Genomic DNA, 94,347 nt, shown 5'->3' on the forward strand with positions numbered 1-94,347 from the left:
TTAAGGGCACTGGCCGGCCCTCGCCTCGGTCCGGCCCTAGCCCAGCCCATGATCCAGCGGACGAGCAGTCCTCGCTTCCGCCGTGCGGGGCGCGCGACCGCTGCGCCACGGCCTGGGGGCCGTCATCACCCGGCCACTCAGCGAGCGTAACCAGCACGCGCCGGTCATCGCATCCCGAAGCTTGGGCGGGACCTCGCGGCCCAAGCTGATCGGAGTCGAGCCGACCGGGGTTTGACCGAGTTGACGTGAATGGCCAGCGGGCCGCCAGGCCCTCCCGGGAGTCGAGTCGACCGCGCAGTCGACAGCGGTCTCGTCGGAGCGCCTGTGACCTGGGCTTTCTTGGCTGACTCACGGCCTTGTCAACCATGATCAGTCTCATATCCGGGACATTTCGTCGCCAGGGCGAGGTCGGGATCAGGCGGCTTGTCCGAGCAGGCCGAGTACACCACGCTGAGCCCCGAGCACGAAGGCTACGGCGAGCCCGGATCGCGCACCGATGAGTTTCCCGCGCTGCGCTGGTCTATACGCCGGGACACCCACGGACGAAAGGCTCGGCCATGCGGAAACTGGTCTACGGCATGAACCTGACCCTGGACGGCTACATCGCCGCGGCCGCCGACGACATCGGCTGGAGCGGACCGCCGAGCGACGAGCTGTTCCAGTGGTGGTTCGACCACGAACAGGCGAGTGGCCTGTCGCTGTATGGGCGCAAGCTGTGGGAGACGATGAGCTCCTACTGGCCGACCGGCGACCAGCAGCCCAACGCCACCCCGGCGGAGATCGAGTTCGCGCGGAACTGGCGGGACACGCCGAAGGTGGTGTTCTCCTCGACGATCGACAAGGTCGACTGGAACACCCGCCTGTTCACCGGCGACGCGATCGCCGAGATCACCCGGCTCAAGGCCGAGGACGGCGGCCCGATGAACATCGGCGGCGCAACGCTCGCCGGGGCGGCCATGCGCGCCGGACTGATCGACGAGTACGCGATCGTCACCCATCCGGTCCTGGTGGGCGGCGGCACGCCGTTCTTCACCGCGTTGGACAGCTGGGTGAACCTGACCCTGGTGGAAACGCGGACATTTCCCGGCGGCGTGGTCCTGACCAGGTACGAGACGAGGCGCTGAGCAGCAGTACCTAATACGCTCTGCTGACGGGCTTCTGAGTCGTGCCGACCGCGAGAAAGCATCTGCGCTACGAGCGTCGGCCCAGCGTGTTCTCCGTGCCGCCCGGTCGGAGGACCCGCTGCGGGGACGCGGTGCTGCGGGGTGGGCGCCGAGGACCCCGCGGGCTCGCAACGCGCTGAGGTTTGGCAGACGGACGCCGGGCAGTGCGTCGAGAAGGGCGGCCTGTGCGGCGCGGATGCCCTGGGCGGGAGCCTCTGAGCCCGTGCCAAGGTTGCGGCGGGCGGTCACGGTGATCATCGTACGGGCGGCTCTTGATGAACTGGGGAGAGCCGAGGAAGAGGATGACCATCTCGCGGTGACGCTTGCGGAAGCTGTGTCGATTCGGCCTCGGCCTGCCCCACCCACCCGCCCACCAGGTCCCCGTCGAACCCGGATAACTGCTCGTCCTCGTCACCGACGGACTGGTCGAACGCCGCCACGAAGACCTCGAACACTCCGCGCGAACGCACCCCACCCACGCTGACCCGGCCACCCATCGGAACCCCGAGCCGCGCGGGCGGCTGAGGACAGGCGCCGGCATGACCCGTCGCAGCCCGACACACCCTCACACCAGCCGGATGAGAGACGACGGACGCTGGTCAACCGCTCCGCGTGTCACACGACGCCGACACGGCAGCCCCTCCACACAATGAGGCGATGGCACTCGAAAGGACACGACAGCGGCCGGTCCTCCACCGCACCCGCCTCACCAGCCTGACCCCGGACGGCAGCCGACCATGACCGGACAGCACCCCCGCGACCAGAGCAGTCGGCACGAGCCCCAGCAGGCGCCGTACGGCGAGGCCCGCTGGCCGATGGCCGCAGCCGTCATCGCCGCCGCGGTGCTGACCCTGCTGCTGCCCGACGACCTGCGCCTGGGGCCCCGCTGGGCGCTCCCCCTCGTCGAAGGGCTGCTCCTGGTGGCGCTGATCGCCGGCGACCCGGGCCGCATCAGCCGCCGCTCGGCCGCCCTGCGCGCGATGTCGATCGCCCTGGTCGGCGTGCTCGCGTGCAGCGCCATCTGGTCGACCATCCGCTTGACCGACGACCTCGTGCACGGCGGCAACGAGACCAACTCCGCCGACGCCCTCCTGCAAGCCGGCGGCAGCGTGTGGGCCTCCACCGTCCTCGCGTTCTCCCTGCTGTACTTCGAACTCGACAGCGGCGGACCCGCCGCCCGGGCCCACCACGTGCCGCCCACCCCCGCTCTCGCCTTCCCCCAGCACCTCAGCCCCGAACTGAACGCCACCCACTGGCGCCCCCGCTACATCGACTACCTCTACCTCGGCTTCACCAACGCCACCGCCTTCAGCCCCACCGACGTCATGCCACTGGCCCCATGGGCCAAGATCGCCATGGCCCTCCAGTCCGTCGTCTCCCTCCTCATCCTCGGACTCGTCGTCGCCCGAGCCGTCAACGTCCTCACCTGACCGCGGCTCCCCGCCCGGCCGGGCACCACCGCGCCGGCCCCGACAGCTCGGCCCACGCCCGGCGGGCTTGGACGGCGAGGAATGGGGCCACCTCACCGACGCCATCGACCTGTACACCCACGCCCGCGTCCAGACCGCCTGGAACAGATGCGGGCCCCAACCACCCGCCGAACGCGCCGCCTTGCTACCGCCGATCTCACCGCTGCGCCAGCCGCCCCCGCCCGACACGAACCAGCCCGGCCACCGGCCCCCGACCCGCTGAACAAGGTGAGCATGCACCTCACATCCGGACCCGGACGCATCCAACTGACGGACCGAACGGTGCAACAGGCCTGGCTGCGTCAGACCAGCAAGACCGCCCCGCTGTCCGCCCGCGCCGAGGTCGGACACGCCTGCTCCCTGCGGCGCCGCGCGGCCCTGCGGCTGGTGATCCGCTGCATCCGCGCGGGCCACTATCACCTCGCGGGCGGGCCCGGAGAAGGCAGAGCAGCCCTGAGCCCAGTCCAGTGATCCCGTCCGGCCATCGGAGGCTGTCCGGTCGTGAGCGCAGCCGGGCGTCGTGCCGTGGTTGTCAGCGTGGTCAGCTGAACGTGTTGCAGCTGGCGACGCGGCCGGAGCGGTAGCCGGTGGAGAACCATTGCTGGCGCTGGCTCGCGGAGCCGTGGGTCCAGGTGTCGGGTGTGACCTTGCCCTGGTAGCGCTGCTGGATACGGTCGTCTCCGACAGCGGCGGCCGCGTCCAGCCCGCGGTTGATGTCGTCCTTCGTCAAGTCGGTGATCAGTGGCTTACCGCTCTTGGGGTCGGGGGTGGTGGTGGCGTGGTGGGCCCACACACCGGCGTAGCAGTCCGCTTGCAACTCTAGTTTCACCGAGCCGCTGTTCTGGCCCTTTCCGCTGCCGCGGGAGATCGTTCCGCTGAGGTCCTGGAAGTGGTGGCCGTATTCGTGCGCGATGACGTAGGCCTCGGCGAACGGTCCGCCCTTGGCGCCGAACTTGCTGCTCAGGTCGTTGAAGAAGTTGAGGTCGAGATAGACCTTGTCATCGGCTGAGCAGTAGAAGGGGCCGACGTCGGAAGTCGCGTTCCCGCAGCCGGTGTTCACGCTCCCGGTGAACAGGAACGTCGGGGCCTGCTCGTAGGGCTTGCCGGCGGCCGTCTCCGTCTGCTTCCAGAATGCCTGCACGCTGTCGACCACGGCGACGATCCGGCACTCCTCCTTGCGGTTGGCGTCGGCACCGGTACGGCAGTCCGCCGCGAGGTCCGAGGCTGACTTGCCGGACGAGGACGTGTCGCTGCTGCCCGAGCCGAACATGCCGGGGTCGACACCCAAGAGCACGGAAGCGACCAGCACCACGAGCCCGACCACTCCCCCTCCGATGGTCTTCCCGCCGCCCGGGATTCCGCCCAGCGCACCTCCCCGCCCGTCCGTGACCTCGGACGTGTCCAGAGCAGCATCGTCGTCGAATTGCATACGTTGACCCTCCCTCAAGCAGCGCGCCGGGCCGCCCCGCGTCGTCCCGCTCGCCTACCCCGTAAGAGGACATCCCCATCCCGTCCTCTTCCTGCTCCACCTCTTGGAGGATCCGGCGGGTGACGCCGCGACGCCGCTCTGTGGGTGAACGGCGGACCGCCGTGCGCGGTACCGGCCGCTCCATGCCGTCGACCGCGCAGCGGGGCCCCGCCTGTCGCCGGTGCCGGGAACGTGCCCGCGAGGGTCAGACGACGGATGGCCGCCTCGGGTGGGTCGGGACGATCGCGTACTGGTCGAAGAGCCGTTCAAGGGCTTTGTGACCGTGCGTGCGGCGGTACTCCATCTCGGCCGCCGTCACCGGCAGCACCCAGACAATACGGGCGTGCCCGTCGGCCAGCGGGCATTTCTCCAGACCGGGGCCGTGGAGTTTGTGCTGCACAGTGGGGCTGTGGCAGCTCCCACCCACCGACCGGCTGTACTACCCGCTGTACGCGGCCTGCGTGGACCTCGGCATCCCGTTCTGCACGCAGGTCGGGCCCACCGAGCCGCTGCGCCCGTCGGAGACCGGCCGCCCCATCCCGTACATCGACCAGGTCGCGCTCGACTTCCCCGAGCTGACCATCGTGTGCGGGCACATCGGTTACCCGTGGACCACGGAGATGATCGCGGTGGCCGACAAGCACGCCAACGTGTACATCGACACCAGTGCCTACACCGCTCGCCGCTACCCGCGCGAGCTGGTCGACTACCTGCGCGGCCGGGGCCGTAGGAAGGTGCTGTTCGGTACCAACTACCCCATGATCACCGCTAGCCAGGCGCTGGAACACCTTGGGGAACTGGGCCTGGACGAGGAAGCCACCGAGCTGTTCCTGTCCGGCAACGCACGACGGATCTTCAGGGTCTGACAGTGCCGGAGCAGCGCCGGGCCCGCATGAGGATCGCCGCGAGATGGAGTGCGGGTCGCCGGACGACCCGGCGTGGTGCCACGTGCTGGCGACGGTTGCCCCGAAGATCCGCTGTCCTGCGGACCTTCGCTTGCGGGTCCTTGGTATCTCACGGAGCCGGTGGCGGAACATCCTGTCGCGGGCAGCACCCGCGGCCGCTGTCCACCTGCACCTGATCCAGCAGCGTGTCGGCGGTTTCTCGCCGAGCGATGGCAGGAAAGGTGGCAAACGCGTCATTGCTGCCGTGTCGGCCCACTGCCAGGCTGAGCTGCATGAGTTCCATCAGCGTGGTCATCGTCCTCTACGAGGGCGTGCAGAGCCTTGACGTGACCGGCCCTCTGGAGGTCTTCACCGGGGCGGGGGCCGCCGTGGGACAGCCGGACCTGTACCGGATCACGACCGCCGGGCCCGGCGGCAGGCCGGTACGCACGTCCAGCGGGCTCCGGCTGCTGTCCGACGACGACCTTCATCACGTCGGACCGGCCCACACGCTCCTGGTGCCTGGCGGCGCGGGCACGATCGATCCCGATCCGGCGGTGGTGCGGCGGATCGGCCGGCTGGCGGCCGGAGCCGAACGGGTGGTGTCGGTGTGCACTGGCGCTTTCCTGCTCGCGGAGGCCGGGCTGCTGGCCGGACGGCGTGCCACCACGCACTGGGCGTACTGCGACTCCCTCGCCCGACGCCACCCTGACATCGACGTCGATCCCGAACCGATTTACGTCGAGGACGGGAACATCGCCACATCGGCCGGCGTCACCGCGGGCATCGACCTCGCCCTGGCGCTCATCGAGGAGGATCTCGGCCGGGACGCCGCGCTGCAGGTGGCCAGGCACCTGGTGGTGTTCCTGCGCAGGCCGGGCGGTCAGGCACAGTTCAGTACCCAGCTCACCGCCCAGCTCGCCGAACGGCACCCGCTGCGCGACGTCCAGTGCTGGATCGCCGAACACCCGGACGGCGACCTCTCGGTGGCCGCGCTCGCCGAGCGGTGTGCCCTGTCCCCCCCCGCCACTTCGCGCGTGCCTTCGCCGCCGAGGTCGGGGTGACACCGGGCCGGTACGTGGACGGCATCCGGCTGGAGACGGCCCGCCGTCGACTGGAAGACACCGAGGCCGGAATCGAGGAAATCGCACGCACCTGCGGCTTCGGAACCCCGGAGTCGATGCGACGCGCCTTCGTCCGCGCTCTGGCCGTATCGCCCACCGAATACCGTCGCCGCTTCCGTACGCACCCGACCGGAGCAAACTGATGCAGATCGCCATCCTGTTGTACGAGCGCTTCACGGCACTGGACGCCGTCGGACCGTACGAGATCCTCTCCCGCATCCCCGCGCGGAAGTCGTCTTCACCGCAGCCCGGCCGGGCCAGGCCCGTACGGAGATGACAAGCCTCGCCCTCACTGCCGATGCCGCACTCTCCGAGGTGACCGCACCCGATGTCCTGCTCGTCCCGGGCGGCCCCGGGACCGCGGACCTCCTTGCGGACGAGCCCACCCTCGACTGGATCCGCCGAGTCGATGAGACCAGCACGTGGACCGCCTCGGTCTGTTCCGGCTCCCTGCTGCTGGGGGCCGCCGGGCTGCTCGCCGGCCGCCGGGCCACGTCGCACTGGGTCTGCCTGGACCACCTCTCGGCGTTCGGTGCCTCTCCCGACACGGAACGGGTCGTCATCGACGGCAAGTACGCCACCGCTGCCGGCGTCTCGGCCGGCATCGACCTCGCCCTGTGCCTGACCGGCCGCATGGCCGGTGACGAGATCGCTCAGGCCGTGCAGCTCGTGGTCGAGTACGACCCTCAACCGCCCTACAGCACGGGTTCCACCGCCACCGCCCCTGCCGCCCTCGTCACAGCCCTACGCGCCAGCGACCTGGTCGTCGGCATTGTCTGACACACGCGAGACGCTGTTTCGCATAAATCGGGTGGCCGACTCCCGGTGGGCGATCCTGGCCAGTCCTGCGGCACATGCTGCAGGCGATGAGTGGCGACATCACGCAGGGGGCGGAATGCGCCACCTGGTCATCGCCTGCGCCACCGGGTGCCGAAGTGCATCGGCGCCATATACGTGCCCGGTAAAGGCATCTGCTTCATGCAACGACGACAATCCACGACAAAGCCGTGCTTGGAGTAGTGAGCGCGGCTTTCTGGCCCCACGCCCGGATTCTGCTTGCCGTGGTGGTGCACGCTGTCGTTGTTCGATTTTCGGCCACTGAGCGCGGCGATGCGCGGAGGCTGGTCCGACCGGCGAGGTGGCGACTTACTGGCCGCCCGCCGAAACCGCACAGGGACCCGAGTCCGCACCGGCTCACCATGACACCGCGCGCCGGCATGCACACGATCAGGCGCGGGTTGCCGCGCTGCAGCAGTCCCCTCCCCAGGGCCCCGGCCTTTCGTGTTGGCGTCGGCGCACTAGGTGTTGAAGCGGCCGCGGGTAGGACAGCTGGACGGCCGTGATCCGGCGGACAGCGTCTTCCGTATCCACTGTTTCGGTCGGGGGCTCCTGCGGGTGAGACGTCGGGCCATCGTGGGACGAGTGCCCAGTCCAGGTGTGCTTCGGAGCGCTGGGGAAGACGCGCGTAGTCGCGCGCGTTGCGGCGGGCGTTCATGCACCAGCCGGTCGTGCGCTCCGATGCGCTTGGCCGCCTGGCGTTCGCCGTCCCACTCCGCGCGACTGCCCGAGGAACTCGTCCCGGTTCGCGGCCGCGCCGGCCATGTCCAGATCCTGGCCGCCGGCTCCACCGCTCTTGGGGCTCAGCGAGGATCTGGATCCTGAGCGTCGTCGTCCCCTGCTGCTGCTGCTGCGCGCGGCCGGCCCGCTCATCGGGCACGGCCTGCCGCGAGCCCAGAACGGCATCGTCCTGCCGGCTGCCACCTCGGCAATCGTCGGGCTGTTCACCCAGAGAGCTGAGTGCTTGCTTCCGCAAGTCGGCCGGCTTGGCCGCCTGTCGGTGGGACGATGCCGGCAAAGCCGCCTCGACACGTTTCCGGTCGGTGCGTACGGACTCGGCGAGATGGCTCTGTCGCTGGCAGGCAGCGTCCCGCTCGGCAAGCGGGAGTTTACGGCGGCCGACGCGTCGGTCTGGGCGCCTGGCTGTCAGGCCCGCCCGCGCCGCTCGATGCGGTTACGCCCTTCTCGGCCGCGCAGGCTGCCCGGGAGACCCCACACTCACGTGTAAGACGTCGGAGGGGTGACTGGTCTTGAGTACCCGGACCGCATGCCTTGTCCCGGCCACCACGTGGCGGTGCGTGAACTCACCGTTCGACGCGTTCCCTCATACGGACTCGACTTCGCGGTCTGCAGAAGCGGCCATGTCGTATCCTCGTGGTATGGCAGCCAGCCGGCGCAACGCCGCCGTCGGCTGCCGCTTCAGATCCCCAGGATCTACCCCGCCGCTGGCATCGGCGACGTCCGGCCGGCCGCGACGATGCAGGTGTGCGGGCTGGTCGTCCCCGGTGGAGGGTGGAGAGCCAGGTGGACGCGCGCCGCCGGTGAACCGCCGCTGCCGCCCCTGGGGCGTGTCCCGCGCGCCCGGCGGGCCGCTCACGAAGTGGCGGGTGGGATGTTCTGGTTCGCGTGGAAGAAGTTGTCGGGGTCGTACGTGTGCTTGATTGCTGCGAGGCGGTCGTAGTGATCGCGGTACGTGCCCCGGACCCGGTCGGTGCTCTCCTCCTCGCCGAGGAAGTTGATGTAGGCGCCGCCCATGGAGTAGGGGTGCAGGTCGCTCCAGTAGTCGACGCACCAGTGGCGGATCAGGCCGGCGTTGGCGGGCTCGGGGTCGATGCCGGCGATGACACCGGACCACGTGGCGTGCCGGTAGGCCCAGGCTGTGTCACCGGCGTCGACACGGCGGGTGGCTCCGTCGACCGGGTACAGGTGCATCGTGGACAGGCCGGTGGGGAGGTTCTGGCCGTACTGCTCATGTACGGCGATGGCCTCGTCGGGGATGGCGTCGAAGAAGTCACCGCGCCAGTACCACTGCAGTCCCTTCGGCAGCAGCCCGTCGAACATGCGCTGCAGGTCGGGGTAGGGCATGGGGGTGCTGAAGTGGAATGCCGGTGGCCCGGGCGTGTCGACGACTGTCAGTGTCTCTTCCAGACGGTCGCCTTCCAGGTCGCCGGTGTAGCACCACACGACGCAGCACGCCCTCTGCCCGTGGATCGGCTCGGGGAAGGGCGGCCCGGGCGGTACCGTCAGCAGGGCGAAGAATCCACTGAGCTCGTGAGGCGCACCGGGCAGGAACTCCCGGTACCACTGGAGCACGTCTCGCGTACGGGCGATGGGCCAGACGGTGATCGCGACGCCCACGGTGTCCACGGGGTGCAACCGGAACGTGAACGACGTGACCACGCCAAAGTTGCCGCCGCCACCCCGCAGAGCCCACAACAGGTCCGGGTGGTCGTCTTCCGACGCCGTGACGAACGTGCCGTCGGCGAGGACCACATCGGCGGACAGCAGGTTGTCGATGGTCAGACCGTACCTGCGGGTCAGGTGCCCGTGCCCGCCGCCGAGGGTGAGACCGCCGACTCCCGTGGTCGATACGATCCCGGCCGGTGTGGCCAGGCCGAACGTGTGGGTCGCGTGGTCGAGGTCGCCCCACAGGCTGCCGCCGCCCACCTTCGCGGTCCTCGTCTCCGGGTCGACGTCCACCCAGCGCATCGGGGTCAGGTCGAGCGTCAGCGCGTCGTCGACCAGGCACAACCCCGGGCCGCTGTGTCCGCCGCCCCGCACCGCCAGCTCCAATCCGGCGCCCTGGGAGAAGGAGAGCACAGTCCTTACGTCCGCGACGTCGACGCACCCGGCAATCGCCGCCGGACGCCGGTCGATCATGGCGTTGTAAACACCGCGGGCTTCGTCGTAGCCGGGATCTCCCGGAGTGATGACGGGTCCTCTCAGCGCTCCACGCAGACTCTCAAGAGCCGGTCCGTTGATTCCGCCCATAGTCGACGCCCCTGTACACGCGCGCGGCGCGCAGACGGAAGCGAACGCGACGTCCGGACGGGCTGCAGGGCGTGGAGCGAGGATCCGTACGCGCCTGTGATGAAGACCAGCAGGGTGAAGACCCCGCGACAACAGTGTCCGCCTGCCCGCCACGCCCCGCACGCCGGCGGAAATGTCTTCGCCGCTCGCGGAGGGGCCACGTTCGGTGGCTGGTCCGCGCGGTGCTGCCTAGCAAGAGGAAGTGAAGGCGTCCCTGCCCCTATGGCGGAGGGAGCGGTCGTGATCGGCGTCACCGTTACGTTCTCCTATGCCGGCGACTTTGATAGCGCACGGATCACCGACGTCGCCAAGAACGCGCGTGGCATGTTCGAAGGCATGCCGGGTCTGCGGTTCAAGTTCTTCACTTTCGACGAAAATCGGCAGCAGGCTGTGAATTTCTACGTCTGGGAGTCGAGACAAGAGGCAGAGCAATTCTTCTCCGAGGAATTGCGCGCGCGAGTAACGGACTTGTACGGCGTGGCACCATCTGTGGAGTTCTCGCAGATCGCCGAGATCGTCGACAACGCGGATTGACCGCCGCCCTCCGGTTCGGGAGACGCAGACGGCACCGACCGATGCCCGATTATCGGGACATGGTCCTGTTCATGACGCCTTTCGTCATTCGCCAGCACTCGAAAAAGCGGACGAATTGAAATTCCGACCCAGGGCCGAAGCGCGGATGGACGACGAGGTCGGGGCCGCCGTAGGGCTGTGAACTGTGTCCGGCGGCTAGGTTCTGTCTCTTTGGTCAGCGTCGGGTCCAGATGAGGATGCCGGCGAGGTGGAGTGCGGCCTGGTAGGCGATGGCGAGCTTGTCGGATGGTGTGGCCAGGCCGCGCCACTGCTTGAGCCGGTTGATACACCGCTCGACGGTGTTCCGTTGCTTGTAGACCTCGCGGTCGAAGCCGGGTGGGCGGTCGCCTTGGCGGCCCCGCCGTAGACGGTGGCCGATCTGGTCGGAAGGCTGCGGGATCACCGCCCGGATTCCCCGGCGCCGGAGGTGGCTGCGGATCGCGCGGGAGGGGTAGGCCCGGTCGGCCAGCACGGCGAGGGGCCGGGTTCGTGGTCTTCCGGGGCCGGTGCGGGGCACGCGGATGCGGGACATCACGGTCTCGAAGGCGGGTGCGTCACCAGCCTGACCTGCGGTGATGGTGAAGGCTAGGGGCCGTGCCCCGCCGTGTCCGGCCAGGTGGACCTTTGTGCTCAGCCCGCCGCGGGAGCGTCCGAGGGCGTGATCTGCGGGCTCACCGGATCGAGCCGCCCCCTTTTACGTGCCCCGGCAGCGTGCTGGTGGGCCCGGATGACCGTGGAGTCCACCGACACCGTCCAGTCGATGTCGTCGTCGGCGTCCGCCGCTGCCAGGACAGCGGCGAGGATGCCGCTCTTGCGAGGTGCCGACGCGAGTACGGCGCGGACCAGTTGAAGGCGTGGGTGCCCCGGAGTGTGTCCTGATTGCTCATGACGTCGCGCAGGCCGCCGTCGGCGCAGTATTCGCGGCGATCCTGCTCCTCATGCCTGCGCGGACCTGGCGTGTCACACCGCCAGGGGAAAACAGGGGGGAGCGGGCACCGCTTCCAGCGCCGGCCCGGCCAAGGCGGCCGCGACCCACGCCCGTAGCGACCGCGAAGCCCCTCATCAGGGCGAAACGATGCCGTATGTGCAGGCGCCGGGACAGTGCCGGAAGGCTCTCCGCCAGGACGAAGCCGCACAGGCTGACGCCGAAGGCCACATTCAAACCCGCCAGGCCTCGACTGTCGCGGTGGGTCAGCGGCACGGCGTCCTGCACCGTGACGTCCTTGGCCGCGCCGTGGGCGTAGGCCGAGACAAAACCTTCCAGCGCGTTGGTCGCAGACAGCCCGTTGGCGCTCGCGACGTCGAGGGACAAGGTGCTCGTCCCGCTCCGGGTCAGCCCCGCGGCCACATCCCGGTGCTGCAGCGCCCGGTCCGCCGAGGAAATGGTCGGTTCCAGGTGCACCGCGACGCTGTCGCCCAGAACGTGCTGGGTCTTCATGGACAGCCGGCTGCCGACGACGGCCGACGGAAGCTGATGAGGTTGCGGAATACGCGCCAGGCCCACGTAGCAGGTGATGAAGGCGGCGACGTCGGTGAGGGCGATCACGGTCGGCACCTCGGGGCCGCCCCTGCGCGCGCCGGGGCGCAACGGCTACCTCTGATGTACGGCGGCGCCGCGGAGAACGCCGCCAACCGCCACCGACCGAGTAGACGGATGCCGTACTGGGCGCCCAGGTAGGCTGTAGCGTGGTCGGGTGGTGAGGAGCGATGCGTACCTGGAGTTGGGTGAGGCCGCCTGGGCATGGGTCCTGAGCCAGGTGCGTGAGGACGAGGGCCCGTGGCTGCCGGAGACAGTGTCGCAGGACGGTCAGGTGCCGGTACCTGCGAAGGACCGTGACTCGCTGTACGCGGGAATCGCGGGGTTGGTTCCGGTGCTGGCTGAGATCGCACAGTACCGGCAGCTGAGCGAAAGGGAAGAGAGCCTGGCGGCAGGGATCGTGGCAAGACTGTCGGCGCAGGCCAGAAGCAGAACGGAGCCGTCGTTGTACGACGGTCTCGCCGGCGACGCAATGGCGTTGAGGCTTCTCGCCCCGGGTGAGGAACTGACCGCGCTGCGGCGGCTGGCCGATCTGGCGACTCCTGCAGGCTGGAAGACCACACTCGATGTCGAACAGGGTTCGGATGCCCCTGTGAGCGACCTGGTCATGGGAACCGCAGGCGTGGTGCTGACGGCGGTCTGGGCGAAGAGCGAGTTCTCCCAGCGGATCGCGACGACGGGCGGCGAGGCGCTGCTACGGGTGGCGGACCGTACCCAGGCAGGCCTGGACTGGGGGATGGTGCCGGGCATGCCATCGAGGATGCCGAACTACTCGCACGGCACTGCCGGAATCGCGGCGGCGCTGGCGGTGGCGGGTGCGGCGCTGGAGAGGGAGGACTTTCTTCAGGCCGCTGTGCAGGGGGCCCAGCACGTCCTGTCGGTAGGTTCCTTGGAGGACGGAGGTTTCGTCGTCCCGCACACGATTCCTCCGTCGAGTCGGGAAGTGGAACCGGTGACGTACTCCTGGTGTCACGGACCGGCGGGCACGTCGCTGTTGTTCGCGGCGCTGTCATACGCGGGGGTCGCAGAGGTGGAAGGCTTCGAGATCGAGGAACTACGGCGGCGTTGTCTGACCTCGATCCTCGATTCGGGGCTGCCGGAACGCCTCCGCCCCGGCTTCTGGGACAACGATGGCCGCTGCTGCGGAACAGCGGGTGTCGGAGACGTGCTTCTGGACGCGGTCCAGGCCTGCCGGACGATCGCAGAGGCGGAGACCCTGTTCCACGGGGCGCGCAGGATGGGTGATGCGCTGGTGGAGCGGGCGATCAAGGACGAAGCAGGCGCCCGATGGCGCTTCCTGGAACACCGCAAGGATCCTCCGCTGCTACCGCCGAGCACAGCGTGGATGCAGGGTGCGGCAGGCATCGCAGCCTATCTCCTGCGCCTCGGCCGGTTGGTCGAGACCGGTCCCGAGGCCGTGGTGGTGGACCGCCCGGACCAGTGGTGGGCAGTACCGGCGCACCTCCGTATGACGGCTTCCTGAGTTTCTTCGGCCCCCCTTGAGTGATGCGCGCCGACGGCATCCGCGTTGCCGTGTGGGTCATTGCCGCGGCGGCTTAGGCACCGGCCAAGAGCAGGGCCCGCGTGCGGTGAGCAGTGCCAACGCGGACGTGCCGGGTGCGCGCGGCCTCTCAAGCCGGGATCTCGCCCTCAAGGATGGCTGTCATCTCGCCGCCGCCCTGGAAGCCGAAGGCAAGGCATAAATAGCCGAGTTGGCTGATCAGCGGGACGAGAACAGTCGCCGTCTGATGGCCCGCGACCGCTACCAACAGCCCAGGTCGGTGACCACGGCCACTGGGGCGGTGGAGGCGATGGCTCCTCGAGCGAACGACAAGCGCGTCGACGAGACTACTGGGGAGCGCGAGCGGTTCTCCTCGGCGATCCTGCCGCCCTGGGCACGGAAGTCCCCGAAGATCAGCGAGGTGCTACCGCTGCCCTATTTGAACGGATTGCCCTCCGGCGACTTCGTCCCCGCGCTGGAGCAGTTGTTCGGCAGCTCGACATCGGGGTGCCGCGGGGGCGGTCCTGGCGCGGCCGGGCGGCGCGACCGAGCGCTGGTGGCGGTCGCCGTGATCCAGTGGATCACGGCGCGGCAGGCCGCCGCGTGGGGATCGACGGGCCCGGTCCCGGGCGCCGCGAGCCTGCCGGGTCTGTCGTAGTGGATCAGCCAGGGGGACTCAGCCGAGGGGATAGCTGTCGCTGTACACCTTCCAGTTCAGCGGCGTGTTCGGGTCGAGGCTGCCGTTACGTAGAACGATCCGCTGCGCGGTGTCGACCTGCTGGTGTCGCGTGGGCCTCCTCCTGCTTCATGGCCCACACCCGCGCGTCGAGGATGGAAGGTGTTCCAGTCGGCGGCATAGCCGGTGCGGGTGCGCTCCGGGCGGTTCTCTTTGACGTGGGCGGTGGCCTCGTGGTCGAGCCGGGCCTCGGTAGCCGGGTCGAAGCCGAGTCCATCGGCGACCTCGTCACCCGCGCCGGCGAACGGGTCGGGATCGAGATCCGCTGACACCGGAACCGCGGCAAGCGCGTATGAACGTCACCGGGCGGGGTAACCGGGCTGCTGCCGTGTAGAGCCCATTCGAGGAGAACTTGTGAGCGAACCAGCAGGTCTGGGTGTCGAGGTGGCCGTGATCAGCTCCGACGCCGCGATCATCACCGTCTGCGGAGAGCTCGACGCTGACACCGGCCTCGCCCTTCAGCACCAGTTGGCCGGCCAGGTGGTGCACGGACGACGTCACCTGGTGCTGGACCTGGCGGGGGTGCCGTTCATGGACTCCTCCGGGCTGCGGGTCATCGTACGGACCGTCAACGACATGCGGAACGTCGACGGAACCGTGTCGCTCGCCGCGCCCACCCAAGTGGTGCGACGTGTGCTTGACCTGACCGGCGTCGGCATGAGCTGCCGGATATTCGACACCGCGGACGCGGCGTGTGAAGCCCTCCTCGGCCGGAAGAGCGAGGTGCCAATTCGCACGGTGTGCGACACGGCGAATCGATAGCCAATCGGCCACGACCAAATTGGCCGTTTTTCTACACCACCAACTCCCCGTCGAACCCGGTGTCTGTCGGCAACTGCGCAAGGGCGGCCGCCCGGATGTCGGGGAACGCGTCTCGCGCAGCACGCTTGAACCCGTCGCCCGGGTCGATCTGGCCCAGCACGGTCAGGACGCCGATCGCCGCGTCCCCACCCACCGCGTTGCACGTTGCGTCAGGCCAGGTCTGCAGCAGCCTGTCGGGCAGATTCCCGCGCGTCGTCCATGGCCGTGGCGAACTCCTCGTCCCGGCCGCGCCGCTGGTAGATCGCCCCGCTGCTCACGCCGATGGCGGCGGCGGCCGCGATAACGGTGGTGCCCGGCTTGCTCAGTTCCTCAAAGGAAACGGGCCACGCGCGGGGGAGTCAGCCGGATGGCCCTGCTGGCCCCGCATGGAGGTGAGGCGGCGCTGACCGCGTCGCATGCGGCCGCGAACGCCGGATCGTCTCCCCGCCATTCCCTCGCACCGCTGATACCGAGGATCAGCTCCGCCCGGCCCGGGAGATCCCGAGCGCCAGGAGACGAGGGTTGTCGGCCCGCAGGGTGTGGCCGCGCTCCTCGAGGACGTCGGGGTCCCGGCCGGCGAGAGATCGCCAGTCGGGTGTCGGTACGGGCCCTGGCCCACACAGCACGCAGATCGATGCCGAGTTCCGAGGCCGCACGGTCCGGGTCCCGGCCGTGCCGGAGAACGGTGATGAGCCGGTTGGCCTGGCGGCCGGTGAGCGGGACGGGGTCCGTCATGCCCGCACCCTACGGGCGCAACGTGCTGGCTCAGAGTTCTCGGAACAAGGTGTCAGCGTCCTCGGCGGGTGCCGGGGCCGGCGTGCGGGGGCGGCGGGGCCGCGAGGGCTTCGGGTCCTTCCCGAACAGTGCTTGGGTCCCGCACTCGTCGGGCACGGCGGGCACCGGCCGACACACGGCCGCGTCGACCAGGTCGAGCGGGGCGCAGTCGTCGAAGTCGGCGCGCTGCATACGGGTCCAGTCGCGGCCCTGGGGTCGGGCGGTCACGGGCGGTCTCCTGTCTGCGCTCGGGGCCGGGGCGCGGGCGGCGCGCCCGCCGGCAGTGGGTGTCCGGGGGCAGTACGCCGGACACGGTCATCGTCTTCGCTCACCGCCAGATCGAGACAGACTGAGAGCACCCACAGCCTGTCGCACCTGGCAGCCACGCTGCCCAGGAACCTGCCCTGCCTCCTGGAGCGCGGAACCTGGTTGGTGATCGCTTTCCCTCCCGGCGACATCTCACCACCCCGAGCGGTTGCTGTCGCTGGCGTAGAGCCCGCCGTCCCGTGGGAGGGCCTCCTGACACGGGGCGTTTCCCATGCAGCGCGACCCAGTGCGCCCTTCAAGGTTCGCCCCCGCCTGGCCGCTTACGATCGGTGCAGCCCGGCTCGCTGTCGGGAAGGCGGCCAAGGCCGGTGGCAGGAGGACCAGTTGTGCTGAATGCAGCCGAGCTCGAGCACAGCGCCGTCCAGGCGTGTGTCGACGCACTCGTCGGCACACGAGTGCGCCTGCTCCTCTACGACCACGGCCTCGCGGGCCGCGAGGCACTCCTTGCGGCAGCCGCACGGCTCGCCGTCACCGCAGGCCTGCCGCTGACCGTCGTGGACGCAGAAGCCCTGCGGGACGACACCACCGCCTTCCTCGGCCGGCTCGGCGTTGCGCACCACGTCTTTCCTGCCCCCGCGGAGGCCGCCTGCTGGCCGACCGGCTTCACCCCGCACGGCGTCCTGGCCGTCCACGCCGATGTCCTCCTCGACCCCGCCGGGCAAGAGCCGCTGGCTGCCGCAGCCCGCGAGGGCGCCACCGAGTCGCCGACTTAATGAGCCCAGAGCAGGCGCAGACCTCCCCGGCAACCCGGTCCGGTACGAACCCGGACCCCCGCGCCACAGGCCGTCCCGGGATGACCAGAGCGTGTGGTCCAGGGCCGGAACGACGCCTGCGCGGGATCCCAGCGCCACGACCGAACCGGATAAGCAGGGAAACCGCCCAGCGCTTCGAGCGGTTCCTCGCGACCTTCCCAGCGCCCCAGAGCGAGCGAGAGCGCGGTCACGCACAGCCGGATGTCACCAGCACCCCCGACGAGCCCTTCGCCGCGGACACCTCCCGCCCGTCGGTAGACAGCTCCCGGACAGGGGCCCCTCGGGGCACCGTCCATAGGTTGAGGACGGCGCCCCCGGTCGGGCACAGGATTTGACCCGGTGGCCCCGTCCTTATCAGGTCGATCACGTAGGGCCGCCGACGCAGGTCACCCCGGCCTGTAGCTGGCCTTGCTGTGTGCCGAAGTTCGGTCTCGACCACTGGTGTTCGTGCCTGTTGGTGGCAGCCCTTGGTGGCAGCCCACCATTTGCCCCCTTGACAGCCTGATGGAGGTCAGGGGCGGTCCAGACCCCACGCCTGCGGGGCGAAGGGCCGCCGCTTCTCCTCACCCGTGGCCAGCGGTGCGTCGAGCAGTTGGAAGCCCGCCTTGGCAGCCACGGCGACGCCAGCAGCGTTCTTGGCCTCCAGCTCCAGGATCACCTGCCTCGCGCTCAGGTGCTGGAAGGCGTACGAGGCCATCACCCGCACCGCCCGCGCAGCCAGCCCCTGGCCGCGGTGCGCTGGGCCGATCGCGTGGCCGAGCTCCGTGCCCTCGGAGGTGCGCCGCGGCATCACCTCGCCGAGCGGCGCGCCGCCGTCGACGGTGATGGCGAGGGGGCGTTCGAGGTCGGCAAGGATGCGACGCAGGTCTGGACTGGCAGCTGGCACGCGCGCCGCGATCCGATGGATGGCTGACACGGAGCGGCCCGAACGCCGACCTTCGGATCCACCCCTTACCTGTATTTCCACTACTTCCCATTTTGAGTGAGAGGGCGGTGAGACTTGTACGCGGTTAAGTCTCCGTTCAGATTCCGTGCATGTCGACCGACGGATACTCCCCAGGATCTGGATTGTCCACTGCGTCCGGATGGAGTTTTCGGGAGCCCTGAAAGGCCGTCGTTCATGTTCACGCCCCACAGCCAGCCGGCCCAAGAGCGAGGCGCCGAGCCAGCGACCGTGCGCGCCATCTCCGCCGTGCTGAACCGGCCCCGCGGCGGCGGATCGGCACTACCCGCGCCCCGCACGGGTACACCGCGGCCGGCGTACGAGCTCCCGGTGTTGCTGGGCATCGTGACGGTCGCCGCCCTGCTCACCCTGTGGGGCCTGGACGACAGCTCGTTCCATGCGTTCTACGCGGCCGGCGTGCGCAGCATGACCGACAATCCGGTCGCCTTCTTCTACGGATCCTTCGACCCGGGCAACACGATCACGATCGACAAGCTGCCCGGCTACCTGTGGCCGCAGGCCCTGTCGGCGCTGGTCTTCGGCTTTCGTCCATGGGCGCTGGTGCTGCCGCAGGCGGTCGAAGGCATGGCCTGCGTGGTCCTGCTCCATGGTCTGGTACGCCGCTGGGCGGGCGTGCCGGCCGGTCTGCTGGCGGCGGGCTTTTTGACCCTCACTCCCGTGTTCGTCGGCCTGGGGCGGTCCGTCACGGAGGACTCGCCGTTCGCCCTTCTGCTGCTTCTGGCCGCCGCGGCCACCCAGCGGGCGACCGAGCGGGGCCAGGGCCGCCGGCTGCTGCTCGCGGGGGTATGGGTGGGCGCCGCCTTCCAGTGCAAAATGCTGGAGGCCTGGGCGGTGCTGCCCGCCCTCGCTGTGACCTACCTCGTCGCCGCGCCTACGGCTCTGCGCCGTCGGCTCTTGGACGTCGCGCTGGCCGGCGCGGTGGCGTGCGGCGTGTCGCTGTCGTGGATGGTGGTGGCCACGCTGACCCCGGCGTCCGAGCGCCCCTACCTCGACGGCACCACGGACAACTCGGCGTATGGTCTGGTCGTCGGCTACAACTTCCTGACCCGCTTCCACGGCCTCGACGCGGCCGCCGCCGGTAGCGTCGCCCCCAACGAGAGCTTGCGGACGGCCGGCACCGGGCCCGGCATGGGCGACAGCGTCTGGAAGATGTTCAGCCCCGGGATCGCCACTCAAACCGGATGGCTGTACCCGCTGGCCGCGCTCGGGGTCGCGGGCGGCGCTTGGGCGCTGTGGCGGCGGCGTGCGGCCCGCACGGACCGGGTGCTGGCAGGCTATGTGCTGTGGGGGTCGTGGCTGGTCACGTTCTTCCTGTTGTTCAGCTTCGGCAGTGTGACCGGACACACCTATTACATGGGTGTCGTCGCCGTGGCGCTGGCCGCGATGGGCGGCGCCGGGGCCGTGCGGGCCTGGCAGGCGTGCCGCAGGGGCGGTCGACGGGCCTGGGTGCTGCCCGGCGTGATCGCCGTGAACCTCGCCTGGTGCGTGACCCTGACGCTGTGGTACCCGCACTTCTTCCCCTGGTCCGTCCCCACCGCCGCAGCCCTCGGCCTGGTCGCCCTGGTTCTGTCGTGCATCCGCCGACGGCCGCGCCTCGTCGCGGCCGGCCTGGCCGCCGGGCTCGCCGCGGTCCTGCTCATCCCGGCCGTTTGGTCGGCGTCGGCGCTGTCCCTGCGCTACAACCAGCCCGGCTCGCTGGGCCGGGTGGGCCCCACCAACCATCGGGTGGGCAACCCGCTCGCGAAGCTCGCCCCGACCCGGGAACGCCTGCTGGCCTACCTGACCGCGCACCGAGGCGGCGCCGAGTACCTGGCCGCAGTGCCCGGCTGGGGGGAGGCCGCGCCCTACATCATCTCCGCCAACGCGCACGTTCTGCCCGTGGGCGGGTTCACCGGCCGGGTCCCGTATCCGACGTCCGGTGGCTTCCGTGAGCTCATAGACACCGGCCGGCTGCGCTACGTCGTCCTGAAGCGTGCCGAGGCGAACATGGGCCTGCGCCAAGCGCTCACGTCTACTGCCGTGATCGTGCGCTGGACCGTCGGCCACTGCACGGTCGTGCCCTCGGCGGCCTACGGCTCCGGCGACCAGGCGGAGGCGCTGTACGACTGCGGCCCGGGTCACGAGAGGGGCCCGGGCCGCAGCACTGAGGGCCTGTCATCGCCGGTGACTACGGCTCCCTGTTCCACTCCGCGATCACGGGTCGCCCGTGCTCCGTGGGCCGGCGGCTGACCGTGCCGGTCGCCGACAGGAAGAGGCGTCTGCCGGCGGACGGCCTCGTAGCCCGTATGACCATGACACAGCGGTGGCCCTCAGCCCTCGACAGTCGCCCGGACGCCTGAGCAGACCGATGATTCAAGTCCTGCCGGAGTGTCAGAGCTGGTAGAAGTCGGAGTAGTGGTCGGGCGAATACCAGACCGCGCCAGTGCTCGAGTCGACGACGATCCGGTAGGCGTCCCGATGGGCGCCGCAGGTGCGCGGGTAGACGTCGTACTCGTAGAAGGTGTCACCGGACGGCAACTGCCCGTCATTGTTGTAGAACTCGCCGCCCGCGTAGCTGCACTCGCCGTCCGGCCAGTCGTACCAACCCCGGGCGGTCGGGTAGCCGAGGTCGGACCAGGCAGAGTTCGCCGAGGCCGCGTCGGAGCATCCGCCGACGCTGCAGGAGCCGTAGACCGCCGCACTCGCGGCAGGGCTGTTGACGGCGGACGCACTGAGCACGGACGCGATGGCGGCGAACAGCACCGCGGACCGCTTGGCCCAGGAGAGCTGGGGACGTCGCAGAGTCAGCAAGGAACCCTCCAAGTAGAGTGACGCATGGACATGACATGCTGATCCTCTTGCGTGGCATCCGGGTGTATCGCCGGTTGCGGGGAGGGGGGAATTGCGTTTGGACCTGTCGATGCGTAAGAAATGGTCGTTGGCCAGGTGTGATTCCGGTTTGCGGCGGCCGGACGGCGCACCTCGGACGAATGGGCTCGGTCGGCTCGGACCCGGCCCTCAGGTCGACCCGCGCGACCCGTGGAGCAGGGCGGTCGGTTGCGCTCGAGGGCGGCGGCGTCGGCCAAACAGGTGGGTCAGGTCTGCCAACAGGTCGACGCTGTGCTCCGAAGTGGCGGAGTCGCGCCACCGGGTGGCGACGAGCCACGCGGTGTAGGGGTATCTCGGCTGGTTGCGCGGGTTCTGAGCGGGAGTGGGCGGATATCTTCCGTCGGTTACGATCGCCGCGATCGGCGCGGGGCCGCGGCCGGCTCGGTGGCTGTCGGACCAAAGGTCTGGACCTCGCATCTGCTCGGTTGGACGCCGCTACGGCAGAAGACGCGGCACCTGCACAGCTCACATCTCGAGCAGATTTGGCAGGGTGGTCCGGACGGCGATGAGCCGTTGGTAGGGCATCGTGGAGACCAGAGCAGGAGGTTCGGGCCTATGGCGACTACTTCTCCTTCGACCGGGCGCGGACCTTGCTGCGTGGATCACGCCATCCGGCTTGGTGTCGTCCATGCGGGGCGGGCCTGGGGATGGGATGCACACATCGTCGAAAGGCTTCAGAAGCAAGGCTTCCCTTGCGCCACCGCAACCGTGTCGTCAGCCGTCGACTCGCCCCAGGATCGCTCTCGGCCGCTCAGCCCTCCCCGGCACGCTTCGCGGCATCAGCCCTTCGACGTGAGCGAGATGCGGATGAGCTGGGCTCAGTCCTCGTCCTGGGCGCGCCGGTAGAGCTTGGCGATGTCGTCGTCGAAATATGCGGCGTAGGAGACATCGTCCTGGTTGCCGCCGCCCTCGTGGCCGCCCAGGACGCCGATGACGGTGCCGGTGTGGCTCTTGGGGTCGTAGTCGGTGAGCCAGGGGCTGCCGCTGGTCCCGTCCGCGAGGTGGGTGCACTGGATGCGCAGCTGGGTGTCGCTGAACTTCGTGGTGCGGTTCTGGCACGAGACGGGGGTGTCGCGGCGGGTGGGGTAGCCGGTGATCTTGACCTTGTTGTCGAAGCCGCGATCTGTACCGAGAGTGTTGCCGCCAAGGACGTCCTGAATGTTCTTGCCGTCCTTCTGGTCCAGAACGAGGAAGGCGACGTCGAGGTCCTCGTCCTGCGACTTGGCCCAGCGGTCGTCGACGACCACCTTGCTGACCTTCCACAGGCCGGCGGGTTCGTCGCCGTTGCGGTAGCCGGGGGCGAAGACCAAGTCGTTCAGCGGCTGTCCGGAGTCGGCGTCGAAGACGCAGTGGGCCGCGGTGATCAGCATGTTCCGGCCCGGACTCTGCACCACGCTCGCCGTGCAGAAGTGGGCGCCCTGGTCGTCCTTCTCGAAGACCGCGCCGATCCGGGCGTTCTCCTCGGTCCTGCGGGGGGTGTACGCGTTGCCGTCCTTGGCCGGCGCCGTCGCGGGGAGGTCCTGGTCCTGGCCCCGCTGGGACTGGCCCGGCTCGCCGGACTTGCCGAAACCGCTGCGCCCGCTGCTTCTGGCCGCATGGGTTTGCCCCGCGGCGTCGCCCATCACTGCGGCTGCCCCGACGATGACCAGCGTCAGCGGCAGCACGGCATTCCTGACTAGCGAGCGCACAAGGTCATTATCGACGCGGGCCGCAAGTTCGGGAGGTGCTTGACCGGGAGGCTCCCGTCACAATCCCCCGCCCGGATCGGTCGTCGGCACCCTGGTCGCTACTGCTGCCGTGTCACCGGCGGAAGTGGTCGATCCGTTCAGAAGCAGATGCCGGTCGCTCAAGGAGAGACGGAGAGGGGGGCGCCGTGATGATGACGTCTGGCGCCGCAAACTTGTCGCCCTTCTCGATCACTACGTGCCTTGGTGTGTCCTGGCCGATGCCGGCTGCCGGTGCGGTGATCTGCGCGTCGAACTCGTACCCGAGAAAGTCGACGACGGCTTCTCGGTCGGCCGCACTGTTCAAGGGGCTGCCCAGAGGAGTGATCCGGTTCCGCAGAACGGGTCCAGGAGAACACCCGCAAGATGTTCCTCGACCAGAGCGGCGACGGCAGAGGCGAGCATCGGGGGTGAGCTGAAAGCCCCCGATCTGCCGCGCGATGCGAACTGGGTCAGGGCGGCCCGCGTGGCGCGCCGGAGTGCATCCCCCTCAACGGGCACGAATGCGCCGTCCGGCCCGGACGCCTGGCGTTCGAGCGCCTGTAGGGCCGTTTGCGGCCGGCCACACCACCAGTTCGGGGCGCCAGGCACCGGTGGCTCAGTGTGCGACCAGCCGCTCGCTCATCCACTGCAGCATCGGCGGGATCTCCCGCTTCCAGGTGTTGAAGTTGTGCCCGCCGTTCGAAAGGATGATCGACGAAATTCTGGTCACGTTTGTGCCCTGCACACCCTTTATGAACTTGAGCGTGTCCTTGTAGTTGTGCTCACCGACTCTGCTGCTGGTGACGAGCAGCGACGTCTCGGGGGCGGCCAGATGCTTGAGCGCCCAGAAGAGGTCGGCACGGTGCTGCAGGTTCTTGTCGCCGTGGAAGAGATCCCCGGTGGTGGGGTCGATCTGCGCCTTGTAGTACGGCGACAGGCCCGCTGCGGCCGCGTACGAACGCGGGTGGTGCATGGCGATCTTGAGTGCGCAGTATCCGCCGGTCGAGTCGCCGGCGATGCCCCAGCTGGCGGGCGTCTTGTCGACCCGGTAGCGGGCCATCACTGAATCGCGCAGATCCTTGGCGAAGAACGTTTCGGTCTGCGGGCCGCCGGGAACGTCGACGCACTCGGTGTCCCGCGGCGGCGCCACGGTCGGACGTAGCATCACCAGGATCATCGGCTGCATCTTCCCTCTTTTGGCCAGCTGCTGAACTGTGCTCGGGTAGTTCAGCTTGTCCACCAGCGCCTGGGCCGTGCCCGGGTAACCCGTGAGAACGACGGACACCGGGAACTTGCGCGCGTGGTTCTGCGGCTGGAAGTACTCCGGGGGTAGGTACACGAACGCCGGCGTGGCCAGATGCGTCGTACGGCCGATGATGTCGACCTTCTGGACCTGCCCGGCCACCTGCGGCAGCGCGCTGCTCGCACCGATGACAGGGGAGGCGGAGAGCACTTGGACGGGGCTGCTGCCGCCCTCCGCCACGTGGTCGACGACTACTCCCTGGCCGGTCTCCTGGCCGAACAGGTCGGACCAGCTGGCGTAGAAGCCGAACGCCTGGTTGGTTGCGAGTCCCACCGTGGCGAGGGCCGCCACCTGGGTGGCGAGCAGCAGCCCGAACCGTCCGCTGACGGCCCGCCAGTTCCGCCGGGCCAGGCGCGGCCACAGCCATACCGTGCCGAGGAACAGTACGACGGCGAGGACGATCGCCAGCATCAGCACTTTGTTGCTTGTGAGACCCATGGGCTGTTACCTGCCTGCGCTTTCTGCCCGGCACCCGCCCGCACTTTGTTGCGAGGGCTTGCTCGGGGCCTTCCTTGGCCTTTGACCCGACTTTCCGGTGGGGAGTGAACCTCTCCTCCCTGGACAACCCTCTCAAGGGGCGCAATGTCGCCGGATATCCGATCGGGCCCAAATCGGGGGTATCTCGCAGAACTGCGAGATGCGATGTCTATCAGATAGATGGGCAAATCTCGGGCGAGATTCCGACCCGATCCAGTCGCGGCGCATACCGCGCGGCCCGGCTATGAAGCACACTGACTTCTGGTCGGTTCAGTGTCCGGCTGGCGGCTGGATGTAGTCCTCCAGGCGGGCCACCGCGAAGCCCTGTTCCCGGATGCGCTTGAGCAGATTCGCGAACATCTCCGTCATGGTGGTGCCCTTGAGCTCCGCAGGGCCGCGGAAGTGGGCGAGGATGATGTCGCCGGGACGCAGCTTCTTGCCTGGCTCTTGGTACTGCATATTGCGTACCTGCATGGATTCGCGCCACCAGACGATCGCTCGCGGGCCGCAATCTCCCACCGCGATCTTGGTGTTGTTGTTGTACGCCCCGTAGGGCGGCCGGAAGAGGAACGGGGCGGTGCCGAACCGCTGGGTGAGGATCTTCTGGTCGCCGCACACCTCTTGCTTCTGGCGGTTCAGCGGAATGGTGTTCATCGCGGGATGGTGCAGGGTGTGGTTCTGGATGTGGTTGCCCATCGCCTGCAGTGGCCTGAAGTACCCGTAGTCCGACTTGATGGCGTCGTTCATCAGGAACATCGTGATCGGGATTTTCAGGTCCCGCATCATCTCGATGAACTTGGGGTCCTTTTCCAGTCCGTCGTCGACGGTGATGAAGACGACCTTCTGGGATGTCGGTACATGCGTGAAGACCGGGATCGGGCCCGTCGCGGACAGCTTGATGGGTTTGTCCGCGGGGGGCTCGGGAGTCGCGGGCAGCGGCGTCAGGCCCCACTTGCGCCAGGCGGCAGGCTCAGCCGTGATGTGCGACGCGGTCCCGGGCGTGCCGCCGACGCCGGCGGACGCCGACGAGGTGGCCGCCGGGCCGGTTGCGTTGCCACCGCTCATGCCGCAGCCGCCTACGGACACAGCCAGGAGCACGCTGACCAGCGGGGCGTAGAACCTGCCGCCTGTGTTGCGTCGCTTCACCGCACCGGTCTCCTGACTGCAAAGCTGACCTTGACTCTGCTGGAAGGTAACCGCGGTAGGAAAAGCGAAGTTCAGCGGTATGAAAGGCGAAGTTCAGCGGAGGGTGAGAATACGGCCAGAGCCCACATCGCCCCCGGCACGATGCGGGCCATCACAGCCGACGTCCGGCAGGAGGCGGCGGTGCGGCGGGTGAAGGAGTCGCGCAACCGCTTGGCCCCGAGGTCTCCTGCCGCGCTCGCTGTTGGAGACGTGTAGACCGGCTGGTGCTGCAACGGTGCTCGCTGTGACTGCTGGCCAGGTCAAGGACTGTGTCCGCGTCGTTTGTAGTGGTCGTTACGGACCTGGTGTCGTCGTCGGCGCCAGGTCGACCAGTGCAGGATGTGCTCGGCGGGTGTGGGTCGGCGGTCGGCGAGGCTGAGGTGGAGAGTTGGGAGGATCCGTTTCCGCCTTGTCCGTGTCCAGCTCTCGGGCTCGCAGGCGGTCACGCATGAGTGGGCGGCCATGGCGAGCGTCATGTGGCGGTGCCCGCCGGGGTAGCGGCGGATTCGGTAGTCGTCCAGACCGCATTCCTGCTTGGCGCTCTGGAAGCACTCCTCGATGGCCCACCGGCCGCCCGCGATGCGGATCAGCTCATCAAGCGTGGTCTCGGCGGGGCAGTAGGCGATGTCGTAGAAGATCTCCTCGGGGCGGCTGACGCTTCGGCGGGCGAGAACCCAGTGCCGGCGGTCCTCGCGGTGCCAGGTCCTTACCTCAACGCGTGCCCAACTGTAGATGCGCCGATCGTGGGCGCCGTCTCCGCAGGAACGGCGCTTCCATTTCTGCCTCGGCAGGCCGGGAAAGATGTCGTGGACGGGGTGATCGATGGCCCAGCGGGTGACGACGGTGTCGTGGCGGGTGGTGGCCATGACGTGAAAGATGTCTGCCTGCTCCAGCTCGGACCGCCGGCCCTTGCTGAAGCCGTGAGCGGCGTCCGCGGTCACCCACCGGAAACGGGATGCGACCGGCGATGACACGTCTGACCATCGCCTTGGCCATGGCCACCTTCGTCTGGAGAGCGCGTGCGGGCGGCGGCCGGTGCGGCTGCCGTTTCGGCAGCGCGACAGGCGTGCAGGGCCGGGGTGTTCACGTCCACCCGGTGCTGAACAGGGCGTATTCGAGTAGGTCGGGTGAGGCGTCGGACGGCCAGCCGTCGGTGGATGCTGTCTGGTGGGCGGCGGCGTGCATGAAGGAGAGGTAGACCGCGTAGCGGTGCGGTGACCAGTTCCTGTCGCGGCAGACCCAGCGGGCGATCGAGCCGTCGGGGTCGTGGCCGGTCTCCCGACCGACCGCTTGGGCCAGGAATCGCAGGCGCCGGGCCAGAACTCGGTGGGACCGGCTGCCGGCGGCACTGTCTTGCTGGCGAAGTACAGGAACTCGGTGTAGATGACGGGCCGAACCCGGGAATGCGGCCCCGCAGCCCGGCGTAGGCCGCTTCGGCGCCGTGCTCGTGCAGCGTGGTGGCCACATCCAGCGCGGTGGTCAGCTCCGGACGCTCCACCACCCCGTCATCGAGCACCACGAAAGCGTCCAGCGCAGTGCTGTCCGTCATCACCAGCTCACCCGGCGCCATCACCGTCGTGGTGACGAACGGGGGAGCCGGCCTCGCTACGCGCCAGCGGCGCTGGCGCGCACTGTCCAGCAGCCCGCGCCCGTCGGCGAGGGCGTGCAGGAGCCGGTTGAACGTCGCACTCGAGGGCAGCGGCACCACCCCGTCCCCGTACTGCTGGCCAGCAGCCGCTCGGTGTACAGCCGAAGCCGTCCCAGCGTTCCGCTGGAGCGCTCCCGCCCCGTCTCCAGAACCTCCCGCAGGGCGGCCACCACCCGCTCATCAGCATGCCCCAGCGTGGTCCGCGGCCGGGTGGCCCGGTGGTCCACCAGCCCCCACACCCCCTCCCGGCGATGGCGGGCCCGCATCCGCCGCACCGTCACCACGCTGGCGGGCAGGCCGGCCGCCGACAGCTCCGCCGCCTTCGCCTCCTCGCGCTGCGCCGGCGTCCGCGTCTGCGGGTCGTACTCCGCCCGTGGCGGGCCTGCCGCGCCCGGCCCGGCCGGCCGCCCCGTGTCCACCTCCCGCCACATGCCGCTCCCAGACCAGCGCTCGTTCCCGCACCGCCTCCGGCAACGACTCCAGCAAGCCCAGCGGCGGCACCCTGGGCACTCCCGGCGCATCCAGGACCTCGAACCCGGCATCGGCGAACAGCAGCGCAGTAAAGCCGCCGCTACTTCACCGTCCTCGCCGGCCAGCCGCACGTGGCCCTCAGTAAGGGCCACCACCGTCCAGGTGCGCCCCCTGCGGGCGACGGACGAGACCAGGAGCTGCCCCGTCTGCGAGCCGGGCGGTCGTGCCTGCGCTATGGCGTCCATGTCGCCCGGATCCGAGCCGAACGCCTCTGGTGGCAAGCCCTCGGACAGGTCAGCCATGTGTGTGGGCCAGAAGCCCGGCGCATCCAGGAGCGGGTGCCCGTCCACGACGGGGGAGGAGGGGTACCAGTGCCGTGTCATCGCCATGCCGGGATCTGTGGACACCCGGCGGGACCGGGGCCCCGTCCGGGGGCTCCCCAGGGAAGTGGTCGGCGCGTCGAAGCGTCCGGAACCACGGCGATGACCTGGGATTTTGGTGGGCCCCGGGACGATGTTCGGCGCGACCCAGGCTGCGACCTGGGACGCGACCTAGGGCGGGACCCGGGATGCGACTCAGGGCGCGACCGGCGGAGTACAGCGGCCCGGACATCGGGCGGGGGGCGTACAGCCACGGGCGGAGCCCACAGGGCCGCTGGTCCGTCGACGCAGGAAGGGCGCGGAGCCCACAGCACGACGGCGAGTGCCGGAGCGTCGTGCTGCCGGACCCCGTCGGACCGCCCGCCGGGCGTCCCAGCCCGCGCGGTCATACAGGGAGCCGACGGCGGCGTCCTGGACGATGACCAGCACCGGCCGCTGGCCGAGTACTGCCGCATCATGCTGAGCCGACTGCTGGAACACTACAACTCCGCAGGGCTGAGCAGCACATCGTGGTTGCTGGTGGCAGGCCCCGCACTCGTCGCCCCGGCGGCGTCCGGCACGAGGTGGCCGTCGACGGACAGGAGCTGTTCTTCTCCCAGGTCGGCCTGCGCGGCGGCCCGGCACCCGTGCGCCGCTTCCTACCCGACCTGATCGACCGCGTCCTGCCTGGCGATGGACGAGCGCCGCGCGGTCAAAGCCCTCCTGGGGCCCCGACCGCGCGGCCGCGGGGGATTACTGTCCGACCGGGTTGAGGTAGGTGCCCGGGTGGGTGGCGCCGTCCTGCTTCAGGATCTGGCCTCCGAACGGCCACTTCAGGGTGAAGTGCTTTGTCTCGTTCGGCGGGGTGACCAGGAACGTCGCGGGGACGAACTTCTCCTTCTGCGGCGTGGACCTGGCAACGGGGAGCAGGTTGATGCTGAAGTCCGTCGTGTCCCCCCGGCCCAGGGTGATCTTCGTGGGCCTCTTGGCCGAGCGCACCAGGGACCAGGTGCCGTCGGTCCTCTGGGCGCCGACCATGTCGACACCGGCGAAGCCGGACAGGGTGCAGGTGCGGTTGCTCTTGTTGGTGAACCAGATGAACGCCTGCGTCTGCTTCCCGGTCCGCCCCATCTCCGGCTTCGCGTCGTCCCCGGTGGCGAAACCGGCCTTCAGGTCGGCGGTGTGGCAACGCGTCGGCGCGGCCTTGGCGGTGGCGGCCGACGCCGGGACGGCGGCGACGGCGGTGCCGGCGGCGACGATCGCCGCAAGGGCCATGGTGGTCATTGTGGTCTTCATGACGTGTTCGGTTCCCCTCGAATACGACTCGGTGCGCGAGGTCAGTGCGCACCCACGCACCTGTAGACGCTCGATGCCCGGCGGCGGTTCGTTGCGCCGGGCATCCTCTTCCGCCGCGTACGGTGGGGGCATGGTGCCGTCTCTGCCCGAGCCGCTGAGTCGTGCGGGTTGCTGCTGAGCTGGGCCGAAGCCTCACTTGGGGACGCCTACGCCGGCGAGCCCCGTTCGCCCCGCGCGGCCGTTGCGCGATCTCCGTGATCACCCCTGGTCGAGGACAGGGTCACTGCCCGCTTGGGGCACCGGGACGATGCTGCCCGCCTTACAGCGGAAGGGTTCCGTTTGCCGAGTCTCGGCGCTCACCAGCTGGTGGCTTCAGGCGTGTTCCTACTCGTTCGTCTTCTCGCCGGCCGCGGGTTGGCCACGGCGTCGGCTCATCAGGGTGCATCCCACGGTCACCAGGCCGATGGCGATGAGCTTGGCGGCCCCGTGGTAGCCGGACGCGGGCTCCTGCGGGGTGCCGGGCAGCCCGAGAAAGACCCATGCTGCCGCTATGCACCCGAGAACGATCAGTGCGACAGCCCCCCACGTTCCCAGGTCCGCCCACCAGGGTCCCGCGACGTAGTTGGGCTCGTCGGTCCGCTCAACGGCCTTGTCGTCCACGGTCTGATGCTCCTGCGCGTGAGGGGGCGGTCGCACAGGAAGACGTGGGCCCGGCGCGGAAGGTTCACCGCCGCCTGGCTGGATTCCTGGCTCGTACCTGACCCAGCACGGCAAGAAGGGTCTCGCAGCCGTACCGGTCGAAGGGCAAGACCGCGTACGCGTACCTGCGGTGCTACAACACCCACGCCAAAGTGCGGGTGCGGATCTACAACGTCGAAGCCGGGCGCTACATCGCGGACAGCGGCAAGGTCACGTGCAACCCCCACAAGGCCTTCCACACCAAGACCAGCGCGCTCCAGCGCCTCGACCACCTGCGCATCGTCGTCAGCGGCGACCAGGGATCCATGGTCTGGGCCTCCTGCCGGCGATGATCAACAGATGACGCCAGGTGGGGCAGCCGAAAGGCCACCCCACCCCCGGGGGCGGAAGGTGGTGAGGCCCGGTCGGCCTGCCCGGCCCTCACTGACCGGTTCGGTTCTCTATGAGCGGTGCTCGGCCGGCACTCATGCCGAGGTCACCCTTGGCGAGCCCCGCTTCATCTTCTTGCAGACCTACATTTCCCTCGGGGAAACCCTGACCTTGGGCGCTCCTGAGGTCGGCGAGGCCTGACGCTTCGCCGAAGGCACGCCGGGCCGGGGCCACCCGCCTGCCGACTGGGCCGTGCGATTACTGCGCTGCACTCCTCAGCCGATTGGCAGCACTTGCACCCTTCACCACCGGGAGCAGGGCCGCGGCCATGACCGCCGGCATGCTCTGCAGTGGGCTGTCCTCGCCGGCGGCCTCTGCCTCTTCGACCGGGCGTGCAGCACGCGATCGGCCGGGTCCAGGCCCCGGACCGTGCGCCGCCGTACGCTGCCGGTCAGCGGTGTCAGCCACAGGTCGGCGTGCGACTGGAGCATTCCTTCGGGGACCGGTAGTCAAGCACGGTGCCGCGCGGCACCGTGCCGGTGCCAGGGTGGTCCGCGGTGCCGGGTCGCCCGTCCAGGCCGACGGTGTGCACGTGGCATAGGAACGCGAGCCGGGCCGCGCCCGGCCCGGCGTCCTGCGCCGGGCCTTCGTGGAGCACGGTGGCCTTGAAGGGGCAAGAAGACGTTCGGCCACCACCCGCTGATGGGGTTCGTCGGCCACGGCCGCGGCGGGTCCGGTGAGCCGGTCGTGGGCCTGCTGCGGCCCGGCAACGCGGGCTCCAACACCGCCGCCGGCCACATCGAGGCCACCAGGCTGGCCCTGGTCCAGCTCCCAAAAACGACTCCGGCGCGGCCGGCAGACGCTGATCCGCACCGACTCCGGCGGCGGCACCACGAGTTCGTCGCCTGGCTCGCCCAGCGCGGAAGGTGGCTGTCGTACTCGGTCGGCATGACCATCACCGATGCCATCCACCAGGCCGTCCTGAAGATCCCGGCCTTGGCCTGGACGCCCGCAGTGGAACCTGACGGCGAGATCCGCGACGGCGCCTGGGCCGCCGAACTCGCCGGCGACTGCCTGACCAGCTGGCCGAAGGGGCTACGGCTGATCCTGCGCAAGGAACGGCCGCACCCCGGTGCCCAACTGTGCTTCACCGACGCCGACGGCATGCGGTTGACCTGCTTCGCCACCAACACGGCCAGCGAGGCGATCGCCGCCCTCGAACTGCGCCACCGGCAGCGGGCCCGGGCCGAGGACCGCATCCGCGCCGCCCGCGTCACCGGCCTGCGCAACCTCCCCCTCCACGAGGCCGCACAGAACCAGATCTGGCTGGAGATCGTCCAGATCGCCCTTGACCTGCTCGCCTGGATGCCCCTGCTCGCCCTCATCGGCCAGGCCCGGCTCTGGGAGCCCCGCCGCCTGCGGCTTCGGCTGTTCTCCACCGCTGCTCAGCTCGTCACCACCGGCCGCCGCTGCTACCTCCGCTTCACCGGGCACTGGCCCTGGAACGACGTGATCACCGATGCCCTGGACCGGCTCCACGCCCTCCCGAACCCCGGCTCAACAGCAGCGTTCCGTCCCTACGAGTAGCACCACCCCGACCGGAGCCGTGGAACCCGGCGCACACCCGACGCGACAGCCGGGCGCTCAGCCTGCCCAGACTCCGAAAACCAGCTGCCGTGTCAAAGCCCAGCTTGGTCATTCTCCGAGCCGGGCTTTTTCTCTCGCTGGCCGCCACAGTGACCGTGCCCACGCCCACGCAACGGGGCATTCGACGGTGCCCCGCAGGACCTCAACCCTGCCCACAAGGCTCTGGTGGTGTCCCCATCGGCCGTGCGACGGTGAGCCTTCGAACCGCTGGAGGAAAAGGTATGAGGCTGGCCCGCGACGAGGGCGTCATGACGGTGAAGGGGCAGGCACCCCAGCGGCCGCGAGTGGCTCCTTCCTCCGCCGGAGCGACCGTGCAACGGATGCTCGCCCTCCAGAGCGCCGCCGGGAACAGGGCCGTGGCCGAGATGGTGCGGCGTGGCGGGCCGCCGGAGGCGCAGGCGCCCCATCAGCACGGTCCGGCGTGCGGGCACCGGGCGCAGGCGGCGGCTGTGCAGCGGTCCGCGACCGATGTCACCGTGGCGCGGGCCGAGGACGAGCACGGGCATGCGCACGGTCACGACACCGGGCCGGAGGGGCAGAGCGCGCTGTTGGCCGCCGCCATGAAGTCGTCGAGCGAGGCGCTGCCCTCGTCGGTTGTGGCGAAGGCGGGGGCGTTTTACCAGAACGACGCCCTCGCTTCCACGCGCGTCCACCGCGACGTGGTGGCCCAGCGTGCCACGGAGGCCATGGGGGCCGCGGCCATGACCGTCGGCAACCACATCTTCCTCTCCGCCGGGGCCGCCGCCAGCGAGAAGCTGATCGGCCACGAACTCAGCCACGTCGACAAGAACCTCAAGGGCGTGCCCGAGACGGGCCACAGCAACGGCGCCGGAGTCACCGTCACCAACCCGCGCCAGGACTCCGAACGGGCCGCCGAGCGGGACGGTAACGCCTACGCCGCCGGTCAGCGGACCGCCCCGTCCCTCGTCGCGTCGCAGCCGGGGGCGAACGCCTCCGCCGGGCCCGTGCAGCGGATGCTGGAGGAAGGACAGTCGTCGGAGGAAGGGCGGCGGATCGCCCTCCAGGACGGTCCGCTGGAACTCAGCGGTGAGGACCACATCGCGTCGCTGCCCGAGGACAGCGAACAGGAAGTGATCCTCCAGCGCGGCATCACGCCCACGCAGCGGAAGGCCATGGAGAAGGAGGTCATCCGCGGCTCCTTCATAAGCCTTTCGAAGATGACGGCGAAGCCCGACGAGGATGCCACGAAGCCCGATCCCGAGCATGTCCGGGGATACGTGAACCAGGAGCGCAACGACGATGTCGCCAAGCTCATCGAGTTCTCGACGAAGTCCGATATCGCCACCGGGTTCGCCGCGGAAGCCTCCTTCGGCATCGTGCTCACCATCAAGATCAAGAGGAAGTACCTGGCGAAGGGCGCGACCGGTAGCGAGAGCGGCTGGATCGCGCGGCAGGGAGCGCCCTACGACATCGTCGGGATCGAGCGGAAGGACCGGGGGGTGGAGAAACTGGCTCCGCTGACCGAGGGGGAGTTCCGCGAGGTGGTCAAGAAGGAGGAGATGGCCGAGTTCCTTCTCAAGGTGCAGGATCCGATGGCCATGGCGCAGCATATGAGCTCGATCGAACCTGCGAGGAAATTGGCCGAGGCGCAGAAGATCGTCGCCTACAAAAAGGCGATGTACGGGTCCTGAGCGCTGTCCCGTAAATGATCTACGGCATGCTGGATGACCAGCATTGTTTCCCCGTCACCCGGCGAGGGCGAGGTCGTGGAGGCGGGCGATGCCGAGCATGGTGTGGTGGACGCCGTCGCCTTTCAGGCGGCAGTCGCGCAGGATCTTCCAGCTCTTCATGCGGGCGAAGGTGTGCTCGATGCGAGCGCGGACGCGGCGGTGCGAGGCGTCGTGGTCCTCCTTCCAGGCCGGCAGTTCCTCGTTCTTGTGCCGGCGGTAGTGCGGGATGGTCAGGCCGGGTGCCCCGGTAGCCGCCGTCGGCGATCACCGTGGGGGTTGCGCCGACGGCGGCCTTGGCGCCGGACTCCTCCCAGGCCCGGCAGTCGTTGCGGTTGCCGGGCAGTGGCTTGCCGACAGCGACGACGAGGCGGGTGTCGGCGTCGACGACGACCTGGTGGTTGGTGGAGTAGCGGTAGTTCTTGCTGGAGGCGGCCACGGCTCGGTCGCGGGTGGGGACCAGTGTGCCGTCCACGATGAGCACAGTGTCCTTGCGGAACCCCGCCGCCGGGGCTAGAGGCCGAGAGCCGCCTTAAGGTGGTCGACGATCCAATCGGCCGCCGACTTGGAGATGCCGAACAGCGGGGCGAGTCGGCGCAGGGTGAGGTTGGTGCGCCGGTACGCGGCCACCAGCAGCACCCGGTCCTCCAACTGCAGCGACCACGGCCGGCCCTCGCGAACCGGATCGGCCCCCTCACGCCGCAGCGCGGTGATCAGCTTGGCGAACTGCCGCGGGCTCAACCCGGTGAATGGACCAGTCCGCGAGGGCTCCGACGCCGTGATCACACCAGCCACAACAAGATCATCTCACTCCTGACCTGCAGTTACGTAACAACCTCTAGTCTGGGGCCGATCTCGGGGCGTGCCGCCTTGAGTTCTTCGAACCGTGTACGTCGAAGCCGCATCGCTACCCACCACGCACCCCAGCTCCCATCGCGTCCGCCGTCGACCCACGCACCGTGGAGCGGGCGTGGTTCCTGGCGTCCAGGTGGAGCGCGCCACTGTACGAACGACCTGGACGCCATGGGCCGCGTCTGCTCGGCTCTGCCTGGGTCGATGGTGTGCGGGATGGGAGCACCCCGCGCACGCCACTACGGACCCGCGGGTAGGAACGGCGCCCCCGCCATCAGCTGGAGTACTAGGCGGTCTCTCATACGGTACGGAGAGACCGTTGGAGCGGAAGCCGGTGGCCAAGGATCAGGAGAACGCAGAGGCCGACGCTGGAGCCGTGGGCTGACGTTTCCGGTGTGTATGTTGCGAGGCTCGGTAGCCGGCGCATACCCGGTGTCCCGTAGTGCCGGACGTACGACCCGGGCCGGGACGTCGAGTATCCCGGCAGCGAGGTGTACTTCCCACCGGTCGCGAATCGGCTCGACTATCTGCGCAGCGTCGTCGGCACCTGCAGGCTGGCACCGAGCTGGTCAGCGCCCGGGACCTGCGAGGTCCTCTGCGGCCGTGTTGGTTGCTCTGGGATCAGCGGCTTCGCAATGTCCCACAGCCCGTCCGGCACGATCCAACTCCACGTTCCCCGCCCCATACCGGGTCAACGTCCGCCTCAGCACATAGGACACGGTCTACGGGGGTGATGGGGGTGATCGGATTCGCCAGGTGTAAAGAAACGCGCCTTGCTGCTCACCGTACTGGTCCGTCGGCGGAGCATTACCAAGGATCGGGTTAACGATTCTTTACGTCCCACAGACTGCGTACGACCCAGCCTTTGTTCACAAATTCGAAGCCGTATCGATTCAAAAGATCTGTCGACGCCTCCGAAGTGAGAGGGTGACTCTCTTCACCCTTGCGAGCAATGGTGCCAGCAACACCCGCCCCATGATCACCAAAGCTCCACCACATGGTGACATAGCGAGGATCTCTGACATGCTCGGCAATGGAATTATTCTCGTGAATGCGACCCTGGTAAGTGACATATTGGTCACCACCTTGGACCGCCCATTCCGGTGCCCTCTTATGACTCTTCCAAGAGTATGACTGCGGCGATCCGAAGGCTCCCATACTCAGCCTGTCGACGCGAGCAATAGCAGCGCTCGCCCGAACCTGAAGCTGATCGAATGTCGTGTTCGTAGGGACTTCTACGATCCTGTCAGTTGTGAACGTCTGATGTGCAGCAAGGTAGTTTCCAAATACCGCCCAACTGCCGGCTTGCACCATTTGTAGGGGGTGGCTGACCTCACGGCGGGAAATCTGGTTCCCAGACTCCACATCACTACGCCACTGCGGAGTCGTTCGCTCCGCTGGGCTTACCTGTACAACGCGACCCATGATGTGGAACTCAGGAGCCAAAATGAAAAGACCAACGTCGCTGCGGTTCTCGAATCTGATGCTTACCGGAAGGGCGAATGCCGCTTTATTTCCTGCAAGGACAGGGTCGCCCATAGAAACGTCAAGTAGAGGGTTTGGATCGGTGTGGTAAGGCTGATACAGCTGCGTGTAGCCGAAGTTGGCCACGGCGATAGCCGCGGAAACGATCACTGCCGCGGCAACCCTTTTAGGAGCAGGGATAACGACTGACGTGCGGTAGATCCTCACAGCTGACCATCCGCCCCCTACCGTGAGGGCGGCCCACAGCAGCGGATAGCCAACCGAATCCCCATCCTGCAACGTGACGACCAGCAGCATCAGATTCGCTACAGCTGCAACGGCGCTCCCGAGCAATGCGCCCAACCCAGAGTGGGTAAAACTTCTGTAGACCCAATGGTCGATCGCAGCAATCGCACCCAGCAAGACAGTTGCCGATGCCAGAATCATGAGGGCGCCAGTGAAGCGCCAGGTGTACGCCAGCGCCCTACTGGCGTCTTCCACGCCGAAAAAACAGAGAAAACCTGACGTGACCAAAAGCACTGCGACGATCAGAAGTAACGATGAGACTGAACGTCCCCTGAGATTGGGAGTATGCGCCACGGATACACGAGCAGCGGATCTAGATCGTCTAGCCTTTCGCATGAGCAAGGCGTGCTTCGGTGACCGTGGTTGCAGACCAACGCGAGGTGTGCGATGCAGTGGCATAACAACACTTTCACCCATCGCGCCCCCGCTGTGACGCACGACAGGCCTTCATGCGGAGGTAACCTCCGTGGACGCCGGGTGCTCGACGTCCCGCTCGCCGACCTCGTCCGCTGAAAGCGAAGGCCCGGCCGGCAGCGGTCACCGACCGGGCCAGACCTCACACGCTCAGGTCTTCGGCTGGACGATGAACGCCTGCACCGGCCTGCTCTCCCGTGGGTCGCGCGACTCCGACTGCTGCCTGCGCTTCCACGCCGCCACCAGGTCCGCGTACGGCGGGTCGATCCACTCCACCATGTCAGGGGCTCTCCTCAACCGCGGGCTGAGACGATAAGTGTTCCGACCCTGCGCGGCCCGGGCGGCGCAGGCAGCAGCGCCGCCCGCGTGTCCACGAACCCCTGCTCGGCGAGCAGTTGCTCCCACATACGCAGCTCGTAGTCCCAGCGTTTCACCACGAGCGGGTCCTCGTCCGGGCCGCGGGGGATGTACGAGGCCTGGCAGCCGTAGCAGCCCGCGACGGGCGGCCGCTGCGAGAAGACGAGCCGGCCGCCCGGCCGCAGCCGCTCACGGATGGCGGGCAGCAGCAGGTCGGGGTCGGTGAACCACAGCGCCCCGTACACCGAGTACACCGCGTCGAACGTCTCGTCGGTCGACTGCAGGAAGGCCCGCGCCTCGGCCTGTCGCAGCTCCAGCCCGGCGAGGAGGCCCCAGCGGTTCCGGGCCGCGAGGAGCTGTGCGTGCGATAGGTCGATGCCGAGGGCGCGCATGCCTATGGCGGCCAGGTGTGCGGCGTTGCCGCCCTTACCACAGCCCAGGTCCAGGACTCGGCCGCCGGCCGTCGCATCGAGGAGTTCTGCGCCGGGGCCGTGGTCGGGGTACTGCGTCCAGTTGAACCAGGTGGTCTCGCCGTGGGCGTTCGTCTGGCGGCGCTCCGGTCGCTGCCGCGCGTAGGTGTCCCAGGCGATTGCCGTGTCGGTCACTGCTGCTCCGCTCTGTGGGCCAGCCGCCCGGTCGTGAGACCGGACGGCTGGAGTGTCGTACGGATGGTGCGGAGGTGTCAGCCTTTGGGGCTGCCGGTGCATCCGGCGTGGCACTGGGTGCACTTGCCCGCGGCGGGCCACAGCTCCTCGTCGACCTGGAAGCCGGCGGCGCGGATCGCGGTGAGGGTCCGCTGCCGGGTGGCTTGCGGGCCTCCGGGCATCTCCTCGTCCTCGTCGGTGGGAAGGTGGTGGACGAAGCGGCCGATGACGCGCTGGCAGAACTCGGAGTACTCGGCGGTGTGCAGGATGAACGCGTGCCAGCCGTAGTCGACCAGCTCGCTCGGGGCGAGGGACTGCCCCGGCTGCCGGCCGGACGCGGCGATGAACGCGACGGCCTGGCCGACGATGCGGCGCGCGGTCGCCGTGTCCACGTCCGGGTGGTCGGTGGTGGCGCGGCGGGTGAGGCGGTGGGCCGCCTCGGGGCTGAGCAGGGTGAGCGCGTCGGTGACGCCTACGGGACGCTCTAACGTGACGGTCACGTGACTCTCCCGTCGTGGACGGATGCCCTCTGGGCGGAGGGCCTGGTCCCGCTCGCCTCGCCGGAGTTTCTAGCGGAAAACGGGCGGGAGTTCGTGGTGGCGGCCGCACAGCTTGGGCAGGCGTACACCTCGTTGTCGAGGACGTGGGCGCCGATGGCGCCTCGAGCCATGCCGGCGCTAGTGCCGCCAGAGCGGAGCAGGGTCGCGCCATACCAGCAGCAGGCCCATCCGGAGTACTGCGCACGGTTCAGCTCGGTTGCCGGGGGGTGGCTTTACGACGGTGTTCACCCCGCTTGCTCCTCGCCGATCCGCGGCCCGAACGCCTCCGCGATCGCTGCGAGGAGCGCCTGTGGGTCGGTGAGCCAGCCGTCCTCCCCGTGGAAGATCCGCCAATGCGGCCCGGGTCCGTCTGTGCGCCGGGACGGTGGGACCCTGGTTCGGCGCGGCCCGCTGCCGCGGTGAACGACGACATCCGCAGGCTGATGTTGCCGCTGGCGGCCCCTTGAAGTCAGAGGACCGAGCCGTCTACCAGCAACTGATCGCGGAGTGGGCGGCCGCCGTGCGCGTCGGCGTCGTCGAGGCGGCATGACGAAGAGCCCCCGCCACCTGCCGGAGCAGGGGCGGGGGCGTTCGGTACGGCTTCACAGCGTTGGGGCGGGCGTGAGCCCAGCGTCCTTGGCGCTGGTCAGTGCCCGCCGGGCCAGTGCCACGCATCGCGGGGGCAGCCCGGACACGTCGCGGCCCGCGAGCAGCCCGTCGACAGCAGCGTGCGTCGACATGTGCCGCTGACCCCGCCCGTGGATACGGCAAAGGGCCGCACACCGTGTGTGTGCGGCCCTCGCGACGTCCGCGTGGCGTCGGGCACCAGGCCGGTCCGGCCAGTGCTCGGTAAGCCGTGGGCTGTCAGCAGTGCCCAACGCGTGTCTGGTTGGAGACCTGGGTGGCGATCATGTAGCCCGTCCCGTACACCGTGTTGACCTTGAACCAGCGATTCGTGCCGTTCCACCACTGGTTGTCGGTCCAGCAGATCATGGTGACCGGGGTGAGCCGGGGCATCTCGAAGTAGATGCCCCCGGTGCTGGGCGAGTTGGACAGGCTGCACGTGGAGCTGTTGCAGTAGGACGGTCCGTAGGCCGATGCCGTGGGCGCTGCAGCCAGCAGCGTGGCGCCTCCCATCGCGCAAACGGCCAGGAATGACTGAAGCAGTCGTCTCATTCCTCTTTCGCCCTCCCCATTCTGTTGGAGCACGCCCGAGGGGCGCACCGAACACTGCGGACCGTACTGACGGAGCGTCCACCTTTGCGGCGGTTCACCGCTAATGACTCCTTGTGTTCGTTTCTGATCCGACGCCGTGCACGGCTGGAGGCTTGCCGCCGGCGTTCTCGCGATCATCCTGGGCAGCTCACGCCCGCCCTCCCGCCCACGGCAAAGGGCCCGCCCTCCCGCCCACGGCAAAGGGCCGCGCTTCCCCCTCCGGGGCGCGGGCCCCTTCTGCCGCCTACGGCGCGAGCCATCGAGGACCCGGCTGCCCGACGTCAGCTCTCGCTCCCCGCCTGGACTTGGCGGGCTGGCGGGACGGGACGTCGTACTGGGCGCAGATGTTCCAGAGCGTGCCGATGCCAACTCGCGGGGCGGGGGACCGCTAGCCGGGCACGGGGGTGTCCGGTAGCGGTCGGCTAGGTGGGCGGCAGGAGGGATGAACGGCGCGCTCGTCAGCGCGGGACGCTTGCTACCCGAACTGCGCGCTGCCTCGCTCGACCGGGATCCACAGCTGCGAGTCGGTCTCCGCGCCGACGTTCACGGGCTGCGTCCGCAGAAGTTCCGGACCTGGCCGGCTCGTGTAAGGGTTCGAGGGGAACCACTGCGTGAACACGTCTCGCCAAAGGTCTTGCAGCCCGCTCGGATACGGCCCGCGGTTGTCGAAGACAGCCCAGGTCCCGGCCGTCACGTCGAGGACGTCGAGCTCCTCAGCGGCTGCTTCGGGGCTGGCCGCCACGCCGACCCAGTAGTCCGCCTCGGCGCCCTCCTCGCGGCTGTCGGTCAGATACACCGCCGCCGACAAGACTCCCTCCGGCTCCCGGCCGGCCAGCTTCTTCATCCGGGCGATCGCCTGCGCGTCCAGGCTCTCCACGTGCGCTGCGGCGACCGCGTTGACCCCCTCGTGCACGAGCGGAACCCGGGCCTTCCTGCCGAGGAACCGAAACGCCTCCTTCTCCACGATCCGATACCGCATGGCCGTACTGCCTTCGACCACGACACGGAAGGACATACGAGGCTGTGCCATGAGCACCGCACCCGTTCGCCGGGCCTCACCGGGCCCGATGCCGTGCACCGACCTGAACGCCCGGGCGAACGCCTCCCCCGAGCCGTACCCGTATCGCACCGCGATGTCGAGCAATGTCAGCTCCCCGGCCAGTACCTCGGCCCCGGCGAGTGTCATCCGCCGGCGCCGCACGTAGACGGGTAGCGGCATACCGGCGAGGGCGGAGAACAGCCGCCGCAGGTGGTATTCCGATACCGCGGCGATCCGGGCCACTTCGGCCATGTCGATCTCTTGGTCGAGGCGGGCCTCCAGGTGGTTCAGCGCCTGATTGAGCTGCTCCAGCACGCGTCTGCGTCCTTCCTTCTTGCGTCTCCCCCATGCTCGGGGAAGGTCCACCCGGTCGACCCGCTCATAGCCAGCACCCGAGCCCGACTGGGACTCGTTCGCCGCCCGGCGCACCGGTCAGCGCTAGGGTCCCGGGCGTCGATGCGACTGTCGTGACACCCGCTCGACAGGTGATCTTGTGGGCCTTGGAGAAAACAGCTACCGGTACGGCCGGTCGACGGGCGGGGCGTACCGCGCGGCCGTCAGGGCGCCTTGCTGGAGTTGGAGGAGACTTGGCCGCCCTCCGCCCGACCGAACCGGTGCGGGAACTGTTGGGCAGGCGGCCCCGGGAGTATCTGAGGCTGACGCCCATGACTGATATTAAGGGACTGTGCGAGCCTCGGTTCGTCGCAGTGCGTGAGGCCCTTGCAGCGTCGCTCGCCAAGCACGACGTGGGCGCCTCGGTGGCTGTCTACCTCGATGGCGAGCCGGTGGTCGACCTCTGGGGCGGGTACGTCGATGCGAACCGTTCGGTCGGCTGGGAGCGCGACACCCTCACCGGGGTGAACTCCACGACCAAGAACATGACTGCCTTGTGCGCGCTGATCCTGGCCGATCGGGGCCAGCTCGATCTGTCCGCGCCGGTCGCCGCCTATTGGCCCGAATTCGCCGCGGCCGGCAAGCAGGACGTGCTGGTACGGCATGTGCTGTCGCACACCGCGGGGCTGCCGGACCTGTCCGGGCTGTCGGCGGTCGAGGATCTTTACGACTGGGAGAACGTGACGGCAGGGCTGGCCGGGCAGGCTCCCGAATGGGAGCCCGGGACGGCCGCCGGCTACCACGCGCTCACCTTCGGCTTCCTTGTGGGTGAGCTCGTCCGCCGGATCACCGGCCGCAGCCTTGGTGAGTTCTTCGCGCAGGAGGTGGCCAAGCCGCTGGGCGCGGACTTCCACATCGGGCTCTCTGCCGAGCACGACCACCGTGTCGCACCCCTCATCCCGCCTCCGTCACTGACCGACGAGTACGCCGCCAGCGCGCCGCCCGGACCGGACGGCACACGGCGGGAGAGCATCGGTGCCGCGATCCGGGTCAAGGACGCCAACTCGGCGGCCTGGCGCCGTGCGCACATCCCTGCGGTGAACGGATTCGGCAACGCTCGCTCTGTGGCCCTCGTCCAGTCAGTACTGGCAAACCGGGGAACGGCCGACGGTGTGCGGCTGCTGTCCCCCCAAGGGTGCGAGCCCGCCTGGCAGGAGGCGTACCGCGGTCAGGACCGCATCCTGGGCACACCGATGTGCTGGACGGCGGGCTTCGGCAAGTTCGGCAACACCTTCGGCTGGGGCGGCTGGGGCGGCTCACTGGTCGCAAGCGATCCCGGCGCACGTATGACGGTGGCCTACGTCATGAATCAGATGATCGACCGGGACCGGCAGGAGGACAACCGCGGCCTGGAAATCGTCATGGCGGCTTACAGCGGACTGCGCTGACACGCAACAGGGGCACCCACGGCCCTCTGCCCGCCGCGACCGCATCGGGCAGAGGCCTTACCAGCAGAATCCGCGGATGAGGCCCACACTCTCGGCAAGCGGCCGAGGCCGGGCCACAGCACCGCCTGTTACTCGGCGGAGCCGCACGGGACCGATACATGGAGTGGGTCGGGCTTTACGGCACCGACGCGCACATGGTCATCCGCCTCATCGAGGAGGCCGACGGCATCGAGCGCGTGCGCGGCGCGGCCGAGCGCGGAGGCAGACGGCGCCCTGCAAAGCGGGCAGCCGCTGACCGTGCACTCCACCGCGATCCTGCTCGCCTTCGGCGCCGACCCCCGGCTGCGCGATCCAGCCGGGGACACCCCATGGACATGGCCGAGAAGTACGATCACCTGCCCGCGATCAAGCTGCTGACACAGCACCTCGCCCGGTAACCCACGGGAGAGGGCGCCTGGAGCCCGATCTGCTGACCACCACTGAGCAGTGGGGGAGCTACTCGAAGCAGACGGTCGTCACCGCGGTGCGTCGGGCGGCTGCGGCGCGGGTGCGGGCGCTGTCGGTGGGGTGTGGATGCCGTAGTGGGCGGGATCGAGGCTGATCAGGTCGCGGTGCAGGCGGCGTATCCGCAGGGCCAGGTCGAGGTGAAGCCGGGGGCGTTTGTCGCGGACCTCGGCGACGGTGCGGGGGTTGATGTCCAGGCGCTTCGCGAGTGCGGTGGCGGGCCATCCGGCTCGTGCCAGGTCGGCCAGCAGCCAGGATGCCTCGGTGGAGTCGGTCAGGCCGGGGGCGTCGGGGTTGCGGCGGTGGGGGAGCGGGATGCCGAGGACGACGTCGGCGGAGGCGCGGGCGATGTCCCGGGCCGCCGTCGGGCCGTGCGTGGGAGTGCGCAGCACGCGGCGGACCAGGGTCACGGACAGGCCGGCCCGGTCGGCGATGTCCTGCGCGGACATGCCCTGCCGACGCAGCCGCACCGCCCACCGCGCGGCCGGATGAGGCGGCTCGCGCCCGAACAGACCCCGCGAGCGGTCCTGCCACGGCACCATGTCCCAGGCCCGCCTCGCACGTGAGGTCTGGTACTACGAGCGCTACGCCGGCATCACGGAGCTGGGGGTGGACGGCTACTGATTTGGTGCGGCCGGGTGACCGTCTGCCCGCTGGGGCGGCCCCCTCGATGAGCGTTTCGAGCGCGTCACAGGGCCGGGGTACACGGCCGTGTCCTCCGCGAGGGGCCGGCGCGGGATCTCGAGGCATGGACCGGGGTCATTCGGGCGGTGCGCGGACAGGGGCGAGGGATCGTGCCGAGTCGTGTCCGTGTCTGTTCCGGAAGCGGCGCTGCTGTCGGCGGTCAGCCATTTGCCGCCCGGGCGGCGTGGCGGTCGCACCGGCGTGAGCCTGAGCCGCGGCTGCGACCGCCGGTGCGACCGTGTCCTCTCACCGTCCGGGAACGCCGCCCCGTTCGGCTGGGCTCAGAAGTCGTCCGCGCCGTTGCGCAGTTCGGGAGTCCAGTAGCCGGTGAGGGCCTTCGCCGGGTCGACGGCGATGCCCCCGCTGCCGGGCGCGGTGACGGCGATGACCGTGGAGTCGCTCTCCAGCATGACGGAGAACGCCGACACCGGTTCGGTGTCCTCGTCGACTCCACCGTCCGACAGCTTCACCAGGGCGTAGGCCGGGGCACCCGCGCTGAGGACGACCGGCGTGGCCGGCTTGCTCTTGGCGACGGCCGGGACGTCCTGCTTGTGGCTCTCAAGGAACTGGATGTGCGGGAAGCCCGGCAGCCGGCAGGAGTGCCCGGTGGTGTTCTTCGCCGTGAGGACGATGTGGGTGTAGGGCGGACCGTCCTGCCTGGCGGCGGTGATGCGGACGTCCCCGGCGGTGCACACCGGAGTGGAGGCGCTCACCTGCTCGCCGGTCGCGCCGGCCGAGCCCTTCGATGCCGCCGAACCCGCCGAGCCGGTCGAGCCCGCTGCGTCGAAGGTGCCGGTGCCCTTGCCGGCCTTCGATGCGGCGGCCGCCGGGGACGAGGCCACCGTGACTTCGGGGGACGCCGCGGACGAGGACTTGGTGCCCGAGTCGCTCTGGCAGGCGGTCAGGGACAGGGCGAGAGCGGTGCCCGCGATGGCGAGCAGCGTGGAGCGGTGACGCACAGTGTTCATGGGTGGTTCCCCCGTGTGAGTGGTGTGGCCGCGGTGCGGTGCCGTCGGCCGATGCCATGTGTTGGTATGTCGGTCAGGTGGTCGGTCGTTGCTGCCGTTGCGGTAGCCGGACGGCAGGGCGGCCCGACCTCACGCGAGGCGTGCACACCCTCCGGCAGTACCGGCAGGTGCGTTCCGCCTCGGACTTCAGTCGACCATTTCCGGTCTCCGCCGCCCAGGCGGTTCTCCCGGCAGAAGTACCGTCGGCCATACTTCTGCCGGGGCTCTCAACCGGACGAGCCTGACGAATCGGAGACATCGAGGGTGCGTGACGGTACGCCTTCCACGTGGGACTTCGGACACCGGTTGCGGCACCTGCGGGTCCGTTCAGGACTGAGCCAGGAGCTGCTGTCGCATGCGTCCGGAGTGAGTGTCAGAGCGCTGGCCGACATGGAACGCGGACGCACCCGGGGACCGCAGCGCCGTACGGTGCAGGCGCTGGCCGACGCACTGGGACTCGACGGTGACGAGGCGGCGAACCTGGAGAAGTCGGCCGCTCTGGGCCGTCCGCGCCCCCGCACGTCCGCCGTACCGGCCGGGGGCGGCCCCTTGGCACTGCCGCGCGACATCCAGGACTTCACCGCCCGCGGCCCGGCGCTCGCACGACTGCTGGAACTGGCGCAGGACGCCGATCCGGGGCTGCCGGTGGTCACCGTGATCACCGGGCAGCCGGGGCTCGGCAAGACCACGTTCGCGGTGCACGCCGCGCACCGTCTCGCCCCGCACTTCCCCGACGGGCAGTTCGCGCTGGACCTGCACGGCATGGATCCCGAGCCGACCACCCCCCGGGACGCACTGGCCCGGCTGCTCGGCGCGCTGGGGGTCGCCGACGCGGCGATCCCGCCCGGCACCGACGACCGTGCCGGCCTGTGGCGCTCCCTGGCCGGTGAGCGACGCTTGCTGCTGCTCCTCGACAATGCCGCCGACGAGTCCCAGGTTGGCCCCCTGCTGCCCGGTTCCGGGCCCTCCCTGACCCTCGTCACCAGCCGCCACGCCCTGGCCGGTCTGGAGTCCGTCCACCGCACCGATCTCGCCCTGCTGCGGCGCGAGGAGGCGGTGCAACTACTGACCCGCATCATCGGACTGGAACGGGTGCGGGCGGAGGCGCAGGCCGCACGCGACCTCGCCGACCTGTGCGGGCACCTGCCGCTGGCCGTCCGGATCGCCGGCCAGCGGCTCCTCAGCCGGCCACACGAACGCCTCAGCAAGCTCGTCACCCGTCTCGGCGCCGAGGGCCAGCGGCTGGACGGCCTGCAGGCCGGAAACCTGCGGGTGCGTGCCGCCTTCGCGCTCTCCTACCGGCAACTCGCTCCGCAATCCCGGACGTTGCTACGGCGCGCCGCGCTTGCCGCCGGAGCGGACTTCAGCCCCGCAACCGCCGCGCTCCTGGCGGGCCTGTCCCACGACGAGGCGGTGGCCTGCGCCGAGGAACTGACCGACGCCGGGCTGCTGCAGAGTGACGCCGCCGCCGAGCGGTACCACTTCCACGACCTGCTCAGGCTCTACGCCGCCGAGCAGATCGAGGCCGAGGACGGCCCCGAGATCCGCGACGCCGCGCTCGATCGGGCCGCGTCCTGGACGCTGCGCCGGGCCACCACCGCCGCGCTGCACTTCGACGCCGACCACGAACGGGCCGTGCCGCAGGGAGACCCGGACCCGGACACCGCGCCCACCGGCCGGGAGGAGGCACGGGCCTGGCTGGAGGCCGAACGGGCCCAGTGGCTCGCCGCCCTGCGCCGGGCCCACGGCACCGGCCGACACCGGCAGGTCCTGGAGACGGCGGTGGCCATGCACTGGTTCTCGGATCTCAACCAGCACTGGGAGCAGTGGGTGGAGGTGTTCCGGCTCTCCGCCGACTCCGCCCGCCTGCTGGGCAGCAGACGGGAAGAGGCGGTTCACCTTAACTACCTCGCCTGGGCCCACAACTCCTGTACCCACGACACACGCGCCGCCCTGGCGAGCGCCGACGCCGCTCTCGCGGCGGCCCGCGAGTGCCGGGACGCACTCCAGGAGGGCTGGGCACTCGGCTACGGCGCGGGCGCACTCCAGCGGCAGGGCCGCATGCAGGAGGCCGAGGAGCGGCTGCGCGAGGGCGCCCAGCGCCTCGCCACCGAGAAGTCGTCGCAGGGCCGGCTGGCCGAGCTGACGCTCCTGAACACCCTGGGCACCCTGCTGCGCGAGACCGGCCGGGCGGCCGAGGCACTAGACCTGCACCAACGCAGCGAACGGATCTGCCACGCGGGCGTCCCCGGCCGGACGGAACGGGTGATCACGCTGTACCTCGCCGTCACTCGGCTGCACATCGGCAACGACCTCGCCGCTCTGGGACGCTGGTACGAGGCCGAAACGCCGCTACGTCAGGCCCTCAGCGCCCTGGAGGCCGCTCAGGTGCCGGCGTGGGCCGAACGGACCCGTCTACACCTGGGCCAGACCCTCGCCGCCCTAGGACACCCAGAGGCCCGCACCACGCTGCGCACCGCCCGAGACGCCCTCGCCGCCCTGCGAAGCCCGCTCCAGGACGAAGCCACCGAAGCACTCGCCGCACTCGACGACACCGGTGCTGCAACCGCCTGACACAGAAACAGCCGCGGGCGGTAGTCCTTGGCGGGCGGCAGCCGTCGTTGCGGTTGCCGGGCAGCGGCCTGCCGACGGCGACGACCATGGCGAGGCATCGCCACCCGCTACGAGAAGACAGCGACTGTCTACTTGGCTGGACTAGACGTCGCGGGCATCTTCCTCTGGTTCGCCAGGTGATCCGAACGAAACGGCCCAGCGCAGGCGCGGACGTTCGTACACGAGCAGCTGCCCGCCTGCGACCTCTCTCTCGGGCCGGCGGGGCTGCCGGAGAAAGGTCGGGAGTTGGTGCGCGAAATGGCCTGGTACTACGACAACCTGGGAGCCCTGGTTACCCACGGCGTGGTCGAGGTCGAACCCGTTTTCGGCTACCTGGGCGGCTCTGTGATCTCGGTGTGGGAACGAATAGAGCCGCTGGTCACCGTTGAGCGGGCCCGGCGCATGCACAGCGGGTTGCCGGACCCGGACCGGTGGCAGCAGTACTTGATCTCTACCTCCTCACCGCGAGATGCCCCCAGGACGCGCACGAGCACGGACACCGTCGTGGCGTCTGCCTGACGCGCGAGGCTGATACAGCCTCTTCGGCTGGAGCCCCGGTACCACCGACGACGCCCGGATCCGGCATCTCACCCTCGCCCTGCCACCCGGCTACGCCGCCCGCCTCTTCGACGCCCAGGCCGCCGGCGCCACCGAAGACCAGCTGCGCGCCATCACCGCCGAAGGCCTCGGCGAGACCTACTTCCGCGACGGCGGCCGCCGCGCCCAGGGGTTGCTTGTGGAGTTCACCGACGTTGAACAGCTCGACTTCGACCTGTGACCAGCACCATTCACCTACCGCATACCTGATGGGTGTGACTGAGCGCTTCAGCTGGCGAGCGAGCGCGCGAGTTGGCGCCTGGAGCGGGCAGCACCGATGGCGCAGGCGAGCTGGGCGTCGAGAAGCGGCTTCAGCTGCTGGGTACACAATGCACCTGGCGTTCGTGATCAAGTGGCGATTGAGAGCGGCGCTGAGTACATCAGAAGGTGCTGGCTCGGACGGCTGGGGTGGGAACGTGGAACGGCAGCAGTACGTGGAAAGATGCTCAGAGCTCTTCGCAGTGGGTGGATACGCGGCTGTGAGAACAGCGGCAGAGGCGGGGCTCAAGGAGTTCGGACCGGATCCGGTTCTCTTTCGCTGGCTCGGACAGGCACATGCCGTGGAAGACGACGACGACCATGATCGTGAGGCTGAGGCGGCGTATCGCACGGGCCTCGCACTAGCGGAAGACGATCTCGGGCTCTTGGTGTCGTATTTGGAGCTGTGCCTTCGCTCGGACTCTTTCGAATACCCGGGGCGGGCGCGCCGTGCGGTGGTTCTTCAGGAAAGGATCGAGGAGCTGGCCCCGCCCGGGTCACCCGAGCGCGAGCGAGTCGATGATGCGACGGGCTGGGCCGGACGGGGATATTGGGACGACCTGAACCTGGCTGCTGCTCACGGGCAAGCTCAGCAGGCAGCTACAGCGGAGCAGAGCGTGCTGGTCACCGACGCGCTACGGCGAGCCGCTCGGGGCGAGTCCAGCGAGGACACAGGGGAAGACCTGCAGGCCGCTGAACTTGCTGCGGCGGTTGAGCTGCTACAGGGGGCCCGGAACGCACCACTGCGCCTGCTTCTCGCGCACCGGGTCGAAGCGTACGTGCTGACGTTCGTCGCATCGTTCGGCCTGAACAAGGCACTGGTGTGGAGTGGTGTGCTGGACTTCAGTCTGTGGGGCTGGTTGCTCTGGGCTCCCATGCTCGTTGCCGAAGCCAAGCTCCGCCAAGCCAAAAAGCTGGGACAGGAGCGCGTCATCACGCGCATACAGGAGCGCCATGACGAGATGCACCTGCCTTAAGCCCGCCCGAGAACAAGCGTCTGTGAGTGCCTCAGTTGGCGACAGCCGCCAGCTGAAGCACTCAGAAGCCGTTGCCATACCGATCACGGAGTCCGTCGATCGAACGGGAGTCTCGATCGGTTGATCGCGGGCGCTGCCCGGCATGAGAGCAGGGCTTGGCGGTACGGGGAGAATTCGGGGGAGCGGACGGCCGCGCGCTGCTACGGTCGGGCGCCATGAGCTGGCTTCCCGATGACTTCGTCCATCCCGTCCTGGTACCGCTGCCGGGCGGTGGTCATCACCTGCGGCCGATCCGGGAGGCGGACACCCCGCTCGACTATCCGGCTGTGATGGGTTCGCGCGAGCGGCTGTGGACCATCTTCGGCCCGCCCTGGGGCTGGCCCGCGGCCACCATGACCTACGAGGCCGACCAGGCCGACCTGTTGCGGCACGAGAAGGAGATCGCCGCGCACCAGTCCTTCAACTACGCGCTGTTCGACGCGGTGGAGACAGCTCTGCTCGGCTGCGTCTACATCGACCCACCGCAGAGGGCCGGCGCGGACGGCGAGATCTCCTGGTGGGTGGTGGACGAGCTGGTGGGCAGCAAGGTCGAGCAAGCCCTCCACGCGCTGGTGCCGCAGTGGATCGCCGCCGACTGGCCGTTCGAGCGGCCGCGCTTCCTCGGCCGCGAGATCTCCTGGTCGGACTGGCTCGCCCTGCCGGAGCATCCCGACACGTAAGTGGTGCCGCACCTCCTGCAGCGGCCGGTGCACACCCGGTAGCGCGCTACGTAGCCGAGACAGCGCGAAAGCCTTCCCGGTGTTCGAGGATCTGGCTCCCGTGAGCAGGCGGCCGGCCCTCGATGCGGCATGGGAGTCGTCCACGAACGGCGCGCCGCCCAGTGCATCGCGCCCTGCCTGCGCTTCACCCGCGGGACCGGCGTCGAGGTCGAGCTGAAGACCACCTGCCGACGCCTGGCGCGACCAGGGGGGCGGGGCCGCCGACTAGCCAGCCCTGCCAACGGCGCGGCCACCGCTGGGGCTCACCCGGGGAATCGGCGACCACGCGCCCCTGGCGGCTGCGCACCCGCCTCGCTTCCCCTGCCAGCCAGTAGGCACGGTGCCCGCCCGTCGGCCGTGATCGCTACGGGTACTGTCGCTGCCGCGGTCGGACCAGATTTCAGCCCAGGAGGGTGTCGCCGATACCGGAGCCGGATGCGACGTTGTAGTCCTTGGGGCCGAAGACGCCGACGTTGCTGGTGCTGACCTTGGTGCTGGTGCCCCGCAGTTGCCAGAGGGCGCCGTTGCCGTGGTCCTCGTGAGGGGCGGAGACGGCGAGGTCTGCCTTGCCGTCGCGGTTGAAGTCGGCGAGGCGTACCTGGGAGCCGAAGACGTCGTTGTTCTCGGCACTGCCGGGAATGCCGGGGGTGTCCTGCGAGTAACGTGCCGCGCCGGTGGTGGTCAGCCCGCGGGCACTTCCGCGCAGGACCAGGACGTCGCCGGCCCTGCTGGTCCGGCCGAACGACTCGTAGGGGACGCCGATGGCGAGTTCGGCACGGTGGTCGCCGGTGATGTCGGCGATGGCCAGGGACGCGCCGAAGTGGTCGTCGGACTCGTCGGCGCCGGGGATACCTGCGGTGTTCTGGTGGAAGATCTGGCCTGTGGGGGCGAGGCCGCCGGTGATGTCCCGGTCGCCGTAGCGGACGGTGACGTAGCCGGAGTTGTGGCTGGGGTCGTCCAGTCCGTTGGGGTTCAGCCGGGGGTCGGCCAGGGCGACGGCGAGGTCGTCGCGGCCGTCGCCGTTGAGGTCTCCGGCCGCCACGCGGTCTCCGCCGGAGAGGTGGGCCTGGACGGTGAAGGAGTCGCCGTCGGTGGTTCCCGGCTGCTGGCCGTAGACGAGGGTGGCCTTCTGCTGGACGACGGCCAGTTCGTCCTTGCCGTCTCCGTTGAAGTCGCCGGCCGCGAGGTTCCAGCTGCCGGTGTAAGCCGGGTCGGCCACGTCGAGTCCGGCCGGGGCCTTGGTGCGGGTGAACGTACCCGAGTACAGCCACAGGGACGTCTGCCCGCTGACGGCGATGTCGGGCGCTGAGTCGCCGGTGAAGTCACCCACGGCGATGTCGGCGCCGAACATCCGCCCGGAATACGACTGCCCCGTGGGCAGGGCCAGGCCGCTGCGCAACGGCGACGTGCCGCCCCACAGCACGGTCACCGAGCCGTTGCCCGACGTGCCGGAGGTGGTGTCTCCTTCACTGCCGACCAGCAGGTCGGCGTAGCCGTCGCCGTTCAGGTCCCCGCTGGCGATGCTGCTGCCGAAGAAGTCCTGGTACCCGGCCGTGCCGGGCACGCCGGCGGAGTTCTGCGTGATGTATACGTGCTTGCCGGTCAGGCCGTGAGCGGAGCCGAAGGTGAGGAGAACAGCACCGGCGCTCTCCATGCCGCTGACCGTCTTCCCGGGCATCCCGACGGCCAGATCCCGGTATCCGTCACCGTTGAAGTCGTCCGCCAGCTTGGCCGGAGCCGCCACGGCAGGATCGGCCGAGACGGCCATCAGACTGCCGGTCAAAGAAGCGGCAACGGCCGCTGCCACGGCGAGACGAACTGAATGACGCACGAAAACCCCCTGCACAACCACAGATGCCCGGACGGCATCCGCGAACCAGAACGACGGCGCGCATCCTCGTGCCCTAAGCGGGCCACCTGCTTGATCACGCGAGGCGCGGCAAAGAACAGACTCCCCACCACCAACGATGGTTGTACCGCGGCCTCAAGTTCGTGGAAGGGGCTGAAGCTGGACGCAATACCGGTACCAGCCCGGCCCTTCGGAACTGGTATAGCCCCTCAGCCTCGACGCCACTCACGCGTGCCTCACGTCAATGAGATGCTGAACAGGGCGTACTCGAGCAGGTCGGGCGAGGCGTCGGACGGCCAGGTGCCCGTTGCCGCTGCTTGGTCGGCGGCTGCCTGCATGAAGGAGAGGTAGACCGCGTAGCGGTGCGGTGACCAGTTCCTGTCGCGCCAGACCCATCTGGCGATCGAGCCGTCGGGGTCGTGGCCGGTCTCCCGACCGACCGCCTGGGCCAGCAACCGCAGACGCCGGGCCAGAACCCGGTCGAGGATGAGCGGCTGGGGACCGGTTGCCGGCGGCACCGTCTTGCCTGCGAAGTACAGGAACTTGGTGTAGAACGACGGCCCGAACCCGGGAATGCGGGCCCGCAGCCCCGCGTAGGCCGCTGCGGCGCCGTGCTCGCGCAATGTGGCGAGCGCATCGGCCAGCATCGTGTCCAGGCCGTTGACGTCCAGGATCTTGTGGAGGGTGGTGGGGCCGCTGCCGCCACGAGAGCCCCGCTTACCCTTCCCCCCACACATAGGTGGCGACCAGCGCCTCCCGATAGGCCTCACACCGCAACGCACCCGCGACGATCGATGCCACCTGCGCCCGGCTGATTCCGGCATCTGCGACCTGGGACCTCGAAGCCAGCGCCGAGGGCCAAGGGGTGATGTGCGCCCACCGGCCAGGGGAGTAGCGGACCGTGTGCGCGCCCGGAGTCTCGTCCGCCAGCCGTGCTGCGTTCTCACTCCACCAGCGGCCCAGCGCCAGCAGAGCCGCATCAGGCAGCAGACGCACGGCCATCTCCCGGTCCACCGCATCCGCCCGGGCCTGTCTGCTCAACGTCCCCTCCACCCTTCGCCCCGCCCGATTGCGCGGGGCGGACACGTGCTGTCCTCATACTCTGCGCTCCAGCACGGGCCGCAAAGCGCGTTGTGACCGGGAGGCCCGCGGCGGAGGCGAGGCCGTACTCGCCGAGTGGGATGCCGATTTCCCGTCCAGAGCGGGGAAGAACTGCCGTACTTCACCGGTCTTCCTCTGGGTGCCGCGGGGAGGGCTTCCCGGCCCCATACTGTGTTGGCGGCTTCATGATGGCTGCCGAGGGACAAGCCGGGGGGCGGGATGGCGCAGGTCGTGGCGGTGCACGGGGTGGGCAAGCAACTCCTCGGCGAGGATTCCCTATTACGGCAGTGGCGGCCCGCCCTGGCTGACGGGTTGCGCCGGGCGGGAGCTGGGCACGCCGCGGCAGAGCTGCATGTGGAGATGGCGTTCTACGGTGACTGCTTCCGACCTGCAGGCGGTTTCCTAGCCCCCGGTGACCCGCCGTACACAGCGGACGACGTCGAGGAAGGCTTCGAGAGGGACCTGCTGCTCGCATGGTGGCGTGCCGCTGCCGAGACCGACCCGGGTGTCGTGTCGCCCGGTGCGGAGACACTCGCGGCCACTCCGCAGTCGGTGCAGGCCGCGCTTCGCGCGCTGTCGGGGTCGCGGTTCTTCGCAGGGGTGGCGTTGCGCGCTCTGATCTCCGACCTCAAGCAGGTGCGTCTCTACCTGACGGACGCCGGGATGCGGGAGCGGGTACGGGGCCGGGTGCTGGAGGTGATCTCCGAGGACACGCGGGTGGTGGTGGCGCACTCGTTGGGTTCTGTGGTGGCCTACGAGGCGTTGTGCGCCCGGCCCGGCCACGGGGTGCGGGCATTGGTCACCTGCGGCTCACCCCTGGGGATCCCGCACCTGGTCCTGCACCGGCTCGACCCTGCGCCGCTGCGCCTGGACGGTCGGGTACGGGGGATCTGGCCGGGTGGGCAGGAGTTGGTGTGGACGAATATCGCCGATGACGGTGACGTCGTGGCGCTGGTCAAGGATCTCCGCCCGTTCTTCGGTGACCGTCTGCGGTCCGTGAGAGTGCACAACGGCTCGCATGCACACGACGCGCTCGCCTACGTGACGGACGCGCTGTGCGGTCGTGCGATCGCCGGCGGCCTCCTGTGAGTGCCCATGCTGACGAGAACAGCGAGCAGCCGCGCCGCTTCCTGATCGCCACGGCCGTCACCAAGTACACCGAGTGTCCCGCGTGGGACCGGCCTGAGCTGGCGGAAGCGCGGGGACGGATCGTTGATCTGTTCAGTCAGCAACTCGGCTATGAGCACCGGACCGAGCTGGGGCTGAACCCGACCCGCGACCAGCTCAAGAATCGTCTGCGTGCGTTCTGCAAGTCCTCGGACCGCCGTGAGGACGACCTGCTGGCCGTATACGTCTCGTGCCACGGCGAGGTTCTCGACCGCATCGGCGAACACGTCCTGTACATGGCCGATACCGACCCCGGCGACGTGTCGCACACCGCGCTGCGCACTGTGGACCTCGCCCGCGTCACGCTGCTCGACACCAAGATCCGCCGCCTACTGCTGATTTTGGACACCTGCTATTCCGGTCAGGGAGGCAATGAACTGGCCGCGGCCGCGCTCGACCAGGTCGACGCAGGCTGGGGAAAGGCCCCGGGAGCTGGCCTGTTGGTCATCTCTTCTGCTCAGCCTCACGAACAGGCGACGGCTGGTGCCTTCCCGAGGCTGTTCAGCGAGGCGGTCGGCAACTGGGCCACCGGCGGGCGCGAACCGCAGGCGCTCCCGGTGCCCACCGTGGTGCAGGCGATGAACGACAACCGTACCCGGCCCGGTCACCAGCGCATCTCCTATACCGCCGTTGGGCTGACCGGTGAACTGCCTCCGTTCCTGGCCAATCCCCGGCACAGCACCCGGCTGATCCATATCGGCCAGCACGCCGCCGAATTGGCCGCACAGGCCCGGCTTCGGGACACGGAACTGCCAACGCTCCTGCTGGAGCGCGCAAAGGCCTCTCACGGTGGCCGCACGGACGAATGGTGGTTCTGCGGTCGCCACTCGGCCCTCACCGCGATCACCGACTGGATCGGCCGGCCCGCACCGGACAGGCATCCGGCCGCGCTCGTGGTCACCGGAGCACCCGGCTCGGGAAAGACCGCCGTCCTGGGACTGATCGCTGCTCTGTGCCATCCCGAACGCAGCGACACCGTGCCGAAACTCCATCTCGGTCTCGCTCCGCACATGATCCCCGCCAAGGGCTCCCTCGATACGGCCCTCTACGCCCAGGGCCTCACCGACAGCGATGTCCTTCGAGGCCTGGCGGCCGCGGTGAAGGTCCGCGCCGACACTCCTGATGCCTTGCTGGCGGCCCTCGAAGCCAGTCGTAACACGCGTCCCTTCACCGCGCTCATCGACGCCCTCGACGAGGCCGCCACGCCCGAGACCCTGTGTTCCGACGTCCTGCGCCCGCTGATCGAGAAGTCCCGCGGCCGCCTCCGGTTCCTGTTGGGTCTGCGCCCACACCTGGTGGGCGCCCTCGGCCTGCGCTACAAGAACACCGATGACCGTGAGCCGGCCATCGACCTGGACGCCCCCCGCTATGCCGACCGCGAAGCCCTGCTCGCGTATACCGTTCGCAGCCTGCTCGATTCCCACCCCCGCTCCCCCTACCGGCTCAACCGCACCGCGTTGGGACCAGTGGCCGAGGCGGTGACAGACGCCGCCGGCGACTCCTTCCTCGTCGCCCGCATCACCGCGGGCACCCTGGCCGCTGCCGATCACACCGCCGACCCGCAGGACCCAAAGTGGATCTCCGCGCTGCCACGCCACGCTGGGCAGGCCATGCGCGAGGACCTCACCCGCAGGCTGGGCCGGGACGCCGAGCGCGCCGCCGACCTGCTGCGCCCCTTGGCCTTCGCCGCCGGCCAGGGCTTGCCCTGGGAGGACATCTGGGCCGCGCTGGCCCGCGCCGTCTCCGGGCGGGACTACACCGACGATGACCTCCTGTGGCTGCGCCACGCGGCCGGTTCCTACGTCGTGGAGGCCACGGAGTCCGGTCATTCTGCCTACCGGCTCCACCATCAGGCCCTGGCGGAACACCTCTGCGAGGGAACGAACCCCCAGGCCGTGCACGCCGCGTTCACCGACACTCTCATCACACGCGTTCCCTACCGGATCGACGGCACGCGCAACTGGTCCCTCGCCCACCCCTACACACTGCGCCATCTGCCCTACCACGCCGCTGCCGCGCACCGCTTGGACGAGGTGGTCACGGACCCCGGCTTCCTGGTGCACGCCGACCCTGACGTCCTCGTTCCCGCCCTGCGGACCGTCCGCTCGTCCGAGGCACAGGCCGCCGCCACGGTCTACCGCGCCTCCCTCGACCAGCACCGCCGCGCCGCGCCCGCGGTCAGACACTACGTGCTCGCCCGCGACGCCGCCCGGCACCGGCTCCCCGGTCTGCACGAGCCCCTCGTCGAGCGGCTGCCCCCAGGCAGCTGGAAACCGAGGTGGGCCACGGCAGGCCCCACCCTCCCCGGGGCGCTGCTGGACACATTGCTCGGACACACGGCCGGTGTCATCGCCGTCGCCTGCGTCACGGTCAAAAACCGCCCGGTCGCCGTCACCGGCAGTCACGACCGCACGGTACGCGTATGGGACCTGGAAACCGGCCGGCTCCTGAGCGACCCCCTGCCCGTGGCCAGCAGTTGGCAGTGCGCCGTGGCCTGCACCACGGTCAACGGCGTCCCGGTGGCCGTGATCGCCGACAGCCACGAGATTCGGGTATGGAACCTGACCAGTGGGCGGCTGCTCGCAGAACCTCTCCCCATACCCGCCCACACGGCGAACGCCCTGGCCTGCGCCACGGTCGGTGGCCGCCCCGCCGTAGTGGTCAGCGAGGGCGATGCGATACGAACGTGGGACCTGCAGACCAGCCGCCCTCTCGGTGCGCCGCTTCCCGTCCCGTTCGGGTGGGGGAGTGAGCCCCTGGCCTGCGGGGTGATCAATAGCCAGCCGGTCGCTGTCACCGGCAACGACGAGTGCGTGCTGGTGTACGACCTGGCCGGTGACCGCCCCGTGCATGTGCCCCCCGGTCTTCACTCGTGGACGACTGACGCGGTGGCCTGCACCACGGTCGGGGACCTGCCCGTCGCCGTCACCGGCGGCTGGCGCGGAGGCCTGCGGATGTGGAACCTGATCACCCGCCGTCCCATCGGCGATCCGCTGACCGGCCATGCCGGATCGGTGCGCGCGCTGGCCTGCACCACCGTCGAAGGCAGTCCCGTCGCCGTCAGTGCCGGGGATGACCACACCGTACGCGTCTGGGACCTGAACGCCCGCCAGCCCGTCGGCGACCCCTTGACCGGGCACACGAAGCCGGTGCGGGCGCTGGCCTGCACCACCATCGGGGGCCGTCCCGTCGCCGTCAGTGCCGGGGAAGACCGCACCGTACGCGTCTGGGACCTGAGCACCCGCCGGCCCGCCCACGCGCCGGAGACCGGGACCGCCGGACCGGTGCGCGCGGTGGCCTGCGCCACCCTCAACGGCCTCCCCGTCGCCGTCAGCGCCAATGCCAGCAGAAGAGTACGAATCTGGGAACTCGCCACCGGCCGGCCAATGGGCGAGTGGATGGCCGGGCACACCGGCGCGCTGAGCTCGATGCTCTGCACGACGGTCAGTGGTGACGCCGTCGCCGTCACCGCCGCCGAGGACGGGAGCGTGCGCGTCCAGGATCTGGCCACGGGACAGCTACGTGACGAAATCCTTCCCGATCGCTTCCGTAAGCGGCCGGTGGTGGCCTGTGCCACGGTCCTCGGCCGTTCGGCCGTCGTCATCGCCAACGAGCTGGAAGGGCTGCGAGTGTGGGACCCGGTCGCCCGCCAAGTGCTCACCGGCCCCTTGAGGGCCTTCGGAGTACACGCGGTGGCCTGCACCACGGTCAAGGACCGTCCCGTCGCCGTCACCGGCAGCGAACGCCGGACGGTGGGCATGTGGGACCTCATCACGGGCGAGCCGCTGGGTGAACCCCTCACCGGTCACACCGGGGCGGTGCGGACGGTTGCCTGCACCACGGTGAGGGGACGCCCCATCGCCGTCACCGGCAGCGAGCACCGAACCGTACGCGTGTGGGACCTCGCCGAAGGACATGCCCTCGGCGACCCTGTGGGCGCCCACGCCGGGACGGTGCGGGCGATCGCGTGCACCACGGTCGATGGCCGCCCGGTCGCCGTCACCGGCGGCGACGACAGCATCGTGCGCGTGTGGGACGTGGAGCACCAGCGCTGCATGGCGGAACTGGTGATGCCCGCGCCCGTGTACGCGTGCGCGGCCGGGCCAGGCGGGAAACTGGTCGTAGGCACCGGCAGCAGTGTCGTGACGCTCAGCCGCGACCGGACCGGTCTGCCCGTGGTGACATGGTGACCCCCGTGTGATTCCCGCCGGGGCGGGGCCTGGGCGGCGTCGGCTCGTCATGGCTAGCCAACCGGGCCGGTACGGGATAATCACCCCAGGTAACCCAGCTCGGCGTTCGGCCGGCACTGCGGGCAAGCCGCGACGCCTTCGGCGAGCGCCCGCAGCGCCGCATCCCGCGGCACGCCCCGGCTCCGCTTCGCCACGTTCCAGCAACCGCCGGCATGGACGGACACCGGCGCGCTGTCCTGCTTGAGGCCGAACTCGAGGAACCAGTCCGGCTCCGAAGGCCGGGCCTGCTCGCCCTGCCGCTGCTCCGCCTGCCGTCGCTCCTCATCCGCGATCCACCGGCCGGTGCGCGAGAGGCCGCGTTCGTGCACGCGCTCCAGGAAGCGCAGCACGTTCCGCGCTGCGTGGCTGTCGGGTCGCGGTAGGCCAGACCCGGGCCGACGCGACGATCGTGTCGGTCTGGCGGTCGGGCGGCTGGCGGTTACTGATCGGGGTGGACGGCTTGGACGCCGGTGCCGGCGTACGCCTTGGGCGTCAGGGTGAGCAGGTACCGTCCGCCGGGGTGGGCGGCGGAGGGCCGGGCGGCGTGAATGGCGTGAACCGCAGCCCACGAGTGCCCGAACCGCAACAACTCGGTGGCGGTCACCGCGGCGTCGGTGTCGAACGCCTCGATCCGGATGAACCGCAGCCCCTTGACATAGCCGAGCAGCCCGGGCCGTTCGGCGTCGCCGGCTGTCAGGGAGAGCACCGGCGCATACAGGTCGCCGAGTCCGCCGGAGGCCTGGACGTAGAACGCGGCGACGGCCTCGTTGAACGGGTCCTTCGGGTCGTACAGCGCTCCCGAGGTCGTGTGGTCCAGGACGACCGCGATCCCCGCCACTACGCGGCTGCCCGCGGCCCGTGCGCGGCGCCGCCCAGGCGCTCCAGCAGCGCCCGGGCTTTCGCCTCGGCCTCCGGGCTGGGCGCGCTGCCGAGAGCGGAAGCGAGCTCGGCGCGGGCCAGCTCGGCTCGCTCGGCGTACTCGGCCTGCGTCGGCGTGCTCTGCGCGAGGTCCTCCACCAGGCTGCGGATGGTGGTGCCGTGCTCGGCCGCCAGCTGGGCCAGCCGGTCCCGCGCGGCCGTGCTCACCTTGATGCTCGTCTCGTCTGCTGCCATGTTCCTCACTCTACGCGCTCCTCTACTGGAAGTAGAGGAGTGGGCGAGTGGCAGTCGAGAGATGAGGTGGACGGCCCTGGGTGGCGAGTGTGGTCTGCGGTCGCTTCCTGCGGGCAAAGACCTTCGACGGCGCGCCGGATGGAGGCGCGTACCACATTCGACCACTCTCTTGCCGCCGATCGGCGAGGCCCGAATTCCCCCTCGCGCCGCACCCGATGGCTGCCTGGCGTAACTCTGTACCTACTAGTATGTACACTCCTTGTATGGATACTGCGGAACGCCTCGTCGAAAGCACTCGCGAACTGCTGTGGGAACGTGGTTACACCGGGACCAGTCCGAAGGCGATCCAGCAGCGGGCAGGGGTCGGACAGGGGAGTATGTACCACCACTTCGCCGGTAAGCCGGATCTGGCGCTCGCTGCGATTCGGCGTACCGCGGAGGAGATGCGCGCCCTGGCCGAAGAGGAGTTCTCCGCTCCGGGGACCGCCGTTGACCGCGTGACCGCGTATCTGCTGCGGGAACGGGACGTCCTCAAGGGCTGCCCCATCGGACGTCTCACCCAGGACCCGGACGTCATGGGAGACCCGGCGCTGCGGGCCCCGGTCGACGAGACCCTGGCGTGGCTGCGCGAGCGCCTCGCCGAAGTCCTGGCCGAGGGGCGCGAGCGCGGCGAGTTGAATACCGTGCTGGATCCCCAGGCAGTCGCGGCAACGGTCGTCGCCGTTCTACAGGGCGGCTACGTCCTGGCCCGCGCTGCGGATTCTGTGCAGCCGTTCGACCAGGCGATCGCCGGGGTGCTGGGCCTGCTGGCCGCACATATTTCCATGCCCCGAACGTAAAGGAGTCCGTCCTTCATGCGTGTTTCCCGCTCACCGCAAGGCACTGCCGTCGCGCCGCCCGAATGGGTTACCGGTGCGGCTTGGGTGGACGAGATCGCCGCTCCCGAGGGAGCGTCGCGTTACCGGGTGGACAGGGTGCACTTCGCACCCGGCGCCCGCACCGTTTGGCATCGCCATCCCTTCGGCCAGATCCTTCTCGTCACCCAGGGAACGGGTCTCGTTCAATGCCGGGGCGGGGAGGTGCACATCATTCGCACGGGCGACAGTGTGCGCATCGCGCCGGACGAGTGGCACTGGCACGGAGCGTTTCCCACCGCCTTCATGACGCATCTGGCCATCGAGGAGGTCGCCGAGGACGGCTCCGAGGCCGAGCGTGGCTCCCAGGTCACCGAGACCGAGTACTCCGCCGGCCCGTTCGCCCCGTAATTCCTCAACGAGAGGTGGAATCCCCCGTCGTGTATGCCAAGCAGTACGAGATCACCTTGCCCGCCGACTACGACATGAAGACCATCCGCACACGTGTGGCCGATGGCGGCCATGCCCTTGACGACCGCTCCGGACTGGGTCTGAAGGCGTACGTCATTCGCGAACGCGGCGTCAACGGTTCGCCGGTCAACCAGTACGCCCCCTTCTACCTGTGGAACGACACCGGCGCGATGGCCCACTTCCTCGTCGGCGGAGGCGGCTTCCACAACATCATCCGGGACTTCGGCCGTCCAGTCGCCCGTCATTGGACCGGGATCGCCTGCCACGCTGGTCCCGCCCGGACGGCACCTCCCAAGGCAGCCTCGCGCCGCCTCACCCCGATACCTTCCGAGGCCGACCCGGACGGCACGGGAATGGGCCTGTCCACACTGATCGAACGGGAAGTCGAGCAACTGCAACGCCTCTCCCGCCATACTGATGTGCATACCGCTGCCCTGGCCGTCGACCCCCACCACTGGCAACTGCTGCGCTTCGTGTTGTGGGCGAAGACGTCTGCGCCGGACGAGGACGCGACCGAGCGCTACGAGGTTCTGCACTTGTCCGCCCCCGGCCTGGATCTGCTGCCGGAGGGGCAAGACTGGTAGTCCATGCGCGCGCCGAGCGTCGAGCATGCCTTCGCTGGCCACCATGCGGGCGCAAGAACCGTAGCGGGCCCGCAGCCGGGCTCTGCCTCCGAGACAGCCCCCTTGTCCTCGGCCCCGGCGCGCAGTGCCAACGCTCTGTGGGGACTGAGTGCCGCGGCGACAAGCAGCCGCGTGAGGCGGCCGGGGCCTGAGCAGGCTCGGCTCTCTGCGGCCACGCGTGATGGCGGCGGGCCGTCTACTGGGAGAAGAGCCGGGCTGCGAGGTCTGGGTAGTCCAGGACGAAGCCGTCCGGGTCGAACAGGATGTCGCTGGAGAAGGTGCCAGACGAGTAACGCACCCGGGCGCCGCGGCTGGTGCAGGCGAGATGGGTGTACGCCTGCCGACTCGGTCGCACCGTGAGGTCGGGCACCGAAACCCAGGCCATCAAGAACTCTCGCGTGCCATCGGCGAGCAAGTCGTGGCGCAGGACAGGCATGGTGTTGGTGAGCGGACTCAGACCCAGGTCGCAGTCGAGCGCGCCGTCGAGGTCGGGCCGGTCCTCACCGTTGCCGGTCCAGTGGCCGTCGTCGTTGCGCCGCAGATCCAACTCGCGGACACCGCCCGTGGTGTCACAACGCACGTGCAGGCGACGCGTCACGAAGCCGTCACCTGTCTCGAGCGTGTAGGTGATCCAATACGGTGCACGCACGGTCCCCACCGCCCGCCCGCGCGCCCGCATCGACCGGTCGCCGATGTCGATCCAGGCGGTCTCGTATCCGCCGCTTGCGGTGATCTCCCAGGTGAGAACGCTAGTGGTCATGCTGCTGTCCGATTGGTTGCGTGGGGTGTCAAGGCGGCCTCGGCCTCATCACGGGTGGGCGGCGCCGATGCTGTCCGTGCGCTGTGATCTTCGTCCACTGCTGGCCGCATCGATCCGTTCGCTTGCAGGGCGACTCTCTCCGTATTCGTCGACAGTGCGCACCCTGTGCCGAAGCTCGTATCGGGCTGCGCGGCGCGGGTCTGCCTTCCGGCGCCGACCGCTGCTACCAGGGATGCAGCCGATGTGGTCGCGCGTGTGTCGGCACGTATCGGGCGCAGGTATGGCGCCGTGTCGGCGACGGGTGAATCGTGACCCAGTTCCGACGGGTGAAAAGTGACCCCCGCTGCTTCAGTTGATGTTGGTCATTCCCCGGTGTTGGCGGCGGGAACCCGTCCGAGGTCGCGGCCGCGCATGCGGTAGCTGTCGCCCTTCAGCGAGATCACCTCGGCGTGGTGAACGAGGCGGTCGATCATCGCGGCGGCGACGGTGTCGTCGCCGAAGACCTCGCCCCAGCGGCCGAAGGGCTTGTTGCTGGTCACGATCACGCTCGCGCGTTCGTAGCGGCCCGAGATGAACTGGAAGAACAGGTTCGCGGCCTCGGGTTCGAAGGGGATGTAGCCGACCTCGTCCACGATGATCAGCGGGATGCGACCCAGCCGGGTCAACTCGTCGCTGAGCCTGCCCACTTGGTGGGCTTCGGCGAGTCGGGTCACCCACTGGGCGGCGGTGGCGAAGGCGACCCGGTGGCCGGCCTGGCAGGCCCGGATACCGAGCCCGGTGGCGAGGTGGGTCTTGCCGGTGCCGGGCGGCCCCAGGAAGATCACGTTCTCCTTGCCGACGACGAAGTCCAGCGTCCCCAGATGGGCGATGACCTCGCGTTTCACGGACCGCTGATGGTCGAAGTCGAAGTCCTCCAGTGACTTGCGGGAGGGGAAGCGGGCCGCCCGGATGCGGCCCTCGGCGCCATGGCTGTCGCGGGCGGCGACCTCCCGCTGCAGGCAGGCGGCCAGATACTCCTCGTGGGACCAGCCCTCGTCGCGGGCCCGCTCGGCAAGCCGGGCGGCCGCGTCCCGCAGGGCCGGGGCCTTCAACGCCTTGGTCAGATAGACGAGTTCGGAGCCGACATCGCGGGCGGTCCTGGTCTGGGTCGTGCTGTTCTTCATGCTCATCACGCTGCCCCTTCACCGGTGCTCAGGCCGCCGTCGATGACGCCGAAGATCCGGTCGTAGGTCTCCAGTGACCGCTCCTCGACCTCGGTCACCTCCGGTGCCGGCTTCTTGGCAGCGGCCGTCTTGCGGGCGGCCGCGGCGGCTGCCGCATGGTCGGGGTCGGTGATGGTCTGGTGGCGGGCCCAGCTGCGGGCATGGCGTGCGACCTCGACGCCGTCGCAGGTCACCAGGACCTGGTCCAGGTCGGCGGCGACCTCGATGCGGCGGCCGACGGCCAGCGGATGCACCGAGTAGTCGCAGGTGTCCAGGCGGACATAGTGATCCCTCGGCAGCCGCAAGGACGCCTTCCACCAGCCCGGCGGGGCGATCGGCGGCAGGGCCAGCATCCGTGAGCGGTCCGCCTCCAGCCGGTCCGACGGGCGGGCCTGCAACATGCGGTGGATGCGCCGGTTGGCCTTGGCCAGCCAGTCGGCGAGCTGGATGTTGAAGTCGGCCGGCGAGGTGAACACCCGCCCGGGCAAAAACGACGTCTCCAGATAGCCGTTGGCCCGCTCGACCAACCCCTTGGCCTCTGGGTCCCGCGGCTTGCAGAGCAGGAACTTGATGCCCAGCAGTCCGGCGAACGCAGCGAATTCGTCGGTGAGTTGAGGACCTCCGGACCGCCAGGAGCCGACGGCTCCCTCGTTGTCCCAGACCAGCACCCTGGGGACGGCTCCCAACTCGGTCAGCAGCCGCCAGTGCCCTGCGATCAGGTCGGCCGCCGAGCGGGAGGGCAGCATCCTCGCGGTGATCCACCGTGAGTAGCCCGCGACCATCACCAGCACCGGCGGCCGCCCGACCTGGCCGAAGCCGAGCGGGATGTCCGCGGGTGGAAACCACAGGTCACACTGGCCGATCTCGCCCGGCTCATAGACCGTCCGGGAGGCCGGATCCGAAGGCCGATAGGCCGGTCGCAACTCCCGGATGCGGTCCTTGAGCACGGTCAGGCCGCGGTCCCAGCCGATCCGCTCGGCAATCACCGTCGCGGGCATCTCCGGCCACTGCTCGAGCAGTTCACGGACCTGCGGCTCGACCGCATCCACGATCGAGCCCTTCGGCGCCCGCTGGTACTTCGGCGGCGCGTCGTCCGCGATCGCCCTGCGGACGGTGTTCCTCGAGATCCCCAGCTTCCTCGCGATCGCCCGCACCGGCATCTGCTCGGCCCGGTGAAGCCGGCGGATCTCCGCCCAGTCCTCCACGCTGATCACCACTCCTCCCGGTCTGGCTCAACGAGCCAGACCCCCTGGAGGGGGTCAACTTTCAAGCGCCGCTACTGGTCCACTTTTCAGCCGTCGCCGACAGCGCCGGCCGTACGTCGGCGTCGTCTGCGACATCGTTCAAGTGGCGTCGGCTCCCGAGCGGCATTGCGTTCCGGACGAGTGCCGGTGCCTGAAGAGTTGTACCACCGCCGGTGGCTCTTCTTCTCGGTAGCGCTCAACAGCCGCCGAGGACAAGCGTCAGCCTCTGGCGACTGCGTACGCATGCGCCGAGCGCGGCGGTCCAGCAGAGCAGTAGCACCAGTGACAGGTCGAGTGCGGCCTCGCACACCGGATTGGGAAACAGAAAGCTGCTGCCGCCGAGGGGAAGCAGTATCAGCAAGAACCGGCCCACCGTCTTCAGGAAGGCTGAAAGGCGTCCTGGGCCCGCCACCAGCGCTGTCGTCGTGCTCACGAAGGCGGCGAGGGCGATGAGTTTGACGAAGTCGGTCATGTTGATGGCATGGAAGTAGGCCAGGCTCTGCGAGGGAGCCGTAGACCGCGCCCCGTGAGTCGCAGCGGCGCTGACAGTGGCCTGGAACAGGGAGAGGAAGGCAGCCGTGAGCCCTGCCGCGCGCGCTGACCGGCGCAGCGGGCCCGTGGTGCTACCGGGTAGAGACATCGCGACGACGGCGAGGGCCAGGCCTGCGATGCCGTGTACCAGCAGCGCCTGAGCGAGGACCGCGCCCGGATGCCCGGCGTAGTAGGCGTGCACGGTTGCTCCGGGTGCGGAGATGCCGGGGCCGCTCGGCCCGGTGGCAAGGCCGACTAGCCATGCCAGGACGTAGACGGTGGCTGCGACGGGCAGCAAACGAAGCCTTGGCGCGGGGCCGATGAGTGCGACGGGAGCGACTCGTGACTCGGTGGTCATGATGTGGTCTTCCGGTTCTTCGGAGGTCTTTGAACGATGGCACGAGTGTGGCGACTGCATGTCTTGTCGGTGGGAGTCACCGGTGGCATACGTGCTGGCTGCGGAGCACTCGCCCGCGGGGCTGCACGCTCTTGCTGTGGGACTAGAGGGGATCAGTGCCCATTGACTGCTTCGCGGTCGAGTTCCTCGAGGTCGATCCGATCCGAGTCATCCATGTAGGACCGGGGGCCCGAGCCGCAGATGAACTCTCAGGGCGTCGCTGCATTGCTCTGCCACCCGGCAGGAGCGCCCCGGGCTTATCGGTAGCGGCTCTGGCCCGGCGTCTCTTCGGGTAAAGCGATCAGGTACACCGGGCCGGCGGCTGCGGGTGTGATATCACGCCTGCTCGACGGTGGCGCCTGTGACCAGAGGTTCGGCGAACGGGCCGCGAGTGGGGTGGAACTGCACGATGTCGTAGTAGGCCACGCCGCCCAGCACGAATGGGTCTGTGAGGATCAGCGCCTCTACGTCGGCACGGTCGGCGGCCCGGGCCAGGATGACGCCTCCTGTGCGGGGCACGCGGGGGCCGGAGGCGAGGAACAGGCCGCTCGAGAAGTGGCTGTCGAGCCAGTCCCGGTGGGCTTGGAGCAGTTCGTCGACGCGCTTCAGCGGAGCGTTGTAGGTGACGGTCAAGACGAAGACGGTGTCGTTGTGCGGCAGGGATGGAGCGGTCATGGCTGGTACTCCGGCATGTTTGTCGTGGCGGGGGATTGTCGCTGCTCAAGCCTGGCGGGCGGGCGTTGATGCCTTCGGTGGGCCGGAGCAGGAGGTGGGCGAACGAATCGGTACCCGGACGGCTCGCCTGAGGTCGGCGCTCGCGACGGCAGCGCCTCCACGGTCATCAAGGTGTGCGGTGCGCTCGTCACATTCGGTGATCACGGTGCGGACATCGGGCGGCCGGGCGCCTCTGGCGATCGGGACATGTGCGGATGTGGTTCCGCGGCCGCGCCTGGCCGCAATGGTGATCGTGCCTGCGAGCACGGCGGATAAGGATCGTGCCGTCTGCGTTCCGGGCGCGCATGTCCACGAAGGTGATCATGGTTCCGTCTCTCGCGGTCGCCGTGCTGCGTCGCCCTCCTCCGGCCGGCGCAGCTGCGCCCCGTGGCGGCCCGAGGGACGTCATTGTTCTGTGCAGGGGGTCTCGCGCCGAGGTCGGTGCCTTCAGGTGGCGGTGATCGCGGTTTTGTCGGTGCCGGCAGCCGCGGCGGAGTTGTTGCCGGTGGTGCGGCGGCTGTGGAGGTTGTTGGCGATGACGGCGGTGAGGGTGAGTGCGACGCCGGCCAGTTCACCGGTGGTGGGCTGGTGGCCGCGGACGGCCTCGATGGTGAAGGAGGTGATGGGGACCAGGTTGATGAACAGGACGCCGTTGGCAGGGCCCAGGGCGCGGACGGCGTGGTTGAAGGTGAGCATCGCGACGGCGGTGGCGGGGATGGCCATGTAGAGGATCTGCCACCAGCCGGCGGCGTAGTCGGCGGCGGACGGGTTGGGGATCCAGGTGAGTGCGGCGGCGGGGAGGGCGACGATCGCGATGGTGAGTGTGCCGAGAGTGCTGGTGAGAGCCGTGTAGCGCAGGACGGAGAAGCCGGGGAAGCCGGCGGCGCCGGTGGTGTAGATGACCCAGCCGATCGCCCCGGTCAGGATGAGCAGGCCCCCTGGGCCGATGCCGCCGGTGAAGACGGTGAGCGGGTTGCCGTTGCCCAGCACCATGGCGACGCCGGTGAGAGCCAGCAGAACCAGGGCCAGGGTGATGACTGTTGGCCGCTTCCCTGTACGCGCCCACATCACGAATACGGTGATCGCGGGTATCGCAGCCATGATCAGGGATGCGGTGGGGGCCGGAGTCGACTGCAGGCCGACGTAGGTGAGTAGGTTGAAGCCGGCGAACCCGAGAGAGCCGAGTCCCCAGAGCTTGAGCAGCCTTCCGTCCGTGCGTAGGGCCGTGCGGCCTTCGATGGTCAGCAGGAGGAGCACGAAGATCGCGGAGCCGAGGGTGAAACGGGCAAGTGTGAGGTGGAAGGGATCGACCCGGCTGAAAGCGGATTTGGCGACGGTGAACATGCCGCCGAAGGCGAGGGCTGTGGCCAGGCCGCCGACGACTGCGGTGGTGGTCTTCGTCTGAGGCATGAGAGGTCTCCCGGAAGCGTAGGGCGCTCAGTGGCCGTATGTTCGCTGATTGGCGAACACTCGATTGAACGTATACGCTCAGGCGGAGACGGGTCAACTTGAGTTCGCCAACTTGCGAACACTGATTTGGCGGGCAGGGAGAGCAGTGTCGTGAAGCCGCTTCACCATCCTCGCGCCGAGGACTTGAGCATCTATGCCGTGCTCCACGCCCTGGCCGAACCGGCCCGGATGACGATCGTGAGGCGGTTGGTGGAGGCCGACGGCAAGCCCTGTGGCACTTTCGGTATTAACCTGAGCAAGTCGACCTTGTCCGCGCACTTCAAGGTGCTGCGCGAGGCCGGGATCATCCGCCAGGAGGTCGCAGCGGGCAACTCGCGCGTGAACACGCTCCGCCGGGAAGAGCTTGACGCGCGTTTCCCTGGACTGCTCGACTCGATCGTGCACGCGGTCGAGCAGTCCGAACCGGCTCTGCCCCCTGTCTGACAAGCACCGCCACTCGGGAGTATGACTGTGAGCAGTCGGGGTGACCAGGTCACGCCTTGGCTCCGAGCAGGCGCCAGGTGGTGCGGGGGTAGTGGTCGTACCGCACCGCGATCTCGCGGGAGAGCAGTGTCATGCGTTCCACGGTGCGGCTGTTGGCCAGGGCTCCGGCGTCCAGGCAGCGGAAGGGCAAGGGCGCGAGCAGGGACATGACCTGCTCCTTGGCCTGCTGGTGGTCGCCGGTGACGAGGACGTCGGAGGGCCCGCCGGGCAGGGCCGGGTCCTCGAGGACGGCCCAGAAGGTGTTCTTCAGGGCGCCGACGATCCGGGCGCGTGGCGCTGCCGCGGCCAGCTGTTCGGCCGCCGAGGTTGTCTCGGGAAGGGCGAATCCCTGGAAGTCGTCGGTGAACGGGTTGGCGAGGTCCACGACCGTTTTGCCGGCGAGCGCTTCGCCGTGGGTGCGTACGAAGTCCAGGGCGTGGCGGTGCCAGAGTGCCAGGACCACCAGGTCGGCGCGGTGCACGGCCGTGGTGTGGTCGGCGGTGTCTACGACGCCGGTGTGGCCGAGTTCGGCCACGCGGGCGGTGAGGCGTTGCGGGTCGCGGCCGGACCAGATGAGGCCGGGTCGATGGGGTGCGAGCAGGCGGACCAGTGCGTCGCCCATCCGGCCGGAGCCGATCACGGCGGTGGCGGGCGCCGGCGCGGGGGCAGTGTCGGCGTCGGTCGTCGCGGGGGAGGCGGTCATGGGAAAGTCCTTCTCTGACGGGGGGGCTTAAGGATCAGGCCGTGGGCGGCCGATTGATGGTGGAGACGCTGTGGGAGGGCTCGTTCCCGCGCACGCTGGGAGCGTCGTTCACGAGACGCTCCTGCATCGGTCGTGCAGGCGCGCTCGGCGTACGCCCTCCGCGCAGAGCGCGTAGTGCTTTGGCGTAGTCGCCCTTGGGTTTGATCGTCACCATGACGGAGCTGACCGCGTCCCAGATGACGGTGAACACGAACAGCCCCTTGCCCCCGGGGACGCCGCCGACCATGGCCGCGTAGGCGGCCAGCAGGGAGCACAGGTTGGTGGCGTTCTCGCCCGCAGCGAACATCCACGCCTTCTGCCAAGGGCGGGCGGCCCGCATCGACTCCTTGTCGGTGACGACCGTCCAGAACGGAACGACCGACATCAGTTGCCGCATCCCGAAGGGGTAGTCCTCAGGGTGGTCGGTGCCGCGGATGCCGTAGAAGCGGAACCGGATGCCAACCATCCGCCCGGCCAGGTAGTGGCCCAGCGAGTGGCAGCAGTCGTAGATCAGGAGGTACCCGAGCAACGCGACGGCGAAGCGGAGTGCCCCGGGTCCGCTGACAGCGACCGAGCCCGCGATCAAAGCGGCACCCGTGCCCAGCCCGGCGACCTGGATGACATTGCCTTTCGCGATGCTGAGCCGGGCCCACAGGGGTGGCCGGGGTGTGGCTGGGGGCGCTGCCGTGCCGTCAGCCCGGATGGAACCGTCGGCGGAGGTGTGGTGTCGTGTGGTGATGGCGCGAGTCATCGTGGTCGTGGGTTCCTCGAAGGGTGTGCGAACTGGACATGGATGACTGTCCTGCGCTCACCGGTGCGGCGGATCGGCTTGGCGGCCGGTCGCAGGGTCGGCTCATGCGCCTACGGTGTACTCGGCGCAATGACGTAGGGCGGCAGCGCCCTTCATGTCGAGCCCGGCGGGCGGCTTGCCGGCGCCAGGGGGAACGCGCCGACCCAGCCGCAGGCGACACCGCTCGCAAGCCAGGCAGGTCGGCCGCTGGGTTGCGGCCTGATGCGGTGGCCGGGCTGCCTGGCGTGTGTGGCCTTAGCTCTTGATCAGGCCGGTAGCGTGAAGACTACTGTCTGGCCCGGGAGGCTGCCGGCTTGCGTGGCCACCTCTCCGTTCGGTGCCCAGATGCCAGAGCCGCCGGAGGTCCACGAGAAGGAGCCGCTGGGGCCTGCGGCCGTGGCAAGAACGCCCCAAACGTCATGAGTGCCGGCACGTTCACTCATGTGGGAATCGCGGCGGCTCCAGGAGCCGGGGTCAGGGCCGTAGACGGTGCTTGCCACATAGGCGTCGACGCCCAGCGCTGTTGTGTCGGCGGCGTGCTGGGGCACAGCGGCGTCGTAGCAGATGGCCAGGCCCAGCCTCCATCCGTCGACAGGGAAGACCACCGTTTCTTCACCGGGGGTGAAGCGGTCGGTCTCGGCTCCGTGCAGCCACATTTTCCGGTAGGCGACGATCACGCCGTCGCCGGTCACGGCCAGCGTGGCGATATGCTCCCGGCCGTCCGCGTCACGGACGGGCGCACCGACCAGCGCCACAGAGCCGACCGCCCGACACGCATTCGCGATCACCAGCAGGCGCCTGTCGTCTGCGGTGAGCGATGGCGCGTCGAGGTCATAGCCCGTCAGCGAGAGTTCGGGAAAGACCACCAGCCGTGCCCCGACCTGCTCGATCGCCTCTGCATGGACCCGTGCATTGGCCAATACATCGGCCCCCGCCCAGACGGGCTGGACCACGGCAACGGCCAGTGGGCCTTTCACCTCTCCACCTTTCTGCAGATCGATCGCGGCGGCCAAGGTCGCAGCGCTGTACCGAAAGACGCGCTGCCATCCTCTCCTTGGCTCCGATGGCCACGCACTCGCACCGACATCGCCCGCCGGCCGCTTCTTCGGCCTCGTGTGCCGGTGGGAGCGGAGAGGTCCGGACGCCGGACACGCCGTCGCGGACAGCCAAGACTGTTCCTCCTTCAGCCCACGAAGGTCGCCTGCGCTGGGCGGCTGGAGGCCATGGTGGCGTGCGGTCGACAGCCGCAGCATCAGAGGGAGCGCGTAAGCCGTGTACGTCGTTCGACACACCTTCGCCCCGTCTTTCTCGTTCATTCAGGCGTGAAACCGGCGCTTCCTGTCCTGGTAACCATGTCTCATGCCTGATGGCGGTGGTCGCGGTTGGTCAGTCCGTTGCGGGCCGCCCACATGGCCGCCTGGGTGCGCGAGGTCAGGTTCAGTTTGGCGAGGATGTTGGATACGTGGGTGCGTGCGGTGCGTTCGCTGACCGCGAGGCGGTTGGCGATCTGCTGGTTGGTGTGCCCCTCGGCCACCAGCGTGATCACCTGCCGTTCCCGGGGGGGTGAGGGCGGAGTCCGGTGCGGGCCTGCGTACGGCGTCGACGAGTGTGCGCGCCACTGTGGGGGGAATGGCCATGCCGCCGCGGACCACCGCCCGGACGGCGGCCGCCACGTCGTCCGCCTCGGCGTCCTTGAGCAGGTAGCCGGCCGCGCCGGCGTCGAGGGCGTCGCGGACCTTGTCCTCCGCCAGGAAGCTGGTGACCGCGACGACTTTGATCTGTGGCCAGCGGCGGACGATCTCCCGGGTGGCCTCCACGCCGCTCAGCTCCGGCATCAACAGGTCCATCAGGACGACGTCCGGCGCCGAGTCGGCGTTGACCAGGACCGCGATCCGGTCCAGGGCCGTGCGGCCGTTCGCCGCCTCGCCGACGACGTCGATGTCGTCCTCACCGTCGAGGTAGGCGACCAGGCCTCTGCGGACGACGGCGTGGTCGTCCACGAGGAAGACGCGCAGCGGCGCGGTCATGCGGAGGAGCCCTCCTTCTGCGGGGGTGTGGCCTCGGTCAGGGTGAGCCTGACGGTGGTGCCGAGTCCGGGGGCGGTGTGCAGGTCGAGGGCCGCCCCGATACTGCAGGCGCGTTCGCGCATGGTGCGCAGACCCAGGTGGCCGTCGTAGGCGGCGGTCGGGTCGAAGCCCTGTCCGTCGTCGGTGACCACCAGGTCGACCGCGTCCCCGAGGTCGGTGACCGCCACGCGTACGTGTGAGGCCGCGGCGTGCTTAAGCGCGTTGTTCACCGCCTCCAGCGCGATCCGGTACGCGTGCTCCTCGGTCCGCGCGTCCACCCGCAGCCGCTCCTGGGGACCGGTCACCGTGACCGGCACTCCGCTGCGCCGGCCCAGCGCCGCCGCCTGGTGCGAGAGCGCCGCGACCAGGCCTTGTTCGGCGACCGCGTCCGGGCGCAGCTCGAAGATCAGGGCACGCATCTCGGCCAGCGCGGTGGCGGTCAGTTCCCGCAGTGCTCCCACGTCCGCGTGCACCTTGGGCAGCAACGCGTCGGCCGGCTCGCCCGCCTCGAGGCGGGCGAGGTTCTTGTCGGCGGCGCGCGCGTGAAGGGTCATCGAGAACAGCGCCTGGCTGACCGAGTCGTGCAGCTCACGGGCCAGCCGGGCTCGCTCTTCCAGCGATGCGGCGCGCTCGCTGGCCTTGCGCAACCGCGCGTGCTCTGTGGCCAGCGCCGCATGGTCGGCCAGGGTGGTCAGGTAGGCGAGCTCCTGGTCGGTGGGCGTGGGGATGCCGGCGGGGAAGTAGGCGGCCAGCCCGCCGAGCACGTTTCCCCGGTAGCCGATGGCGATGTAGACCGCCGTCTGCCAGTCCAGTGCGGCGTCCAGAACGTCGCACAGCGGCAGGAACCGAGCATCCTCCCGCAACCGTGTGCGGGCATCGGCCAGGACCACGGCACGCCCGGCATACCACACGTCCAGGAAGGGGATCCGCCCGCCGGCCGCGGACACCTCGGTCTGCGCCTCGGCGAATCCCGCGGGCGCGCCGGCCCGCCCGCCGCGCCGGATGACCTGGTCGTCGTCGACGAGATCGAGGGAGACGGTGAGCGCGCGCGTATTGGTGCGCCCGGACTCGGCCAGGCACCGCAACACATCCAGGAGCTCACCGCCTCCCGGGGCTGTTTCGGCGACCCGGGCCAGTTCCGAGGCAGCGCGGGTGACGGCGGTCAGCCGGGTGACGTCGCGGAAGACAGCCGCCCCGTACCGCGCCCCGCCGTGCTGGAAGACGCTGTTGGACCAGGTGATGTCGACCTCGGTGCCGTCGGGGCGCAGCAGCGTGCCGGTGAACGTCCCCGTCCGCCCCTCCATCTGCGCCTGGTAGGCCTCGACCATGGCCGCGTGCGCGCGCTCGGGAAAGCTCATCAGGAAGCACCGTCCCACGATGTCCTCCAGGGCTACGCCCATGAGCCGGCAGGCGGCCGGATTGGCCCACACGTAGCGCAAACGCTCGTCACAGATGACCACGCCCTCGCCGGTGGCATCCAGGACGCCGCGCAGCAGCGCGGGGTCCGGGGGCGGCACGTCACCGCCCGCCGTCCGCACGGCCCGGTCGTTACCGAGAGCCTTGCTCACCTGTCCATTGTCCATGCCCGCGCAGGCGGCTCCGCACCGTGTGCCCGCGTCCAGCGCCATCCGCAGCCGCTGCTCGTGTCGTCCCACAGGTCCTCGAAGCAGGCCAGGCGCAGACCGGCGTGGGCAAGCGGCAGCAACTCTTGGGGATCGACCCAGCCGAGCGCGGGAAAGCGCATCCGCAGAGCAGTCGCGGCGACGATGAGGAGCCGCCCACCCGGTGCCACCGCGTCGGCAGCGGACCCCAGCACCGCGGCACGCCGCGACGGTGACACCGTCTCCAAAGCTCCGACCACCGTCACCAGGCAGTACCGCAGCCCTTGGGGGATGTCCGTGGCGGAGTGGCGGTGGCGGACCTGCTTCCCGGTACGCGCCAGTTCCCGGGCAGCGCTTGCCGGGCCGACCGCGAGCGCGCAGCACCCTGGCCTGGCGGACGTTGTGGCCAGCCAGTCCCCCAGGAGCGCCCGCGCGCGGCGCTCCCGCACCGGCCGCTTCGGGGCGGCCGGACAGATCTGCTCGTCGGCGTTCATCGGCTCCTCCCGCATCGGCTGCATTCGGCGTCCCACGGGCGGTGATCTTCCCGTCGAGAGGTAGGCGGGAGCACGGGCAGACGCGCGTTGTCCGGCGGCGTTCGTGGTGTGTCGACGCGGTATGCAGGCGTCGTGTGCGTGCTTGCTGCGGGCGCGGACAGGGCAGTGGCCGTACCGGCGTCGTGCGACCGGACCCCGGACGGCGCGGCGCAGGATCCGCGCGGTGTCGGGCCTGGCAGTGCGGTTTCCGGGGAGGTGGCGTCCATGGCGCGTCCTTTCTGGTCCGCCCGCTGCAGAGTGGGCTGCCCATCCTTTCCGCCGGTCCCGCGCGGCGGATCGGCCGCACCGACCACCGCGTCTACGTCTTTGCGCCGATGCCGACCGCATCTGCGGTGCCGTCTTCTTATTCGGTTTCCTGCCGTTGGCGGAGGTGCCGAGTAAGGATCGGGTCTTTGATCAGCCGCCGCTCGCGCCATCGGAAGGGCCCCTGCGGTTGTTCACACAACGCCTCGACCGCGCTCCGGCTGCGTGGACATGAGAAGGGTGACCAGGCGGCCGTGACCTGCGCCGAGTGGGGAAGTCGGTGTCGGGGCGAGCTGCGCTGTCAGCGTCCAGTAGCGCACCAGATCGGGATGGCGTTCCCGTCGTAGACGTACCGCGAGTGACCTTCGGAAGGCGGGTGTGTCGCGGGTTTCCGCGTATCGGGCGTAAGCGCCGACGAAGGTGTCCAGCGCAGGGGTGTCCGCTCCGCTTTCGCCGACAGTGAGGGCGCACGTGGCCAGTGCATGCGCACGGGCGAGCGCCTCGTAGAACCGGGCCACGCGTTCGGGATCCGGCGACGCCGCGGCCTGCGGAGCGGGGTTCAGGTGGGCACGGATGGCAGCGGCGGCACTGCGGTCGGTGGCGAGATGGTGCAGCCGGGCGTAGGCGAGCGCCTGCCGGGGGCTCGGATCGTGGGGCAGCTCGGGTACGGCCGCCTGGGCGAGCGCGTCACTGACGTGGCGAGGGAACCTCGCAGGCATGATGCGCCGCCAGAAGACGCCGAGCTCTTCAGGGTCGGGTCTGACGGCAACACTGCCGAGCAGAGGCAAGACGAGGGCCAGGGCATCGTCGTCCGAGACTTCGTCGAGAGCCTGGAGCGCTGCCCGGCGCCACCGCAGGTCCTCCAGTTGCTGTTCCACGTCGCCGAGGTGGTCGGCCAGGACGTCACGGGCCGCTGCTCCGTCGACTGCGGCAGCGGACGCGGCGGGCAGCCCGAGCCCCAGTGTCCGCAGGCTCTTCACCAGGCGCAGCCGGTCAAGTGCGTCTTGGCCGTAGCGCCGGTGGCCGCCACTGCTGCGACCGGTCTCGGTCAGGACACCGCGCTCGGTGTAGAAACGGACGGTCTTCACGGACACACCCGCGGCAGCCGCGAGGTCGCCCACGCTCCAGACCGGTTCACCTTCCTGTGACACGGCTTGAACCTTCCCTTAGGGCGTTTTCTAGCCTACGGCCCCGTTCAAAGAGCCAGGTGCAGGGTGTCCCTCACCGGGCGGGAGGTGTGTCGTGTCGCTGTTCGTACTGGTGCCAGGTGCCTGGCTGGGTGGCTGGGTGTGGAGCGACGTCGTCGGGGAACTGACGCGTCGCGGCCATCAGGCCGTGCCGGTGACCCTGACGGGACTCGGAGAGCGCAGTCACCTGGCCTCCCGGGCCGTGGGGCTGAGCACCCACATCCAGGACGTGGTCGCGACTCTCGACACCATCGAGACGTCGGACACCGTGCTCGTGGGCCACAGCTACGGAATTTTCCCGGCCCTGGGCGCTGCTGACCGGCGGCCGCGGTCGGTCGCCCGCGTCGTCTTCCTCGACACCGGCATGCCCCGCAATGGCCAGAGCGTCACCGACGCCTTCCTCGATGCCGAGCAGAAGTCCGCACTGCAGCGGCAGGTTCACCACCGAGGCAACGGGTGGCGCTTCCCCCTGCCGGAAGCGGACGCCCTGCCGCACTGGGGCAGCCTCGCCGGCCTCGACGCCATGGCATTGGACAGGCTACGCCGCCTTGCAGCCCCGCACCCGTACGCCACGTTCACGGAACCCCTCAGTCTGACCGGCGCGGCCGACGACCTTCCCACGACCAAGATCTTCTGTACCGCAGGTGGAATCGACCTCGCGTTGCTACGCGCTTTGCACACTGCCGGAGACCCACGGGTTACGGGCCTCCTCGACGACAACTCGACGTACTTCGAACTCGCTACCGGTCATTACCCCATGCTGTCGATGCCCGGGGAGCTCGCGAGCATACTGGTCCAGGCTGCCACCGGAGGAGGACAACGGCTTACTCCCAGCCAGCCCGCTGAATGAAGGCTGCTGTGCGTGCCGACCGGCTGGCAGCGATGACACTCGCCGGACTCGCCGCCCGGCTTGGCCGGAGCCCGGCAGGTGCAGCGGCAGCTCACCGCCGAGGTCGGAGCCGGACCGGTCACCCTGGCCCGGCCCCGGCGCGCCCACACCGCCCGGGTGCTGCAGGCCACCGGACTACCGGTCACCGAGGTCGCGCCTGATGGTCCTGCAGTAGTGAGTCCTTGTATGCCGAATCTCGTCCGCGGGGCACCGGCCGCTGGAACGTCTTTCCCAGGACGCCGGTGACGGCCGTCCGCCGTGCTTCTCTGCCACGGGCGTCGGCGTCCGGTGGGCCGGATGGCGAGTCCGGCGCGGATCCCCTTGGTCTGGAGCCGGGCCAAGGCTTTCAGGACGCCAGCGGCCCGGCCGTTGTGTCGGTCTGCGGCCGGGCGGTTACTGGTTGGGGGTGGACGGCTTGGACGCCGGTGCCCGCATACGCCTTCGGCGTCAGAGTGAGCAGATACCGTCCGCCGGGATAGGCGGCGGAGGGCCGGGCGGCGTGGATGGCGGCCCAGGAGTGCCCGAACCGCAGCCTTGCGCACTGCGGCGGGAGCCCGTCTGCGCTAACGGGTGCCGGTGTTCTCGGACCGCGCCTGGCGGCGCCGCAGCCCTGCCGCCTCGATGCGGGACTTGAGGATGGTCTCGACCGCCGTCCCTGCGGCCTTCTCCGCGCCGCAGCGAGCGGCCTGGACCAGCTTCGTCCAGAGCGTCCCAAGTGCGGTGCAACTGCGGCCACCCCCTGGTCGTCGGCGAGACGGTCGCCGGCGGAGGCAGGGGCGACCTGCCTCCGCTGCCGTCATGCGGATGGGCTGTTCGAGGGCTGCGGCTTGCCGAGCATCTGACAGGTGGCCGCGTCGACGAGGGCCTTGTTCGCGGTCGCGGCCTTCTTGTCCTTGATGCCGAAGTTCGTGACGGTGAAGACTGCGACGCTACGGGTGCCGGTGACGTCGGTGTAAATCTCACTGGAGTAGCCGGGCAGGCCGCCGGTGTGGCCCCAGACCGTGCCGCAGGGCGTGTCGACCTTCATCAGACCCAGTCCGTAACCTCCGCCTTCCTCGGGGGCGTCCACGGTGGTGCGCATCTGCTTCATCTGCGCCTCGGGCAGCAACTCGCCGGACAAGAGCGCGGTGAGGAAACGTTGCCAGTCCCGCGCCGTGGAGACCATGCCGCCTGCCGCCCATGCCCAGCTCGGGTCGATGGCGGAGGTGTCGATGTTGTCCCCGGGGCGTCCGGGGCCGGCGAATCCGACACCTTCGGGCAGGTCCACGGTCCCGGACAGGAGGGCTTTCAGACGCTCCGCGTCCGGCTCGTAACCGGTCGCGTGCCGCTTCCCGGCGCCCCAGCGGGCGTCCGTGGCCAGGAACGAGTCCTTCATGCCGAGCGGCTTGGTGATCTCCTGCTCGATCAGCTCGGCCAGGCTGGTGCCGGTGGCTTTCTCCAGGATCAGTCCGAGGGCCTCGTAGTTGGCGTTGCTGTAGGAGTACTTGCCGGGCTCGGCCGTCGGGCCCTGCTCGGGGGTGGCGGCGAGAAGTTCCTCCGGGGTCCACGTGCGCTGCTCCCGGCCGGTGAGCGAGGGCAGGAACTCCGGCGTCAGCAGGAAGTCCTGCAGGCCGCTCGTATGGTTGAGCAGCATCCGTACGGTGATGTACTCACCGCCCTTGACCAGTCCGGGCAGCCACTTCTCCACCGTGTCGTCGAGGCCGATCCTCTTGTCGGCGACCTGTCGCAGGACGAGCGTCGCGGTAAGCGTCTTGGTGTTGGACCCGACCCGGAACCGGTCGCCGACGGCGAGGCGGTGATCGTCCTTCGTCCAGGCGGCCTGCCGGGCGATCCCGAGGGGCCTCCCGTCGCCGCGGTCGATCCGGACGATGACGCCCAGGGAGCCGGTGTCGGCCGCCTTCTGCGCGAGGACGCTCAGCCGCTCGGCGGCCGCCGTGTTCGCCGCATCCCGTCCGGCCGCGGTTTCGACACCGCCCATCTCGTCATCCGAGCAGCCCACGAGCACCGCGCCCATGCAGGTGGCCAACGCCACGCTCAGCGCTCCCCTGAGGACCCGGTGACGACGTGACGGCGTGTGTGCGGACATGGCAGTTCCCTTCGGCGCGTGACACTTGCTGCGTGCGCGGAGGGAGCGGGCTCTCACCCGGCGAACGTCTTTCGCGGGCCCCGCGCACATCGGCCATTCAGCCAGCCGCGTGCACCCGGCACATCGCTCGATGGCGGGCTTCCCACCGACGCGGAGTCACTCCAAGGAATGACCCTGGGACACCTGGCGTCTCGCCGCCCCGCCCACTGCGGGCGGGTCAGGGCCAGACGCTCCTGGCCAGCACCGCCGCCTGCGCCCTGCTCTGACAGCCGGTCTTCGTGAGCACACGGCTGACGTGCGTCTTCACCGTGTGCAGGCTCACCACGAGCCGGTGGGCGATCTCGGCATTGCTCAGACCGTCCCGGACCAGACGCAGGACGTCGGCCTCCCGCTCGGTGAGGTCCCTCAACCGCGCCAGCTCCTGATCGCTGGGGCGCCGCCGGCCACGCAGATGGCCCTGGATGATGCGGTGGGTCACCGCGGGGCTCAACGTGCTGTGCCCGGCCGCCGTGGCGCGGACGGCCCCGGTCAGCTCCTCGTACGAACTGCTCTTCAGCAGGAACCCGGAGGCCCCGGCGGCGAGCGCGTCGTCGACGTATTCGTCCAGGTCGAACGTCGTCAACATGAGCACCCGGCTGCGTCCCGGCCCGATCAGCCCCCGGCGTTCCAGCTCGGCCAGTGCCCACAGGCCGTTACGGCGCGGCATACGGATGTCCATCAGCAGCACGTCCGGCCGCAGCCGAGCGCACGCCTCGACGCCGTTCTCACCGTCGTCCGCGGTGCCCGCCACGGTGATGTCCGCCTGGCTGTCCAGGATCGCGCTCAGCCCGGCGCGGATGACCGGCTCGTCGTCCACGACGAGCACGCTGATCTGTTCAGACACCCGCACACTCCAACGGCATCGTGGCCACGACGCGGAAGCCGCCGTCCCCCGTCGGGCCTGTGGTGAGGTCGCCGCCCAGCGCAACCACGCGTTTCTCCATGCTGACCAGGCCGAGTCCGATGCCCGCGCCGGCCGCGCCACGGCGTACGGCGCGACCGTTCACGACCTCGCACCGCAACCCTCCCGCGACGACCTCGACGGTCACCCGTACCGGCGCCCCGGGCGCGTGCCGACGCGCGTTGACCAGTGCCTCCTGCACAACGCGGTACCCCGCCAACTGCACCGCCCCCGGCACGCCCCGTGCGATGCCCATCGTCAGCTCGACCGTTCCGCCGGCGGCACGGTGACTGTCCAGCAACGCGTCCAGCTCACCGAGGTTCGGCACCGGCCGGAGCGGGACCGCGTCCGCGGGGTCGCGCAGCATCCCCAGCAGATCACGCAGCTCCCCGCTGCTCTGCCGGCCCGCCGCCGCCAGCCCGTCGACCTGGACACGGGCCCAGTCGGGCAGCTCGCCGCCGCGGGCCCGCAGGGTCTCCGCGTGCACGACGAGGAGGGTCAGCGAGTGCGCAACCACGTCGTGCATCTCACCGGCGATACGCGCCCGCTCCCGCTGCGCGGCCTGCGCCGCCTCCAGGGCCTGCGTCCGGCGTGCCTCGGCCGCCCGTTGCTCCGCCGCGGCCAGCAGCGCCTGCCGCGTCCGTGCGGCGAACCCCGTCACCCAGGCCAGTGGCATCGGGGCCAGCGCGGCGAGGACGTCCAGACCGCCCCGGAAGTCACTGGAATCGGTCGTCATCCGGTTCAGCCACAGACCCGCCACGCCCAGTACGACGACGCCGAGCACCGCCGACACCGTCCGCCTCCAACTCACGCAGTGACTGCCCAGGTTGTAGAACAGCACCGCCGTCGGCAGGAAGACCAGCGGTGACAGTTTGGCGCCCTCGCCCGCACTCCCCACCAGGGCCACCACAAGAGCCCCGAAACCTACGACGAGGGCGGTGGCCGGCAGCCGGCGCCGCAGCAGCACCACGACCACGCCCGACGCCTCGTACGCCGCGAGCGACGCCCAGGCCGGCCCGGAGGTATCCACGTACGGCTGCGACAACAGCGTCGGCAGGAATGTCAGTACGACCAACCCGGCATCGGCGCCCCACCCGGGCCACTTGCCCTCCATCACGCTCATCAGCCCGACACTAAGACCTCACCCGCCCGGTTTCATCACTCCAAAGAACCACTCACACTGCAGCGAGGCACGGCAGGCTCTGCATGTCGCCGGCGCTTTCAACCCACACCTCGCAGGTGTCGGAACGCCGACCGGTCGGTCGTCACCGTCCGGGGACACCGTGGTGCTCCGAGCCGCCCAGCCGCTTGGTCGGATGCCCCGGCAAGCCGCCTTAGTTCGCCGGCTCCAGGCTCTCGCCCTGTGCGGCCACCGGCTTGTTGATCTCTGTCAGGGCACGGAGCGGTCGAGGTCAGGGAGCACTGCGCTCGAGGAGCGTGCGGACGAGGCGGTGTGCGTAGGGTGCATCGAGTTCGTGCGGGCGGAAGAGGATGCGGTACAGGAGGGGAGCGACGATGCGGTCGATGACGGTCTCGGTGTCGGGTGTTTCCTCTCCGCGTTCGTGCGCGCGGTTGAGGATGAGGTCGATCTGCTCGGCGGCGTAGGCGGAGCACTGACCGGCGTTGCTGCCGTCGGGGTCGCCGAGGAGGGCGTCGCGGATGTAGGAGCGGCCGGCGGGGGAAGACATCTCCTCGAGGAACTGTTCGGTCCAGGCCGACAGGTCGGCCGGCAGGGTGCCGTGGTCCGCAGGCTCGGTCTCGGGTCTCAGGTGCTCGACCGCTACGTCCGAGAGCAGTTCCTGCAGGTCTCCCCAGCGGCGGTAGACGGTTGACGGTGTGACACCCGCGCGCTGGGCGATCATCGGTACGGTCAGGGCGTCGCGGCCCACCTCTGCGGAGAGTTCCCGTACGGCGGCGTGGACAGAAGCCTGGACGCGGGCACTGCGTCCGCCGGGGCGCACCATCTGCCTGCTCATGGGGACCATCTTAAAGCCAATTCGTCGCGTCTGGCGGGGTGTGGTGGTGCCCCGCCCCACTCGGCCGCTGCTGACGGGCCTCGCGGGGCACCGAAGCTGGAGGAGCACGGAGAGGCAGTGCCTCAGGGCGGTGCGCGCCGCCTGCCCGGGTCGAGGGCCAGACCACCATCACGGCGCATCGGCCAGGCCGACCCGCGGGCTTCCGGCCTTCTCTTACGCGGCGGGTGCGAGGCCGGAGGCGGGCCGGGTCTGTTCGTAGGCGTGGCCGGCCCGCAGGAGCACGCTCTCCTCCAGTGGACGCCCGAGCAACTGCATGCCGATCGGCAGTCCCGCGCTGTCGTGGCCCACGGGCAGGGACAGGGAAGGCGCCCCGGTGATGTTGGCGGGGGACGAGAGGCGGACGTAGGCGTCGGAGACGGTTTCGACGGTTCCGTCGGCCCAGGTGACCGTCTCCTGGCCAGCCCTGACGGCGGTGGTCGGGACGGTGGGGGCGGCGACGAGGTCGACCTCCTTGAGGATGCGGGCCCACTCCCGCCGCATGAGGGTGCGGGAGCGCTGGGCGCGCAGGTAGTCCCCGGCGGTCATCAGTTCGCCAGCTTCGAGGAGGACGCGGACATCGGCCTGGTAGAGGTCGGGGACCGTGCGCAGGGTGTTCTCGTGGTAGGCGGTCGCCTCGGGCACCATCAGGGCCCACTGGGTGGCCTGGATGTAGCGCGTCATGGGGATCTCCACCTCGACGAGGCGGGCGCCGAGGTCGTGGAGCTGCTCGATGGCGCGGCGGACGGCGTCTTCGGTCTCGGGGTCGACATGGTCGAAGTAGTAGGTGCGTGGCACGCCGATCCGCAGCCCTGCCAGATCCGTGCCCGACCGCGGTCGGTAGTCCGTGGCGGGTACGGACAGGGAGGCGGCGTCCCGGGGGTCGTGCCCGGCCAGGGCGGTCAGTACCAGGGCCGCGTCCTCGGCGGTGCGTGTGATCGGGCCGACGTGGTCCAGGGACCAGGACAGTGACGTGACGCCGGTGCGGGGCAGGAGGCCGTAGGTCGGCTTGAGTCCGACCACGCCGTTGAGTGCGGAGGGCACCCTGATGGATCCGCCGGTGTCGGTGCCCAGGGCGAAGGTGGCCATGCCGGCGGCGACGGCGACGGCGGATCCGCCACTTGATCCGCCGGCCACCCTGTCCGTGTCCCAGGCGTTGTGGGTCTGCGGGGTGGTCAGTCCGTAGGCGAACTCGTGCGTGTGGGTCTTACCCAGCAGGACCGCGCCGGCTTGTGCCAGGCGGGCGGCGACCGTGCTGTCGGTGCGCGCGCGGTGGTCGGCGCGGACAAGGGAGCTGGCTGTCGTCGCCGAACCCGCGACGTCGATCAGGTCCTTGAGGCCTACGGGGATGCCGTGCAACGGACCGCGGTGGTGACCGGCCGCGATGTCACGTGCGGCGTCCCGCGCGGCGCTGCGGGCGCGGTCGGCGGCGACGGTGACGTAGGCCCGGAGGTGCGGCTCCTTCTGCGCGATGCGCTCCAGAACGGATTCCGTCAGCTCGACGGGGGACAGGTGCCGGGTGCGGATCGCGTCGGCGGCTTCGGCCAGGGTGAGTTCATACGGCTGCATCGTGTGCCTCCTCCGCTGCTCGGTAGGCGAGGGCGGGCGGGATGTCGTCGAAGTCCAGCTCTCGCAGGACGGCGACGACGGAGTGGATGTGGTCGGCGGTGGCCGCGACCGCGGCGTGGCGGTCGGCCGGCAGCGGGAGCCCGCCACGGGTGGCCCAGCGGGCTGCTTCGCGCGGGGTGAGTTCTGTCGCGGGCATGGACTTCTTCCTTCGTGGGTTCGGTGCGCTTCCCGAGTCGGAGCGGCGAAGCCCCCTAAAGCTAAGCGATTGCGTTAGTCCATTCTAGGGGTTACGATGAATTAACGCAAAGAAATTGCTTTTAACGGTTTGGAGGTAGAGCCCGTGCCCTGCGTCACGTCACGCGCACCCACGCCCCGACCCCGCCCAGCCCTCCGTGCTCGCACAGGCCGTTCCGCGACGTCCTTCGCGCTGAACGCATCGGTCCTGGCCACGCTCCTCGGGGCATCGAGCGCACCCATGCCGCTCTACCCCTCCTACCAGGACCACTGGCACCCGTCCTGTCCGTGCTCACCGTCACGCCGGTCTTCAGCGCCTCCTCCCTGACGTTGCTGCTGGCCCTCTCCATGAGCCTGCCGGCCGTCGTCGCGGGCGCCACCACCCAGCACTACGGGTTGCGTACCTACCACCGCCCATGCCTACACGGTCGCCACCGCCCTGCTCTCCCTCGCGGCACTGGCCGCACTCGGTACGACGAGCCGGAGCAGCCCGGCCCATCGCACCTCCGACGCCACCCCACCCTCCGGCACCGCGCTCACCGACCTTCCGTAACGAGCCTCGAAGGACATGACGATCATGAGCACCGCACCCGTCCCCCGCCCGACCGCCGCATCCTCCTGGCCCGTGGGCGACGTCACCGTCCACCGCATCGACGAGATCCTCCTGCCGCCCGCCACGGGCCCCTGGCTGCTGCCCGGCGCCACCCCGGGCCTCGTCGCCGCGCAGGACTGGCTCCACCCCCACTTCGCCGACGACAAGGGCACCCTCCACATCGACAGCCACAGCTTCGCCTTCACCCTCGACGGCCTGCGGATCCTGGTCGACACCGGCATCGGCAACGGCAAGCAGCGGGCCAATCCCGCCTGGCACGACCTGAACACCGACTACCTCGACAACCTCACCGCCGCCGGATTCCCCCCGGACTCGATCGACCTGGTGATCCTCACCCACCTGCACGCCGACCATGTCGGCTGGAACACGCGGAAGTCGGACGGCGACTGGGTTCCGACCTTCTCCCACGCCCGCTACCTGACCGCCCGCACCGAGAGGGAGTTCTGGGCCGGGTACGACATGGACGAGGCCCGCGCGCAGATGTTCGGGGATTCGGTGATCCCGGTTGAGGAGGCGGGGCTGCTCGACCTCGTCGACGTCCCCGCCGAGGGCGCCGACATCGTTCCTGGGCTGCGTCTGCTCCCCACCCCCGGCCACACCCCCGGACATATCGCCGTCCGACTCACCAGCCACGGCCGGACAGCTGTGATCACCGGCGACTGCATCCACCACCCGATCCAGCTCGCCCACCCCGCCATCGGCGCCTGCGTCGACATCGACCCCCGGAAGTCCGAGACCTCGCGCCGCGCCCTGCTCGCCTCCCTCGCCGGCACGGACACGCTCGTGCTGGGGACCCATTTCGCCCCGCCGACAGTCGGCCATGTCACCCACCGCGAGGGTGGTTACCGGCTTTCGCCCGTCCACACTGACACTCGCTGATGGACGGCACCGGTGAGTAGGCCGCCCGCCCGGCGCCGCGCCGCTGTCAGCCCGACGGCGGAGTCCGGGACGGAAGCCGTCGGCGCCAGGTGCTGTCGTTCTGGTGTCCTGCCGAGTGTGAGGCAGGGGAAGGTCGGTGCGGACGGCCGCGTCCAGGGTGTCGGTGACGCGCTGGACGCGCGTGCGGGCGGCGATCGGTCAGGCCAGCCGGCGCCGAGAGTGCACGTCGATGACCGTGGCCAAGTGGAGGAACCGCCCGCCGACGGCCGGTAGACAGGTGAGGTCCCCGATCCGGACGGTGTCGGGCTGGCAGTGGTGAAGTTCCGCTGCAGCAGGCCCCGCAGCGCCTTACCTCCGGATCAGATCCAGGATCGTCGTGCGATGTCTCTTCCGCACCCTCCGGCCGGTGATGGCGCATCGGCGCATCACACCCTCGGCGCGCCTGCGTCGGCGACGGGCCGCCCGCTGTCACGCGGTTCGAAGGATCAGCAGGCGCCGGACACCCTGCCGATCGAGATCATCGAACGCATGCTGTAGGCCGGCTCGTTGTTACTGATCATTTCAGAATAAGTTTGGCTCACTTGCTTGGCAGTTGAGCTAGTGGGCGGCAGAGTTCTGCAGGTGCCCGGTGATCTCGTGCCTGATGATCTGTGGGAACGTGTCGCCCCGTTGCTCCCACCTCGCCCGCCGCGGCGTCGGCGGTATCCAGGCCGGCTGCCGGCGGATGACCGTGCAGCTCTGCGCGGGATCGTCTACGTCCTGCGCACGGGTGTGACCTGGGCGGACGTGCCGACCGAGACGATCGGCTGCAGCGGAGCGACGTGCTGGCGACGCCTGCGGGACTGGACCGAGGCCGGCGTCTGGTCCCTGCACGAGATCCTCCTCGCGGAACTCCGCAAGGCTGGAGTGTTGGACATGGAGGACGTCGCGGTCGACGGCTCGCACATCCGGGCCCTGAAGGGGGGGCTCGCACCGGACCTTCGCCGGTCGACCGCGGCCGCCGGGGCAGCAAACACCATCTGATCACCGACCGGCACGGAACGCCCCTCGCGGTGTCGTTGACCAGCGGAAACCGACACGACGTCATCCGGCTCATGCCCTGCTGGACGCGATACCCCGCATCCGCGGCCTGATGGGCAGGCCACGTCACCGGCCACGGCGGCTGTTCGCCGACCGCGGCTACGACTACGACAAGTACCGTCGACTCCTCCGCGCTCGCGGCATCACACCGAAGATCGCCCGCAAGGGCACCGCCCACGGATCCCGATGCCCGCTGGGAGTTGATCGAGCCGGTGCTGAGCGCCTGGCGGGCCGAGCGGCGCCGGCATGCGCTGAACATCGGACGCCCACCGGAGCACGATCTGCGCGAGATCATGGACGCGATCTTGTATGTGGACCGCACCGGCGTGCAGTGGCGCTACCTGCCGCGCGACTTCCCGCCCTGGGAGACCTGCTACGGCTACTTCGCCAAATGGCAGAAGGATGGCGTGTTAGCCCGGCTCACCGGTGTCCTGCGCAGGCTGTTACGGCAGAAGGAGGGCAAGGAAGCCGAGCCGTCCGCGTGCGTGATCGACGCCCAGAGCGTGAAGACCTCCACCAGCGTCCCGGCCGCCGGGCAGGGCACCGACGCGGCGAAGAAGATCGTCGGCCGCAAACGGAGCATCGTCACCGACACCCTCGGACTGCTCCTGGCTGTGCTGGTCACGGCCGCGAGCGTGCAGGACTCCGTCGCCGGCACTGATCTGATCGACCAGGTGGCCGCCGCCCATCCCGCCATCCGCAAAGTCTGGGTCGACGGCGGCTACCGCCAGCACCTCGTCGAGCACGCCGCCACCCTCGCCACCGACATGGAAACCGTCCAACGCACCCCCGGGACCGGGGGATTCACCCGCTACCGAAGCGCTGGACCGTGGAGCGGACCTACGGATGGCTGATGTTCCACCGCCGTCTGGCACGCGACTACGAGACCCTGCCCGCCCGCTCAGAAGCCATGATCCACCTCGCCACGACCGACCTGATGGCCCGCCGCCTCACCGGCGAAGCCACCATCTCCTGGCGCGACCCGACACCACAGAATCAGACACCAATTCCGGGATGAAACATCGGGAGAAATCGACCTCTAGCACTCGGAGTTGGTCTTGGAGTGGTTGGTCGTATGCGGCGGTGCCGACGGCCGTGCCGACGAGGCGCCCTACGCCACCGCCTGGCGCGCTATCGCCGGGCCACGGCAACAGCGAGCGTGACGACCAGCGATACGCCCACGAACGCCGTGCCCAGGGGCGTCCCCAAGGACGGATGGCGCCACGTCAGGTAGGCGAGCCCGACGAAGACGAGCAGGATCACGAGTGCCAAGGCCAGGATCAGCAGCGGCCAGACCGTGCGGGATCCACAGGGGTGCGGCTGGCCAGGGGGAGGCGTAGGTACAGACATTTCACTTCCTTGTCTGAGCGTGACGGAGCCACGCGTGAACTGGACGGTGGAACCGTGGGCTACCGAGGTGTTAGCCCCGCAAGCCCCGGTCCGGGGGCGCCTCCCGGATACAGATGAAGATGCACCACCGTTGGGTGGTTGGTTCCCTTGCTCTCCGTGAACTCGTCCGCGCATGGCCTGACGCGCCTTCACCTGCGCGTGATCGATCGCCAGACGGCTCTGTCGCTCCCGGGCCCGATCCGGCTGCCAGTGCGGGACGTCGAGCACCACTTGACCACCTCACGCGTGACGGCCGACACCACGGCGCCCATAACGGTCAGGGCTCCCCTGCCCCGCAAGCACAAGAGCGCCCGCACCTACGTCCTGCTCACCGTCCTCGCCACGACCGCGGCCCGTGTCGGAGGCCCGCGTCGGCTCCGTCCTCGCCGCCACCGTCGATTCGATCGGACACGACCAGGGCCACCCGCACCATCGACCTGGCAGTGAAGGGCGGCAACGTCAGGGCAGGCTACGGCGCGCCACGGCGAGGAGATCCGCCTTGAACGGCTCCAGGTGTTCGGCCAGGTGGCTTCGTAGGTGGGAGCGGCCACCACTTGTCGGCGAGTTTGGGCAGCACTTGTCGATCGCCGAGGAGTGAAATGTCGATGAGAACTGGCACCGCTCGGTGGCGGAGTCGACGTCTCTCCTCTGCTATTTGGTGATGCTGCGGTTGCTGTTCAGGATGTCTTCGGGGTTTGCTGCCCTCGCCGGTCCGCGTCCTGTCGGCGAAGGCCCTCGAGGATGACGTTCATCAGAGGCCGTGCTGATGGTTCCCATTCACCTCGGTCCAGTCGGCCGAGGTAGGCGATGAGCAGGAGGACCCCGCGGGCGTCCACGTCCGTGCGGATGGAACCGGCTGCTTTCCCGGCGTCCAGCAGGTGGCTGAGAGCGCCTTCGATGGGGTTCTGGCTGTGGGCGACAAGGTCTTGCCGCGCTGCCGGCTCGAGCGCTGCCAGGACGCCGTACTTGATCTCGGCGTAGTCGATCACTCGGTCGAGCCAGTGACGCAAGGCTTCCACGGGCTCGTGTTCTGCCAGCAGAGCCGAGGCGGCGGTAACGAGTTCTTCGACGTCGCGCCGGTAGACCTCGGCAAGGAGCGCTTCGCGGTTGGGAAAGTTCCGGTAGAGCGTTCCCTGCCCGACGCCGGCGCGCTTGGCGATCTCGTTGAGGTGGACGTGGTTGGACTCGGCGAGGGCCGCGCGGGCGGCTTCGACGATGCGGCTCCGGTTCTGCACCGCGTCCCGACGGCGTGCTGGCGCGCTCATAGGCCTCTCCTGATATTCCGCCTCCAACAAATGGACACGTGTCCGGTAGGGTGAGCCATGCAGCGGACACGTGTCCACTTTACTTGGAGGCAGCAGTGCTTTCTCTTTACGGCAAGATTGTCGCTATCACCGGAGCGAGCTGCGGCATCGGCGAAGCCACGGCCCGTCTGCTCGCCCAGCGCGGCGCCGCCGTCGTCCTCGCAGCGCGCCGCAGCGAGCGCATCGACGCCATAGCGCAGGACATCCGGGAGGAGGGGGGCCGTGCTGTCACGTGCGTCGTCGACGTCACCCGGCCTCAAGACCTGCAGCGCCTGGTCTCCACCACCATCGACCAGTACGGCCGTATCGATGTACTGGTGAACAACGCCGGTATCGCCCCGATCAGCCCGCTGGCCGACCTGGACACCGAAGGATGGTCGGCCATGATCGATGTCAACCTTCGCGGCATGCTCAACGGCGTCGCCGCCGCGCTGCCCGCCTTCCACAAGCAAGGGGCGGGCCACCTGGTCAGCATCGTCTCCGTGGCCGGCCTGTCCGGCGTGTCCCCCTCGATGGCTGTCTACGCCGCGACCAAGAACGCGGTGCGCACCGTCCACGAGGGGCTGCGCAGGGAGTCCACCGACGGGGTGGTACGCACGACAGCCATCTCGCCGGGATACATCCGCACCGATCTCGCTGACTCCATGGCAGACCCGAACATACGCGAGGAGACGCGCAAGAACATGGACGCGGTGGGCATCCCTCCGGCGGCGGTCGCCCGCGCGGTGGCCTTCGCCATCGAGCAGCCCAGCGACGTCGAGATCGGCGAGATCAACGTTCGCCCCACCGTCCAGGCGTGACACTTGCCGTCACCGGTCAAGTGAGACGGCCGCCAGCCGCTTGCACAACGCCACTGTCTGGCCGGGCGTCCCGACGAGCAGAACACAACTCCGGACCTGGCTCCCGGACTCAACGGGAGCGACGCCTCCCGATGAAGTGAGTCCCAGAGAGCGGTCAGCCTGCCTTGCCGTCCTGGGCAGCTGCCCGGGCTTGGGTTATGGCGAGGCTGTAGGAGTCGGTGCCTGTCTGGATCAGGTTGCCGCCGAAGGTGAGCCGGTCGACGATATCCGCGCAGAGCCGAGGATCGGTGAAGGTCTTGGTCCAGCCGCCGAACGACTCGTTGGAGACGATCGCGACGCTGTTCTTCTCCTCGTGTTCGGTCAGGACCTGAAAGAGGAGTTCGGCGCCGTGGCGGTCGAGTTCCATGTAGCCGAGCTCGTCGATGCAGAGCAGGTCGACGCGGCCGTAGCAGGCGATGGTCTTGTTCAGCTGCTTCTCGTCGGCGGCCTCGACCAGCTCGTTCACGAGCTTGGTGGCGAGGGTGTAGCGAACGCGGTAGCCCTTCATCGCGGCCTCGGTGCCCAGCGCGATGAGCATGTGGGACTTCCCGGTGCCGGAGTCGCCGATCAGGCAGAGCGGCCGGCTCTTCTTGATCCACTCGCAGCTGGCAAGGGTATGGATGGTGGCCGGGTCGATGTTCGGTTTGGCGTCGAAGTCGAAGGACCGGGGAATCCGGCCGCCTTGATCCGCAGTTCGGAGCGGCGCCGAGCACGCGGCGGCGCTCGACGCGGTGGCGCGTGGTTCCGTCCTCAAGGCGGTACTCGTCAACTAGGCTCGCGTCGGCGTCTCTGCAGTAAGCAACCTGATTTGCATGGCAGTTGGGTGATGAATCACGCGGGGTGGCCGAGTCCGGTGGACGGGTCCGTACGGGGTGGGGTCGGTCGGTGCTGCCGGTGACGAGCCGTACGGCCCTGAACCCGGCGTCCGGGGGAGCCCCCTGGAGCAGGTGCGTCCGAAAGGCAGCGAGGAGTGTGCAGATGAAGGTCAGCTGGGATCAGGCGCTGGCGTGGCGGTTGCGGCGGCAGTATCTGGAACCGCTCGCCGATCCGGACCCCGTCGAGGTGGTCGGACGGCTGTGCGGAGTGCAGGCACAGGTGACCTCCTCGGCCGAACTGGCGCTCGCCCTGCGTCGTGCGCGCGCGGACACTGGTCCGCTGGCGTCGGCGCTGGCCGAGGGCACCTTGATGAAGACCTGGGCGATGCGGGGCACCCTCCACTGGGTCACGCCGGTTGAGGGCGCCGACTTCCTCGCTCTGCTCGCCTCCGCCAGGACCTGGGAGAAGCCGGCCTGGACGCGGGGGTTCGGGGCGACGCCGGAGCAGGTCGCCGCCCTGGTGGAGAAGGTCTCCGAGATCCTCGAAGGGGCGGAGCTGACCCGTGAGGACCTGGCCGCCGAGCTGGTCCGGGACAAGCGGTTCGCCGGGATGGAGAAGCAGCTGAAGTCCGGGTGGGGGGCCCTGCTGAAGCCGCTGGCCTGGCAGGGGGCGTTGTGCCACGGCTCCGGCCAGGGCGGCCGGATCACCTTCACCAGCCCCCGGACCCTCGCCCCGGGCTGGAAGGGGCTGCCCGACCCGGCCGAGGCCGGGCCCCGGGCACTGGCCGCCTACCTCGGCGCGTACGGACCGGCCCGCCCGGAGCTGTTCGACGCCTGGCTGTCCCGCAACAGCCTGCGCAAGACGGTGCTCCGCGCCTTCGTAGCCGAGCTCGGCGACCGGCTCACCGAGGTGGAGGTGGAGGGCAGGCCCGCGTACGTGCTCACCGAGCACGCCGACGAGCTGGCCGCCACCGGGCCGACCCGCTCCGTGCACCTGCTCGGGGGATTCGACCAGTACATCCTGGGGCCCGGCACCAAGGCCGAAGAGATCCTGCCCGCGGAACACCGGACCAAGGTCAGCAAGACTGCCGGCTGGATCTCACCCCTCCTGGTCGTGGGCGGACAGATCACCGGAGTCTGGGAAGTAGCGGACTACCAGCTGACCGTGACACTGTTCCCCGGCTGTTCCCCGCCCGCTCGGAAGGACCTGGAGGCCGCGGCCGACCGGGTCGCCCGCGCGAGCGGACTCGGGTCCCTGACAGTGCGGGTGGCCTAGGGTCCTTCCTCGAGAGTCGCGCGCTGCTGTTCAGGCAAGTGGTCACCCAAGGGAGTTTTGCGTGGGCTGTGATCGCCTTCGCAGATCCAGCTGCGTTCGTCTCCAGAAGCCCGGCTCATCAGACGGACGAACTGCCCGAACGGGTTGCAGCGCTCTTGCTTGAGTGGCTGTTGTCTTTTTGGGCTTGAGGGCGGCGTTTTCGCTGTTCAGGCATGGGGTCGGCGGTCTCGGGGAGTGGTGTCGTGTCGTGTCGTCGCTCTGGTGGAGGTCGGGGATGCCGTCGGTCGTGGGGCTGCTGGACCAGCGTGAGCTGACCGCTCGCCATCGTGTGGACGCGCTGGGGGAGGAGGGGGACCGTATCCAGGCCGAGCTGGTCGCGGCCGAGCGGGAGTGGCACGAGTGGGTCATCGCCCGTTCACGCGTCGGCGAGGTGCTGTCCCCGGGCGAAGAGAACGTCGCCGGCCCGGATGCCGCCGAGGAGCCGTCGGATCGGGGTGAACCTCCCGCGCTGCCTGGATCTTCGAAGGCGGCGAAGCCGAAGTCGGTGGTGCCGATGTGGCGTGCGGGTCTGGCCTGGTCGGCACTGTCGGCGGACTACCAGCGCATCGTGCGGGCCGGGGCCGGGGCCGGGGCCGGCTCGGTGAAGGCCCGCTGACCTGCCAGGAGATGGCCGGCTGCTTCGGCCTGGACCCAGTGCCCGCGAAGATCGAGGCGTTGCGGTCGAAGGCGAAGCGGCTGACAGCGCGCGGGTGGCTGGCCGAGCCGGCGCCGGGCCGGTTCACGCTCGCGAAGGCCGTGGCCGGGCCAGGCGGCGGGTCATGAGCAGGGTCATCGACCAGTAGACCATCGCCTCCGCACTGCCGGTGGACCGTTCGAAGTCCCGAGCGAGGCGGCGGCTTCGCATCAGGTGGGCGAAGAACCGCTCCACGATCCACCGCTTGGGCAGCACGACGAAGCCGCGCATGTCGTCACTGCGCTTGACGATCGTCAGGACCAGGGCGAGGAGGCGAGGCAGTACTCGACGAGGCTGCCGGTGTAGCCGCCGTCGGCCCAGACCAGCGCCAGCGGGTGGTGCGCGGCGGCCACCTGGGCGAGCAGAACCTGCCCGGCGGCGCGGTCGCCGATGTCCGCGGCGGTGACCATTACTCCCAGCAGCAGGCCGGGGGTGTCGACCACGGCGTGCCGCTAGCGGCCGTTGATCAGCTTGCCGCCGTCGAAGCCGCGGCTGTCGGCGCCGACGGCAGGGTCCGCCTTGACCGACTGCGAGTCGATCACGCCCGCTCCGGATCCCGCCCGGCCTGCTCGCGGACCCTGCGGCGGAGCCGGTCGTGGAACTCCGCGGACCAGACCGTGGTCGCGCCAGCGGCGGAAGAAGGCGTAGACGCGGTCCCACGGCGGGAAGTCGGCCGGCATGGCCCGCCATTTTGTTCCGTTGTCGACGAGGTAGTGGACCGCGTCCAACATCGAGCGGTGGCAGTACGCCTCCGGCTGCCCGCCCCGACCTCGCAGCCAGCCCGGCACCGGCAGCAGCTGCCGCGCCACCGCCCACTCCGCATCGGACATGTCCGTCGGGTAGCGGCGCGCACGGACTCCGTGGTCGGCGGCGTTCCTGAACCGGGGTGCCAGACAGTCACACGCGAGGGTGACTGAAGCGGACTCCGCTCCCGCGATGCCGTAAAAATGCGACAACAGGGCGTCCCGGACTGCTTGTTGGCGTAGAAACCCTTCGAGCTACCAAGAGGTCCTGTTTTCATGCACGGCACCCGCCGCAGTCACTCGATCGATAGTCCCGTTCGACCACCTCTCAAGATTGAACGGCCAAGCCGCTGAGTATTGCCAAGCGCTGTCTTCCCCGCTCGTGTCAGGATGCTCGGTATGTCTGCTCGTGCACTGAGCTTCGGCGCAACCGCGGAAGCCTACGAAACGTTCCGGCCGGGGTATCCCAAGGAGCTCTTCGACTTGGTAATGACGTACGCGGGCCGGCCGGTCCGGACGGCCCTGGAGATCGGTGCGGGGACAGGCAAAGCAACCCGCCTGTTCGCTGACCATGGGGTCATGGTCACGGCGACGGAGCCCGACGCTGCCATGCTCGCTGAGCTGAACAAGACCGTGCCAGCGAACGTGACGACAGTGCGGGCCGCGTTCGAGGACCTGCGGCCAGGTGAGACCTATGGGTTGGTCTATGCGGCGGCGGCCCTGCACTGGACACGCCCGGAGGGTCGGTGGTCAAGAGCGGCCGCGCTAGTGGAACCGGAGGGCGTGTTCGCCTCATTCGGTGGCCAGGTTCAGCTGGCTGACCCAGCTGTTGCGGAGGCTGTGCGTGCGGCGCGGGCGCCGTTCCTGGAAAGCGACGAGGTTCCATCTCCCGACGGGACTGCTCCTGATGAGGAAATGCAGTGGCCGGGTACGGAGCTGCAGCAGTCTCCGTTGTTCCTCGACATTCAGCAGGCCGTCGTCAAACGGCGCTTGACGATGAGCGCTCCTGACTACGTCGGCTACCTGTCGACCGTCTCGGCGTATCTCTAACTGCCGCAATCGAAGCGACAGCAGGCGTACGACGCGATCACGCGGGTCCTGCCCGAGACAGTCGAGATCGCCGCCGACATCATCGCCCATCTCGCGCGTCGACGATCCGAATAGGGGCGACACTCCTCTCTGGGGGACCACGGCGAGCCTCACGCGACGATCTGCGTCGAGACGACCATGCACGGCGCCTTCTCATGCCCGGCACCCACCGTGGTCACCTAATACTGAGACCCTCGTTCGAGCGACACCACTCAAGATCGGAACAACAACAGCCACTCACACCCCTCGTCATCGGAGATCTGGACGAGCTCATCGACAGGTGGGCCAGATGGCTGGCCCAAGCAGCGACGGGCCAGCTCCCCCACCCGAGCCACATGCCAGAACGCGACCCCGAGGGATCTTGGAGGAAATGACACCAGGCAGCGCAGCAACGTCGCCCGCCTGTCACCTCCGCTGCACTCGAGACCCGCGGCTCACGCCCATTGCATGCCCAGTTGTTCAGGAGCAGTGTTTGTGATCAGGAGTGGGTGCCCTGCTTACGCCCATCGCATTGATGGCCCTGCTCTTCGCAGTGACCGCCTTCGAAGAGCATCTCTTCCCGCAGGTATCCGTCACCGAGGACGCCAAGTCCGCCGCTGTAGAGCCGGAGCGCCTCGGCCTCCTCCCAGAGGGGCCGCTGCTCGTCGATGCGCTCACGTCAGTGCGGGCCTTCTATGCCCAGCGCATGCCGATGGCGGCCAGCTGCTCCAGGCGCTGCGGCGACATCGTCGCGGCCCGCGAACGCTGGTTGCCGATCCACGCGCCCAGCTTCAGCTCCCGAATCTCCTGGTCCTCGCTGCTGCCGCTGCTCCCGTCGCTGCC

The 94,347-nt window shown here is 69.4% G+C and carries 87 protein-coding genes and 16 pseudogenes; 41 read left to right on the top strand and 62 right to left on the bottom strand.

Annotated features, from left to right (window positions below; all coding sequences use genetic code 11):
- Positions 1-557 precede the first annotated feature (557 nt).
- The 4 genes from AQJ66_RS24270 to AQJ66_RS37585 all read left to right on the top strand — a co-directional run bounded on the left by AQJ66_RS24270 (position 558) and on the right by AQJ66_RS37585 (position 3,103).
- The gene (locus AQJ66_RS24270) at positions 558-1,124 is read left to right on the top strand and encodes a dihydrofolate reductase family protein (protein ID WP_061926225.1); all 567 of its coding nucleotides are present in this window, start codon (positions 558-560) and stop codon (positions 1,122-1,124) included.
- A gap of 776 nt (positions 1,125-1,900) precedes the next feature.
- Entirely contained in the window at positions 1,901-2,593 is a 693-nt protein-coding gene (locus AQJ66_RS24275) for a hypothetical protein (RefSeq protein WP_079060388.1), read from the top strand.
- 67 nt (positions 2,594-2,660) lie between these two features.
- Positions 2,661-2,855: a hypothetical protein gene (locus AQJ66_RS38985; protein ID WP_159052612.1), complete on the top strand. Its 195-nt coding sequence runs from the start codon at positions 2,661-2,663 to the stop codon at positions 2,853-2,855.
- 11 nt (positions 2,856-2,866) lie between these two features.
- Positions 2,867-3,103, top strand: a complete 237-nt coding sequence (locus tag AQJ66_RS37585) for a hypothetical protein (RefSeq protein WP_208611439.1) — start codon at positions 2,867-2,869, stop codon at positions 3,101-3,103.
- Positions 3,104-3,173: 70 nt separating this feature from the next.
- Here the strand turns inward: AQJ66_RS37585 and ypfJ are convergent, their stop codons facing one another.
- Both ypfJ and AQJ66_RS24285 read right to left on the bottom strand, forming a co-directional pair.
- Positions 3,174-4,061, bottom strand: a complete 888-nt coding sequence (gene ypfJ / locus AQJ66_RS24280; protein ID WP_061926227.1) for a KPN_02809 family neutral zinc metallopeptidase — start codon at positions 4,059-4,061, stop codon at positions 3,174-3,176.
- A 244-nt stretch (positions 4,062-4,305) separates the two neighbouring features.
- The gene (locus AQJ66_RS24285; protein ID WP_061926229.1) at positions 4,306-4,500 is read right to left on the bottom strand and encodes a suppressor of fused domain protein; all 195 of its coding nucleotides are present in this window, start codon (positions 4,498-4,500) and stop codon (positions 4,306-4,308) included.
- A gap of 1 nt (position 4,501) precedes the next feature.
- On the opposite strand from AQJ66_RS24285, the gene AQJ66_RS24290 reads away from it, so the two are divergent.
- The 3 genes and pseudogenes from AQJ66_RS24290 (at position 4,502) to AQJ66_RS24300 (ending at position 6,888) form a co-directional block, all read left to right on the top strand.
- Complete coding sequence (locus AQJ66_RS24290) at positions 4,502-4,966, top strand: amidohydrolase family protein (protein WP_244162910.1); 465 nt, start codon at positions 4,502-4,504, stop codon at positions 4,964-4,966.
- Between the two features lie 311 nt (positions 4,967-5,277).
- A pseudogene (locus tag AQJ66_RS24295) lies at positions 5,278-6,251 on the top strand (GlxA family transcriptional regulator).
- Positions 6,251-6,888, top strand: a pseudogene (locus AQJ66_RS24300) (DJ-1/PfpI family protein). The pseudogenes AQJ66_RS24295 and AQJ66_RS24300 overlap by 1 nt, the downstream one beginning before the upstream one ends.
- Before the next feature lie 1,650 nt (positions 6,889-8,538).
- On the opposite strand, the gene AQJ66_RS24305 reads toward AQJ66_RS24300, so the two are convergent.
- Positions 8,539-9,936 carry an FAD-binding oxidoreductase gene (locus tag AQJ66_RS24305; RefSeq protein ID WP_208611440.1) on the bottom strand — a complete coding sequence of 466 codons (1,398 nt, stop codon included), beginning with the start codon at positions 9,934-9,936 and terminating at the stop codon, positions 8,539-8,541.
- 279 nt (positions 9,937-10,215) lie between these two features.
- On the opposite strand from AQJ66_RS24305, the gene AQJ66_RS24310 reads away from it, so the two are divergent.
- Entirely contained in the window at positions 10,216-10,509 is a 294-nt protein-coding gene (locus tag AQJ66_RS24310; RefSeq protein ID WP_061926376.1) for a hypothetical protein, read from the top strand.
- 214 nt (positions 10,510-10,723) lie between these two features.
- Here AQJ66_RS24310 and AQJ66_RS37595 read toward each other — a convergent pair.
- Positions 10,724-11,352 (bottom strand): annotated as a pseudogene (locus AQJ66_RS37595) (IS5 family transposase); the annotation flags it as partial.
- A gap of 79 nt (positions 11,353-11,431) precedes the next feature.
- Entirely contained in the window at positions 11,432-12,094 is a 663-nt protein-coding gene (locus tag AQJ66_RS24320) for a hypothetical protein (protein ID WP_061926233.1), read from the bottom strand.
- Between the two features lie 148 nt (positions 12,095-12,242).
- Between AQJ66_RS24320 and AQJ66_RS24325 the strand changes: the two genes are divergently transcribed.
- The 4 genes and pseudogenes from AQJ66_RS24325 to AQJ66_RS24335 all read left to right on the top strand — a co-directional run bounded on the left by AQJ66_RS24325 (position 12,243) and on the right by AQJ66_RS24335 (position 15,084).
- Complete coding sequence (locus tag AQJ66_RS24325) at positions 12,243-13,568, top strand: lanthionine synthetase LanC family protein (RefSeq protein ID WP_244162911.1); 1,326 nt, start codon at positions 12,243-12,245, stop codon at positions 13,566-13,568.
- Positions 13,569-13,695: 127 nt separating this feature from the next.
- Positions 13,696-14,082, top strand: a pseudogene (locus AQJ66_RS36725) (IS256 family transposase); the annotation flags it as partial.
- A 311-nt stretch (positions 14,083-14,393) separates the two neighbouring features.
- The gene (locus AQJ66_RS39505; RefSeq protein WP_167359182.1) at positions 14,394-14,591 is read left to right on the top strand and encodes a hypothetical protein; all 198 of its coding nucleotides are present in this window, start codon (positions 14,394-14,396) and stop codon (positions 14,589-14,591) included.
- A gap of 115 nt (positions 14,592-14,706) precedes the next feature.
- Complete coding sequence (locus tag AQJ66_RS24335) at positions 14,707-15,084, top strand: STAS domain-containing protein (RefSeq protein ID WP_244162912.1); 378 nt, start codon at positions 14,707-14,709, stop codon at positions 15,082-15,084.
- A 31-nt stretch (positions 15,085-15,115) separates the two neighbouring features.
- Here the strand turns inward: AQJ66_RS24335 and AQJ66_RS38995 are convergent, their stop codons facing one another.
- Together AQJ66_RS38995 and AQJ66_RS24340 are read right to left on the bottom strand one after the other, a co-directional pair.
- On the bottom strand, positions 15,116-15,277 hold the full coding sequence (locus tag AQJ66_RS38995; RefSeq protein ID WP_159052614.1) for a hypothetical protein: 162 nt from the start codon (positions 15,275-15,277) through the stop codon (positions 15,116-15,118).
- A 611-nt stretch (positions 15,278-15,888) separates the two neighbouring features.
- On the bottom strand, positions 15,889-16,125 hold the full coding sequence (locus AQJ66_RS24340) for a hypothetical protein (protein WP_061926237.1): 237 nt from the start codon (positions 16,123-16,125) through the stop codon (positions 15,889-15,891).
- A gap of 425 nt (positions 16,126-16,550) precedes the next feature.
- Here AQJ66_RS24340 and AQJ66_RS24345 point away from each other — a divergent pair, with 425 nt between their 5' ends.
- Positions 16,551-16,937 (top strand): hypothetical protein, encoded by a 387-nt coding sequence (locus AQJ66_RS24345; protein ID WP_061926239.1) that lies wholly within the window; start codon positions 16,551-16,553, stop codon positions 16,935-16,937.
- 550 nt (positions 16,938-17,487) lie between these two features.
- Here the strand turns inward: AQJ66_RS24345 and AQJ66_RS38430 are convergent.
- On the bottom strand, positions 17,488-17,862 hold the full coding sequence (locus AQJ66_RS38430; RefSeq protein WP_244162913.1) for a GNAT family N-acetyltransferase: 375 nt from the start codon (positions 17,860-17,862) through the stop codon (positions 17,488-17,490).
- Between the two features lie 387 nt (positions 17,863-18,249).
- On the opposite strand from AQJ66_RS38430, the gene AQJ66_RS41005 reads away from it, so the two are divergent.
- Entirely contained in the window at positions 18,250-20,169 is a 1,920-nt protein-coding gene (locus tag AQJ66_RS41005) for a glycosyltransferase family 39 protein (RefSeq protein WP_425264299.1), read from the top strand.
- Positions 20,170-20,310: 141 nt separating this feature from the next.
- Here AQJ66_RS41005 and AQJ66_RS24360 read toward each other — a convergent pair whose 3' ends face one another.
- The 7 genes and pseudogenes from AQJ66_RS24360 to AQJ66_RS39740 all read right to left on the bottom strand — a co-directional run bounded on the left by AQJ66_RS24360 (position 20,311) and on the right by AQJ66_RS39740 (position 27,558).
- Entirely contained in the window at positions 20,311-20,730 is a 420-nt protein-coding gene (locus AQJ66_RS24360; protein ID WP_079060389.1) for a ribonuclease domain-containing protein, read from the bottom strand.
- Between the two features lie 896 nt (positions 20,731-21,626).
- A complete protein-coding gene (locus AQJ66_RS24365; protein WP_244162914.1) occupies positions 21,627-22,472 on the bottom strand; it encodes a trypsin-like serine peptidase in 846 nt (281 codons plus the stop codon).
- Positions 22,473-23,130: 658 nt separating this feature from the next.
- Positions 23,131-24,255, bottom strand: coding sequence for an alpha/beta hydrolase (locus tag AQJ66_RS24370; RefSeq protein WP_061926247.1), 1,125 nt, complete (start codon positions 24,253-24,255; stop codon positions 23,131-23,133).
- A 309-nt stretch (positions 24,256-24,564) separates the two neighbouring features.
- A complete protein-coding gene (locus AQJ66_RS24375; RefSeq protein ID WP_061926249.1) occupies positions 24,565-25,440 on the bottom strand; it encodes a polysaccharide deacetylase family protein in 876 nt (291 codons plus the stop codon).
- Between the two features lie 397 nt (positions 25,441-25,837).
- Positions 25,838-26,496, bottom strand: a pseudogene (locus tag AQJ66_RS24380) (IS701 family transposase); the annotation flags it as partial.
- 66 nt (positions 26,497-26,562) lie between these two features.
- Entirely contained in the window at positions 26,563-26,946 is a 384-nt protein-coding gene (locus AQJ66_RS41010; protein ID WP_425264300.1) for an 8-oxoguanine DNA glycosylase OGG fold protein, read from the bottom strand.
- 138 nt (positions 26,947-27,084) lie between these two features.
- Positions 27,085-27,558 (bottom strand): hypothetical protein, encoded by a 474-nt coding sequence (locus tag AQJ66_RS39740; RefSeq protein WP_208611441.1) that lies wholly within the window; start codon positions 27,556-27,558, stop codon positions 27,085-27,087.
- Positions 27,559-28,523: 965 nt separating this feature from the next.
- Between AQJ66_RS39740 and AQJ66_RS38440 the strand changes: the two are divergent.
- Positions 28,524-28,649 (top strand): annotated as a pseudogene (locus AQJ66_RS38440) (IMP dehydrogenase); the annotation flags it as partial.
- A 61-nt stretch (positions 28,650-28,710) separates the two neighbouring features.
- On the opposite strand, the gene AQJ66_RS24390 reads toward AQJ66_RS38440, so the two are convergent.
- A complete protein-coding gene (locus AQJ66_RS24390) occupies positions 28,711-29,253 on the bottom strand; it encodes a DUF4232 domain-containing protein (RefSeq protein WP_061926253.1) in 543 nt (180 codons plus the stop codon).
- 384 nt (positions 29,254-29,637) lie between these two features.
- Positions 29,638-29,913, bottom strand: a complete 276-nt coding sequence (locus AQJ66_RS24395) for a hypothetical protein (protein ID WP_061926255.1) — start codon at positions 29,911-29,913, stop codon at positions 29,638-29,640.
- A 191-nt stretch (positions 29,914-30,104) separates the two neighbouring features.
- On the opposite strand from AQJ66_RS24395, the gene AQJ66_RS39005 reads away from it, so the two are divergent.
- From AQJ66_RS39005 to AQJ66_RS24405, 3 genes and pseudogenes are all read left to right on the top strand, one after another.
- Positions 30,105-30,284 (top strand): hypothetical protein, encoded by a 180-nt coding sequence (locus AQJ66_RS39005; RefSeq protein WP_159052616.1) that lies wholly within the window; start codon positions 30,105-30,107, stop codon positions 30,282-30,284.
- Positions 30,285-31,011: 727 nt separating this feature from the next.
- A pseudogene (locus tag AQJ66_RS24400) lies at positions 31,012-31,908 on the top strand (transposase); the annotation flags it as partial.
- A 281-nt stretch (positions 31,909-32,189) separates the two neighbouring features.
- On the top strand, positions 32,190-33,620 hold the full coding sequence (locus AQJ66_RS24405; RefSeq protein WP_061926257.1) for an eCIS core domain-containing protein: 1,431 nt from the start codon (positions 32,190-32,192) through the stop codon (positions 33,618-33,620).
- Positions 33,621-33,674: 54 nt separating this feature from the next.
- On the opposite strand, the pseudogene AQJ66_RS40195 reads toward AQJ66_RS24405, so the two are convergent.
- The 10 genes and pseudogenes from AQJ66_RS40195 to AQJ66_RS24435 form a co-directional block, all read right to left on the bottom strand.
- Positions 33,675-34,140 (bottom strand): annotated as a pseudogene (locus AQJ66_RS40195) (transposase).
- Positions 34,141-34,169: 29 nt separating this feature from the next.
- Positions 34,170-34,397 carry a helix-turn-helix domain-containing protein gene (locus AQJ66_RS40200; RefSeq protein ID WP_244162915.1) on the bottom strand — a complete coding sequence of 76 codons (228 nt, stop codon included), beginning with the start codon at positions 34,395-34,397 and terminating at the stop codon, positions 34,170-34,172.
- A 706-nt stretch (positions 34,398-35,103) separates the two neighbouring features.
- A pseudogene (locus AQJ66_RS41015) lies at positions 35,104-35,193 on the bottom strand (IS5/IS1182 family transposase); the annotation flags it as partial.
- 137 nt (positions 35,194-35,330) lie between these two features.
- Entirely contained in the window at positions 35,331-36,512 is a 1,182-nt protein-coding gene (locus AQJ66_RS39010) for a hypothetical protein (protein ID WP_159052617.1), read from the bottom strand.
- 330 nt (positions 36,513-36,842) lie between these two features.
- Positions 36,843-36,971 (bottom strand): hypothetical protein, encoded by a 129-nt coding sequence (locus tag AQJ66_RS40675; RefSeq protein ID WP_279617335.1) that lies wholly within the window; start codon positions 36,969-36,971, stop codon positions 36,843-36,845.
- A 14-nt stretch (positions 36,972-36,985) separates the two neighbouring features.
- Entirely contained in the window at positions 36,986-37,654 is a 669-nt protein-coding gene (locus tag AQJ66_RS24415) for a class I SAM-dependent methyltransferase (protein ID WP_061926258.1), read from the bottom strand.
- 77 nt (positions 37,655-37,731) lie between these two features.
- Positions 37,732-38,193, bottom strand: a complete 462-nt coding sequence (locus tag AQJ66_RS24420; RefSeq protein ID WP_061926260.1) for a glycine-rich domain-containing protein — start codon at positions 38,191-38,193, stop codon at positions 37,732-37,734.
- A gap of 641 nt (positions 38,194-38,834) precedes the next feature.
- Positions 38,835-38,972 carry a hypothetical protein gene (locus AQJ66_RS39745; protein WP_208611442.1) on the bottom strand — a complete coding sequence of 46 codons (138 nt, stop codon included), beginning with the start codon at positions 38,970-38,972 and terminating at the stop codon, positions 38,835-38,837.
- Positions 38,973-39,096: 124 nt separating this feature from the next.
- Complete coding sequence (locus AQJ66_RS24430; protein ID WP_159052618.1) at positions 39,097-39,408, bottom strand: hypothetical protein; 312 nt, start codon at positions 39,406-39,408, stop codon at positions 39,097-39,099.
- 514 nt (positions 39,409-39,922) lie between these two features.
- The gene (locus tag AQJ66_RS24435; protein WP_061926266.1) at positions 39,923-40,801 is read right to left on the bottom strand and encodes an AraC family transcriptional regulator; all 879 of its coding nucleotides are present in this window, start codon (positions 40,799-40,801) and stop codon (positions 39,923-39,925) included.
- A 350-nt stretch (positions 40,802-41,151) separates the two neighbouring features.
- On the opposite strand from AQJ66_RS24435, the gene AQJ66_RS24440 reads away from it, so the two are divergent.
- Positions 41,152-42,267: a serine hydrolase domain-containing protein gene (locus tag AQJ66_RS24440; protein WP_061926382.1), complete on the top strand. Its 1,116-nt coding sequence runs from the start codon at positions 41,152-41,154 to the stop codon at positions 42,265-42,267.
- A 158-nt stretch (positions 42,268-42,425) separates the two neighbouring features.
- On the top strand, positions 42,426-42,704 hold the full coding sequence (locus AQJ66_RS40875; protein WP_061926268.1) for a hypothetical protein: 279 nt from the start codon (positions 42,426-42,428) through the stop codon (positions 42,702-42,704).
- Between the two features lie 78 nt (positions 42,705-42,782).
- Here AQJ66_RS40875 and AQJ66_RS24450 read toward each other — a convergent pair whose 3' ends face one another.
- Positions 42,783-43,313 (bottom strand): hypothetical protein, encoded by a 531-nt coding sequence (locus AQJ66_RS24450; protein ID WP_061926270.1) that lies wholly within the window; start codon positions 43,311-43,313, stop codon positions 42,783-42,785.
- Positions 43,314-43,736: 423 nt separating this feature from the next.
- Positions 43,737-44,423: a DUF4232 domain-containing protein gene (locus AQJ66_RS24455; protein WP_061926272.1), complete on the bottom strand. Its 687-nt coding sequence runs from the start codon at positions 44,421-44,423 to the stop codon at positions 43,737-43,739.
- Between the two features lie 303 nt (positions 44,424-44,726).
- Here AQJ66_RS24455 and AQJ66_RS24460 point away from each other — a divergent pair, with 303 nt between their 5' ends.
- The 5 genes and pseudogenes from AQJ66_RS24460 (at position 44,727) to AQJ66_RS24475 (ending at position 49,626) form a co-directional block, all read left to right on the top strand.
- Positions 44,727-47,036, top strand: a complete 2,310-nt coding sequence (locus AQJ66_RS24460; protein ID WP_244162916.1) for a helix-turn-helix domain-containing protein — start codon at positions 44,727-44,729, stop codon at positions 47,034-47,036.
- Between the two features lie 264 nt (positions 47,037-47,300).
- A complete protein-coding gene (locus AQJ66_RS24465; protein ID WP_425264301.1) occupies positions 47,301-47,594 on the top strand; it encodes a DUF4760 domain-containing protein in 294 nt (97 codons plus the stop codon).
- 22 nt (positions 47,595-47,616) lie between these two features.
- Positions 47,617-47,853 (top strand): annotated as a pseudogene (gene tpg / locus AQJ66_RS40215) (telomere-protecting terminal protein Tpg); the annotation flags it as partial.
- 235 nt (positions 47,854-48,088) lie between these two features.
- Positions 48,089-48,907: a hypothetical protein gene (locus tag AQJ66_RS24470; RefSeq protein WP_061926276.1), complete on the top strand. Its 819-nt coding sequence runs from the start codon at positions 48,089-48,091 to the stop codon at positions 48,905-48,907.
- Between the two features lie 215 nt (positions 48,908-49,122).
- Positions 49,123-49,626, top strand: a complete 504-nt coding sequence (locus tag AQJ66_RS24475) for a GNAT family N-acetyltransferase (RefSeq protein WP_061926278.1) — start codon at positions 49,123-49,125, stop codon at positions 49,624-49,626.
- Between the two features lie 439 nt (positions 49,627-50,065).
- Here the strand turns inward: AQJ66_RS24475 and AQJ66_RS24480 are convergent, their stop codons facing one another.
- The 3 genes from AQJ66_RS24480 to AQJ66_RS24490 form a co-directional block, all read right to left on the bottom strand.
- Positions 50,066-51,433 carry an FG-GAP-like repeat-containing protein gene (locus AQJ66_RS24480; protein WP_061926280.1) on the bottom strand — a complete coding sequence of 456 codons (1,368 nt, stop codon included), beginning with the start codon at positions 51,431-51,433 and terminating at the stop codon, positions 50,066-50,068.
- A gap of 317 nt (positions 51,434-51,750) precedes the next feature.
- Positions 51,751-52,338, bottom strand: coding sequence for an 8-oxoguanine DNA glycosylase OGG fold protein (locus AQJ66_RS24485; RefSeq protein ID WP_341849423.1), 588 nt, complete (start codon positions 52,336-52,338; stop codon positions 51,751-51,753).
- Positions 52,232-52,555 (bottom strand): 8-oxoguanine DNA glycosylase OGG fold protein, encoded by a 324-nt coding sequence (locus tag AQJ66_RS24490; protein WP_159052620.1) that lies wholly within the window; start codon positions 52,553-52,555, stop codon positions 52,232-52,234. Before AQJ66_RS24490 ends, AQJ66_RS24485 begins: the two co-directional genes overlap by 107 nt.
- Positions 52,556-52,834: 279 nt before the next feature.
- On the opposite strand from AQJ66_RS24490, the gene AQJ66_RS24495 reads away from it, so the two are divergent.
- Positions 52,835-53,704: a hypothetical protein gene (locus AQJ66_RS24495; protein WP_061926286.1), complete on the top strand. Its 870-nt coding sequence runs from the start codon at positions 52,835-52,837 to the stop codon at positions 53,702-53,704.
- A complete protein-coding gene (locus tag AQJ66_RS24500) occupies positions 53,701-57,972 on the top strand; it encodes a caspase family protein (protein WP_061926288.1) in 4,272 nt (1,423 codons plus the stop codon). Before AQJ66_RS24495 ends, AQJ66_RS24500 begins: the two co-directional genes overlap by 4 nt.
- Before the next feature lie 80 nt (positions 57,973-58,052).
- Here AQJ66_RS24500 and AQJ66_RS24505 read toward each other — a convergent pair whose 3' ends face one another.
- The 3 genes from AQJ66_RS24505 to AQJ66_RS24515 form a co-directional block, all read right to left on the bottom strand.
- Complete coding sequence (locus AQJ66_RS24505) at positions 58,053-58,361, bottom strand: DUF6233 domain-containing protein (RefSeq protein ID WP_061926290.1); 309 nt, start codon at positions 58,359-58,361, stop codon at positions 58,053-58,055.
- Positions 58,362-58,450: 89 nt separating this feature from the next.
- Positions 58,451-58,849, bottom strand: a complete 399-nt coding sequence (locus AQJ66_RS24510; protein WP_061926292.1) for a PIN domain-containing protein — start codon at positions 58,847-58,849, stop codon at positions 58,451-58,453.
- Positions 58,849-59,124 carry a hypothetical protein gene (locus tag AQJ66_RS24515; RefSeq protein ID WP_061926294.1) on the bottom strand — a complete coding sequence of 92 codons (276 nt, stop codon included), beginning with the start codon at positions 59,122-59,124 and terminating at the stop codon, positions 58,849-58,851. The genes AQJ66_RS24510 and AQJ66_RS24515 overlap by 1 nt, the downstream gene beginning before the upstream one ends.
- A gap of 263 nt (positions 59,125-59,387) precedes the next feature.
- Between AQJ66_RS24515 and AQJ66_RS24520 the strand changes: the two genes are divergently transcribed.
- From AQJ66_RS24520 to AQJ66_RS24530, 3 genes are read left to right on the top strand one after another with little or no spacing between them, the layout of a single operon-like run.
- A complete protein-coding gene (locus AQJ66_RS24520; protein ID WP_061926296.1) occupies positions 59,388-59,963 on the top strand; it encodes a TetR/AcrR family transcriptional regulator in 576 nt (191 codons plus the stop codon).
- 15 nt (positions 59,964-59,978) lie between these two features.
- Entirely contained in the window at positions 59,979-60,389 is a 411-nt protein-coding gene (locus AQJ66_RS24525) for a (R)-mandelonitrile lyase (protein ID WP_061926298.1), read from the top strand.
- Positions 60,390-60,418: 29 nt separating this feature from the next.
- Positions 60,419-61,033 (top strand): DUF4865 family protein, encoded by a 615-nt coding sequence (locus AQJ66_RS24530; RefSeq protein WP_061926300.1) that lies wholly within the window; start codon positions 60,419-60,421, stop codon positions 61,031-61,033.
- Positions 61,034-61,268: 235 nt separating this feature from the next.
- On the opposite strand, the gene AQJ66_RS24535 is transcribed toward AQJ66_RS24530, so the two are convergent.
- The 6 genes from AQJ66_RS24535 to AQJ66_RS24560 all read right to left on the bottom strand — a co-directional run bounded on the left by AQJ66_RS24535 (position 61,269) and on the right by AQJ66_RS24560 (position 67,330).
- Complete coding sequence (locus tag AQJ66_RS24535; RefSeq protein ID WP_061926302.1) at positions 61,269-61,832, bottom strand: putative glycolipid-binding domain-containing protein; 564 nt, start codon at positions 61,830-61,832, stop codon at positions 61,269-61,271.
- A gap of 362 nt (positions 61,833-62,194) precedes the next feature.
- Entirely contained in the window at positions 62,195-62,995 is an 801-nt protein-coding gene (istB, locus tag AQJ66_RS24540) for an IS21-like element helper ATPase IstB (protein WP_061926386.1), read from the bottom strand.
- 5 nt (positions 62,996-63,000) lie between these two features.
- Positions 63,001-64,248, bottom strand: coding sequence for an IS21 family transposase (gene istA, locus AQJ66_RS24545; RefSeq protein WP_061926304.1), 1,248 nt, complete (start codon positions 64,246-64,248; stop codon positions 63,001-63,003).
- Positions 64,249-64,474: 226 nt separating this feature from the next.
- The gene (locus AQJ66_RS24550; RefSeq protein WP_159052621.1) at positions 64,475-65,167 is read right to left on the bottom strand and encodes a hypothetical protein; all 693 of its coding nucleotides are present in this window, start codon (positions 65,165-65,167) and stop codon (positions 64,475-64,477) included.
- 375 nt (positions 65,168-65,542) lie between these two features.
- The gene (locus tag AQJ66_RS24555; RefSeq protein ID WP_061926307.1) at positions 65,543-65,881 is read right to left on the bottom strand and encodes a YciI family protein; all 339 of its coding nucleotides are present in this window, start codon (positions 65,879-65,881) and stop codon (positions 65,543-65,545) included.
- Positions 65,882-66,367: 486 nt separating this feature from the next.
- Entirely contained in the window at positions 66,368-67,330 is a 963-nt protein-coding gene (locus AQJ66_RS24560) for a DMT family transporter (protein ID WP_061926309.1), read from the bottom strand.
- A 150-nt stretch (positions 67,331-67,480) separates the two neighbouring features.
- On the opposite strand from AQJ66_RS24560, the gene AQJ66_RS24565 reads away from it, so the two are divergent.
- On the top strand, positions 67,481-67,813 hold the full coding sequence (locus tag AQJ66_RS24565) for an ArsR/SmtB family transcription factor (protein ID WP_061926311.1): 333 nt from the start codon (positions 67,481-67,483) through the stop codon (positions 67,811-67,813).
- A 49-nt stretch (positions 67,814-67,862) separates the two neighbouring features.
- On the opposite strand, the gene AQJ66_RS24570 is transcribed toward AQJ66_RS24565, so the two are convergent.
- The 8 genes and pseudogenes from AQJ66_RS24570 to AQJ66_RS37625 all read right to left on the bottom strand — a co-directional run bounded on the left by AQJ66_RS24570 (position 67,863) and on the right by AQJ66_RS37625 (position 74,969).
- The gene (locus AQJ66_RS24570) at positions 67,863-68,555 is read right to left on the bottom strand and encodes an NADPH-dependent F420 reductase (protein WP_061926313.1); all 693 of its coding nucleotides are present in this window, start codon (positions 68,553-68,555) and stop codon (positions 67,863-67,865) included.
- Between the two features lie 34 nt (positions 68,556-68,589).
- Entirely contained in the window at positions 68,590-69,345 is a 756-nt protein-coding gene (locus tag AQJ66_RS24575; RefSeq protein WP_208611444.1) for a zinc metalloprotease, read from the bottom strand.
- Positions 69,346-69,650: 305 nt separating this feature from the next.
- Positions 69,651-70,397, bottom strand: coding sequence for a carbon-nitrogen hydrolase family protein (locus AQJ66_RS24580; protein ID WP_244162917.1), 747 nt, complete (start codon positions 70,395-70,397; stop codon positions 69,651-69,653).
- Positions 70,398-70,741: 344 nt separating this feature from the next.
- Positions 70,742-70,930, bottom strand: a complete 189-nt coding sequence (locus tag AQJ66_RS40220) for a response regulator transcription factor (RefSeq protein ID WP_341849424.1) — start codon at positions 70,928-70,930, stop codon at positions 70,742-70,744.
- 172 nt (positions 70,931-71,102) lie between these two features.
- Positions 71,103-71,411, bottom strand: a pseudogene (locus tag AQJ66_RS40225) (response regulator); the annotation flags it as partial.
- Positions 71,408-73,018, bottom strand: coding sequence for a PAS domain-containing sensor histidine kinase (locus tag AQJ66_RS24590; protein WP_061926319.1), 1,611 nt, complete (start codon positions 73,016-73,018; stop codon positions 71,408-71,410). The gene AQJ66_RS24590 and the pseudogene AQJ66_RS40225, both read right to left, overlap by 4 nt.
- Positions 73,015-73,545 carry a hypothetical protein gene (locus AQJ66_RS39015; protein WP_159052623.1) on the bottom strand — a complete coding sequence of 177 codons (531 nt, stop codon included), beginning with the start codon at positions 73,543-73,545 and terminating at the stop codon, positions 73,015-73,017. The genes AQJ66_RS24590 and AQJ66_RS39015 overlap by 4 nt, the downstream gene beginning before the upstream one ends.
- 497 nt (positions 73,546-74,042) lie before the next feature.
- Entirely contained in the window at positions 74,043-74,969 is a 927-nt protein-coding gene (locus AQJ66_RS37625; RefSeq protein WP_159052624.1) for a helix-turn-helix domain-containing protein, read from the bottom strand.
- A 121-nt stretch (positions 74,970-75,090) separates the two neighbouring features.
- On the opposite strand from AQJ66_RS37625, the gene AQJ66_RS24605 reads away from it, so the two are divergent.
- Together AQJ66_RS24605 and AQJ66_RS40230 are read left to right on the top strand one after the other, a co-directional pair.
- Positions 75,091-75,885, top strand: a complete 795-nt coding sequence (locus AQJ66_RS24605; RefSeq protein WP_061926325.1) for an alpha/beta fold hydrolase — start codon at positions 75,091-75,093, stop codon at positions 75,883-75,885.
- A 54-nt stretch (positions 75,886-75,939) separates the two neighbouring features.
- Positions 75,940-76,080: pseudogene (locus AQJ66_RS40230) on the top strand (DNA-3-methyladenine glycosylase 2 family protein); the annotation flags it as partial.
- Between the two features lie 640 nt (positions 76,081-76,720).
- Here AQJ66_RS40230 and AQJ66_RS24610 read toward each other — a convergent pair.
- From AQJ66_RS24610 to AQJ66_RS24635, 6 genes are all read right to left on the bottom strand, one after another.
- Positions 76,721-78,010, bottom strand: a complete 1,290-nt coding sequence (locus tag AQJ66_RS24610) for a serine hydrolase domain-containing protein (RefSeq protein ID WP_208611445.1) — start codon at positions 78,008-78,010, stop codon at positions 76,721-76,723.
- Positions 78,011-78,227: 217 nt separating this feature from the next.
- Entirely contained in the window at positions 78,228-78,899 is a 672-nt protein-coding gene (locus AQJ66_RS24615) for a response regulator (RefSeq protein WP_061926328.1), read from the bottom strand.
- Positions 78,886-80,064, bottom strand: a complete 1,179-nt coding sequence (locus tag AQJ66_RS40680) for a sensor histidine kinase (RefSeq protein WP_061926388.1) — start codon at positions 80,062-80,064, stop codon at positions 78,886-78,888. The genes AQJ66_RS24615 and AQJ66_RS40680 overlap by 14 nt, the downstream gene beginning before the upstream one ends.
- 298 nt (positions 80,065-80,362) lie before the next feature.
- Complete coding sequence (locus AQJ66_RS24625; RefSeq protein WP_079060403.1) at positions 80,363-80,926, bottom strand: TetR/AcrR family transcriptional regulator; 564 nt, start codon at positions 80,924-80,926, stop codon at positions 80,363-80,365.
- Between the two features lie 213 nt (positions 80,927-81,139).
- A complete protein-coding gene (locus AQJ66_RS24630; RefSeq protein WP_061926332.1) occupies positions 81,140-82,531 on the bottom strand; it encodes an amidase in 1,392 nt (463 codons plus the stop codon).
- Complete coding sequence (locus tag AQJ66_RS24635; RefSeq protein WP_061926334.1) at positions 82,518-82,727, bottom strand: hypothetical protein; 210 nt, start codon at positions 82,725-82,727, stop codon at positions 82,518-82,520. The genes AQJ66_RS24630 and AQJ66_RS24635 overlap by 14 nt, the downstream gene beginning before the upstream one ends.
- Before the next feature lie 615 nt (positions 82,728-83,342).
- Between AQJ66_RS24635 and AQJ66_RS24640 the strand changes: the two genes are divergently transcribed.
- The 4 genes and pseudogenes from AQJ66_RS24640 (at position 83,343) to AQJ66_RS24650 (ending at position 86,355) form a co-directional block, all read left to right on the top strand.
- Positions 83,343-84,257 carry an MBL fold metallo-hydrolase gene (locus AQJ66_RS24640; RefSeq protein ID WP_061926336.1) on the top strand — a complete coding sequence of 305 codons (915 nt, stop codon included), beginning with the start codon at positions 83,343-83,345 and terminating at the stop codon, positions 84,255-84,257.
- 381 nt (positions 84,258-84,638) lie between these two features.
- Positions 84,639-84,794, top strand: coding sequence for a hypothetical protein (locus AQJ66_RS39020; protein WP_159052625.1), 156 nt, complete (start codon positions 84,639-84,641; stop codon positions 84,792-84,794).
- Between the two features lie 84 nt (positions 84,795-84,878).
- Positions 84,879-85,560, top strand: a pseudogene (locus AQJ66_RS37640) (IS5 family transposase); the annotation flags it as partial.
- Positions 85,538-86,355 (top strand): annotated as a pseudogene (locus AQJ66_RS24650) (IS5 family transposase). The pseudogenes AQJ66_RS37640 and AQJ66_RS24650, both read left to right, overlap by 23 nt.
- Positions 86,356-86,468: 113 nt before the next feature.
- Here the strand turns inward: AQJ66_RS24650 and AQJ66_RS24655 are convergent.
- Both AQJ66_RS24655 and AQJ66_RS24660 read right to left on the bottom strand, forming a co-directional pair.
- A complete protein-coding gene (locus AQJ66_RS24655; RefSeq protein WP_061926338.1) occupies positions 86,469-86,687 on the bottom strand; it encodes a hypothetical protein in 219 nt (72 codons plus the stop codon).
- A gap of 716 nt (positions 86,688-87,403) precedes the next feature.
- Positions 87,404-87,991 (bottom strand): TetR/AcrR family transcriptional regulator, encoded by a 588-nt coding sequence (locus tag AQJ66_RS24660; RefSeq protein ID WP_061926340.1) that lies wholly within the window; start codon positions 87,989-87,991, stop codon positions 87,404-87,406.
- A 95-nt stretch (positions 87,992-88,086) separates the two neighbouring features.
- Here AQJ66_RS24660 and AQJ66_RS24665 point away from each other — a divergent pair, with 95 nt between their 5' ends.
- On the top strand, positions 88,087-88,830 hold the full coding sequence (locus AQJ66_RS24665) for an SDR family oxidoreductase (protein WP_061926342.1): 744 nt from the start codon (positions 88,087-88,089) through the stop codon (positions 88,828-88,830).
- 154 nt (positions 88,831-88,984) lie between these two features.
- Here AQJ66_RS24665 and AQJ66_RS24670 read toward each other — a convergent pair.
- Positions 88,985-89,583: pseudogene (locus AQJ66_RS24670) on the bottom strand (ATP-binding protein); the annotation flags it as partial.
- Positions 89,584-89,847: 264 nt separating this feature from the next.
- Here AQJ66_RS24670 and AQJ66_RS24675 point away from each other — a divergent pair.
- Positions 89,848-90,960 (top strand): winged helix DNA-binding domain-containing protein, encoded by a 1,113-nt coding sequence (locus AQJ66_RS24675; protein ID WP_061926344.1) that lies wholly within the window; start codon positions 89,848-89,850, stop codon positions 90,958-90,960.
- Positions 90,961-91,234: 274 nt separating this feature from the next.
- Positions 91,235-91,782 (top strand): annotated as a pseudogene (locus tag AQJ66_RS24680) (hypothetical protein).
- Here AQJ66_RS24680 and AQJ66_RS40245 read toward each other — a convergent pair.
- The 3 genes from AQJ66_RS40245 to AQJ66_RS40255 are packed head-to-tail and all read right to left on the bottom strand — an operon-like array spanning position 91,739 to position 92,523.
- A complete protein-coding gene (locus AQJ66_RS40245) occupies positions 91,739-91,924 on the bottom strand; it encodes a transposase (protein WP_061926346.1) in 186 nt (61 codons plus the stop codon). The pseudogene AQJ66_RS24680 and the gene AQJ66_RS40245 sit on opposite strands and share 44 nt — an antisense overlap.
- A gap of 23 nt (positions 91,925-91,947) precedes the next feature.
- Positions 91,948-92,136, bottom strand: coding sequence for a transposase (locus tag AQJ66_RS40250; RefSeq protein ID WP_244162918.1), 189 nt, complete (start codon positions 92,134-92,136; stop codon positions 91,948-91,950).
- Between the two features lie 9 nt (positions 92,137-92,145).
- On the bottom strand, positions 92,146-92,523 hold the full coding sequence (locus tag AQJ66_RS40255; RefSeq protein ID WP_244162919.1) for a transposase: 378 nt from the start codon (positions 92,521-92,523) through the stop codon (positions 92,146-92,148).
- 312 nt (positions 92,524-92,835) lie between these two features.
- On the opposite strand from AQJ66_RS40255, the gene AQJ66_RS24695 reads away from it, so the two are divergent.
- Positions 92,836-93,486, top strand: coding sequence for a class I SAM-dependent methyltransferase (locus AQJ66_RS24695; RefSeq protein ID WP_244162920.1), 651 nt, complete (start codon positions 92,836-92,838; stop codon positions 93,484-93,486).
- Positions 93,487-94,197: 711 nt separating this feature from the next.
- On the opposite strand, the gene AQJ66_RS40260 is transcribed toward AQJ66_RS24695, so the two are convergent.
- Positions 94,198-94,308 (bottom strand): helicase associated domain-containing protein, encoded by a 111-nt coding sequence (locus tag AQJ66_RS40260; protein ID WP_341849425.1) that lies wholly within the window; start codon positions 94,306-94,308, stop codon positions 94,198-94,200.
- Between the last annotated feature and the right edge of the window lie 39 nt (positions 94,309-94,347).

The organism is Streptomyces bungoensis (genome assembly GCF_001514215.1).
Classification (GTDB): Bacteria; Actinomycetota; Actinomycetes; order Streptomycetales; family Streptomycetaceae; genus Streptomyces; species Streptomyces bungoensis.

Bases quoted from the DNA above. Each gene is read 5' to 3' on its own strand.
- AQJ66_RS24695 (WP_244162920.1), top strand. From the start codon at position 92,836: ATGTCTGCTCGTGCACTGAGCTTCGGCGCAACCGCGGAAGCCTACGAA.
- AQJ66_RS40255 (WP_244162919.1), bottom strand. From the start codon at position 92,523: ATGTCCGATGCGGAGTGGGCGGTGGCGCGGCAGCTGCTGCCGGTGCCG.
- AQJ66_RS39505 (WP_167359182.1), top strand. From the start codon at position 14,394: ATGGCCCACACCCGCGCGTCGAGGATGGAAGGTGTTCCAGTCGGCGGC.
- AQJ66_RS24660 (WP_061926340.1), bottom strand. From the start codon at position 87,991: ATGAGCGCGCCAGCACGCCGTCGGGACGCGGTGCAGAACCGGAGCCGC.
- AQJ66_RS24655 (WP_061926338.1), bottom strand. From the start codon at position 86,687: ATGTCTGTACCTACGCCTCCCCCTGGCCAGCCGCACCCCTGTGGATCC.
- AQJ66_RS24560 (WP_061926309.1), bottom strand. From the start codon at position 67,330: ATGCCTCAGACGAAGACCACCACCGCAGTCGTCGGCGGCCTGGCCACA.
- AQJ66_RS24575 (WP_208611444.1), bottom strand. From the start codon at position 69,345: ATGACTCGCGCCATCACCACACGACACCACACCTCCGCCGACGGTTCC.
- AQJ66_RS24270 (WP_061926225.1), top strand. From the start codon at position 558: ATGCGGAAACTGGTCTACGGCATGAACCTGACCCTGGACGGCTACATC.
- AQJ66_RS24455 (WP_061926272.1), bottom strand. From the start codon at position 44,423: ATGAACACTGTGCGTCACCGCTCCACGCTGCTCGCCATCGCGGGCACC.
- AQJ66_RS39015 (WP_159052623.1), bottom strand. From the start codon at position 73,545: ATGAACGCCGACGAGCAGATCTGTCCGGCCGCCCCGAAGCGGCCGGTG.
- istB (WP_061926386.1), bottom strand. From the start codon at position 62,995: ATGAAGAACAGCACGACCCAGACCAGGACCGCCCGCGATGTCGGCTCC.
- AQJ66_RS24475 (WP_061926278.1), top strand. From the start codon at position 49,123: ATGAGCTGGCTTCCCGATGACTTCGTCCATCCCGTCCTGGTACCGCTG.
- AQJ66_RS24515 (WP_061926294.1), bottom strand. From the start codon at position 59,124: ATGGCAGCAGACGAGACGAGCATCAAGGTGAGCACGGCCGCGCGGGAC.
- AQJ66_RS41010 (WP_425264300.1), bottom strand. From the start codon at position 26,946: ATGTGGCCACCACGCTGCACGAGCACGGCGCCGAAGCGGCCTACGCCG.
- AQJ66_RS24630 (WP_061926332.1), bottom strand. From the start codon at position 82,531: ATGCAGCCGTATGAACTCACCCTGGCCGAAGCCGCCGACGCGATCCGC.
- AQJ66_RS24275 (WP_079060388.1), top strand. From the start codon at position 1,901: ATGACCGGACAGCACCCCCGCGACCAGAGCAGTCGGCACGAGCCCCAG.
- AQJ66_RS24550 (WP_159052621.1), bottom strand. From the start codon at position 65,167: ATGACCACCGAGTCACGAGTCGCTCCCGTCGCACTCATCGGCCCCGCG.
- AQJ66_RS24520 (WP_061926296.1), top strand. From the start codon at position 59,388: ATGGATACTGCGGAACGCCTCGTCGAAAGCACTCGCGAACTGCTGTGG.
- AQJ66_RS24535 (WP_061926302.1), bottom strand. From the start codon at position 61,832: ATGACCACTAGCGTTCTCACCTGGGAGATCACCGCAAGCGGCGGATAC.
- AQJ66_RS39020 (WP_159052625.1), top strand. From the start codon at position 84,639: ATGTCTCTTCCGCACCCTCCGGCCGGTGATGGCGCATCGGCGCATCAC.
- AQJ66_RS24450 (WP_061926270.1), bottom strand. From the start codon at position 43,313: ATGGTGCCGTGGCAGGACCGCTCGCGGGGTCTGTTCGGGCGCGAGCCG.
- AQJ66_RS40875 (WP_061926268.1), top strand. From the start codon at position 42,426: ATGGAGTGGGTCGGGCTTTACGGCACCGACGCGCACATGGTCATCCGC.
- AQJ66_RS24635 (WP_061926334.1), bottom strand. From the start codon at position 82,727: ATGCCCGCGACAGAACTCACCCCGCGCGAAGCAGCCCGCTGGGCCACC.
- AQJ66_RS24610 (WP_208611445.1), bottom strand. From the start codon at position 78,010: ATGTCCGCACACACGCCGTCACGTCGTCACCGGGTCCTCAGGGGAGCG.
- AQJ66_RS24430 (WP_159052618.1), bottom strand. From the start codon at position 39,408: ATGAGACGACTGCTTCAGTCATTCCTGGCCGTTTGCGCGATGGGAGGC.
- AQJ66_RS40680 (WP_061926388.1), bottom strand. From the start codon at position 80,064: ATGGAGGGCAAGTGGCCCGGGTGGGGCGCCGATGCCGGGTTGGTCGTA.
- AQJ66_RS37585 (WP_208611439.1), top strand. From the start codon at position 2,867: ATGCACCTCACATCCGGACCCGGACGCATCCAACTGACGGACCGAACG.
- AQJ66_RS24640 (WP_061926336.1), top strand. From the start codon at position 83,343: ATGAGCACCGCACCCGTCCCCCGCCCGACCGCCGCATCCTCCTGGCCC.
- AQJ66_RS24555 (WP_061926307.1), bottom strand. From the start codon at position 65,881: ATGACCGCTCCATCCCTGCCGCACAACGACACCGTCTTCGTCTTGACC.
- AQJ66_RS40245 (WP_061926346.1), bottom strand. From the start codon at position 91,924: ATGCGCGGCTTCGTCGTGCTGCCCAAGCGGTGGATCGTGGAGCGGTTC.
- AQJ66_RS24390 (WP_061926253.1), bottom strand. From the start codon at position 29,253: ATGAAGACCACAATGACCACCATGGCCCTTGCGGCGATCGTCGCCGCC.
- AQJ66_RS24440 (WP_061926382.1), top strand. From the start codon at position 41,152: ATGACTGATATTAAGGGACTGTGCGAGCCTCGGTTCGTCGCAGTGCGT.
- AQJ66_RS39740 (WP_208611441.1), bottom strand. From the start codon at position 27,558: ATGTGGCGGGAGGTGGACACGGGGCGGCCGGCCGGGCCGGGCGCGGCA.
- AQJ66_RS39745 (WP_208611442.1), bottom strand. From the start codon at position 38,972: ATGTCGACGCACGCTGCTGTCGACGGGCTGCTCGCGGGCCGCGACGTG.
- AQJ66_RS24625 (WP_079060403.1), bottom strand. From the start codon at position 80,926: ATGAGCAGGCAGATGGTGCGCCCCGGCGGACGCAGTGCCCGCGTCCAG.
- AQJ66_RS24370 (WP_061926247.1), bottom strand. From the start codon at position 24,255: ATGGGTCTCACAAGCAACAAAGTGCTGATGCTGGCGATCGTCCTCGCC.
- AQJ66_RS24485 (WP_341849423.1), bottom strand. From the start codon at position 52,338: ATGCCGGAATCAGCCGGGCGCAGGTGGCATCGATCGTCGCGGGTGCGT.
- AQJ66_RS24405 (WP_061926257.1), top strand. From the start codon at position 32,190: ATGAGGCTGGCCCGCGACGAGGGCGTCATGACGGTGAAGGGGCAGGCA.
- AQJ66_RS24525 (WP_061926298.1), top strand. From the start codon at position 59,979: ATGCGTGTTTCCCGCTCACCGCAAGGCACTGCCGTCGCGCCGCCCGAA.
- AQJ66_RS24305 (WP_208611440.1), bottom strand. From the start codon at position 9,936: ATGGGCGGAATCAACGGACCGGCTCTTGAGAGTCTGCGTGGAGCGCTG.
- AQJ66_RS24570 (WP_061926313.1), bottom strand. From the start codon at position 68,555: ATGACCGCCTCCCCCGCGACGACCGACGCCGACACTGCCCCCGCGCCG.
- AQJ66_RS24480 (WP_061926280.1), bottom strand. From the start codon at position 51,433: ATGGCCGTCTCGGCCGATCCTGCCGTGGCGGCTCCGGCCAAGCTGGCG.
- ypfJ (WP_061926227.1), bottom strand. From the start codon at position 4,061: ATGCAATTCGACGACGATGCTGCTCTGGACACGTCCGAGGTCACGGAC.
- AQJ66_RS40675 (WP_279617335.1), bottom strand. From the start codon at position 36,971: ATGGTGGAGTGGATCGACCCGCCGTACGCGGACCTGGTGGCGGCGTGG.
- AQJ66_RS24675 (WP_061926344.1), top strand. From the start codon at position 89,848: ATGAAGGTCAGCTGGGATCAGGCGCTGGCGTGGCGGTTGCGGCGGCAG.
- AQJ66_RS24495 (WP_061926286.1), top strand. From the start codon at position 52,835: ATGGCGCAGGTCGTGGCGGTGCACGGGGTGGGCAAGCAACTCCTCGGC.